Raw genomic sequence first — 112,788 nt, forward strand, 5'->3', positions numbered from 1 at the left:
CATCGGCGACGGCTTGAGCGCGCGCCTTCGCTTCAAGTGGCTTTGGATCCTGAATCGTGAAGGTCAAACCACCAAAATCATTCGCGCCATCCTGAATGACCGCATCCATGATCTGCCCCAGATCATCCAGATTTCTGACCCGCACGAACACACGGTTCGACGCAACGAAGCCCGTGATTCTCGGTGCTTCGCCATCCGCGTTGCCCCGTCCGGACCAGACCGGGGACAGGGACAGATCGCGGGTCTGCAGGTCGCGCGATTCGATCCCCACCTCACTCAGGCGGCTCAGGACGGTGGCAACCGCGTCCGAGGTCGCCTGCATTGCTGCCGAAGCCTGCGCGTCTTGATTTGTCACCCCCACCGTGATGGTTGCCATATCCGGCGCGGCCTCGGCCGTGCCGGTTCCGTAAACCTGGATGCGACGTTCTTCCGCATGGGCGGCCACAGCAACTGTCGCCGCCAATACCGCCGCCAAAAAAGAAAATGTCTTCAATGTGATCTCTCCTGTTTTCTGAGATCAAAGATGGGTTGGCAAGCCTTCGCCGGACAAGGGGAGATTTTGCCTTTTCCTTTCCCTCGGCGGGTTCCTGCTTTAATCTCGGTGCGCGGACGCAAGGGCGTTTGCTTTGGTTCAGACAATTACGGCACCCTTGAATAATGAAACCCGCTTTTGCGCTGTCTCTTTCTGATAACGGGATCACTCTGCTGCACTATTCGGATAACGAATGGTTTGGCATCGGGACCGTATCACTAGACGCGCCGGACTTTTCCGAACAGCTGAACGAGCTTCGCGGTCGAGGTTTCGCCCTGGCGAATGACCTGAGCTGTACGGTCGTGATTCCTCCGGACCACGTGCGCTACCTCACGGTCACCAGCCCAGACGACTCCGACGTGACGCAGGTGGTCGAGGCGGAATTGGCTCAGGCCACGGGCTGCGAGATTGCCGAGTTGATGTATGACCTCCGTGCGAACGGGTCGGATCTTCTGGTAGCTGCCGTGGCGAAAGAGACGATAGAAGAGGCCCGAGCTTTTGCCAGTCGCTACGGATTCGTGCCCGTTCGGTTCGCTGCAACACTTGGCCCCGATGCGCCCTGGACCGGCACCGGAGAGTTCGAGTTCGCCGAGCGCGCGACATGCGTCACACCGCCGCCCGAGCCCCAGGCCGAGGAGATAGCTGTTGTCCCGCCGGCCCAAGACGCAGAACCCGTGCCTCAGGCTTCGCAGGCATCGGACCCCGATCCGGCCCCCTCGCCTCAGGCGCATCCGATTGCTGAACCGGCTCAGCCGGACGTATTCGTTTCGCTCATTGAAGCGACTGAAACCGCCTCACAGAATCCTGCGGCATCAGATTCCGGCATACCGGTTCGCTACATTGGTGCCGCTGCGGCGGGCGCTGTCGTGCTGGCCGTTGTCGCATTGATCTGGTCGGGTTCAGACGAAACCGGCAGCCCGGTGGCGACTGCGCCGATCGTCGAAACGGCACCTGCGCCAGTTTCTATCGCCGCCCCGCCGCTGACCGAGACCGACGCTGAAGGACTTGCAGAAGTCGCTCCTGAGCCCGAGGGCACGCCCGACCCCGAGGCATTGGCCGACGAAGACCTGACGTTTGAAGCCAGCACACCCCTGGTCGAGCCGGAGACACCCACACCCCCCGAATTGACGCCGACGGATCAGGCAATTCTGGAAGCATTGAATGTTGCGCCCTCGCCCGTTGAGCACGTCGAACGCGATCCGGAAAGTGTCGAGGATTTCGAAGAAGCCTCTGGCCTGGCGATCACCGCGCCCGATCCGCTGCCGCTGCCAGATCCCGAGGTGCCCGAGGACGTATACCTGTCGTCCGTTGATCACGCGGCGCTGTCGCAGGATGCTGTGGCGCTTCCTGCCGAAGAGAGCTTTGATACCGACGAGCCGGTGGCTACGGTTGGTCTGCCCAATGCCGCGGGCAGCCGTTTCGAGCTGGATGACCGCGGCCTTGTCACTCCGACACCTGAGGGGACATTGAACCCCGACGGCATCCTTGTGTTCCTCGGCCGCCCGTCGTCGGTTCCCCCCCAGGTGCCGGTCAGGTTCGAAACCGACCCAACCGCCACAGACGACGACACACGGCTGGCCGGCCTTCGCCCACGCCTGCGCCCGGAAACGCTGGTAGAGAACTTTGAGCGTGGGCAGTTGGGCGGCCGGACGGTGGACGAGCTGGCGGTCATTCGCCCGAAATCCAGGCCGGCGTCTATCCAAGAACGCGCGGCGGTGGACCGCACGCCCACCGCATTGGCCGTGGTGCGCGTCCCTCGCCCCCGCGTTCGTCCGTCGACCGTGGCCGCTCTGGCGGCCCGAAAAGCAACAACCGGCTCGGCCACTCTGGGGTCGACAGCGGCAGTAGCAAAGGCGGATGACGATGAAGCGGGATCGTTCAAACCCACAACCGTCGCCCCCAAGATACCCAGCCGGGCCTCGGTGGCGCGCCAGGCCACGATTGACAATGCATTGAACCTGCGGCGTCTGAACCTGATCGGCGTTTACGGTACTCCCGCCAATCGGCGTGCCTTGGTCCGACTACCGAGCGGTCGTTACAAGAAGCTGAAGGTAGGAGATCGGATTGACGGCGGCAAAGTCGTCGCGATCGGCGACAGCGAGCTTCGTTATCAGAAAGGCGGCCGCAACGTCACGTTGAAGATGCCGCGCGGATAAAATTCGCCGCGTTTCGGAAAATGGAACCCGGCAGGCCGGGCTCCAAATTCTGGGTCTTCATCAGGCGGCAGAAATCTCTCCGGATTCAATTTGCTCACGCTCGATCGACTCGAACAGAGCCTTGAAATTGCCCTCGCCAAAGCCGTCATCACCCTTGCGCTGGATGAACTCGAAGAAAATCGGACCTATCACGGTTTTCGAGAAGATCTGCAGCAGGATCTTGGTCTCGCCGCCGTCCACCACGCCTTCACCGTCGATCAGGATGCCGTGCTTTTTCATGCGGTCCACCGGCTCGTCATGGCCCTTCACACGGTCGAAGGACATATCATAATAGGCATCGTTGGGACCGGGCATGAACTTCAGACCGCGTTCGGCGATTGCATCGGTCGAGTCATAGATGTTCTCGCTGCCGACGGCGATGTGCTGGATGCCTTCGCCTTTGTACTTCTTCAGGTAGGATACGATTTGACCGGTCTCACCTCGGTCTTCGTTGATCGGAATCCGGATACGGCCGCAGGGCGAAGTCAATGCACGGCTGAGCAAGCCGGTATATTTGCCCTGGATGTCAAAGAAGCGGATTTCGCGGAAGTTGAACAGATCGCCGTAGAACTTGAACCACTTGTCCATGTTGCCCTTGAAGACATTGTGTGTCAGGTGATCGAGGTAGTAGAAGCCGACGCCGCGCGGCTTGGACTGCTTCAGCCACTCGAATTCCTGATTGTAGGGCGAGGTTTCGTAATACTGGTCGATGAAATAGATCAGCGACCCGCCGATGCCCTTGATCGCGGGCACGTTCATGGTCTTGTCGGCCGCATCATAGGGTTCGGCCCCCTTCGACACCGCATGGTCATAGGCCTTTTGCGCATCCACGACACGCCAGCCCATCGACGGGGCACAGGGCCCGTGTTCTTCCACGAATTTCGCGGCAAAGCTGTCGGGGTCCGCGTTCAGGATGTAGGTCACATCGCCCTGCTGCCACAGCTCGATCAGCGGTTTGCTCTTGTGATGAGCGACCTTTTCGAAACCCATCTTGGCGAACAGGTCGCGCAGTTCCTGCGGTTCGGGATGCGCGAATTCGACAAATTCAAACCCATCGGTGCCGGCGGGGTTCTCGGCGCTGATCACGGATTTCGGGGCGTTGTGCGGGAAAGGGCCCATGGCTTGTCCTCTTGAAACAGGAAATTCTTTGCTGATTCAAGAATACGCCTTTTTCAGCGCTGTTTTTGCGCATTCTTTTCATGTAAACTACACAAGTCTGCGAAATTTCCGCACCAGAACCCGAAAAACGTGAGAATCTCCGCACATGCTGGACGCAACCGATACTCGCCTTCTGGCCGCGCTGCAAAAAGACGCGCACCTGACCGCGCATCAGTTGGGCGAGATGCTGAACCTGTCACCCAGTCAGGCCGGGCGCCGCCGTCAGCGGCTGGAGGCCGAGGGCTATATCACCGGCTACGCGGCGCGGCTTGACCCGCGCAAACTTGGGCTGCAGGTTCAGGGATTCGTTCAGGTTCACCTCGGCACCCACGGCCCCGAACAATCATCCAGTTTTGCGCGCATGGTGGAAACCCGCCCGGAAATCACCAGCGCCTGGACGATGACTGGCGAGGCAGACTATCTGCTCCATGTCTATTGCGAGGATCTTTCCGCGCTCAACACCTTGCTTCACGAGGTGATACTGCCCCATCCTGCGGTGGCACGGGTGCAAAGCCAGATCGTGATGGACCAGCTGAAACGCGACGCTCCGCTGCCGACCTGACGGCAAGGAAAGGAAGAAGATGAACGAGTTCCTGTACCAGGCTTCGATCTATCTGGCAGCCGCCGTGATCGCCGTCCCCCTGTCGGCGCGACTTGGGCTAGGGTCTGTCCTCGGATATCTTGCCGCCGGCATCGCCATCGGTCCGATCCTTGGGCTCGTGGGCGCGGAAACCAAAGACTTGCAGCATGTCGCGGAATTTGGCGTCGTCATGATGCTGTTCCTGATCGGGCTCGAGCTGGAACCCCGCGCACTTTGGGATATGCGGCACCGGTTGTTGGGGCTTGGTGGACTGCAGATCTCGCTCTCTACGGTCGTGATTGCAGCAGTTACCTTCTACACGGGTCAACCATGGTCAGTTGCCTTGGCCGTGGGGCTGACACTGTCCCTGTCATCAACCGCCATCGTGCTGCAGACGCTGTCGGAAAAGGGCTTGATGCGCACAAACGGCGGGCGATCCACGTTCTCGGTCCTTCTGACTCAGGATATCGCCGTGATTCCGATCCTGGCGTTTCTGCCACTGCTGGCCATGCCGGCCAGCATCTTCATCGAGGATGACGGATCAATCACGCGCGGCGGCGACGGGCACGGCGACGCGCACCATACGTTGTCATTGGTCGATGGCCTGCCCGGATGGGCGGTGACGCTGGTGACATTGGGTGCGATCGCATTCGTGATCGTGGTAGGCGTCTACCTGACCCGTCCCTTGTTCCGGTTCATCCACACCACCCGCCTGCGCGAGATGTACACGGCGTTGGCCCTGATGATCGTAGTAGGGATCTCGTTCCTGATGACGCTGGTGGGCCTGTCCCCGGCGTTGGGCGCCTTCCTCGCTGGCGTCGTCCTGGCCAGTTCCGAGTTCCGGCACGAGATGGAAAGCGACCTTGAGCCGTTCAAGGGATTGCTGCTGGGCCTGTTCTTCATCACGGTCGGGGCCGGGATCGACGTCGGGTACTTTTTCAACGACCCGTTCGACCTGATCGGACTGGCCCTGCTGGTGATCCTGGTCAAGGGCCTGATCCTGTATGCCGTTGGTCGTGCATTCAAGTTGCGCGGCCGCGACCATTGGCTGTTCACGCTGGGTTTGGCTCAGGCGGGTGAGTTCGGCTTCGTGCTGCTGGCCTTTTCGACCAAGCAGAATGTCATTCCCCCGGCCCTGTCGCAGAAGCTGTTGATGATCATTGCCCTGACCATGCTGATCACACCGCTTCTGTTCATCATCTATGACTACCTTTCGCGCCACATCCGCGACAACTCACCCGAGGTTGAACCCGAGGAAATAGACGAAAAAGGTCCCGTCATCATTGCGGGAATTGGGCGGTTCGGACAGATCGTCAACCGGCTCGTGCGCGCCAGCGGGTTCAAGACGGTGGTGTTGGACCACAATATCGAAACGATCCAACTGATGCGTCGGTTCGGCGTCAAAGGCTTCTTGGGGGATCCGACGCGTCCCGAATTGCTGCGGGCTGCGGGCCTTGAAAAGGCTTCCGTTTTGGTGGCCGCGATGGACAACCGCAAGGAAGTGACCCGATTGGTCGGCTACGCCCGCCGGCAGCGCCCCGACCTTCACATCGTCGCCCGCGCGCATGACCGGACCCATGTGTACGAGCTGTATCAGGCCGGCGCTGATGACATCGTGCGTGAGCTGTTCGACAGCTCTCTGCGGGCCGGGCGTTATGTGCTGGAGAACATTGGTTTGAGCGAATACGAGGCCGCGCAAGCACAGCAGACCTTCTATCACCACGATCGGCAGGCAATTCGCGAATTGGCTGAACTCTGGGTTCCCGGCATGCCGACGGCCGAGAACAAAAAGTACATCGAACGCGCGCGCGAGTTGGAGAAGGACCTCGAGACCGCCCTGCTGGAACTGGCCGAAAAGAACGAAAAGAAGTCAGCCTGACCCGGGGATATCCCGGGTCAGCCGAGCTCAACCGTCCGACACACCGGCTTCGGCAAAGGTGGCCATACCCGAATGGCAAGCGACGGCGCTTTTCAGGATATTGATGGCCAGCGCGGCCCCCGACCCTTCGCCCAGCCGCAGCGCGAGGCTCAGCAAGGGCGCTTTGTCCAGCTTGGTCAGCATTGCCGCGTGCGCACCTTCCGCACTCTGGTGGCCAGCAACGGCATGGTCCAGCGCTCCCGGCGCCAGACGATCGAGGCAAGCCGCAGCCGAGGTGCAGATGAACCCATCCAGAATGACCGGGATGCGCAGAATTCGGGCGGCTGCAATGGCCCCTGCCATGGCCGCGATCTCGCGCCCTCCCAAACACCGCAGGATCTCAAGCCCGTCGTCAGATGCTCCGTGCAGAGCAACACCTTCGGCAACGACGCGCGTCTTGTTGGCAAGGCCCGCATCGTCCACACCGGTTCCACGCCCGGTCCAATCAGCGGCTTCTCCGCCGAATAACGCGCAGGCGATGGCCGCTGCAGGGGTGGTGTTGCCAATACCCATTTCGCCAACGACAAGAAGGTCTGCGGTGGGGTCAACGGCGTTCCAGCCGGTCTGCAGAGCGGTCAGAAGCTCGTCCTCGGACATTGCCGGGGCCTTTGTGAAGTCGGCCGTCGGCCGATCCAGGTCCAGCGCGTGTACCGTCATCTTGGCCCCAGCCGCTTTGGCCAATTGGTTGATGGCCGCGCCTCCGTGCTCGAAATTCATGACCATCTGAACCGTAACCTCGGGCGGAAAGGCCGAGACCCCCTGCGCCGTCACGCCGTGATTGCCGGCAAATACAATCACCTGAGGCGCCTCGATCCGCGGCCGGGCATCCCCACGCCAAGCGGCATACCAGATCGACAGATCCTCGAGCCGGCCCAACGCACCCGGCGGCTTGGTCAGCTGTCCGTTGCGGTCGGCAGCCCCTTGCCTTGCAGCCTCATCCGGCCCCGGAGCCTTGCGCAGGGCGTCGCGGAAGGTATTCAGATCATTGAGTTCAGGCAGCATTCAAAGCCTCGTTGCATCGGAGTGGTCCTGCGTGTTTAACCGAAGCAGGCAAAGCAACAACCCCTCGAAAGGCGCGCAAGTGCACAAAAACGACACTCGAACCTTTTCGCCATGGGACGTGCCGCTGGTTCTGGTTCTTTTGACGCGGCTGCCATTGCCCGTGCTGCCCAAATCGCTCTTCGAGCGACAGTCCAAAGCCGCTTGGGCCTATCCTGCGGCCGGGCTGGTTGTTGGCGGCTTGGGCTGTGCCGTAGGCCGGTCTGCGATGGCCGTGGGCCTTTCCGGGACAGTCAGCGCAGTCCTTGCTGTCGCCGTTCTGATCGCAGCGACCGGCGCCATGCACGAGGACGGGCTGGCCGACACCGCGGACGGGCTGTGGGGCGGATATACACCCGAACGCAGACTCGAGATCATGAAGGACAGCCATATCGGCACCTACGGAGTGTTGGCCTTGTTGGTCATTCAACTGCTCAGGATCTCGGCGGTCACAACACTACTGGCGGCAGGAAGTCCGGCCGGAATACTGGCGGCGACTGTGTTTTCCCGTGCCCTAATGCCACCATTGATGGCGGGCCTACCGAACGCCCGCGGCAGCGGGCTGAGCCATAGCGTCGGCGCTCCTCCGCCTTTGTCGGTTGCAGCCGGTTTTGGGCTGGCTTTCGTTTTCTCTCTGGCTCTTCTGGGCTGGACCGCCCTTCTGCCCGTCGCCTGTGCGGTAACTGCAACCGTGGGTCTGGCAATCATAGCCAAAACCAAGATTGGCGGTCAGACCGGTGATATCCTGGGGGCATCGCAACAGCTGTCGGAGGTTGCTTTCCTGCTGGCCGTTTCCGCCCTGCTCTAGCCGACACCGCCGGTTTTGATCCGCAGTGTCTCACCGCAATGTTTGCAGTGTACGGCATCCGGGTCGTGCCGAAACAGGCCGCAGTTGGGACATTTGTGGCGTACTTTCTGTGGCATGAAAATGGCCTGAGCCAGCCGCACGAACAGCGCCACACCAACCACCATTATGAACACGGAAAACAGCTTGCCGCCCGGAGAGTTCAGTGTGATGTCGCCGAAACCCGTCGTGGTCAGTGTCGCCATCGTGAAATACAGCGCATCGATATACGGGTTCTGGCTATCCTGGGGGATATAGAAAACCAGTACGGCGGTGGATGTTGCGAAAATGAACACCAACAGGTTCACGGCCGCGATGACCGCATCCTCGTGGGTTCGGAAAAACTCACTGTCGCGACGCAAATCATGCAACAGGTGATAGGAATGGATCAGTCTCAGCGCGCGCAGAATCCGCAGGAACGCAAGGCTGCCGGTCAGGAAAGGGTCAAGGATCAGCGAGGCGATCACGACCAGATCCGCAAGCGTGTAGATTTTGAACAGCAGCTTCTTGCGGTCTTTCGCAATCCACATCCGAGCCGAGAAATCCAGGAGTATGATCAGCCCCACCGCCCAGCTGACTGCAATCAATCCTGGGCCGTGCGGAATGTTCGCTGTCGCCACGAAAAACACGATCGAGGCAAGGTCGAACAGGATCAGACAGTACCGGAACCAGACCGAAACCGCCCCTCTGCCGATATAGAGTGCCTTGACCGTCTGCTTCATGACTGACCCGTACACGGTTCCAATGACTGGGAAATTAGCTGGAAAGGCGGCGCGAACCAAGCGATCGGGCATGAAAAAGGCCGCTCTGAAACCAGAGCGGCCCTTTGGTGTTGCTTCAAAGCCCGATCAGGCCGCGCGCGAGGTCAGGACTTCGTCCACTTGCTTGGCCGCTGCGATTTCGTCCGAACCGGACACGGCCGCAACTTCGCGCGTCAGACGCTCAAGCGCGGCTTCATAGAGCTGACGCTCGGAATAGCTCTGCTCGCGCTGGTCGTCGGTGCGGTGCAGGTCACGCACCACCTCGGCGATCGAGATCAGGTCACCCGAGTTGATTTTCTGTTCGTATTCCTGCGCTCGACGCGACCACATCGCACGTTTTACCTTGGCTTTGCCCTTCAGCGTCTTCATCGCCTGGCTGATCACATCGGGCGAGCTGAGCGAGCGCAGACCGGATTCAGTGATCTTGTTGGTCGGCACCCGCAGGGTCATCTTGTCTTTCTCGAATGAGATGACGAACAGCTCGAGCGAGTATCCAGCGACTTCCTGTTCTTCAATCGATATAATTTGCCCGACCCCATGTGCAGGGTAGACAACATAGTCGTTCGGACGGAACTCAAGCTTCTTCGACTTTGTCATGCACGTGTTTCCTTGGTTGCAGAGCGGGAAAAAAGCGACAAAAAACCTAACCGGGGTCACCCGCGACCCCTGTCAGGCTGATTACATGTCAAAAACTCAGAACTCCAAAGTGAGCATACTTACGGAGTCGTCCCCATCTCGATCATCATTTGCCATAAGAGTATATCACAAAATTAAGACACCTGAAAGCGGACGAGGTCTTCGGCTCGAAATTTGTGATGGTTTTCAGCACATTAAGGCAAAAAACTTACGGCTGTCTTTCGGGCTTTGCGACCCGAATCGCTCAGCCGCCTTCGCCCGGTGCCTCGGAGAAGTATTTCTCCATCTTGCCCTCTTCCCCGTCGCGCTCCTCGGCGCCCGGAAGCGGGTCTTTCTTGGTTACGATAACCGGCCATTGTTCGGCGTATTTGCGGTTGAATTCGACCCACTGCTCCATTCCCGGCTCGGTATCGGGGCGAATGGCATCCGCCGGGCACTCCGGCTCGCACACGCCGCAGTCGATGCATTCATCCGGATGGATGACCAGGGTATTTTCACCTTCATAGAAACAATCCACCGGGCATACCTCGACGCAGTCGGTGTATTTGCAGGCGATACAGTTCTCGGTGACAACGTAGGTCATGGTCCAATTCCCGTCAGAGGTTTGGGCGACTAGCTAATTCAGTCTGCCCCCATCTTCAAGAGAAGATCAGCCCTTGGGGGTGCGAGAAAGATCAAGCGCGCGCCGATCCTTCTTGGTCGGACGACCTTTTCCTTCGAAACCCGGATTTTGTGGCGGATTATCCTTCTCTTCGGTCAAATCCGTGTACAGCGTCCGCGCCTCGGTCGCCGGGCCGCGTCGCGCGCCCAGGATTTCGACCTGAACCACGCGAATAACCCGCCCCTGAGCGAAAGTCAGAACGTCACCGGGCCCGACGGTTTGCGCCGGCTTCTGGGCCCGGTCACCGTTGATGCGCACATGCCCGCCGCTGACCTGTTTGGCGGCCAGGCTGCGGGTCTTGAAAAACCGCGCATGCCACAGCCACTTGTCGATCCGCAGCTTGGCCGGTGCGTCGGCCATCAGCGATCAGTTGCCGTCCTTCAGACCCATCAGCGCAGCGGCAAACGGGTTGTCGGGATCAATCGCCTTTTCCTTTTTGGGCGGCCGGGACGAGAAGGTCTTGGCCCCTTGCGGTTTGCCGCCCTTCTTGCCCTGCGGCTTGCCGCGACCATCCCGAGGCTTCCCGCCCGGTTTGCTCCGACCCTGCCGTTGGTCACCACGTGGCCCCCGGTTGGCCTGACGGCCCCAGGTAAAGGTGTAGAACACCTCGACTTCGGGTTCGTCCGATGCAGGGTCTGCGGCCGTGGCCTCGGCTTCAGCCTCGGTGCTGTCGGTAGCCTCGGTTGGCGCCTCGGCGGCGACGGCCACATCCGACTGCGCCTCTGCTTCGGCGGTCTCGGTCGGAGCTTCGGCGGTTGCTGCCGGTCGTTGCTCGGTCGGCTGAGCCGGCTTGATCTTGGTCCGTTCACCGCGCTCGGCCTTGTATCCCAGCCCCTGCATCAGGTCGGCGAACTGTTCCAGCGTCATGCCGGTGATCGACAACATGTCCGCCTTGGCTTCGAAACCGCCCCGGCTGTCTTCGGCGCGCAGCATGTCGGCCAGACGCTCCAACATGTCGATACGGATCGAACGCTCGCCCGCATTGCGGTAGCCGCACATGGTGTCATAGCCCTCAGGCGCGCCCTTGGCGACGGGCACCGTCACCAAGCCCGGCGGCGGCGCTTCGGGAAACTCCTGAAGTCCATTTGCCAGGGCCCACAACACCAGACGCAGGCGCGTCGGGGCAGGCTTCAGCAGCAGCGGCATGAAGATGGTGAACTGGCCGAACCGGATGCCGTGCTTGCGCAGCGCGCCACGGGCGTCCTGGTCCAGATCCTTGACCTCTTGTGCGACTCCGGCACGCGGCAGGATGCCCAACGCCTCGACCATGCGGAAGGCAAATCCCTTGGCCAGCCCGGTCAGTTCTTCGTCGCGCGACAGGTTCAGCAGGGGCTCGAACAGCGCCGCGATCTTGCGGTCGATGAAGTGTTGCAGGCGGCGCTGCACCTTCTGCACAACTTCCGGCCCTGCGGCCTCGTCCACGAACACTTCGACCATCGGTTTGAGCGGTTCGGCCCCGGCAACCAGCTTGCCGACGGCATATTCGCCCCACATCAGGCCACCCTGATCGGTAAAATCAATTTCGGTATCGGGCGCATTGTAGAAGCGATCAGCACGCAGATGGAATTGCGGCGCGAGTGCTTGCAGTGAGGCCGATTTGAGCGCTTTCGCCTCGGTTCCCTGCGCGCTTTTGTCCGGGATGAACCGGAACCCTTCCAAACGACCGACGAATTCGCCTTCGACGGTCACTTCACCCTTGTCATTCACTTCGGCCAAAAGGGCCTCCTTCTGTTTGAGCCGGCGCAGCAGAACAGATGTACGCCGGTCCACAAATCTTTGCGTCAGACGTTCATGCAAAGCGTCTGACACCCTGTCTTCTACAGCGCGGGTTTCCGCGCGCCAATGGGAATCGTCGCGCACCCAGCCGTTTCGTTGCGCAACATATGTCCACGTGCGAATATATGCCAACCTTTTGGACAGTGCATCAATATCGCCGTCGGTTCTGTCGATCCGGCGGATCTGGCGCGCCAGAAAATCCTCGGGGATCGTGCCGCGTTCGTGCAGATGTCCGAAGATCGATTCGAGCAGGCTGGCATGCTCCGAATGGCTGATGCCCCGAAAATCGGGGATTCGACAGACATCCCACAACAGGCGGATCGACGGACCATCGCTGGCACGGGCCGCAACCTCGGGCACCTGGGCCAGCGACTTCAGCGCGTTCAGGTCGTCGGCGGGCCGGGCTTTGACCAAATGCTCGTTGTCCGGGCTGGCCTCGAGCGAGTCGATCAGCGCATCGACCGAGCCGAACCGCAAGGCGGCATTCCGCCAGTTCAGCTTTTTCATCGGCGTGAACCGGCTGTCCATGATGGCCTGCGCCACGCCTTCGTCCAGCGGCGGTGCTTCACCCGTCACGCCGAAGGTACCATCCGACATGCCGCGCCCGGCGCGGCCGGCGATCTGGGCCAGTTCGTTCGGGGCCAGCGGCCGCATGCGCCGGCCATCGAATTTGGACAGGGACGAAAACGCCACGTGGTTCACATCCAGGTTCAGACCCATACCGATGGCATCGGTGGCGACCAGATAGTCGACCTCGCCATTCTGGTACAGCTCGACCTGCGCATTCCGCGTGCGCGGGCTGAGCGCGCCCATGACCACGGCCGCCCCACCCTTTTGCCGCCGCAGAAGCTCGGCAATGGCATAGACGTTCTCGACCGAGAACCCGACGATCGCGCTGCGCGGCGGCATACGGCTGATCTTCCTGGATCCGGTGTAGACCAGTTGCGACATCCGCTCGCGCCGAGCAAACTGCGCCTGCGGCACCAGCGCCGCGATCGGGCCGCGCATCGTGTCGGCACCCAGAAAAAGTGTCTCGTGCGTCCCACGCATCCGCAGCAGCCGGTCGGTAAAGACATGACCGCGCTCGGGATCGGCGCACAGCTGGATTTCGTCGATGGCTACGAAATCGGTGCCCATCCCCTCGGGCATCGCCTCGACCGTGCAGACCCAGTATTGCGTGCGCGGCGGAACGATGCGTTCCTCGCCCGTTACCAGAGCCACCACTGAGGGGCCGCGGATGGCGACGATCTTGTCATAGACCTCGCGCGCAAGCAGCCGCAGCGGCAGGCCGATGACACCGGTCCGGTGCCCCAGCATGCGTTCGATGGCATAGTGGGTTTTGCCTGTGTTGGTCGGGCCAAGTACGGCCACGATTCGGGATGCCCCGTTCACCTTTGCCCCCTGCCCGGACCTTAGAGCGCCTTGCCCGCGATCTGCGGTTTCAGCCGATTCACGGCATTGGTTACTTCTTCGTGATGGGGATGTATAGCCAGCGCGCGGGAATATGCGTCATAGGCCTGTTCGGGCTGACCCAGCACCTCAAAGATCAGGCCAAGCCCGTAGATAGCTTCGTAATTGTTCGGGTTCAACGCAAGCGCGTGTTCAAGATCGGCGGCCGCCATGCCGAACCGCTCCAGCCCAAAAAACACAGAGGCGCGCACATGCCAACCTTCCGCGAAATCGGGCGCATGGTCCGTCAGTGCCGTCAAATGATCCAACGCGGCTTCGACATTGCCCTCGTCCAGTGCTTCGCGTCCGCGCTCAAGCAGCAGATCAGCCGAGGCAGACCCTGATTGCGACCACAGCGACTGAAGTTGCCGATCCAGACCGGCTGCCTGCTCGGGCGACGCTTCGGCAAGCTGCCGCAGCAGCTCGGCTTCGTCCCGCAAATCGGCCTGTTGCGCAATCCCAGTGGTGGAATACATGACTAGGAGGGCAAATGCCGCAACGGTACCTTTGAGATTGTTGATTGCAATGCTCATAACAATGATCAGTGTAGCGTTGCGACCGCGGATGTCCATTCACGGCGCACTAACAAATGAGGAAGACCATGAGCGACACTCTTGAAAAAGCGGCAGCCGCGCTGAACGAAAAACTGTCGGGCGGCGATTTCGATTCGTCGGCGAAATTCGCCATCGCCGACCTCGGCTCGATCGTGTTGGACGAAAATGGCGCGCGGGTCAGCGACGAGGACACCGAAGTCACCCTGAGCGCCGACGCGGACACGTTCGAGCAAATCCTCAGCGGTGAGTTGAACCCCACGGGTGCGTTCATGGCTGGCAAGCTGAGCGTCGACGGCGACATGGGTGTTGCCATGAAGCTTGCCTCGGTGCTGGCCTGATGGATCTGTCGCCGGCCCCGTTCTTTGAAGATGTGGCCGGCGGTCCCGCCGGCGGCGCCGCGCATTGGTTGACCACAAGCGACGGCACACGCATTCGCGTGGGCCACTGGCGCCCCGAAGGTGCGGCGACCGGGACGGTAATGATCTTTCCCGGCCGCACGGAACATATTGAAAAATATGGCAATGCAGCGGGTGAGTTCGTACAACGCGGCTTTGCTGTACTGGCCGTGGATTGGCGCGGACAGGGTCTGGCTGACAGGTTGCTTGAAGATCCGCGCGTTGGCCATGTGGACAAGTTTACCGACTATCAGCAGGACGTGCGCGAAACGCTGAAACTGGCCGAGCAGCTTGGCCTGCCGAAACCCTGGCACGTAATCGGCCATTCGATGGGCGGCGCGATCGGGATGCGCGCTGTTCTGGAAACCGGCCTGTTTGCCTCTTGTGCCTTCACCGGCCCGATGTGGGGCATTTTCTTCACCCCACTCATGAAACCTCTCAGCCGTCTGACCGCCTATTGGGGCCCGCGGATCGGGCTTGGCGAAAAGACGCCTCCGACCACGTCACTGGAAAGCTATGTTCTGATCCAACCTTTCGAGGGCAACGCACTGACTCGCGACCCCGGAATGTACCGGATGATGCAGGATCAGTTGACCGCGCATCCCGAACTGGCCCTGGGCGCGCCGTCGACCATCTGGCTACGCGAGGCACTGGACGAGTGCGCCTGGCTGATGGCGCAGACCGCGCCCGACATTCCTTGTCTGACCTATCTTGGCAGCCACGAGCAGATCGTGGACCGCAAGGCGATCCGGGCGCGCATGGCGAACTGGCCCAGCGGCCGATTGGTCGAGATCCCCGGCGGCGAACACGAGGTGATGATGGAACCACCCGAGGTCCGCGGCCCCGTGTTCGAGGAGATGGCCGCGCATTTCTCGGCCGCCGCCAACGGGCAGACACCCGAACTTGCGATGACGCGCTGACACCTCGGCTGCTTGTGATCCGCGCGCCCTGCGCCTAGATGTGATCCAACGCAGACAATCGAGGTGTTCCATGCACGAGCTTCCCTTCCCCGTCCGAGACGCAAATGCCGGTGGCGGCGCCGACAACCTTGGCAACCTGCCGGAATGGAACCTGGACGATCTGTACAAGGGACAGGACGCGCCGGAACTGACCCGAGATCTTGAGTGGCTGGAGCAGGAATGCGCGGCATTTGCCGCCGATTACGAAGGCAAGCTGGCCGATCTAGACGCGCAGGGCCTGCTGACCTGTGTCCAGCGCAACGAAAAGATCAACGCCGTCGCCGGGCGCATCATGTCTTTTGCCGGGCTGCGCTATTACCAGCTGACCACGGATGCCGAGCGCGCCAAGTTCCTGTCGGACATGCAGGAAAAAGTCACGCTTTTCACCACGCCGCTGGTGTTCTTCACGCTCGAGATCAACCGCATCGACGATGACGTGCTGGCCGCTCATTTTAAGACCAACGCGGACCTGGCCCGGTACGAGCCCGTCTTCCGCCGCATCCGCGCGATGAAGCCCTATCAACTGTCGGACGAACTGGAGAAATTCCTGCATGATCTGGGGGTGGTCGGCGACGCGTGGGAACGGCTGTTCGACGAAACCATCGCCGGGCTGACCTTTACCGTGAACGGCGAAGAGCTGAACATCGAGGGCACCCTGAACCTGCTGACCGAACAGGACCGGTCCAAGCGCGAGGCCGCGGCCCGCGAACTGGCCCGCGTGTTCCAAGACAACGTCAAAACCTTTGCCCGCGTCCACAACACGCAGGCCAAGGAAAAGGAAATCATCGACCGCTGGCGCAAGATGCCGACCCCGCAGACCGCGCGGCACCTGGCGAACGATGTCGAACCCGAAGTGGTCGAAGCCCTGCGCGAGGCGGTGGTGGCCGCCTATCCCAAGCTCAGCCACCGGTATTACGAGCTCAAGCGCAAATGGTTGGGTCTGGATGTGATGCAGGTCTGGGACCGCAACGCGCCGCTGCCGATGGAAGACACCCGCACCGTGTCGTGGGAGGACGCCGAGAAGACCGTGATGGAGGCTTATGCCGCTTTCGATCCCCGCATGGCCGAGATTGCAGCACCGTTCTTTTCGAAAGGCTGGATCGACGCGGCGGTGAAACCGGGCAAGGCTCCGGGCGCCTTTGCGCACCCCACCGTGACCGATGTGCATCCTTACGTGATGCTCAACTATCTGGGCAAACCGCGCGACGTGATGACGTTGGCGCACGAGTTGGGCCACGGCGTGCATCAGGTGCTGGCCGCCGGTCAGGGCGAGATGCTGTCCTCGACCCCCCTGACGCTGGCTGAAACCGCCAGCGTCTTCGGCGAGATGCTGACCTTCCGCAAGATGCTGGATCAGGCCGAAACGCCCGAGCAACGCAAAGTTCTGCTGGCCGGCAAGGTCGAGGACATGATCAACACGGTGATCCGCCAGATCGCCTTCTACGACTTTGAATGCAAGCTGCACGCCGCCCGCCGCGAGGGCGAACTGACGCCGGACGACATCAACGCCCTGTGGATGAGCGTTCAGGCCGAAAGCCTTGGCCCGGCGTTTGAATTCATGGAAGGGTACGAGACCTTTTGGGCCTATATCCCGCACTTTGTTCATTCGCCCTTCTATGTCTACGCCTATGCATTCGGCGACGGATTGGTGAACGCGCTGTACTCGGTCTATGAAAGCGGCGCAGACGGGTTCGAGGAAAAGTACTTCGAGATGCTCCGCGCGGGCGGCTCCAAGCACCACAAAGAGCTTTTGGCCCCGTTCGGGCTGGATGCCAGCGACCCGAAATTCTGGGATAAGGGTCTGTCGATGATCTCGGGGATGATCGACGAACTGGAGGCCCTGGAGGGGTGACAGACCCAACCGACAAGGGGCGCTGGCGGGCCATCAAGGACCGCCTGCGCCCTGTTCTCGCCCGGATCCGCCGCAATGTCCCGCGGGGGCTGCGGTTTGTCGTGGGTCTTTTGTTGATCGTCGCAGGCGTCTTCGGCTTCCTTCCTGTTCTGGGGTTTTGGATGATCCCCTTGGGCATCATGGTTGCCGCCATGGACGTCAACCTGCTGCGGCGCTGGTGGCGCCGCCGATAACCCCGTTCCGGCTGTCGCCTAGTTTTTTCTGGTCGTGAGGAACACCGCGAATACGATCAATCCCGCCCCAATCGCAGCCATTGGGGTGATCGGTGCCCCCAGAAAAATTGCCGAATTGACGAAGGTGAACACCACCGAGGCGGCGAACAAAAGGGTCGCGGTCAACGTCGATACACGCGCGGCGGCCTCGTACCAAAGGTAGTAGGCCAACGCAGTCGGGAAAACGCCCAGCAAAACCAAAAACACCAAATCGCTGCCGGATGGCATCCGCAGTGCAAAAACGGACAGCGGAAGCAGAATTACGGCCGAGCACAGGAACACACCAAACAGGAAATTCAGACGCTCGGCCGTCGATTTCGACGCGCGCATGGCCCGACTGCTGGCGATCAGGAACACCGCCCAGCTGACCCCGGCCCCAATTTCCATCATATCCCCCAGAACCGGGTCCCCGCCGCCTTCGAAATCGCGGAAAACCGTAAGAAAGACCCCCAAGATGGCCAGAAGGGTCGCCAGAACATCGGTTTTTCCAACAGGGGTGTCGGCGAAGAAATACAAGAAAACCAGAACAAAGAACGGCGCGGTATTTTCCAACACCATCGCGCTGCCTGCACCGGTGTTTTCAAGCCCGATATGAAACAGAATATAGTTGATGACGGTCGCCAAAACCGCAAGACGGAAGTTCCAATCCCGGAGCTGGACGGAAACCGGCGCATTCATCGCACGCAACATGCCGTAGATGGCCAAAGCAGCTATGAACAGCCTAGTTGTGGCAATTTGCATGCCACCCAGATCTCCGGTCAGGTAGCGCACGATGACGCTGTGCGTGCCCCAAAGAAATGCGGCCATGAACCCAAGAAACAAGCCATTCTGAAAAAGGGAACCGCCGTCTTTGCCGGGCCCCTTCACTTGAGCTGGCTGTCCTTGGAGCCGCGCCGATTGATACCGCCGCGGGCCTTGAAAGCACCATCACGCTCTTGCTGACAATCCAGACACAGCTTGACCCCGGGGATCGCCAGTCGGCGCTTTTCGGGGATCGGTTCGTCACACTCTGCACAATGGGTCAGGCTTTCACCGACCGGACGCTTTTTCGCCTGCATCCGTGCCAGCTCGTCTGAAATCGAAGCCTCGATCTGTTCACTTACAGCGCCGTCACGCGCCCAGCCTCCGGCCATGGCCCCCTCCTGTTCAGGTGCTCTCCAGTTTAGGCGCGGGGCGGCTGATCACGCAAGTCAGAGCGGTGTTGCGCCGTCGAACACCCAGTCGATCATCGCCTGCGTCCCGCGCGAGAATTCGAGCGAACACGGGTATTCATCCCCCGCGCGAATAGTCCGGCAAAACGCTTCGACCTGCAGCTTATAGTGATCGTCGGCTGGGAAGCGCGTCACAAGAACTTCCAAACCTGGGCGATGCAGTTCGACCCGAGCCTCACCAAAAACCCGCGCGTTGAACGGCGCGGTCAGGCGGATCAGGCCGCGTTCGCCGTGAAAGACCATTTCCTGATGCGGATGCATGCGGATCGAGACATAGGCCGAATAGGTAAAGCCCGGAAACTGCGCGCGGATTTCCGTGAACGCGTCGATGCCGTCCTCCCAGCGGATGGCCGACTGCACAGTGTCCGGTTCCTGCCCCGTCGCAAAACGGGCCGACCCGATGACGTAGACACCGATGTCGCGCAGCCCGCCGCCGCCGGTTTCGGCGCGGTTGCGGATATTGCCGGTGTCGGCGCGGTTGTCGAAGCTGAACGCGCCCGTGACATGCACCAGATCTCCGATGGCGCCGTCGGCGATCAGGTCGCGCACATGCTGCCATTGCGGGTGGTGCACGATCATATAGGCCTCGGCCGCCAGCCGCCCGGTCTGGTCACGCTTGTGGATCAGGGCGTCGAACTCCTCGGCGCGCATTGTCATCGGCTTTTCACATAGAACGTGCTTGCCAGCGTCCAGCGCCTTCAGGCTCCATTCCACATGCAGGTGGTTCGGAAGCGGAATGTAGACCGCCTCAACTTCGGGCGAAGCCAGCAACGCGTCATAGTCGTCAAAGACCTCCAGGTCCGGGCAGAAGTCCTGAAACGGCTCGGCCTTCGCCGGATCCGAAGTCGCCAAGGCAGACAAACGCGCGCCCGAAGCCGCATGGATCGCCGGACCCATGAATTGGCGTGCGAATTTCGCGGCCCCCAGAATGCCCCACTGAACCGGCTTGTGCATGGTTTCCTCCGTATTTGACCATGTTCGGCGCCAAAATGTTTGCGCCAACATCCGTTGCGCCCTCTGTACCAGCCAAGCGACGCCAAGTCAGGCTTTTCTGTTCGCGGGACACCCGTAATCTGCGCATGACAAACGGAAGGGACTAACGTGAAAAGATTTCTGAAATGGCTGGCAGGCCTAACGGCGGCTGTGATCGTCATCGGGGCCGTGATATTTTTCGTGGTAGTGCCGCCGTATGTCGAAAACGCGCGCAACAACGTGATCGACCACGACCCATATCCGGTGTCCGACACCGCCGCTGCTTTGCACGAAACCCTGATCGTGGGCGACCTGCATGCCGATCCGCTGTTGTGGAGCCGCGACCTGACCGAGCGGGGAACCCGCGGCCAGGTGGATATCCCCCGACTGATCGAAGGCAACGTGGCCCTGCAGGTGTTCACCGCCGTGACCAAATCACCGGCCGGGCAGAATTACGAGGCAAACTCGGCTGAGGCATTCGACAACATCACCCTTCTGGCCATTGGTCAGCTGTGGCCGCTGCGGACTTGGGACAGCCTTAAGGAACGCGCGATTTATCAGGCCGAGAAACTGCACCGGTTCGAGGCGGCCTCAAGCGGACATCTCAAGGTCATCAAGACACGCGCGGATCTGGACGCAGTGCTCGAGGCCCGCGCGCGCGGCGAAAAGGTCGTGGGCGGCATTCTGGGGATCGAAGGCGCCCATCCGCTGGAGGGCGATCTGGCCAATCTCGACCCGATATTCGATGCAGGCCACAGGGTGTTCGGGCTGCAGCATTTCTTCGACAACGAACTGGGCGGCTCGCTGCACGGCACCGGGAACACGGGCCTGACCGAATTCGGACGGCAGGTGGTGGCCGAACTGGCCAAACGCCCGGTGGTGATCGACCTGGCCCATTCCAGCCCGCAAGTGGCGCGCGACGTGCTGGACATGACCGACGAGCCGCTGATCGTCAGCCACGGCGGACTGCACGGGTTCTGCCCGGTCAAGCGCAACTATCCCGATGACCTGATGAAGGAAATCGCGGCGACCGGCGGTGTCATCGGCATGGGATACTGGGCAGACGTCACCTGCGGCGACATCGCCCCGTCGGGAATTGCCAAAATGATCAATGCAGCCATCGAGACGGTCGGGGAAGACCATGTCGCGCTGGGGTCCGACTATGACGGCTCGGTCGAGACCGCATTCGACACGTCGGAACTGGCGGCGCTGACCTCGGCCTTGCTGGACGAAGGCCTGACCGAAGCTCAGATCCGCAAGGTCATGGGCGAAAACATGGTACGGGTATTCCGCCAGCAACTGCAGTAGGACATGGCGCAAAAAACGGCCCGGGTTTCCCCGGGCCGCTTGTTCATCTGATTGCCGTGATCAGGCGCTGGCCAGCATGCCCTTTTCACGCGCCAACTCACGCATTTTTTTCTGCAGCTTTTCAAAGGCGCGCACCTCGATCTGACGGATGCGTTCGCGGCTGACATTGTACTGCGTACTCAGTTCCTCGAGCGTCACGGGCTGATCCATCAACCGGCGCTGGGTCAGGATGTCTTTTTCGCGGTCGTTCAGAACGTCCAGCGCCTCGGTCAGCAACTCGCGACGCACCTCAAGCTCTTCGCGGGCCTCATAGTCGCCGGCTTGGTCTGCATCTTCGTCTTCCAGCCAGTCCTGCCACTGCATGGTGCCTTCGCCGTCGGAACCGACCGTGGCGTTCAGCGACGCATCCCCGCCCGACATGCGGCGGTTCATGCTGATGACCTCTTCTTCGGTCACGCCCAGATCGTTGGCGATCTGCTTGACATTGTCCGGGTGCAGGTCGCCCTCCTCCAACGCGCCAATCCGGGCCTTCGCCTTGCGCAGGTTGAAGAACAGCTTTTTCTGCGCCGAGGTGGTGCCCAGTTTCACCAGTGACCAGGATCGCAGGATGTACTCCTGGATCGAGGCGCGGATCCACCACATCGCATAGGTCGCCAGACGGAAGCCTTTTTCCGGATCGAACCGCTTGACGGCTTGCATCAGGCCCACATTGGCCTCGGAAATCACCTCGGCCTGCGGCAAACCATAGCCGCGATAGCCCATGGCGATCTTGGCGGCCAGTCGCAGATGCGATGTCACCATCTTGTGCGCCGCTTCGGTGTCCTGCTCTTCGACCCAACGTTTGGCCAGCATGTACTCCTCTTCCGGCTCCAGCAGGGGAAATTTGCGGATTTCCTGCAGATACCGGTTCAGCCCACCTTCTGGCGTAGGCACGGGGAGATTTTTGTAATTTGCCATGTATCACGTCCCTTGGACAAATGTTTACGCCCTTAACATGGATATGGGGCCACGTTCAGGACCATTCAAGAGCAGGTATTAACAGTCTGGGATTAAGGAACGATAAAGGAAAGCTAAGAAAGTCTTAGTCACGAGACTTTGCAGGTTGTTTCAGAACCGAGATGAGTGCCTCGATATCTTGCGGCAATGCTGCTTCAAAACGCATTTCCTCGCCGGAGACGGGATGTACAAAGCCCAGGACAGCCGCGTGCAGGGCTTGGCGCGGAAACGCACGCACCGCCTCCGCAGCGTCTGCATCAAACGACCGGGCCGACAGTTTACGCTTGCCGCCATAGACCGGGTCGCCCACCAAGCCGTGGCCCGCATGTGCCATGTGCACCCGAATCTGGTGGGTGCGTCCGGTTTCCAGCCAGCACTCGATCAATGATACCGCGCCGGGTTGTCCGAACACGTCAACGACGCGCGCACGCGTCACGGCATGACGCCCGCCATGAAAAAGCACCGCCTGTTTCTGCCGATCATGTTTGTGCCGGGCCAGTTGCGTTGTGATGCGCATCACGTTGCCGGGCTCAAAACTCACGCCTTTGACACCGCGCAGCCGCGGGTCATTGGCATCCGGAACGCCATAGCAGACCGCGCGATAGTAGCGCTCGACGCTGTGCGCCTCGAACTGGGCCGCCAGCCCCTGGTGGGCGGCGTCCGATTTGGCAACCACCAGCAACCCGCTGGTATCTTTGTCGATCCGGTGCACGATGCCCGGCCGCTTGACCCCGCCTACCCCCGACAATTCCTCGCCACAGTGGTGCAGCAGGGCGTTCACCAAAGTGCCGTTGGGCGATCCCGGTGCCGGGTGGACGACCATGCCCGCAGGCTTGTTGATCACGATCAGGTCAGCGTCTTCATGCACGATGTCCAGCGGAACGTCCTCGGCCCCGATGTGACTCTCGTCCGCTTCGGAGACGGTTATGGACACAACGGCGCCTTCCGGCACTTTGGCTTTGGCGTCGAGCACGACCTTGCCGTCGACCAGAACCGCGCCCTCTTCGATCAGCCGGGCCAGCCGGGTACGCGACAGGTTTTCATCTGCTGGAACATCCCGCGAAAGCGCCTTATCAAGGCGGGGCGGCGGAGCGTCCGTGATAACGAAGTCTATTTGCCGGGTGCCCATGACTGTCCCTTCAGATCCCCAAGAACCGCAGGAAACGCCTCAACTGCGCCTTCTGCGCCGCATGGTCATGCTGCTGACCGCGGTGATGATTGGCGGGGTTCTAGTGACATTCGCTTTGATTGTCATCCGTCTATCCGACCGGACCCCCACCCTGCCCGATCAGATCGAACTGCCGGACGGTGCAAAGGCCCAAGCCGTGACCATCGGAAACAACTGGTTCGCCGTGGTGACCGATGACAACCGCATCCTGATTTTTGACAAGACCACGGGGAAGCAACGACAGCAGATCTCGCTTGATTAGGCCTGTGGCGCCGCCAGCCTATTCACCCAAGGCCATTCTGAACACGATTTCAGCAGCCTGCTTGAACGCAACGATCTCGTCCGGTGCCTCACGACGAAACCTGACTTCGTCCGGGCTCAGCCAGACCGGCTGGAACAGAGTGTCCCGGTCGGGAAAGAATTCAGCACGAAACCCTTCGTCGGCTTCGGTCAAATAGGTATCAAGCCATGCCCGTTCCTCGGGTTCCAAAACGTCGTGGCGCCGGAACATGATGGGTTCTTTGGGCACCTGACGACGCAGTTGGCGGCTACGCTTGCGCCCGATGGCTCGCGTGACAACGCCAAAGGCTTCACTTGCAGCGCGGGACAGTGTTGGATTGGCAGGCTCACTGGCAACCTCACCTCCGGGTCGCGACACGCCCAGTTTGTTCAGGAAGTCATCGACGATATTGCCATTCAGCATTTCGTCGCGATCATAGAGTGCCGGCACAACCGTGACACCCGGGAACGCGTTGCGGATTCGGTTAACCGCGCCGGAAAAAGAAACCGAGTGAGGCTCGGCCTCGATTTTCGCCAACCGGTCCCGAATCAAGGCTGAACCGTCGGCTGGCAAACGGCCATTTTTGGCCCGCTGCTTGTAATCCGCCTCGAAGAAATCGGAGTAGCGGCGACAATAGAATACCACACGCATTTCGCGTGCGGGTATCTCGGTAAAGAGCTGCGCAAGCCGTTCCAAATCGGCCGAATAGAACATTTCCGACGACATCAGGCAGGCCTTGCTGCCATGTGCCTCGTACTCGCGCGCAACGGCCTCACGGTACTTGTCCATCGGCTCTGCGGACTGGTTCATGTGGAACGCCAACAGATTGTGGCTGACCTTGGGGCGATCGTCACCTTCCGGTCTGCGACGTCCGGCCTCCATGTATCTGAGCCCGGCATCCGACAAGGCCGACGCATTGTTGCGCAGATAGGACTGCAAGGCCGTCGTCCCGGTCTTCGGCATCCCCAAATGCAACCACAGCATCAGGTCGCGCCTCTTGTCATGGTATCGGCCTGCGTGGTCATCTGATGCATCAACTCCTGCATCTCGGACGTGCCCAGCAGTTCCGATATCTGTTTGCGGTGCAGTTCGCAGGATTGGTGGTGCAAGCGAGCCGTTTCAGGATCCGACATCAGGTCGTCGAAACAGTCCCGCTTGCGCGCGGCAATCGCATCGATCGAAGTCTCGACCACCGCATTCTGGTTCATGATGTTCCAGTATTCCAAGCCGAGGCTGTCGCCCGTGTGATGAGCCCTTCCCCGCACTTTTTTGACCAAGTAGCTTTCGCAGGACTTCAGAGCATAATGGTTGAGTTGCACAAGGTCATATCCGACCGAGTCCCGCGCCGACCGCCAACTGCTTGTAAAATACCGCTCGGGCATTGGTTGGCCTGAACCATTGTACCAATGGCAGTCTTCCATGCGATCGACCGTCGGACGTTTGGGGCGATGAACACCGATCACATCCCACAAGCGCCGCTGGAACATCGTCTTCAGCCCCCATGCCTGCGCCGGTCTGGGTTTGCGTTCGGGGGCAGCATGGCGGAATTGCTCGGACAGGAACCTGTCTTCGTACTGAACCACTCCGGCATTGCCGAACAACCGCCAGGTCATTGAAATCATCTTGGCATCAGGCACAGCATCAACCAATGACTTCAGTGTGTTGTCGCCCGTCTTCACATTGATTTGCTCGTCGGCGTCGATCACGATCACCCAGTCTTCAGGACCCGCGATCTCCATTTGCAAAAAGCGTTTGTACGCGCGTTTCTGAGGGCTTGTTGCGCGACGGGAATTGTTGTCCACATGGATCAGAACCCCACGCTCTTCTAGCCGCTCGAGCAACTCATCCGTCCCGTCCGTGCAGTCATTCGTCATCACGACCATCTGGTCGATGCCAATAGCCTGATTGTGCGCGACCCATTCCAGAACGAAAGGGCCTTCGTTCTTCATCGGGGTAACGCTGACAAAGCGGGGGGGCTGATCGACCATTTTTGCCTCAGTTTTTGGTGCCATGCAGGCCGGACGCGGGCACGCAAGACCAGTGTTTGCCCGGCAGACTAATTCCATTGCAGGCGGTGACCAAGCCGAAACCTTGGGTGTGTTTGCACACAGATGACCCTGAATGGTGCTGGATATCGCGAAAGGCCCGCATGTTACCCTTCTGCCCTTTTGAGTTGATTGGAAAACCGTTTGTAGGTTGGGCACAACGCCTTGGCCCGTTGCAGAAACACTTGCGCCCGCTGTTTTTCACCACGCTTCAGGCAAATCTGACCCGCGGCCCCTTGAATGGCAGCGGTGATGTCGTCCAGCTCGGCCGCGTGCAGGATCTGCGCCTCGGCCTGCTCTTCAGCGCCGATGCGCACCAAGAGTTGCCCCATCGCGAAAACCAAAAACGCGCTGTCAGGGTCACAAGCCAGCGCCTCGGCCATAGTCAATCGCGCCTGTCGTCGGTCACCGGCATCCGCATAGAGCTCGGCAAGACGTTTGTGGTACAGGGGGTTGTCAGGGCACCGAAGAACCACGTCCCGGGCGGCATCAATTGCCGCCTCGACGGCAACCTCGCCCATGCGCCATTGCAGCAACGATGACAGGCTTTCTACAGCGGGGTCTTGTTCCGGCACGTCGTCGATCGCAGTCAGCCCGGCCCACAAAGCTTGCAGGCGCGGACTGCTGTCCTGCAGCCGCTTGGCGCGCTGGTCCAAGGAAAGATCGGACCAATCAAGCAGGATCATGTCGAAATTGCAGGGCGCCCTCACGATCACCTTGTGCTGGACAAGGTACAGGTTGTTGAACGGAGGAAACCGACGTTGGCGCAGCCTGCGCTGCAGGGACCAATCCACCGGCGGAAACAGTCGAACGGGCAGTTGGTCGCGGTACAGCATGCGCGAACCCAAAACCACAACATCGGGTCGCAACGGCTTGGCCCAAAACGCTTTTGCGAAATGACGCCCGGCAGCCCAGCGTTTCTTTCTGGCGCCAAGGATGGCCCCCCGCAATGCAGTCAGAACCGCGTGATCTTCGGGCCAAAGATGCGGGTTTTCCAACCCGTCCCGGGCCAACTGCTCGCTTTCCTTCCACTTGCCCAGGTAGAACGCATTCAACGCCTGCAACAGGGGCAGAAAAGCGTTGTCCGCCCCGGCATCGAGGATGGGCTGACCCAGATCATAAGCCTCTTGGCACCGATCCTGAGCGCACAGGTATTGCGCGGCCTTGGCATAGACATGGGCGGCCTCTGACGGGTTCAGAAAAGTCTCGGGCCCTTGCGCCACACGTCGGATGACGTTTTCGTTTGCCTCGTCCAGTTCAGCCTCGGTCAGGACATCGCGGAATACCAGTCTTTGCTGCCCAGATATCCGTGCGGCCGCCATGGAAAAAGCCGAGATGAACGGAGCGATCACCTGCTCGGCCCGGGACATCGCGTAAAGCTCGAGAAAGTCGCGCTGTGCTCGGGTCATTCCCGACAGGTTCGCAATGTCGGACATCTGCATCAGGTTCGGATAACGCTTTTGAAACCGCGCAATCAGTTCGGGCTGGTCCGAGAACATGATCGCGGGCCGGTCCAGCCTCTTGGAAAGATGCATATCGTAGAGTTCTTCCGGCTCGACCTTTGCCGGCCAAGTGGTGTGCTTCCAGGGCAGCGCGTTCAGGATGTCACCGCGCCGGATATGGTAGGCAGAAACGCCCTGCCCCGAGAGCCTGGCATCGGCAAGCCCCATGATGTGCCGGATATGCAGAGTGAACCCGATACGGTGAATGAACTCGCGGTAGCGCGGGCGGATCGCCTCAATATCCTCCCAAGGAAAGGCAAGAACCTCAAACCCCTCTTCGACCAAGACCGAACGGCCGGCGGCCAGATGCGCCATCAGCCGATCGGGCGTCGCGTCGCCCAAAAAGCTCCAGACCGGCAGCGCATCCTTCGCCAGCCGATCGTGGGTTTTCTGATCCAGAAAGTGAGACTTGATCCATTCGGGATCGAACAGCTCTTCCGGGTTGTCCAGTTCGGGGGCATCTGCCCCGGGTGGAAACCAGTTGACCCGATAATCCGCGTCGAAATCCTCGGCCAGGCGTATGCAGGTCAGCATCATCAGCAGTCGGGCACCCATGCGGTCCTTGCGCTGGCCGATGAACACGCCCCGTTTGGGCGTCATGACGCGTCCCCTGCCGCCATAGCCCGGCGCATGGCCCGGAACCGCTGGCGGGCGGCCATTACCAGCTTTGGGTGACGTTCTTCGCCCACAGCTTCAATACCGCGCATGTAGATTGGCAATCTTCGGCGCGCACGCATCATCTTGTAGTACTCGGATGGCTCCAGGGTCCCGCGCATCGCCTGCTGCATCACCGGCTTCAAAAGATTGAGTTTCCGCAGCATTGGTGCGGCGAAGTGGTTGGCGAACCAGGTTTTGAGAAGAACGACATTGCCGCCCTGCAGCCGTGTGACCTGTTGCCTGTCCAAGTCAAAAAACGGGTCGTAAAACACATAGGCCCGGGCGGCGGCCTGAACGGTTTCGACAGCGTCACTCAGCGGCAGATCCCAGTCCTGGACACGACCGAACCGATAGCGAGTTTCCCAAGGGACCCGCCGCTCGTCCAATGTGGTCTGAGGATTGAAAGCAATGACGATCGCACCCGGCACCAGCGCTGAGAACGTCAACGCAGCAAACCCTCCCATGGACGCTCCGGCAAACACGACCTGATCGAACTGGTCAAAAAACCTTTCGCGCGCCTTGTCCTCGAAATAACCGATGATTTCGGGGTCGCGATACCATGCCTTTGTGCGGGCGATCACGCCCAGATGGGACCATCCCTCGTCCCGGAAAAACTTCCAGCCCCACGGCTCGCGGGCAAAGGACAGGTCATTGGCATTTGCAATATTGTCAAAACTGATGACCAGCCGCGCCGAGTCACGCTGGTGGAAGAGAACCGAGTGACGGTCGAGCTTTTGCAGAAACCCCGTCCCGTCCCCGCCGGGGTAAATCTCGACAAACCAAGGCGGAGGCGGATCGGTCAGAATGCGTTCATAGCCGGTCTTCCGATCCGGGTGGTCAGGTTGCAGCTGCGCTTTGGTCAGGTCGTCCGCCATGGCCGTCACACCAGATTGTCGGCCAGCCAAGACCGGAACTCCACCCAATCAGGGCGCATCTTGATCTCGGCGATTTTGGCGCGGTGCCAGTCGCAGGCCCGTTCGTGCAATTCGCGCAGCTCGGGATCCGATTTGAGTTCGTCAAGCAACGGTGCTGCACGCTGAGCGATCGGCTGGATCGAGGTGTCCTTAACCTTGTTTGCATTCATGTCCGACCAGTAGGATTGCCCCTGATCCACCTTTACGTGGTTGGTCCGCCCCCGGTCCCGCTTGATAAGAAAGCCATCCAGAGATCGAACGGAATAATGATGGAGCCGTCCGAAGGAATGGTCAAAATTCCTCCACGCGCGCCAACCGACATTCTGGGCCGGAAACAGATTTCCGCCGGCGTCCGACCATGCGACCTCGGCCTCTTTGCCCTGTTCAATGCCCTTGGGTCTATGCGGACCGAACCGAGTGAACTTGCCATTGTTCCGAAACAGCGTTTTCAGACCATATGCGCGACCCGAATGATAGGGAAACTCCTGATCGGCCATGCAAAAAGACCGTGTCACGGGCGTGTCGTCAAAACTGATATTGCCCGACGTCCCAAACAACCGCCATGCGAACGAAATGGCGTCCACCGATTGTCCTGCCTTCTGTTCGACGGCATCAATCAACGCCGCGAAGCTGTTGTCGCCGCATCGGATGTTCCAAAACTCATCGACATCAAGGCACATCAGCCAATCGGCTTCTTTGACCTTGGGATGCCGCCGTGCCCGCCGGAGCATCTGGTGCTGGGGGTTTCCACCCTCAGGCACAGCATTTGGGACGTGGGATGCCAAACCCATCTGCTCAAGGCGTTGTGCAATTCTGTCGGTACCGTCCTCACAGTCGTTGGTGAAGATCACAAAGTGATCGACGCCCAAAGTCCGATGAAATGCGACCCACTCCAGCATGTAGGGGCCTTCGTTCTTCATCGTCGTGAATACGGTAATGGTCTGAGACATTTACGCCTGTTCCCGAACTGCCTTTGACCTTCTTCTTACACAAAGCGCACCAATGCTGCGAGGGTCGAATTCCGTGCGAGGGAATGTCTGCTCCAACTGGTGCACCGCTACACGCGCACCCGACGTTCAGACGCAAGTGCACATAGCACCACTGAAGCAGGCGACAGGTTCCATCCGGGGTCCATTGCCCTCTCGCACAATCCCAAACCTACGGCTTCCGGCGTAAAGGGGAACAGTAAAAACCAATTTAATTCCGCCGGTTGCACCGAAAATATCGTGCGGCCGGCCTCTGTAATCCTCACCGGACTGACGGAAAAAAAGCGCACAGTCACAGGCGGAGGACGAGCAGTCTTGTCGAGGGGAGATGGTACCGCCTCCCTGGCTTGAACAGGGGACCTCTGGATCCACAATCCAGCGCTCTAACCAACTGAGCTAAGGCGGCACTCGTGAGGGGCGATTTAACGAACGCGTTCGGGGATTGCAAGAGCCTTAAAGTCGAATTGACCAGCTTTGTTCGATGAGATCGACGCCGAAGGAATGAACCGATTTGCTGTCGGTCAGGCGCCATCCATGGGCCCGGTACAGCTTGCAGGCAGCCCTGTGGCTTTCGTGGGTCCACAAGACCATCGACGTGTACCCTGCGGATCGTGCAAAACCCATGCATGTCATCAAAAGCCGCGCCCCAAGCCCCTTGCCCCGCGCGTCGGGTTCCAGCAGAAAAAGGCGCAGTTTGGCGGTGGTTTCATCCAGCGCGACACAGAAAATACTACCAAGGCGCCTTCCGTCACTTTCAACGATCCATCCCCTCTCGCGTTGGGGATCATGCCTGGCGACAAATTCGTCCAGAATACGGGCCACCAGCGGGGCGAAACTCTCGTCAAACCCTTCATCCCGCGCGTAAAGCGTTCCGTGGCGCTCGACCAGCCAATCGCGGTCATCGTCGCGAAACGGCCGGATCACAGCATAGTCCCCTTGCGACATCGGCCACACACTCCGCTTGATTCCCATTGCGTTGCAGGCTAGCAGAAACGCTCAGTCCCCGGAGGCGAGAATGGGCATCAATACCGAACGTGACATCGAAGCGAACCTTCAGATCGGTCCGACCGACCATGGAATGGTGCGCCTGTTCATCGAGGCGGGCGAGCTTGAAATCCCCATGGATTTCGACCCGGAAGAAGCCGAGGAAATCGCCGACGAGATCCGCGCCGCAGCACAAGCCGCACGCGCCGTCAAAGGCTGAAGTCAAAGCCGAGGGTCACGCAGGCCATGCAACCGCCGCGCGGCGTCCATGGCAAATTTCTGGATCATCTTTTTGCGTCTTGCCCCGGCCAACTTGGCCTCGGGGGACATGCGTACGATCTCGGCGTCATAAGCATCCGCAATGATAAGTCCGGTTTCAGCGGGCAGCAGCTCGGTGGGAAAGTCCGTGTCCACCGCCCAGAAGAAGCGGTCGCACCAATCCAGATAACCCTGCCACTTCGAATCGGACATGTAGTCCGTCCGGCTGGACTTGCACTCGATCACCCATAGCTCGCCCTTTGGCCCCAACCCCATGACGTCAACGCGCAACCCGCGGGTCGGGACGAATTCCTCAATCGAAACAAAGCCGTGCGTCACAAGGTGTCGAGAGACACCCCTGGCCAGTCTTTGTCCGGGCTGAAGTTCAACTGTCATACGCAGAGTGTGAACAATTAGTGAACAAATTGTCAAGTTGGCAGGTGTTGATCATCATCCCGGATTTGATCCGGCCCGCATGCCCAAGATTTGCCCCCACAATCAACTTCCGCACGACCCAGACCAAAAACTGTTGTGCAAGCCCCTTGTGCAACTCAGTGTTGCGCCCTACTTACGTCCTTGGCGGGTTCTGCCCTTCTCGTGACTGGTAGCATTCCGGTGGCCTTAAGCAATTCCGAGGGAGCTGGCTCTGTTCGGGTCCTGGCCCGTTTACCTGGCGCCCACCTGTACATACAGGTCCTCGGGAATCAAAACCGCACGGTTGCCTGGTGGTCCCGCCGCTTTCCGATCAGGGGATTTCTTGCGGATCGACCCGTGCGAAGGTTTCGTCATCCAGAGCAAAATCATAAAGCCTGCGCCCGTTCCATTGCGGCATATAGCCGTCAAACATCCTATTTTTTTGCTCCGGCAGGCTTGGCACGGTCAAATCTGCCGCTGGCAGGTTCAATCCAAACGTCAACATCTGGACGTCCGTGTAACGTGCAGATGCCTGCTTGACCGCATGATGCAGCAGCACGTGTTCGACATGCCCGTATTCGCCAACTCGGTTGTGAGTGATGACGGTTGTCGGCGCGAACTGCTTCATCAACGCATAGGCAGATCCAGATAACAGTCCAAACAACGGATGGCGGCGCAATGGCCGGACGATTTCGGGTTCTGGCAAGCCATCGCCGGTTGGCATGCGAATAAAACGGCGCAGCCTCGGGTAATCACTTTCGACCGCAAAAGGCAGTTGCACCCGGGTGGCACCAATCATTTCGCACACCTTTTGCATCGCTGCCTCGCGCGTGTCGGTGTCTCTACGGTTGGATGCAGGCCGGAAGAAGCTTGCGACGACAACTTCGGCACGCCCCTTGAGGTGCGCCAGAAGTGAGCCGGCAAACAGCGTTTCATCATCCTGATGGCACACGCACACAAGAATGCGCTGATGGGCAAGCCCGTCCAGGCTGAGTGCGTTGCGCACAACGCCCGGGCCGGTCTCCAAAAGGCCGAAATTCGCGCTGTGCAGGGTTTCCTGCCCAATCAGGTTGACCGGCCGCGCGCGCCCTTGCTGGACCAAACGGGCCGAGCTTGCCTGCACATGGCCGTTTCGGTTGTCTCCCTGAATCAAGTAGCATCTGTCAGCCAGGCCAGACCAGACCGCATCCAGCTCGGCGACCCTGCTGTTCTTCTGCGCATCCAAGTGCAACAGGTTGATCGGGCCGAACGGCCGATCCTGAACCGCCTGCTCAAGCCCTTCGGTCGCCGGCCTGAGGTAGAACTTCACGCGATCAGGGAAGCGGTTTTCGAACCATCGGAATGCAATCGGCACATAGATGTCGACCGGCGGCCACGAGGCGCGCAAACGCTGTCCAAGGTCGATGCCGATATATTTCAAACCGGGGTTCGAGTGCAGCGCCAACAGACCCGCGTGACCGCCCGCCACTCCGACCTCGGCAAAACAATTGCTTTCCTGTGCCAGCCGGTGAAGAGCACGCCGTTTCGGCTCCATCGATGGCGCCAGATCGGATGTGTGAAAGTCCTCCTGCATGTGTGCGTAGCACACGTTTCCATTGATCGCGACCGGCTCGCCTGCTTGTTTCAGCCCGTCCGCAATCGCCTGATTCAAACTTCACAGATCATCCAGAAACGCCGGCGAATTTCTGACGTCTTCATAACTTGGCTTGGTCAAGGAATCGGTCTTTCATGGACAATTCGATACGCTTTCGCATCAAATGTCAGGGGCAGACCAATTGCAAGCGTCAGCAACCACCCATCACGACCGGCGCGCTTCGACGCGCACAGGTTCCAGCTTGACCGCAACCGGGGTTCCTCCGCGAGGGCCTTTGGGCTTTTCGGCCATGCTCATGATCGCATAGGCGAATTGGACGCCCGCAAAAACGATCCCGTTCATGAACCAGATCATGATCAGAGCGATAAAGCCTATGTCGGACCCGGTGATGAGGTGGCGCAGGTTGGCCACGTTCAACATCAGCAGCACGGCGACAAACACAGCCGAGACTACAAAGCCCAGTGCAACCTGGGTGATGTAAAGACGGATCAGTTTCGGCATGACGCACCTCCTTCACACGACAGGAGTCTAGCGCAATTTCATGCCGGGTAAAATCGCCCGTGGCGCGTCAGAACGCCTCGGGCTTGGCCTCGCGGGCCATGTGGTCCAGAACCGCGTTGACGAATTTCGGTTCCTTGCCTTCGGGGAAGAAGGCGCGCGCCACGTCGACGAATTCGGTGATGACCACCTTGGGCGGCGTGTCGCTCTGGCTCAGCTCGGCGCCGGCCGCGCGGAACAGCGCCCGCAAGGTCGGGTCGATGCGCGAGATCGGCCACTTGGCCACCAGCGCCCGGTCGGTCATCTGGTCGATCGGCGCCTGATAGTTCACCGCGTCATCCACCAGCTTGCGGAAGACCGAGCTGTCGCCTTCCAGCATCTCGTCGCCCTCGTAGACCGCGCCGAACCGGTGATCCAGAAACTCGTTGACCACCTGCTCGGTCGTCTGGCCCGACTGCTCCATCTGGAACAGCGCCTGCACGGCATACAGCCGCGCGGCGGATTTCATCAGGCGTTTCCGGCTTGCCGGTTTCGGCGTGTCTGTCTGGGTCATGCTGTCGTTGATCCGTTGCTGTCGCCCGCCACGAGGATGGACTCGGACGGCGGCTTGAATCCGACGCCCTTTTTCGAAGCGCCCCACTTACGTCTGAGTGCGATCAGATGCAAGGCCGCAGCCGCCGCGCCGCCGCCTTTGTTCATTTTTTCCGGATTTGCACGCACTTCGGCCTGCGCGTCATTTTCAACCGTCAGGATGCCGTTGCCGATGCACAGGCCCTGCAGGCCCAGCAGTTGGATTGCGCGGCTGGAATCGTTGCAGACGGTTTCGTAATGCGTGGTCTCGCCCCGGATCACGCAGCCCAGTGCGACGTAGCCGTCAAAGTTGCACTGGCGGTCGGCCATGGCAATCGCCGTCGGGATCTCGAGCGCACCGGGCACCTCGACCACCTCGCAGCTGCCGCCGGCGGCCTCGATTTCGGCCTTGGCGCCGCGAACCAGGTCGTCGGCGATGGCGCGATAGAACGGGGCCACGACGATCAGCAGCTTGACCGGGTCCTCGAATTTCGGGGTCGGCAGAACGCCGTGTTTGTCTTGCTCAGCCATGCTCAGTCATCCTTGAAAATCGAGCGGGTCCCGACGATGGACAGACCAAAGGCGTCCAGACCTAGGTATTTCGTCTGCGGCGAGTCGGTCAGCAGCACCAGTTCCTTTATGCCCATCTTGGACAGGATCTGCGCGCCCAGACCGGTTTGCTTGATGGTGCGCGGGCCTTCGTCCTCGGCCGCGTACAGCGAGTTGCGCGGGTTGCGGAACAGGCAGACCACGCCCCGCCCCTCGGCGGCTATCTTTTCCATCGCGCGCGGCAGTTCCTGCGGCGATTTCGGGCCAAGACCCAGAATGTCCGAGGCCTCGTGCAGCGCATGGGTGCGGGTCAGGACGGGCTCGGGCGTGCTGATGTCGCCCTTGATCATCACCAAATGCTCAATCCCGTGGGTCTGATCGGTGAAGATCCGCATCTCCCACTCACCGCCATATTCAGACGTGACCATCCGGCGCGCGGTCTCGACCACCAGATTGTCGTGGCGCGCGCGGTACGAGATCAGGTCGCTGATGGTGCCGATCTTCAGACCGTGCTCCTTAGCGAATTCGACCAGATCGGGCAGCCTGGCCATGGTGCCGTCGGGCTTCATGATCTCGCAGATCACGCCCGAGGGGTTCAACCCGGCGAGGCGCGAAATGTCCACGGCGGCCTCGGTGTGGCCGGCGCGTACAAGCACCCCGCCCCGCTTGGCGCGCAGCGGAAAGACATGGCCGGGCGTGGCCAGATGCGCCATGGTGTTCTGCTCGTTGATCGCGGTGGCGATGGTCAGCGCCCGATCGGCGGCGGAAATGCCGGTGCTAACGCCTTCGCGTGCTTCGATCGAGACGGTAAAGGCGGTTTCGTGCCGCGACGAGTTGTTCACGGCCATCATCGGCAGGCCCAGCCGGTCGATCCGCTCGGCCGTCATCGGCAGGCAGATCAGGCCGCGGCCATGGGTGGCCATGAAATTGATCGCCTCGGCATCGGCGAATTCCGCCGGGATCACCAGGTCGCCTTCGTTTTCGCGGTCCTCGTGGTCGACCAGGATGTACATCCGGCCCTGGCGCGCCTCTTCGATGATCTCTTCGATCGCGCTGATCGCTTCGCGCAGCTGGGCCTCGACCGGTCCGGGTGTTTCAAAGCTCATGGGGCAGCCTTTCACAGAGCAGGTGTTGCATCGCGGGATAGACCAGCGCGCGCACAAAGGCCAGTCCGCAAACGAAGTGGGCCATACCTAACGCGACGCAATTTCCTCGCTGGCGATCACGAAACCTCGGCCAGACGGGCCACGTACCGGGCGAGCGTGTCGATTTCCAGATTGACCCGATCTCCGACCTTCGCCGCGCCCCAGGTCGTCACCTCTTTGGTATGAGGAATGAAGTTGATCCCGAAATCGCAACCGTCGACGTCGTTGACCGTAAGCGAAGTGCCGTTCAGAGCAACCGAGCCCTTGGGCGCGATGAAGCGCGCCAAATCCTTGGGCGCGCGCAGGGTTACGCGGGTGCTGTCTCCTTCTTCGGCCATCGCGACGATCTCGGCGACGCCATCGACGTGCCCGGAAACGATATGGCCACCCAATTCGTCACCCACCTTCAAGGCCCGTTCAAGGTTGACCCTTGAGCCCACATTCCAGCCGTCCAGATTGGTTTTGGAAACGGTCTCGGCGCTGATCTGAACATCGTACCAGTCATCACCCAGCGCGATGACGGTCAGGCAAACCCCGTCGCTGGCGATCGACGCACCAATATCTATGCCGGATGTATCATAGCCTGTCCGGATGCGCGCCCGCAGATCGCCCTGCTGCTCCAACTCGATGATTGTGCCGATATCGGTGACGATCCCAGTGAACATTCCGTTAACCCTTTGCGCCTAAGCTGTGCCATGCAATCCACGCCGAGGTAAGGCCAAGTGGCGGGCGGAGCAAGCCCTGCCTTGCCCGGCTGGCTGCAAAAAGGCATAGTTTGTTCAACAAAACACGGGCAACCAGAATTCGAGCATCTGGCATGAGGCAACCGAAGGACACCTCCGACAGTCGCGTATTCCTGTTTCTGCAGGGGCCGCATGGGCCGTTCTTCAGCGGCCTTGGTCGCATGTTGCGCGCGGCTGGCGCGCGGGTGTGGCGTGTGGGGTTCAATGCCGGGGACCAGGCGTTTTGGTTCGATCGCGCCAGCTATATCCCCTATCGGGGCCGGCTCGACGACTGGCCGGAAAGCCTGACGAACATCATCCTGTCGCGCGGTGTTACCGACATCGTGCTTTATGGCGATGTTCGCCCGGTGCACGCCGACGCGATCCGTACGGCGCGAATCCACGGCATCCGTGTTCACGTGTTCGAGGAAGGGTACCTTCGACCTTGGTGGGTCACCTATGAGCGCAATGGGTCCAACGGACATTCTCGCCTGATGGATCTGGAAATCGCCCAGATGCAGCAAGCGTTGCAAAGCTCGGGCGCCAAAACGCCCCCACCCCCGTCACATTGGGGGGATATGCGGCAACACATTTTCTACGGCGCACTGTACCACTGGTTCGTTCTGTGTGCGAACCGTGGGTACCGGAATTTCCACCCGCACCGAGAAGTGCCTGTCTCAAAGGAATTCAAACTGTATTTCAAACGTTTGGCGCTCATGCCAATCCATCGACTGCAGCGCGTTCTCGCCACTTGGCACGTAAGGCGCGGCGGGTTCCCGTATCATCTGGTGCTGCTGCAACTGGGGCACGACAGCTCAGTCCAGGCGCATTCAGACTTTTCATGCATGGCCGATTTCATCACCCCGGTGATGGAGGGGTTCGCCAAGGGCGCTCCGCCTCACCACCGCCTGGTCATCAAGGAACACCCGCTGGAAAACCAGCGCGAGCCGCTAAGAAGACGCGTCCAAGCACTTGCGCACGAATTGGGCATCTCGGATCGCGTGCATTACGTGCCCGGGGGAAAGCTGGCGCGCCTTCTGGATCACGCGAGCTCGGCCCTGACCATCAACTCCACCGCCGGACAGCAGGCTCTGTGGCGCGGCATCCCTCTGCGTGTCTTCGGCAAGTCGGTCTACGACAAGCCTGAACTGGTCTCGCATCAACCGATTGACGAATTTTTTAGGCACCCGCAAAAACCGGACACGGAAGCCTATAGGGCATACCGCCAATTTCTGTTGGAAACCAGCCAGGTGCCGGGCGGCTATTACTCACGCGGCGGACGGCGCCAGTTGCTGCGGCGGGTTGCTGACATGATGTTGCAGGCTCGCGACCCTTATCAGGCCGCGCTGACCGGAATCGCGACCATCACGCCACAGTTGAAAATCGTTGAATGACACGGTGCTTGGCTGGCTGGAACTTGAAGTGTGAAACCGCTAGTTTGACCGCAATCCAAAAGACTACATACGAAACTCGAGGTATTTCGGCAGTGCAGCGTTTCCCTACTCGATGGATACGAGGGTTGTCCCTCGTAGCAGCCATTGGCCTTCTGACAGCGTGCCAACTGCCCAAGGCCGGGCCGAACAAAACCGAAATTCTTGCGGGCTCGACAGTCAATGGCGGCAACGCCCACGTGGTCGAAGTTGATGACCGGGTGGCCCACGTCACCTCTGCGGTTCCACAGTTTGGCTTTCCGCCCGCCTTCCGGTCAGCACAAAGCGTAACATCCGACACCATTCGTCCCGGCGACGTGCTTGGCCTGACCATCTGGGAAAACGTCGACGACGGTCTGCTGGCTGGTGAAACCGGCCCATCGACCAATCTCGATGAGGTTCAGGTCGACAGCGAAGGCTTTATTTTCGTGCCCTATGCCGGCCGCTTGCGCGCCTCGGGCAACACGCCCGAGCAGCTACGCTCGCTGATTGCGGAAAAGCTGCGCGAGCAGACACCTGACCCGCAGGTTCAGATCCGCCGCGTGGCGGGTGACGGTGCGACGGTCTCGGTAACCGGTACGATCGGTGCCTCTGGCATCTACCCGATCGAGCGCCCGACCCGCACGCTTTCCACCATGCTGGCAAGGGCCGGTGGCGTGGCGGTCGCCCCGGATATTGCGCTGGTCACGGTGATCCGCGGCAATCAGCGTGGTACCGTTTGGTATGACGATTTGTTCCGCAATCCTGAAACCGACATCGCACTGCGCGGTGGTGATCGCATCCTGGTCGAACAGGACACCCGGTCGTATGTCGCGCTGGGGGCCACGGGTGGGCAATCCCGGGTCGCTTTCGACAGTCAGGATCTGTCCGCGCTGGAAGCGCTGGCGCAGGTCGGCGGCTTGCAGTCGCTGTCCTCAGATCCCACCGGTATTTTCGTTCTGAGGGACGAGCGCGAAGATATCGCACGCAAAGTGCTGGGCCAGCCGAACCTTCAGGGCGAACAACGCGTGATCTACCTGCTGAACCTCACGGCGCCCAACGGTCTGTTTGTGGCACGTGATTTCGTGATCCGCGACGACGACACGATTTACGTGACCGAAGCCCCGTATGCACAGTGGACCAAGTCGATTTCGCTGATTGCCGGCGGTCTGACACCCGTTGCAAACGTCGCCACGCTGACCGGAAACTGAGGCATGAAACCCGGCGCCGACACTGCGGACGCCGAGGATCGAACGCGCCTGTATGTCTACAACGGCGGGTTTCTGACCCAACGTAGGATCCGCCGCATCCTGTCGCTGACGGGATTCGACATTCGCGTTGGGCTTCCGCGTTCGGGCGACATGGTGGGCATCTGGGGCGAAAGCCCGACTGCGCACCGCGGAACCCGAGTTGCGAAAGACCGGAATATCCCGCTGTTGCGGGTCGAGGATGCATTCCTGCGATCCCTGCTGCCGGGGCGCGATCACGAGCCGCCGCTGGGCCTGCTTCTGGAACGACGTGCGATGCATTTCGATCCGTCACAGCCGTCGGACCTCGAAACTCTGCTGGCCACGCACCCGCTGGATGACACCGCCCTGCTGGATCGGGCGCGCGGCGCGATCGCACGGCTGAAGGAATCGCATCTGAGCAAGTATTCGGCATGCGACCCGGATATCGCACCCCCGGATCCGGGCTATGTACTGGTTGTCGATCAGATACAGGGCGATGCGGCGGTTACGGCAAGCCGGGGCGACCCTGCGCGGTTTCTGGAAATGCTGATCATGGCCCAAGAGGAAAACCCCGGGGCGCGTGTGATCATCAAGACCCACCCGGAAACACTGCAGGGTCACCGGCGCGGTTTCTTCTCGGAGGATGACGAAACTGACCGTGTTTCCCTGTTGGCGGATCAGATCAGCCCCTGGTCATTGCTGGAAGGCGCGATTGGGGTCTATACCCTGTCCTCGCAACTGGGGTTTGAGGCCATTCTGGCCGGTCACAAACCTAGGGTTTTTGGGCAACCCTTCTACGCCGGGTGGGGTCTGACGCAGGACGAGATGCCTCTGCCGCGCCGGCAGCGCAATCTGACTCGCGCCCAACTATTCGCTGCCGCCATGATACTGTACCCGACGTGGTACGATCCCTATCGCGACCAGCTGTGTGAGCTTGAAACGGTGCTGGATACGCTTGAAGCCCAGAGCCGCGCCTGGCGACAGGACAGGCACGGCTGGACAGCGTCTGGAATGCGCCTGTGGAAACGCAGGCATATTCAGCAAACCTTCGGGAAGTGGAAAAAAGTCCGTTTCGTGCCGGAACGGCCCTCGGCGACCGATCGGTCCCATATGGTCTGGGCCAATCGTGATCTGGAAGCCGAAGATGTGGTCCGCGTCGAAGACGGTTTTCTGCGCTCGCGCGGGTTGGGGGCCAACCTTGTGCCCCCGCTTTCACTTGTGACCGACGACCTTGGAATTTACTACGACCCCACCCGACCCAGCCGTCTGGAAGAACTGATCACCGCTCGCGAAGAGTTGCGACCCGATCAGGAGATACGGATACGCCGCCTGGTGACGCAACTCACCGCGGCGGGGCTAAGCAAATACAATACGGGCGGCGGTTGCCCGCCCTTGCCGGACGGGCACCGGATTCTTGTACCTGGCCAGGTAGAGGACGACGCCTCGATCCGGTTGGGCACCAGCACGGTCCGCACAAATCTCGAGTTGCTGAGCACCGTTCGCGCGGCCAATCCCGCCGCAGTTCTGATCTACAAGCCGCATCCGGATGTTGAGGCCGGGCTTCGGGACGGTCGAATAGACGCCGAGGGTCTGGCGGATGTCGTCCTCCACGATGTGGATCCGGCACTGGTTCTGCCGGAGGTTCATGAGGTCTGGACAATGACCTCACTGCTTGGGTTCGAAGCTTTGCTGCGCGGGATAAAGGTCACTACGCTTGGGGCTCCGTTCTACGCCGGCTGGGGTCTGACGACCGACCTTGGATCGGTCCCGGCGCGACGAGGCGCGCGACCGACAGTGCTGGGCCTGGCCTACGCCACGCTCATCGACTATCCACGGTATTTCGATCCAGTCACGCGCGACGCATGCCCGGCGGAGGTTGTCGCAGACCGTTTGACGAATGGCCCGATTGCACCAGCTGGGCCGGCAATTCGGCTGCTGGCTAAGCTTCAGGGGGCTTTAGCAACACATGCGAACCTGTGGCGCTAGGGCTCGCCGCTAGCGGACCGGCCTGCGCCAGACATGCAGGACATCGCCACCCAAGTCCCGGGTTTCGACCAGCGAAAAGCGGGGCGCGTCCCCCAATTCCTCAAGCCCCATGGCGCCAATGGCGGGCAAGCCCTCGGCTCCGATGGCCAAGCCCGCGCTGAAACCGACCAGCTCGTCGACCAGATCATTTGCCAGCAGGGACGCAGCCAGAGCCGAGCCCCCCTCGCAGAATACCCGGGTCAGACCGGCCTGCCCCAATTGGTGCAGCATGTCTGCGGCGTCGATCCGGTGATCCTGCAAAGCGCAGGATATCAGCCGCGCGCCCAGTCCCTGCCACGCCGCGGCACGCTCGGGATCGGGCGACGGGCCATGGCACAGCCAAACGGGAATATCAGAGGCGGTTCGGGCCAATTGGCTGAGCAAAGGCAATTCAAGGTGACGTGAAACCACGACACGCACGGGCTGCCGGTCGATACCCAGATCACGAACCGTCAGCGAAGGATCGTCGGCCCGCGCGGTGCCCGCGCCGACCATCACCGCATCGTGCTGCGCCCGCATGGCATGCACCGCCCGGCGGGCCTCGGGGCCGGTGATCCACTTGCTCTGCCCGGTCTCGGTTGCGATTCGTCCATCAAAGCTGCTGGCAAGTTTCAGCGTCACGAACGGTCGGCCTTGCTCGGTCTTCATGAAAAAGCCCGCGTGGTCCATTGCCGCCAGATCGCTCAGAACCCCGGTCGTGACCTCAATCCCGGCATCGCGCAACATGGCAAAACCCTGCCCCGCGACGCGCGGATCGCTGTCCTCGATCGCCGAAACCACACGGGCCACTCCGGCGTCGATCAACGCCTGAGCACAAGGTGGCGTCTTGCCGTGATGCGAACATGGCTCCAGCGAAACATAAGCCGTCGCGCCACGCGCTTGTTCGCTGGCCTCGGCCAGAGCCTCGGTTTCCGCATGAGGGCGACCGCCGGGCTGCGTCCACCCGCGCCCGACGATCCGGCCGTTTTTCACCAGAACACATCCGACCGCGGGGTTGGGCCAGCAAGATCCTTGTCCGCGCCGCCCCAAGGACAGGGCCAGCGCCATGTATCGCTTGTCTGTTTCGGTCACTCGTCAGTCGATGGCTGCGGCGGGCGCAGTTCGTGGACGAACTCCTCGAAATCATCGGCCGCCTGGAAATTCTTGTATACGCTCGCAAAGCGAACATAGGCGACGGTGTCGATCCGCGCCAGAGCTTCCATGACGATCTCGCCGATCTTGTTGGAGGGAATGTCGGTCTCACCCATGCTTTCCAGGCGCCGCACGATGCCGGATATCATCTGGTCGATGCGGTCCGGATCAATCGGGCGCTTCTGCATCGAAATACGGATTGACCGTTCCAGTTTGTCCCGGTCGAAATCCTCGCGTTTGCCATTTGTCTTGATGACCACAAGGTCGCGCAACTGGACCCGCTCATAGGTGGTGAAACGGCCCCCGCATGCGGGGCAGAACCGACGCCTGCGGATGGCCACGTGATCTTCTGCCGGACGCGAGTCCTTGACCTGAGTATCGATATTTCCGCAAAACGGGCAGCGCATCCGCCGTCTCCTCGTCCCTTGTTCCGCCTCTTTTTGTCAGCGCTGTGGCCGACTTATCCACAACTATAGGGCAGCCGCTAGAGTTTGGGTAGTCGGAAATTTCAACCGCTATATGCAGGGTCACCCAAAATGCGCCGCAACTCGGCGAACGTGGGGCGCGGTCCGGTGTTCGAACAGGTAGATACCCTGCCATGTTCCCAAGGCAGGGCGCCCACTTAAGACCGGGACCGAAAGAGAGACCGGCATCATCGCCGCCTTGATATGGGCCGGCATGTCATCGGGCCCCTCATACGTATGTTTCAGATAAGACATCGATGGATGATCTGAGGGCGGAACCAGCCGCGAGAAAAATGCCTGCAGGTCCGTCTGAACTTCGGGATCCGCGTTTTCCTGTATCAACAGTGAACAGGATGTGTGGCGGACGAACAGCGTCAGCAATCCGTCGGCCACACTTGCGGACAGCCAGTCACGGATGTCGGAGGTGAACTCGTACAGCCCCTGCCCTCGGGTTTCGATGGTGAATTCGGCCTGCATCAACCGGGTGGCCCTGTTCGCGTCAGTTGAAGAAGGGGCGCACGTTGCATCGGGCGTTCGCACCTTGGACCGACATGCTGTAGCCCGGTTGAAATCCCGAAACCACTACGCTGGGTTGCTGTGGCACGCCGCCTGTCGGCGGTTTTATGGAAAACTGCACAGCGGTCCGACGCCCGGTTGTCACACTGGGCCCATAGCCGCGCAAAACGTAAATCCGCTGCTGCCAGCCGGCCCCCAGTTTGCGCCGAGCAAAATCCGCCGCTGCGCACCAATACCCATCAACGTCCTGCCGGGCACGAGGGATGACCTCAAAATCGGTGCTGTTCATCGGCTCGGTCCGGTACCCGTTCGGGGCGGCATCAGTCTCGACCGGAGCGGCTGCAACCATTGCCGCAACCGCAGCGCATGTCAGAATATGTTTCATTGCAAATATCTTCCCTGATTTCGACACGCATCATAGCCTAGTTTTCCACCAAGCCCAGAACAGCGCCGTTCACGATGATTTCAGGAACGGTGCGCATGCGAATGGTGCCTTGCGTCTTTGGAATCGGGACATGCGTTCAATGTGTGCCGGGGAGCCACAGATCGGTTGGTGTGACCAAATCCTTCGGCTCTGCCCGATCCCCACGGGACTGACCCGGCACGCGGCTGATCTATGACGGCCGTACCACGGAGTCTTTCTTTGCCCGGCCACGTCTTTGTGATCTGAAGCCATTTCCGGCGTAAATACTTGCGCCGTGTCTGAACCTGTGTGGGAACTGTCACCTCACAAAAACTATGCAAATGACAAAATTCGCTACATAATCCGGCCAATTCAGTGGGTTCCGGAGCGTGGCATGCAAGTCGATATCGCCAGAATTCAGTTGCTGGCGTCCGCGTTGCAGGCGCAGGCAGGGAATACTGATACGGTCGTTCGTGTCCTCGCCAAAAGCGGGCTGAGTGCGCAAGACCTCGCGCCGCCTGCAAAGCTGTACAGCGCCCACAGCGAGGCATTGTTCGCCCGCCACGCTTGCGATGAACTCAACGACATCCTGTTCGGCGCGCGAACGGGTTTGCAGTTCAGTGCAACCTCCAGCCTGACGGCATATATCAGCAAGTATTCCCGGGATCTGCGGCAGGTTCTGGAGAACGCCAACCACTTCCACCGGCTGATTGATCCTGCCATCGCCGTGAGGCTGCACGAGTCCGGCAATTCGGCAACCATCGAGGCCAGGTGGAAGGACCCAAGCTTTTCGCGGTACCACCGGCGAACCGAGTTCCTCATGTTTGCCTGCATTGCCCGCCTGCGTGCTCTCACGGGGATCCCGATCCAACCGATCGAACTGCGGTTTCAGCACAAGGTCGGCGCGCTAGAGGAAGACTATTCGAAACTCGGCAAGTTCCCGGTGGTGTTTGGCGCGGAAAAGCTGGAGATCATTTTGCCGCAATCAACGCTCGACGTGCCCGTCCCGACCTACGACCCCAGCTTGCGACAGCACCTGATGGAATATGGTGACCGTCTGCTGCATGAAAACAGTGACGAAAAACAGACTCTACGGTCGCGGGTCGAAGGGCGGATCACCCAATCGCTTCCCGGGGCCATCGCCCGCGCCGAACAGGTTGCCAAGGATCTGGGCATGAGCCCGCGGACATTCGGTCGACGCCTGACCGAGGAAGGCACCAGCTTTCGCGAAATTGTCGACGACCTGCGCTGCGACCTCGCCAGAACGTTTCTGAAGAACGACATGGGCCTTTCTGAGATCTCGTACAGCCTTGGCTACGCCGACCAGGCGGCGTTTTCGACTGCCTTCAAACGCTGGACCGGGCAATCTCCCAGCGCATTCAAGGATCAGTCCCGGCGCAGAAAGCTTGCCTGACAAGCGGCCGGGGGTCATCAGCGTTGCCGCCTCGCCCCGACCTGTCCCATGAGTGGACACAAGCGATATGGTCCGCGAAGGCCCTGACCACTTGCGAATTCCCGCCAAATTGAATTCAAGTTTGGCCTTCGTGAACCAAACCGCCGTGCAAATGAAAAAAGGCGCCTCGGTCGAGGCGCCTTTTTGATCACTGATCCAGGAAGGACCGCAGCTTTCGGCTTCGGCTGGGATGTTTCAGCTTGCGCAGCGCCTTGGCTTCGATCTGCCGGATACGTTCGCGCGTCACGCTGAACTGCTGACCAACCTCTTCCAGCGTGTGGTCGGTGTTCATGCCGATGCCGAAACGCATCCGCAGAACCCGCTCCTCGCGCGGGGTGAGCGAGGCCAGTACACGCGTGGTGGTTTCCTTGAGGTTTTCCTGAATGGCGCTGTCCAGCGGCAGCACGGCATTCTTGTCCTCGATGAAATCGCCCAGCTGGCTGTCTTCCTCGTCCCCGATCGGGGTTTCCAGAGAAATCGGCTCCTTGGCGATCTTCATCACCTTGCGGACCTTTTCCAGCGGCATCTGCAGCTTTTCGGCCAGTTCCTCGGGGGTCGGCTCGCGGCCGATCTCGTGCAGCATCTGGCGGCCGGTCCGCACCAGCTTGTTGATCGTCTCGATCATGTGCACCGGAATACGGATCGTGCGCGCCTGATCCGCGATCGAGCGCGTGATCGCCTGACGGATCCACCAGGTCGCATAGGTCGAGAACTTGTAGCCACGACGGTATTCGAACTTGTCCACCGCCTTCATCAGGCCGATGTTTCCTTCCTGAATAAGATCAAGGAATTGCAGGCCACGGTTCGTGTATTTCTTGGCGATCGAAATCACCAGGCGCAGGTTGGCCTCGACCATTTCCTTCTTGGCCTGACGCGCCTCTTTCTCGCCCTTCTGGACCTGCTGCACGATGCGGCGGAATTCGCTGATGTCCAGACCGACATACTGGCCGATCTGCGCCATGTCGTTGCGAAGTTCCTCGACCTTGTCCGACGAGCGTTCGATGAACATTTGCCAGCCGCGACCCGGCTTTTGGGCCATGTCGGACAGCCAGTTGGGATCAAGTTCACGACCGCGATACTCGTCAATGAACTCACGGCGGTTGATGCGGGCCTGGTCGGCCAGCTTCACCATGGCACTGTCCAGCGACATCACCCTTTTGTTGATGCCGTACAACTGATCGATCAGGGCTTCGATCCGGTTGTTGTGCAGATGCAGGCCATTCACCAGTTCAACGATCTCGGCGCGCAGCTTTTGATAGGTCTGCTCATCCTTGTCGCTGAACGACCCATCCTCGTTCAGAGTTGCCGAGATCCGGCTGTCCTGCATTTCCGACAGCTTTGCGAAATCCGTCGAGATCCGCTCAAGCTGAGTCAGAACCTGATCTTTCAGCGCCGCTTCCATCGCAGCCAACGACATGTTCGCCTGATCGTCTTCGTCATCGTCATCGTCGTTGGCAATCGGGTTGCCGTCGGCATCCAGTTCGGGACCTGTGTCCTTGGCGGGCTTGGCGGCCGCGACAGCCGAAGTATCCACCACCGGCTCCTCTACGTCGCCATCCTCGTCCATCTGATTGCCGAATGTCGCTTCCAGATCGATGACATCGCGCAGCAGGATATCCTCGGACAACAATTCGTCATGCCAGATCGAGATCGCCTGGAAGGTCAGCGGGCTTTCGCAGAGCCCGAGGATCATGGTGTTGCGACCGGCTTCGATCCGTTTCGCGATGGCGATTTCGCCCTCGCGGCTCAGCAGTTCGACCGACCCCATCTCGCGCAGATACATGCGCACCGGGTCATCGGTCCGGTCCAGCTTTTCGGTTTGTGCACCGGCCAGCGCAACCTCACGGTTGCTGTCGGTGGTGACCAGATCGGTCGAGCCCTTCTGCTCTTCCTCTTCGGCCTCTTCGTCTTCGATGATGTTGATGCCCATCTCGGACAGCATCGACATGACGTCCTCGATCTGTTCCGAACTGACCTGATCCGGCGGCAGGACCTGGTTGAGCTGATCGTAAGTGATGTAGCCTTTCTCGCGAGCCTCGGCGATCATCTTCTTGACCTGGGCCTGGCTCATGTCCAGCGAGATTTCCTGTTCCTGGTCGTCGGACTTCCGTTCCTCGTTGGTATCCTTGGCGGCCATTCAGTGCTCCTGCAGGGATGGGTGATTCGATGGAACCGAATCATTAGCGCGTAGAAGTGATTCGGCCACCCGTTTACCCGTTTTTCTTTTCCAGTGCTTTATGAAAACACCACTTCAGCGGCGTTTCCGCTCGAACTTGATGCCGGACATGATCGCCTGAAACGCGTCTTTCTCGTCACGATTGATTCGCGCCCCGTTGTCAGCAATGTCGAAAACGGCCCTGTCCTCGTTCTGGCTGCGGCTTGCGCGGTTGCGTTCTTCGGCGGCCTGGGCCAACCGGAACGTTAACGCTTCATCCGCCAGATCGGACAACTCCTCTTCGGCTTCGGCAATCTCGGCATCCAGCCCCCGGAGCGCTTTGATTTTTGCGAGTTCCTCGGCCAGAGTCATCTGTGCCTTTTCGACGTCGCCCGGTTTGTGCACACAGGGGATTACAGCGACATGGCGAAGGGCTAGCAGGTTTTCAAGAGGGGCCGGCCCCAAAGACTGAACAATATGCTCTTTCAGGTTGTCGGGATCGTCGATCGCGTGCCGCAGGATTGCATCGCGCAGGGCCGCGTGATCGGTGTTCAGGCATTCCATCTCTTCCAGTTGGTGCTCGAATTGAATGACGACCTCGGGGTTCAGGATTGCAATCGCAAGGATTGCCGCTTCACGCAGCTGGATATCCGCATTCTCCGAGGACGCAAGGAACGAGGCCCGCGCATCCGGAGTTGCCGACGGTTTTGGCGGTTGCCATTTGCCTTTCGGCTGCCAGTTTCGAGCCCCTGCCCCTTGCCGCTGCGGGCGGAAAAGTTGCCAGCGGAGATCCTTGATTTCCTGTCCGTAGTGCGACCGGATCGAAGGATCGCGGATCAACTGGATCTTTTCGCGCAGCGCCTTGTCCAGGGCCGCCTTGCGCTCGGGGCTGTCGAACACTTTGCCCTCGGTCTCGCGCCGCCACAAAAGCCGCACCATCGGAATGGCCGCGTCCAGCACCGCCTGAACCGCCTCCGGGCCTTCGGCGCGCAGCAGATCGTCGGGATCCTTGCTCTCGGGCATCAGGGCGAACCGCAGAGACTTGCCGGCCACCAGCAGGGGCAGCGCCAGGTCGATGGCCCGCATCGCCGCGCGCAGGCCGGCAGTGTCGCCATCCAGCGCGATGATCGGCTCATCGGCGATGCGCCACAGCATGTGCAACTGGTGTTCGGTGATCGCGGTGCCCAGCGGCGCGACGGCGGCGCCGAAGCCTGCCTCGGACAGGGCGATCACATCCATATAGCCCTCGGCCACGATCAGCGGTTGCCCCTTGCCCGCCGCCTGACGGGCCGGTCCGTGGTTGTACAGGCTTCGCCCCTTGTCGAACAGCGCGGTCTCGGGCGAGTTCAGATATTTGGCGTTGTCGTTGGGGTCCATCGCCCGCCCGCCGAACGCGATGCACCGGCCGCGCGGATCGCGGATCGGGAACATGATGCGGTTGCGGAAGGTGTCATAGGGCTTTTTGCCCTTGTTCGACGGCTTGGCCAGACCGGCGCCCAGGATCAGGTCCTCGGTCACGTTCTTGCCGCGCAGATGGTCCCACAACGCCTGCCAGCCGTCGGGTGCAAACCCGATTTCCCAGCGTTCCAACGCCTGAGCGTCCAGACCGCGGCGGTCCAGATAGGCGCGCGCCTCGGCCCCTGCCCCGGTCTTGAGTTGCAGGCGGAAGAACTGCACCGCCTGCTCCATGACATCGGCCAATTGCGCCCGATGGTCCTGCTTTTCCTGCGCCTTGGGATCGCGCGCGGGCATCGGCAATCCGGCCTCGCGCGCCAGAATTTCGACAGCTTCCATGAACGAGACGTTCTCGGTTTCCTTCACGAAGCTGATCGCGTCGCCCTTGGCATGGCACCCGAAGCAGTAATAGAACCCCTTTTGGTCATCCACATGGAACGAGGCCGTCTTTTCGTGATGGAACGGGCATGGCGCCCACATGTCGCCCTTGCCCGGATTGGACTTGCGGTTGTCCCACATGACCTTGCGCCCGACGACCTGAGACAGGCTCAGACGGGTGCGCAGCTCATCCAGAAATCCAGGGGGCAATGACATGCTTCATACATGGCAGAAACCAGGCCGCCCGCCAAGGGCACGGCAGGCCTTTGTCCACAGCCAATTCGCGGCCCTGTGGATTACTGCTGCAGGCACAGCTCCATCCAGGCGGCACCGAGGTCTTTTTTGCGGATATCGCGCATCTTCTGCTCATAGACCCACGGGGTGATCAACGGGATTGCGGCGTTGTAGTTCTCGGGCCAGGTCGGGCCGGCCTCGGCCACCGCTTCAGGAACGTCCCGTTCTTTCACGCGATCAAGACGGGCTTTTTGAACCGCCGCCACAACGTCTGCTTGATAGCGGCAGCTTTGTTCCTTGGTATCAGCGGCAGCCAGCGGTGTGGCAAGCAGAGTGGCGGCAAGTGCGATGCGCAGCATAAGGTCCCCTTGGAATCAGTTCTTTGCAACAGTCTAACCGCGTGCTGCCACACCTTCCATTGCCCTCTGCAGATCATGAACCAACGATGTGGCCATCGACCGGAACACCATGATCTGAAAGGCTTTCTCGCTAACCCGAGTGATCGACGCGGTCATGTGGAACAGGAGCGTGCGCGCCGTATGTCCGCGCTTGAAGTTCTGCGGGCGCAGATCAACGGGAACCAGACGGGCCAGAACATCCTCGGCCCCGTCGCCCTCAAGCCGCACCACGGCCCAGGCATCAGACTGGTCGACGACCGCGGCATAGGCGGACAGCGAAGGATCTGGTGCGGGGCCGATCAGCATGACCTGACCCGGGCCGAACCAGATGGCCCGCGCGCCCGACTTCCCGGTGGCGCGGTTTGGGGCCGGCAGCGCCATGCCATGCGCCGCCTTCATCGCCTCGGACAGTGCTTTGGTCTGCCCTTGAAAGGCCGAAACCGCATGTATCGCGCCCGGGTCGACCTCGGTGACCGAGACCGTTCCGATGATCAGCGGCAGCAGCCCGTCACACGGGGTCTGAGCAATCAGCTTATCCACGCAAACGCTCTCCCTCTGAATCAAAGAACACCGGGTCCGTCACCTCACACAGCGTGGTCACGCCGCGCAGGTGATCGACCATCTTGACGATCTCGCCATGACGGTCGGGGCCATCGGCCAGAAACGCCAGCCCCAGCATGCTGCCCAGCGTTGGCGAATAGCAGACCGAGGTCACATAGCCCTGATCGTTGGTGCGTACCGGCGCGTCCTCTTCGTTGTACAGATGCGCACCTGCCAGCAACTGGCGGCTTTCCCCGATGGGTTTGAGCCCGACCAACCGCTCGCGCCCCGGCGCCTCAAGCCCTGGGCGTTCGGACATAGTTTTGCCGATGCAGTCCTTTTTCTGCGACACCATCCGCCCCATCCCGATGTCATAGGCCGTGGTCCGCCCGTGGATTTCGGCATGGGTGATGAACCCCTTCTCGATCCGGAGGACGTTCAGCGCCTCCATCCCATACAGGCCGCCGCCCAGCGCCTCGGCTCGTTGGGTCAGAATGTCGAACAAACTGGCCCCATACCGCGCAGGCACGGCGATTTCATAGGCGTGTTCACCCGAGAACGAGATCCGGAACAGACGCCCCGGCACTCCCAGAACCGAAACCGGCCCGCAGGCCATGAACGGCCACGCAGCATCATCCAGCGGGGTGTCGAGCACGCCGTTCAGCACCTCGCGCGATTTGGGGCCGGCCACGGCGAATTGCGCCCATTGTTCCGTCACTGAAACCAGTGTCACGTCCCAATCGGGCCGCAGACCTTGGCGCACGAATTCCAGATGTTTCATCACGTCGCCCGCGGCGGCGGTCGTGGTGGTCATCAGGAAATGACTGTCACCCAAACGCGCGGTGGTGCCGTCATCCATGACGAACCCGTCCTCGCGCAGCATCAGCCCATAGCGCACGCGCCCGACCTTCAGCGTCGAAAACGTGTTGGTATAGACGAAATCCAGAAACTGCGCGGCGTCGTGCCCCTGAATGTCGATCTTGCCCAGCGTCGAGACATCGCACACGCCGACCGCCGTGCGCACCATCTGCACTTCACGGTCGCAGGATTGGCGCCATGTGGTCTCGCCCGGCTGCGGGAAATAGCTGGGCCGGTACCACAGCCCGGCCTCGACCATCGGCGCTCCGCGCGCCACCGACGCCTTGTGCGAGGTGGTGAAGCGCTGTGGCTTGAACCCCGCCCCCTCGGCCCCCGCGCCCAGCGCGGCAATGGCGATCGGGGCGTAAGGCGGGCGGAAGGTGGTGGTTCCGGTCTCGGGGATCGCGCGCCCGGTGGCATCCGCCAGCACGGCCAGCGCCGCGACATTCGAGTTCTTGCCCTGATCGGTGGCCATGCCCTGCGTGGTATAACGCTTCATGTGCTCGACCGAGCGGAAATTCTCGGTCGCGGCCTGCTTGACGTCCTTGACGGTCACGTCGTTCTGGAAATCCAGCCACGCGCGCCCCTTGCCCGGCACCGCCCACAGTTGCGCGATTTCATAGGGCTGATCCTCGGCCGGCGGCGGCTCGGGCTTGGGCGACTTGAGGCCCAGATCACCCAGCGCCTCGGTCGCAGCCGAAATACCCTCGCGCAGACAGGCGGCGGTGGAGAACGCGCCGTTGCAGGCCCCGGCCGTGCGCATCCCGGGCACGGCGCCTGGCGTGGGCACGAAGGCGGCAATGTCACGCCGCCAAGTCGGTCGACCGTTCATGTGGCAGGTCAGGTTGATCGAGGGGTTCCATCCGCCAGTCATCGCCAGGCAATCGGTCTGAATGCGCTCTTCTCCGCTGGCGCGGCGCACAGTGATCGACTCCAGCCCTTTGCGCCCCGAACTGCCACAGACCTGCGCCCCGCACAGCACCGGATAGTCGGTCGACACCGGCCCGTCATGGCGGCTGTCGATCACGGCGGCAACGTGGACCCCAGCCGCCAACAGGTCGCGGGCCGTCCGGTGAATGTCATCGGTGTTGCCGAAGACTGTAACACTCTGGCCGGCGGCGACGCCCCAGCGGTTCAGATAGGCCCGCACGGCCCCGGCGGTCATGATACCGGGCCGGTCATTGTTGCGAAACGCCACCGGGCGTTCCAGCGCCCCGGCCGCCAGAACCGAGCGGCGGGCGGCGATCCTCCAATAGGTTTCCAGCGGCGCATCGGCGGGACGGTCGCCCGTATGGTGCAAGACCCGTTCGAGCGCGGCAAAGGTGCCTTGATCGTAGGCACCCGCCACGGTCGTGCGGGTCATCAGCCGCACGTTCTCCATCGCCCGCAGTTCGGCCAGAACCTCGTCTACCCAGACGTGACCCGGCTTGCCATCCACCTCGAGCCTCTCGGCCAGCAGACGCCCGCCCATCTGGTTGCTTTCGTCGGCCAGAATGACATCCGCCCCGGCCCGGCCCGCCGTCAGGGCGGCCATCAAACCCGCCGGGCCAGCCCCGATCACCAGCAGGTCGCAGAAGGCATAGGCGCTTTCATATGTGTCGGTGTTGGCCTGCCCGGACAGCGCGCCCAACCCTGCGGCGCGGCGGATCATCGGTTCGTACAGCTTCTCCCAGAAGCTGCGGGGCCACATGAAGGTCTTGTAGTAGAAACCCGCCCCCAGGAAGGGCGCGGCCAGATCGTTCACCGCCATCACGTCGAAATTCAGGCTGGGCCAGCGGTTCTGGCTGCGCGCCTCGAGGCCCGGATAGATCTCTTGCATCGTGGCCCGGACATTGGGGTCCTGCGCGGGGCCTCGGCCGATGGTGACCAGCGCGTTCGGCTCTTCGCTGCCGGCGGTCAGGACGCCGCGCGGGCGATGATACTTGAACGACCGCCCCATCAAGCGCTCGCCATTGGCCAACAGCGCCGAGGCCAGCGTGTCGCCCTGAAAGCCCGAATACCGGATGCCGTCAAAGGAAAATTCGACCGGTGTGCCGCGGTCGATCAGCCCCCTGTCCGCGACCCTCATCGCTTGCCCCCGGACGCAGGTTCGGTCGCCGAAATTTCGTGGGTCAGCGTGTTTCGGGTCACGACGATCCATGCGCCGCAGCCGCCCTCGTGATACCACAGATCCCGCGTCTCGCCCGCCGGGTTGTCGCGCAGATAGACGAAATCGCCCCAAGCCTCCGGCCCGGCATCCGGGGCGGGCCGGTCCAGATCGACGGCGGCCCCGCGATAGTAGAACTCGCGGCGGTCACGCTCGCCGCAATACGGACAGGTGATCCTCATGGCCGCGCCTCCTGGATTTCACAAATATTCGAACGAAACATACCGACCCGCCCTAATGCAGATTGTGCTGAGAGCCCTTGCCCTCTTCATCGATGATCCCGCGCCCGGTGCGGAAACGATCCAGCCGGAACCCTGTCGCGTTCTCGTGGTACCGGTCGGTGGCCATCAGGTGGGCAAACACGTTGCCCGAGCCCGGAACCGCCTTGAACCCGCCGTAGTTCCAGCCGCAGTTCAGGTACAGCCCGTCGATATGCGTGCGGTCGATGATCGGCGATCCGTCCGGCGACATGTCCATGATCCCGCCCCAAGACCGCAGCACCCGGGCCTTGCCGATCATCGGCATCAGGGCCACGCCGGCCTCCATCACGCTTTCGACCGTGGGCAGATTGCCCCGCGCCGCGTAGGAGGCATAGAAATCCAGGTCGCCGCCGAACACCAGCCCACCCTTGTCGGATTGGCTGATGTAGAAATGCCCCATGCCGAAGGTCACGACTTGGTCGATGCAAGGCTTCAGCCCCTCGGTCACGAAGGCCTGCAGCACGTGGCTTTCGATCGGCAGGCGCATCCCGGCCATGCCGGCAACAAGCCCCGAACGGCCCGCAACCACGATTCCTACCTTCTTGGCCCGGATCGCCCCGCGCGTCGTCTGCACCCCGCGCACGGCGCCGTTTTCGATGTCGATGCCGGTGACCTCGCAATTCTGGATCAGATCCACCCCGCGCTGATCCGCCCCGCGGGCATAGCCCCAGGCCACGGCATCATGCCGGGCCGTGCCGCCGCGCGGATGATACAGGCCGCCATAGATGGGAAAGCGCAGATCGTCATAGTTCAGATAGGGCAGCATCTCGCGCAGCGCATCGCGGTCCAGCAGGATGGCATCGTCGCCCTGGCTGATCATCATGTTGCCCCGCCGCGCGGCCGCGTCCCGCTGCCCGTCTGAATGGAACAGGTTGATGATGCCTCGCTGTGAATGCATCACGTTGTAGTTCAGGTCCTCTTCCAAACCCTCCCACAGCTTGAGGGAATGCGAATAGAACTCGGAATTTCCTTGCAGAAAATAGTTGGCGCGCACGATCGTCGTGTTGCGCCCCACATTGCCGCCGCCGATATAGCCCTTTTCCAGCACGGCGACATTTGTCAGTCCGTGCTCTTTCGCCAGATAATACGCGGTGCTGAGGCCGTGCCCCCCACCGCCGATAATGACGATGTCGTACTCGGCTTTGGGCTCGGGATCACGCCAATGCGCCGTCCAACCCTTGTTGCCCGTCAGTCCTTCCTTCAGGACGCGTAAGCCGGAAAAGCGCATTCAGATCTCCCTGCGGGTTTGCTGGCATCAAACCAACTTCCAACAGGAGTAGCAATCCGGGCTCGGGGCTCCGCATCCGTTTTCGACAAGAACTTGTCAACGCGCGACCAAACCGGACGCAAACGAATTCGCCCTCAGAACCGCAGACGGAAGGCAAAGCCAACGATCGGAGCGGTATCATAGCCCTGCCGGCTGACTTCCTGCCCCGCTGCATTGTCCAAGCGCAACTCGCCGTTAAACTCGGCACCCGCAAATGCCGAAAGCGAAACTCCGGGGTTTGGCGCGTATTCAACCGACAGAACCACTGGAATGCTGCTGTCCTCGCCCACGCCGCCCGGCGCCAACCCGTTGTCGTTCAACTGAAAGCGGACCCTCTCGGACCGAACGGCAAGCCCGACGCTGACACTTTCCGAAGCCTTGTACTCCAATGTGACGCCGGGGCCTTGAGTGGCCCCCAGCGCGCTCCCGGTGCTCAGACGCCAGCGCTCGGCAAAGGTCCAGTCGACCAGAAGCGCGGGAAAGACTTCGAGGTCATTCGTTCCAACCTCGGAGAACACGCCAAATGCCGGGCCGATGCGCAGATTGGGGCTCACCGCCCATGAAATGCCGGCGAAGGCACCATAGGTGAAGCCGTCCGAGGCACTGGCGCCGGTCTCGTAGTCCCATCTCAACTGGGGCGAAACGATCACCGCAGCCCCGTTGTCCAGAGCGAAGCGCAATGGAACGCTCAGGCGAATGTCGCGGACGTCGTCCCACGGCTGGGTTCCGGGCAACCCGAAATCGTAAGAAAACTGACCGAAACTCGCCAGCAAACCCACAAAGGACCCGTCTCCATAGCTGTAAATGCCGCCTGCCCGCAGAAATGCGCGCGATGCGCTGAAATCACCACCGTCCTCAAGATCGGCGCTGCCCTGATAGACAGCCAACCCTTCCACAGTCGGCGTCCAGCCCTGTCGGGGCTGGGCAATGGCGGCAGTCGCAAGCGCCAAGGTCGCGGACCCAATCGCTGCGACCCATGCTAATGAACGGGTAATTTGCATGAGATCCTCGCTGGTTTCACTGCCTGAACTCCAGCGCAGGATGTGCGGCAACCGGACTTTTTGTCAAAGCCCGATTGCCCAGTTTCTGATACGTCAGAGGCCCTTGGCCCGATAGCTCTTGGCTACACGGTCAATGGACACGATGTAAGCCGCGGTGCGGAGGTCATCCACGTCGTCGCGATCATGCCAGACCTCGCTCATGGCCTGGTAGGCGATGCGCATCGTGTCATCCAGACCCGAGCGCACCAGCTCAAGTTCATCCGCGCCCTTGAGGTATTTGGCCTTGAAGTCCGGAGACATCGACCACGCATCGCCAAGATAGCGATCCAGCCGTTCCAGCTCTTTCACGATCAGCTCGTGCCGCGCCTCTTCCTGACGGCGCTGCATCCGGCCGAAACGGATGTGACTGAGGTTCTTGACCCATTCAAAATACGAGACCGTCACACCGCCGGCGTTCGCGTACATGTCGGGAATGATCACGGTGCCCTTCTTGCGCAGCACTTCGTCGGCCCCGGCGGTCACCGGGCCGTTCGCGGCCTCGATGATCAGCGGCGCCTTGATGCGCTCGGCATTGGACAGGTTGATCACGCCCTCCAACGCTGCCGGGATCAGAATATCGCACTCCTCTTCCAGCACAGCAGTGCCCTCGGCGGTGTGCGTTGCATCCGGGTAGCCGTTCACACCGCCATGTTTGACGATCCACTGGTGAACCGCTTCGACGTCGATCCCCTCGGGGTTATAGATCGCACCGTCACGTTCGATGATGCCCACAACCAGAGAGCCGTCTTCCTCACTCAGGAACTTGGCCGCGTGATAACCCACGTTGCCGAGGCCTTGAACGATGACCCGCTTGCCGTCCAGCGAGCCTGACATGCCAGCCTTTTTGACGTCCTCCGGATGCCGGAAGAATTCTCGCAGCGCGTATTGGATGCCACGCCCCGTCGCTTCGACCCGGCCCGAGATGCCGCCGGCATTCAACGGCTTGCCGGTCACGCAGGCCCGCGCGTTGATGTCTGTGGTGTTCATCCGCGCATACTGGTCAGCCATCCAAGCCATTTCACGCTCGCCGGTGCCCATGTCGGGGGCCGGGACGTTCTGCGACGGGTTGATCAGGTCGCGCTTGGCCAGCTCATAGGCGAAACGGCGGGTGATCTGCTCCAGCTCATGCTCTTCGTATTTGCGCGGGTCGATGCGTAGGCCACCCTTGGACCCGCCGAAAGGCGCCTCGACCAGAGCACACTTGTAGGTCATCAGCGCAGCAAGCGCCTCGACCTCGTCCTGGTTCACGGCCATCGCATAGCGGATACCGCCTTTTACCGGCTCCATATGCTCGGAATGAACCGAACGATAGCCGGTGAAAGTATGGATCTGCCCCCGCAGACGCACGCCAAACCGAACGGTGTAGGTCGCATTGCAGACCCGGATCTTTTCCTCAAGCCCGGGTGGAAGATCCATCAGGGCAGCCGCCCTGTTGAACATCAGATCTACACTCTCCCGAAAGCTGGGTTCCTTGATGGCCGTCATAAAATCCTCCATGCCGGTTGACGTCGAGCGTCATGACGTTTTGTCGCACCCTTGGCAAGCTGCTGCAATCGCGATTTGCACTTTTTTTCATCAATTTATGAACAGCGCGTTTCGACCAACCGAGCCGAGTCGCGGACATTTACGATTTCCAGAAATTGTCCCGAGCAACGAAACAAAGATGCCCCTCCCGGCCAGACTGCCGCCGATTTTCATTCAAAAAGAGCACCATAGTGACGATCACGCCCAATTCTCGCCACGATCCACATCTAAATTATTAAAGTTCCGAAGAACTGGCTTCGCTGCTTTTGGCCGGCAAAAGGATTTCGTTATGCGCAATTTTGAATGGACATCGACACGGTCGGGGAAACCGCGCCACGCAGACCGCTGCCGGGGCGCCGTCGAGTCTTTCGCGACCTCGGAAAGCGGGACGATGACCATCTTCGCCCTCTTCCTTCTGATGATCATCTTCACCGCGGCGGGCTTCGCCGTGGACGTTATGCGGTACGATCGCGAACGTGCGCGCCTGCAATACGCTCTGGACCGCGCCGTATTGGCGGCGGCCGACCTGGACCAGGACCTTTGCCCCAAGGACGTAGTCGTCGACTACCTCGCGAAGGAAGGCTTGGACCAGTACCTGGTTGGTGACCCGATCGTGGAACCCAATGTCTGCGGCGCGACCGCCGTTACGATCGAAGGCTACCGCAAGGTCCAAGCGAGCGCCCAGATGGATGTCGGCATGCACTTCATGCAGTGGTGGGATGTTGACTCGATCGTGAGCGCGGCAACCAGCGTTGCCGAAGAAGCCATTGATGATGTTGAGATTTCTTTGGTCCTCGACGTCTCTGGCTCGATGAACAGCTACAATCGCCTGGCCAACCTGAAAGTGGCGGCCAAAAACTTCGTGCAAGAGATGGCGGACAAGACCGAGGACGGGAAGCTGTCGATCTCGATCATCCCATACGCAACTCAGGTGTCGCTGCCCGACTATCTGATGGACGAATTCAGCACGACCGGCACCAATAACCGGGCAAACTGCATCAACTTCACCAGCAGCGAGTTCAACACCACCGCGCTGGACCCCGATACGATCCGCCAACGCACACTGCACTTCACGCCGTGGAGCACCTATGACCGGCGCCCCAGCAACGGCTACGTCTACAGCGAAGTCTGTGACGAACTCGCCAACCGTGAGGTCTCGGTCCTGCAGAAGGACCCGCAGGTTCTCAAAGATCACATCGAAAGTTTTACGGCCGGCGGAAACACGTCGATCGACGTCGGTCTGAAATGGGGTCTTGCCCTGCTTGACGAAAGCATTCAGCCGGTGATCGCACGCCTGGCGGGTGACGAAGTGCCTGCAGAGTTCGCCACCCGTCCCAACAGCTACTCCAGCAACGACTCGATGAAGGTTCTGGTGCTGATGACGGACGGCGCGAACACCACACAATACATGGTAAACGACCCCTACCGTGAGGGTACGTCCATTCTGTGGTGGAATGCCAAAAAGTCCACCTATTCGACCTATGACTACGAGACCGAGAAGTACTTCTGGCACGATGTCGACTATACCGAATGGGACAGCAGCAAAGGTTGGTACTGGGGTCGCGAGATCTGGCAGGACGATCCCTATGGCAACGACGAGTATACTGTCTATCGGTGCACCTACCGGTCCGGCGGCGTCTGCTACAACTTTGACTACAGCAGAAGCGAGACTCGCACTGTTCTGGACAACAATGGCGACCCCGCGACATCGGTCAACCTGACCTGGGTTCAGGTCTGGGAACGCACGACCCGTCGCGCGATCCGCGACCTGTTCCGCGAAGCGCTGGGGAGCACGAAAGGCAACACCTGGTACAACAACGCGGTCACTTCGATCGGGTCGGGCACCAAGGACCCGCGCGCGCGCGCAATGTGTGCCGCCGCTCGCGCCAATGGCATCGTAGTCTTCACTATCGCTTTCGAAGCTCCCGATCAGGGCAAGGCCCTTCTGAAAGACTGCAAAAGCGATGATGGCGCCTACTACGAGGCGACCGGTGACGAAATCGTCGACGTATTTGCATCGATCGGATCGACCATCCGCAATCTGAGGCTGACTCAATGATCAAGCGTTTGCTTCATAAATTCCGCACGTTCCGGCGGAAAGAAGATGGGATGGCGACGATCGAGTTCGTCTTCTGGTTCCCCATCTTCATCATGACGACCTATTCGGCCGTCGAAGTCGGGATCGGGGCCTTCAACCACGCCAACCTCGAGCGTGGACTGGACGAAACGATCCGCGACGTTCGCCTGAACAATCTGGACAAGTATACCACCAACGTTCAGGACGGCTGGACCCACACTCTGTTGAAGGACATCGTGTGCGACAAGGCAGGCTACATTCCTGAGTGCAAGGAAAACCTGATCCTGGAAATGACCCGCGTCGACCCATTTATTGGGACCACGCTGGATCCCAACCCCTACTGCATCGATACCCCGGCAACGATCCGCAACAGCCAGATCTTCGAGCCGGGTACGTCGGACGAACTGATGATCGTCCGCGCCTGCGTCGAGGTAAAGCCGCTGTGGTGGGGTACCATTCTGGGCGCCATCGCGCGGAAAAAGCCCAACGGTATGTACGAACTGCACGCAACAACGGTGTTTGTCTATGAACCGACCTGATCGCTCAATCTTCTCGCTGGCTGTCCGGTATCTGAAACGGTTTTCCCGCAAGGAATCCGGCGTGATCAGTGTCGAGGCCGTGATGATCTATCCCCTGCTCTTCTGGGGCATGTGTGCGTCCTATACGTTCTTCGACGGGTACAAGCAGAGCTCGCGGAATCTCAAGGCGTCTTATGCGATCGCCGACGTCATTTCCCGCGAACGCAATGACATCAACGCAACCTATATGGATACGCTGTACGACCTGCTGCAGCAGATGATGTCGGACCGCTCCGACGTGTCGATGCGCATCTCGTTCCTTCGCTTCGACCTGCCGGATGACCGGCACTATGTGCAGTGGTCTTGTATTCGCGGCGAAAGCTTTGAGGCGTGGACCGATGGCACCATAAGCGAAATCCGTGACAAGCTGCCCATCATGCCGGACAACGGCAAGATGATTCTGGTCGAAGTGAAGGACTTCTATCGCCGTCCCTTCCGCATCGGATACGGCGAAAACGAATTTGCCATGGACAATTTCGTATTCACCCACCCGCGCGTCTACGACAAGATCGACGCACCGGGCGGGTGCTGAGAGCTATTCGGCCTCGGCCAGCATCGCAGAAAGCATTTCTGACAGGAACTTGGTCTCGGCGGCGGACGTCATGCCGCCGACGCCGACACGTCGCCCGACGCGCCACCAAAGGCCCGGGGCCCAAGCCCTGCCACGTTTGCTACGGGTCGTCAGCAGAAACCCGTTCGACGGCTTGAAGGCGAATACGCCCCGATCCACCCCTTCGATTTCACCAACCTCGGCAATCAGCTTGCCGCTGCCCGTGCGCAATTCCGTGCGCGTCAGTTCGATCCGGTCCGCTGTCGCATGCCAGACGCGATGCGCGAGCCAAAGCGCGCCACCTCCGACCACGAACAGGAACAGCTGCCATTCCGGCGCTGGCGGTGCGGCCAGGGCGACATAAGTCACGAACACGCCCACAGTGACGAGCATTCCCACCCCCATCCACCGCCGTGCCGATGAAGCCTGAATCGTTGCCAGTACGTCTTCTTGCATTTCCAACTCCGCCTTTGCCTGCCCCCCATACCCGCTTACAGCGACAAGCAACAGGCCAAGACTCACCCGGCGCAATTTTGCACAGAGGCAGTGCTTTCTCGCGAATTGACCGTACTTCAGCGAAAATTAGATAACGGGTCCAGAGACAGGAGATCCACATGTCGCTCAGACCAACACTCGAAACCCGCAAGGCCGTTCCGACGATGGAAGGCGCTGGCGTAAAGCTGCACCGCGCTTTTGGATTTCAGGATCCGTCCGAACTTGATCCATTCCTGTTGTTTGATGACTTCCGCAACGAGCACCCGCAGGACTACCAGGCCGGCTTTCCCTGGCACCCTCACCGCGGCATTGAAACTATCACCTACGTGCTGTCAGGAACCGTCGATCACAGCGACTCGCTGGGCAACAGCGGCCAATTGGGTGCCGGAGACGTCCAGTGGATGACGGCGGGGTCCGGAATTCTGCATCAGGAAATGCCCAAGGGAAACACATCCGGGCAGATGCATGGGTTTCAGCTGTGGGGCAACTTGCCCTCGGCTCAAAAAATGACGGCTCCTCGATACCAGGACGTTCAGGGCAAGGACATTCCCGAAGTGATCGACGATGATGGCACCACGGTGCGGGTCATCGTCGGCAAGTTCTGGGGTAGGACCGGGCCGGTGGACGGTATCGCCGCGGACCCGCAATACCTGGACGTATCGATTCCTGCAGGGGTGAAAAAGACCTTCAAGATAGATACTTATCGCCGTGCTTTCGCCTATGTTTTCGATGGGCAGGCCGCTTTCGCCGACGCCTCGCAACCGACCGGCGTTCTGCTTGAGAAGGAAGTCGCCGGGCAAGAGCTGAACATTCGCGATATGTCAGGCAACCGGACGCTGGTGCGGTTTGGTACCGGAGACGAAATAACCGTTCAGGCCGGACCTGAAGGTGTGCGGTTCCTGTTGATCTCGGGTGCGCCGATCAATGAACCGGTAGCGTGGCATGGCCCGATCGTGATGAATACGCGCGCCGAACTCGAGCAGGCGTTTCGGGAGTTGCGCAACGGTACTTTCATCAAGCCGGCGCACTGACTCCAAACAGCCGGTAACAGGGCGCGGCCAGTCAGGCCGCGACCGCCTTGCGTACCATATCCCAATAAATCTGCTCGACCTCGTCCAGCGAAAGCCGTCCACCGGCCCGGTACCACGTCATGACACCATTCAGCATGGCAATCACTGCCAGAGTCGCGATTTTGGCATCCTGAACCGAGAACAGACCGTCCTTCTGGCCGGCGAGAAGGATGCTCTGCAACGCATCTTCATACCGCCGGCGCAGCTTTTCGATTTCGGCGAAGTTTTCAGGCGTCAGGTTTCGCAGCTCCATGTACGCGATGAACACTTCGTCCGGTCGCTGCATGTGAAACCGGATGTGGAAACCCACGAATTGCCGCAGGGCGCCCAATGCATCCGCCTGTGGTTCCAACTCTTCATAGGCCGCCAGCAGCTCTTGCATGTGGTCCTGCATCAGGCGGAACAGAAGGCTTTGCTTGTCCGGAGTGTAATTGTAGAGCGCACCGGCCTGCACCCCGACCTCCCCCGCGATTTGACGCATGGAAACAGCGGCATAGCCATGCCGTGCAAACAATCCCAGGGCGGCCTCGCGGATACGGGGCCCGGTGATATCGGAATGAGAGCCTTGAGTACGTGCCATGGATCCATCGTATATGAACGTACGTTCATATAGAACCCCGCTTGAACCGTTCATGCAAAAAGTGCATCACGTTCAGGTTCCTCATTGTTCGGGTCGCGAAATGAAAGCTGTTTCCGTCATCCTGCCGCTGCTCCTCTTGGCCGCGTGCGCAGATATTCCCGAGTTGGAGGGAAGCGAAGCGGCCTCGGTAAAGGCCGCGCCCTACCCCAAGCTGATCCCGTTGACCCAGGTCAACGTGCCACCCGTCGACCCGGTGAACGAGGCAGCCGCGGTGGAAGAAGAATTGGAACAACGGGCCGAGCGGCTGTCGCAAAAGGCACAGGCACTCCAGAACGCCGAGACCCAGTAAGCCCCGTACGCTCGCCCGCTGCGCAACAACTCTGTCCCTGACGGATTGCACCGCCGCGTTGAACCAGCTATGGCAGCCGACAAAGGACCTTGCGTCCAACAGGCAGACTTCGAGCGGAAAGGAACCCACGGAATGACACAGGCGCTGCGGCTTGGAATTGCTGGCTTGGGAACCGTGGGTGTGGGCGTCGTCAAGATCGTGCGCCGTCATGCCGAATTGCTGCAAGCGCGCACTGGTCGACCGATCGAGATCGTTGCGGTTTCGGCGCGCGACGCCGACAAAGATCGCGGGATAAACCTGTCCGGCTTCGCGTGGGAAACCGACCCGGTGGCCTTGGCCAAACGAAACGACATCGATGTGTTCGTCGAACTGATGGGTGGTGAAAACGGCCCGGCAAAGGCCTCGGTCGAGGCGGCATTGGCCACCGGCAAGGATGTGGTCACCGCAAACAAGGCGCTGCTGGCCATTCACGGCCAGGCATTGGCGGAACAGGCCGAGGCCGCAGGCCGCGTGATCCGGTTCGAGGCTGCAGTGGCCGGTGGAATTCCGGTCATAAAATCCCTGACCGAAGGGTTGGCCGGAAATGACATCAAACGTGTCATGGGCGTGATGAATGGCACCTGCAACTATATCCTGACCCGAATGCAATCGCAGGGATTGGGCTACAATGCCTTGTTCGAGGAGTGCGCGCAGTTGGGCTATCTCGAAGCGGATCCGAACTTGGACGTAGGCGGCATCGACGCGGCGCACAAGTTGGCGCTGTTGGCCTCTATCGCGTTTGGAACAAAGCCGAATTTCGACGGGATCGAGATCGAGGGTATTCAGCATATCAGCCTGGACGACATCCATCAGGCCGACGATATGGGCTACCGCATCAAGCTGCTTGGCGTTGCGCAGCGCACGCCGCGCGGGCTTGAACAACGGATGCAACCCTGCCTGGTACCCAGTGACTCGCCTTTGGGGCAGCTGGAAGGCGGCACCAACATGGTGGTCATTGAGGGCGACGCCGTCGAACAGATCGTTTTGCGCGGACCCGGCGCTGGCGAAGGCCCGACGGCCAGTGCGGTGATGGGGGATGTTTGCGACCTGGCGCGGGGCCTGCGGATTTCCACCTTTGGTCAACCCGCCACGTCGCTGGTCGACTCCAAGCCCGCAATCACCGGCCTGCCTGCCCCTTATTATCTGCGCCTTGCATTGCTGGACAAACCAGGTGCGCTGGCCAAGGTGGCCGCGATTCTGGGCAATGCCGGCGTTTCAATCGACCGGATGCGCCAATACGCACATGCCGAGGACACGGCACCGGTACTGATCGTTACACACAAGACCACACGCGCCACGCTGGACGTTGCGTTGGAGGACTTGCGCACCACGGATGTGGTTGCGGGCGAACCGGTAGCTCTGCGTATCGAGCAGGTTTGAACCCTTGCGGCCTGCGCCACGAGCAGGCTATGCCAGTCAGGACGTCTTCGCTTTACCAAAGGATTACATCGCATGAGCGCTGCCAAAATCGATTTCAACGACCGCCTTCTGTCCCTTGGACTTGCGCGCGTGGCTGAGCAGGCCGCTCTGGCCTCGGCCTCGCTGGTCGGACGCGGAGACGAGAAAGCCGCCGACCAGGCCGCGGTCAACGCGATGCGTGAACAGCTGAACCTGCTGGATATCGCTGGCGTGGTAGTCATCGGTGAAGGCGAACGCGACGAAGCGCCCATGCTGTATATCGGCGAAGAGGTCGGCACCGGCAACGGCCCGGGCGTGGACATCGCTCTGGACCCGCTCGAGGGTACGACGCTGACCGCAAAAGATATGCCCAACGCCTTGACCGTCATCGCGATGGGTCCGCGCGGTTCGATGCTGCACGCGCCGGACGTCTACATGGACAAGCTGGCGATCGGCCCGGGCTTCCCCGAGAACGTGGTGACACTGGACATGTCCCCGCGGGAAAGGGTCGAGGCGCTGGCCAAGGCCAAAGGATGCACCCCCGAGGACATTACCGTTTGCATACTGGAACGTCCGCGCCATGAAGCGATGATCGCCGAGGTGCGCGAAACCGGCGCTGCGATCCGCCTGATCACCGACGGTGACGTTGCAGGCGTCATGCACTGTGCCGAGTCCGAGACGACCGGCATCGACATGTACATGGGCCAGGGTGGCGCGCCCGAAGGCGTTCTGGCGGCCGCCGCGCTGAAATGCATGGGTGGCCAGATCTTTGGACGTCTGATGTTCCGAAATGATGATGAACGCGGTCGGGCGGCCAAAGCCGGTATTGCCGATCTGGATCGTGTCTATGCCCGCGACGAGATGGTCACCGCAGATGTGATCTTTGCGGCGACCGGTGTCACCGGCGGGTCGCTGCTGCCGCGGATCAAGCGGGAACCCGGTTGGGTCGAGACGACGACCCTGCTGATGCGCTCGAAAACCGGATCGGTGCGGCGCATGTCCTACCGCACCCCCATTTGGCCGCATGTCGAAGGCTGAGCGGCCCCGCAGACACAACCGTTCAAGGGCCGGGTCCGACAGGATTCGGCCCTTTTCAGGAGAAGTGGATTGAGCTTTCTGGGTGTTGAACAGTCTTTGACGGGCCGCCGGTGGATTGGTCCATCGCCTGAATTGGACCGGGCCGCCGAGATGCTGGCCCAGCAGACCGACCTGCCCCGCCCCCTGTGCCAGGTGCTGGCACGGCGAGGTGTCCCGCCGATGGAGGCCGAGAGCTTTCTGTCTCCAAAACTGCGCGACCTTCTTCCCGATCCTCGCAGCCTGCGCGACATGGAGATCGCCGCAACGCGGTTCCTGAAAGCGGTGCGGGACAACCAGCGCATCGCCGTTTTCGCCGACTATGATGTCGACGGCGGCAGCTCGGCAGCCCTGTTGCTGGTTTGGCTCAGGCAGATGGGGCGTCAGGCGACCTTATATGTGCCCGATCGTATCGACGAGGGCTATGGCCCCAACGTCCCCGCCATGAGCCAGCTTGCTGAAACGCATGATCTGATCATCTGCGTTGACTGCGGCACGCTAAGCCACGAAGCAATTGCCGCAGCCAAGGGGGCCGATGTGATCGTTCTCGATCACCACCTGGGCGCCGAAACGCTGCCGGATTGCGTGGCCGTGGTGAACCCCAACCGCCAGGATGAAAGCGGTGACCTGGCCCATCTGTGTGCTGCAACCGTTGTCTTTCTGATGTTGGTCGAGGCCGGGCGCCAACTGCGCGAGGCCAACGCCCAAGGTCCGGACCTGATGGCGATGCTGGATTTGGTCGCGCTGGCGACCGTGGCAGACGTGGCACCTCTGATCGGGATCAACAGGGCGCTGGTTCAGCAGGGTTTGAAAGTGATGGGGCAGCGGCAACGCCCCGGACTGGTTGCGCTGTCCGAAGTGGCGCGCATGGATTCGGCGCCCAACAGTTACCACCTGGGTTTTCTGCTTGGGCCGCGCATCAATGCCGGCGGCCGGGTTGGACAGGCAGACCTCGGCGCGCGGCTGCTCAGCACCGACTCGGTGACCGAGGCCGAGGCCTTATCCCGGCGCCTTGATGACCTGAATACCGAACGGCGCGACATCGAGAATGCGGTCCGCGCCGCGGCGCTGGCGCAGGCCGAAGAACGTGGATTGGATGCGCCGCTGGTGTGGGCTGCAGGTGACGGCTGGCATCCCGGCGTCGTTGGGATCGTGGCGGCTCGCCTGAAAGAGGCGTCGAACCGTCCCGCCGTCGTGATTGGTTTCGACGGTGACGAAGGCAAAGGCTCGGGCCGTTCGGTCTCGGGTGTCGATCTTGGTGCATCAATCCACCGGTTGGCCGCCGAGGGTTTGTTGGTCAAGGGCGGCGGTCACAAGATGGCCGCAGGTCTGACCGTGATGCGCGACCAGCTGGAACCGGCGATGGAGAGACTCTCGGAGTTGCTGGCAAAACAGGGGGCGGGCCAAGCCGGTCCTGCCGACCTCAAGCTGGACGGTGCGCTGATGCCCGGGGCGGCCTCGGTTGATCTGATCGAAAAGATCGAGCAGGCCGGCCCATTTGGCGCCGGGGCCCCTGCCCCTCGATTTGCAATGCCCGACCTGCAGGTCCGCTTTGCCAAGCGGGTCGGAGAAACCCATCTGAAGCTGTCGCTGTCGGACGGAATGGGTGGTGGGCTGGACGCGATTGCATTTGGTGCCTTTGACGGACCGATGGGCGAAAGGCTGTCAAATCACGGTGGCGCGCGGTTCCATTTTGCCGGTCGGCTCGAGGTCAATACATGGGGTGGAAGGCAAAGCGTGCAGTTGCGCCTGGAAGACGCGGCCGAAGCAAATTGACCGCTGACGCCACTGCCTTTTTTGACCCGCAAAAAAGTTTCCTGGCCGTGCGTTTTTCGTCTTGCGGGTGGGGGGCGTAATCCGTAAAAGGCCCTCCACAAGCCAGCGTGGCCCGTTCGTCTATCGGTTAGGACGCCAGGTTTTCAACCTGGAAAGAGGGGTTCGATTCCCCTACGGGCTGCCACTTGTGCTTGGGCAATGCTGACGTGGCCCGTTCGTCTATCGGTTAGGACGCCAGGTTTTCAACCTGGAAAGAGGGGTTCGATTCCCCTACGGGCTGCCATTTTCACCCTCGAGAAACGCAAATCGCGCGTTACCACTGCCGAGCCTATCTGCGTCGCAATTTGCAAATCGACGGAGCGGTGACGCCGAAAAATCCAAAGCGAAACGTCATCGGCAAGCTCTTTTCGCCTAGCAGATGACGCCACGTCGAGTGGGTTAAAAACCATATATTTTCAAGGCTATAGTCTCTGAATGCGTTGGGTCGAACAGGCCAGTTTCGCCATTTACTAATTTTTTAGTTTGACAGACTCGCGAAAAATCGCTGATGCTGTTCGTCATCCGGTTCGCGCCGGAGAACCATAAATTTTGGGAGGAGAAAGATGCGGAAACATCTTTTGTCCGCAGTGGCGGCGGCTGCCGTCATTGCGGGGCACGGTCCTGTTTGGGCCGACGAAGCCGCAGCACAGCGCTGGGTCGACGATGAATTCCAGCCATCCACCTTGTCGAAAGACGAGCAGATGGCGGAAATGCAGTGGTTCATCAAGGCTGCCGAACCGTATGCCGGGATGGAGATCAACGTTCTGTCCGAAGGTATCCCGACCCACTCGTATGAATCCGAAGTTCTGACGAAGGCGTTCGAGGAAATCACCGGCATCAAGGTCAACCACCAGATCCTGGGTGAAGGTGAGGTCGTTCAGGCCGTTCAGACGCAAATGCAGACCGGACGGAACCTGTATGACGGCTATGTCAACGACAGTGACTTGATCGGTACGCACTCGCGCCTGCAGTTGGCCTATCCCCTGTCGGACATGATGGCGGGTGATTGGGCGGCGACAACCTCGCCGACGCTGGACCTGGATGACTTCATGGGCATCCAGTTCACCACCGGTCCCGACGGCAAGCTGTACCAGCTGCCCGACCAGCAATTCGCCAACCTGTACTGGTTCCGCAAGGACTGGTTCGATGACGAAGCCAACAAGGCCGCATTCAAGGAAAAATACGGCTATGATCTGGGCGTACCGGTCAACTGGTCTGCCTACGAGGATATCGCCGAATTCTTCACCAATGACGTGAAGGAAGTGGACGGTGTCGCGATCTACGGCCACATGGACTACGGCAAGCGCGCGCCTGACCTTGGCTGGCGGATGACCGACGCATGGCTGTCGATGGCCGGTGCCGGCGACAAGGGCGAGCCGAACGGTGTGCCGGTCGACGAATGGGGCATCCGCATGGAAGCGGGCACCTGTAACCCGGTCGGCGCCTCGGTGTCGCGGGGTGGTGCCGCAAACGGCCCGGCGGCCGTTTACGCGATCCGCAAATGGGACGAGTGGCTGCGGGCCTATGCGCCTCCGGGTGCGGCGTCCTATGACTTCTACCAGTCGCTGCCCGCCCTGTCGCAAGGCAACGTGGCCCAGCAGATCTTCTGGTACACAGCCTTTACCGCCGACATGGTCAAGCCCAAGTCCGAAGGCAACAACACTGTCGATGATGAGGGCAACCCACTGTGGCGGATGGCGCCCAGCCCGCATGGCCCCTATTGGGAAGAAGGCCAGAAGGTTGGCTATCAGGATGTGGGATCGTGGACTTTCCTGAAGTCCACCCCGTCGGATCGGGCGCAGGCCGCGTGGCTGTATGCTCAGTTCGTGACGTCCAAGACTGTCGACGTGAAGAAGTCCCACGTGGGTCTGACCTTCATCCGCGACAGCTCGGTCAACCACGAGTCGTTCACCGAACGCGCACCCAAGCTGGGTGGCCTGGTCGAGTTCTACCGCTCGCCCGACCGTGTGGCGTGGTCGCCGACCGGCATCAACGTTCCCGACTATCCGAAGCTCGCCCAAATCTGGTGGCAGCAGATCGGTGACGTGAACTCGGGCGCCTTCACCCCGCAAGAGGCGATGGACCGTCTGGCTGAAGAGATGGACATCACCATGGCCCGCATGCAGGCCGCGGATGAAAGCGCCGGCGTCTACGGCGGCTGTGGTCCGCGCCTGAACGAACCGCAGGATCCGGCCTTCTGGCTGGAGAAGCCGGGCGCGCCGAAAGCCAAGCTGGAGAACGAGAAGCCGCAAGGCCAGACCGTCAACTACGACGAACTGGTGGCACGCTGGCAGTCCCAGTAAGCCACTACTCCCCGGGGGGCGCCGGTACCGGCGGCCCCTTACCAACCAAGACCAAACAGCGTTGCCACGCGCTGCGGGATCGGAACCCACGGACATGATCGAACTACAAAACGCAACCAAGCGGGTCGGCACCGTTACCCATATCAAACCCACGTCCCTGACGCTGCAGACCGGCCATTTCAACGTGCTGCTGGGCGCGACCGGGTCGGGCAAGACCTCTCTGATCAAGATGATGGCCGGGTTGGACCCGATCGCTTCGGGCAAGGTCCTGATGGATGGGCAGGACGTCACACGGCTGAATACGCAGAAGCGAAAAATCAGCCTCGTGCACCAGTTCTTCGTGAACTACCCGCATATGACCGTATTCGACAACATTGCCTCGCCCCTGCGCGTTGCCGGAATGGCGCAATCCGAGATTGAAGGTCGCGTGGAAGAAGCCGCCGACCTGCTGCAACTGCGCCCGATGCTGCACCGTCGTCCGCATGAACTGTCGGGCGGCCAACAGCAACGCACCGCACTGGCCCGCGCCATCGCAAAGGACAGCCGCGCCGTGTTCCTGGATGAGCCACTGGCCAACCTGGACTACAAGCTGCGCGAGGAATTGCGCGAGCAATTGCCCGAGCTGTTCGCCGGGCGCGGCGCCGTGGTGGTCTATGCTACGTCCGAACCCGAAGAGGCGCTGCTGCTGGGCGGCTACACCGCCTTGATGGAGGACGGCCGCGTGACCCAGTTCGGTCCGACGGCCGACATCTATCGCAATCCCGAAAACCTCGCCGCCGCGCGAGTGTTCTCGGACCCCCCAATCAACGTGGCCCGCGTCACGGTCGCCGGTGCCCAAGCGCGCCTGGCCGGTGGAGGTGGATGGACTGTGTCCGGGATTGCCGATGGCGAATACATGGTCGCCGTGCGTCCGCACCGGGTCACTCCGCTCAAGGCTTCTGATGACGACGTTGAACTGACCGGCCGCGTGATCGTGACCGAGCTGTCCGGGTCCGACTCCAGCGCGCATTTCCAACATGGCGAGGACGCCTGGGTCTCGCTGGCCGCCGGGGTCCACCCCTATCAGGTGGGCGAAGACCACACATTCTACATGAACCCGGCCCATTGCCGGTATTTCGGCCAAGACGGCAAAAGGGTGGCCTGACATGGCACAGATCAAGCTTTCCAACCTCAAACACAGCTACATGCCGTCGCCGCAAGGCCCACAGGATTATGCGCTGAAGGAAATCGACGTGACCTGGCGCGATGGCGGAGCCTATGCTCTGCTGGGGCCGTCGGGCTGCGGCAAGTCCACGCTGCTTAACATCATCTCGGGCCTGTTGACCCCGTCCGAAGGGCAGATCCTGTTCGGTGACCGTGACGTGACCGCCCTGCCCCCCGATCAACGCAACATCGCGCAGGTGTTCCAGTTTCCGGTGATCTACGACACGATGACCGTCGGCGAAAACCTGGCTTTTCCGCTCAAGAACCGCGGCGTCGATCCCGCGACGATCAAGCGCCGCGTCGACGAAATCGCCGAGATGCTGGATGTCACCGACGTGCTGAACACCCGCGCCAGCGGCCTCAGCCCGGACAACAAGCAGAAAATCTCGATGGGTCGCGGTCTGGTCCGCGACGACGTGAACGCGGTGATGTTCGACGAGCCGCTGACCGTGATCGACCCGCATCTGAAATGGAAGCTGCGGTCCAAACTGAAAGAGCTGCACCAGCGCGTCAAGGCGACGATGATCTATGTCACCCACGACCAGACCGAAGCGCTGACCTTCGCCGACGAGGTGGTGGTGATGCAGGAAGGCGAAGTGGTCCAGATCGGCACCCCGGTCGAGCTATTCGAGCGCCCTCAGCACACATTCGTGGGCCATTTCATCGGCTCGCCCGGCATGAACGTACTGCCCTGCGAGGCGCGGGGCGATCGCGCCCTGTTCGAAGGGCACGAGGTGGTGCTGGAAGGTCCGGTCAGCGGCAGTGGCGGCCGTACAGATCTGGGCATCCGGCCCGAATATGTGGGCTTTGGCCCCGAGGGCATTCCGGCCCATGTCACCAAGGTGGCCGATATCGGCCGGCATTTTGTGGTCAGCGCCATGGTCGGCAACACCGCACTGAAGGCGGTGACCGAACACGCGGCCCCCGAGCCCGGATCGCAAGTCTTTCTGCAATTCAAACCTGAACAGACGCGCGTCTATCGCGACGGCTGGATCGCAACCGAGGAGCGCGCCCGATGAGAACGGAAAATCAGAAAGCGTGGTTCTTTGTCCTGCCGGTGCTGGCGCTGGTGGCATTCAACGCGCTGGTGCCGATGATGACGGTGGTCAACTACTCGGTGCAGGAAACCTTTGGCAACAACCAGTTCTTCTGGGAAGGCCTGGGCTGGTTCGAACAGATCCTGCGGTCTGACCGCTTCCAGGCGGCGCTGGGGCGGCAGTTCCTCTTCACCGCGCTGATCCTGATGATCGAGGTGCCGCTGGGCATCATCGTGGCCCTGTCGATGCCGCGCAAGGGCTTCTGGGTGCCGGTCTGCCTGGTCCTGATGGCCCTGCCGATGCTGATCCCGTGGAACGTGGTCGGCTCGATGTGGAACATCTTCACCCTGCCAAAGATCGGCCTGCTGGGGTATTTCCTGAACGACGTACTGGGCATCAACTATGACATGACCCAACAGCCGCTGTCGGCCTGGATCACCATCGTTGTGATGGATGTCTGGCACTGGACCTCGCTGGTGGTGCTGCTGTGCTATGCCGGTCTGGTGTCGATCCCCGACGCCTATTACCAGGCGGCCAAGATCGATGGTGCAAGCCCCTGGTCGGTGTTCCGCTATATCCAGTTGCCCAAGATGAAGACGGTTCTGACCATCGCGGTTCTGCTGCGGTTCATGGACAGTTTCAACATCTACACCGAACCCTTCGTTCTGACCGGGGGCGGTCCCGGCAACTCGACCACCCTGCTGTCGATCGACCTGGTGAAGATCGCGCTGGGACAGTTCGACCTCGGCCCCGCAGCCGCGATGAGCCTGATCTATTTCGCCATCACTCTGCTGGTTTCCTGGGTCTTCTACACCCTCATGACAAAGGATGACGCGCAATGAAGAAGCGGTCTCTCATCCCGATCCTGTATATCGCGTTCCTGATGCTGCCGATCTATTGGCTGGTGGCGATGTCCTTCAAGACCACGAACGAGATCCTGTCAGGCTTTTCCCTGTTTCCCCAGACTTTTACGCTGGAGAATTACATCACCATCTTCACCGATCCGACGTGGTATTGGGGCTATATCAACTCGATCACTTATGTGACGTTGAACACGATCCTGTCGGTCTGCGTGGCCTTGCCCGCGGCCTACGCGTTCTCGCGCTATCGGTTTCTGGGCGACAAACAGCTGTTCTTCTGGCTGCTGACCAACCGCATGGCACCGGCGGCCGTGTTCGCCCTGCCCTTCTTCCAGCTGTATTCGTCGATCCATCTGTTCGACACCTATCTGGCGGTGGCACTGGCGCACACGCTGTTCAACGTGCCGCTGGCGGTGTGGATCCTGGAAGGCTTCATGCGCGGCATCCCGAAAGAGCTGGATGAAACCGCCTATGTCGACGGCTATTCCTTCCCCCGGTTCTTCGTCACGATCTTCCTGCCCAACATCAAGGCGGGCGTGGGCGTGGCGGCGTTCTTCTGCTTCATGTTCTCGTGGGTGGAAATGCTGCTGGCCAAGACCCTGACAGCGGTTGAGGCCAAACCCATCGCCGCCGTGATGACCCGCACCGCGTCCAGCGCAGGCTACGAGCTGGGTCTGCTGGCCGCCGCCGGCACCCTGACCATCATCCCCGGCGCCATCGTCATCTGGTTTGTCCGCAACTACATCGCGCGCGGTTTCGCGATGGGACGTGTATGAGGTTCGACATGCGCAAACTCCTTCTCTCCCTCTCCCTGTTCACCCCTTCCCCGGCGCTGGCACAAGCCAAGGCCGGCTGGGGTAATGTCGGCCAGGAAGAACCCAAGGGCTTTTCCTGGACCGACCCGCTGTGGCCCGATTTCTGGATGGCCTGGACCCCGGCAACGCTGGCGGTTTTCGTGGGCATCTTCTCGGCCATCGCCCTGATCGGGGTGCTAGAGGTGGTCAAGTTCCGTGACGGGATCGAACGCCGAGGCGTGCTGGGCCTGACCACCACGTTGGGCGACCGGCTGTTCATCACCCTGCTGGGCTCGGCCTACATCTTTCTGGCCTGGCTGGGGCTGGTCGGCCAACCGGTATGGACCCCGCTTTTCCTGTCGATCGGCTGGGGCATTTTCGTTTTCTGGAAAGTTTAGGCTTTGCGTAACCGCGAAAGGATGCTTGTCTGGCAAGCATAACAGGCAAAATGGTGACACCGAGACCGATGCGAAAGAGAAAGACAGGAAATCTGCTGACCGAGGTTGAACTGGAGTTCATGAACGAGCTCTGGGCACTTGGCGAAGGCTCGGTTCGCGACGTGCTGGACCGGCTGCCGCCCGAGCGGAACCTGGCCTACACCTCTGGCGCGACGATCCTGCGCATTCTGGATGAAAAGGGATTTGTCCAAAGCCGCAAGGACGGCAAAACCCTGATCTACCGCCCGCTGCTTGAAAAGGACACATATCAGGCGCGGTCGCTGCAGAACCTGTCCCGCACGTTGTTCGATGACACCCCGGCCTCGCTGGTGGCACGACTTGTCGACGACGCCGGCCTGACCGAAGCTGATCTGGAGGAAATTCGAGCACTGGTAGAGAGGAGACTGCAAAATGACAGCGGTTAAACCGGTTCTCGATGTATTTCTCGACCTGAACGTGGTGCTGGTTCTTTCGGCACTCATCTGGTTGGGCGCCCGCATGGCCGTAGCCCGAACGCGCCTGCGGCACGACTACATGACACAGCTGCGCGTGCTGAAGGTTCTTTGCGTCTGCGTCATGCTCAGCCCTGTTCTGGCCCTTGGGGTCACGGCAGCCGCCGGTTTTTTCTGGCCGGGTCAGGCCGTTTCCATCGGTGATATTGCGGTAGCGGCCTATTTGCGCGGTGAAATCGCGATGCCGGCTACACAATTCGAAGCTCTGCTGAACACGCGTGAACGTTGGGTCGACACGGTACTGTCCGGACAAAGCGCCCTTGTGACGGCCGCCTTGGTGCTGCTGACCCTGGCCGCCCTCCGGATGCTGGTCCGCACCGTCCGGGATGCGCTGGCAATCCGCGACACGGTGGTTTCAAGCTTCCTGTGGCGGCGGTCGGCCAACGTGGACATTCGCTTGTCCGATCGGATCACGGTTCCATTTGCCGTGCGCGGGGCGCGTCGTCGCCATGTCGTTCTGCCCAGCCATCTGCTGGACACCCCCCGCGAACTGCGATTTGCCCTAGCGCATGAATTGCAGCACGTTCGCGCCCGGGACGTCGAATGGGAGATTGCGTTTGAGGCCATGCGACCGCTGCTGTTCTGGAACCCTGCCTACTGGGCGTTGAAATACCAGTTCAGCCGACTGCGCGAACTGGCCTGCGACCAATCCGTCGTCACCCGACGCGGGATCGACGCGCGCGACTATACCGACTGCCTGCTGGACTATTGCGCCCGGACCGTTGCGCAGGGCCGGCCACGGGTCTTGAACGTGGCGCTGGTCTCTGGTGGCAAGGCCAAACGGGTTCTGAAACAACGCGTGATCGCGCTGGCCGATGCACCCTCGTTCTCGGCACCGTTGCCGGCAATCTTCATGGGTTCGGCCCTGCTGTTCGCTGTTCTGCTGGCCTTGGGCGCAGCCACGATCCGCCAGACTCAGGACTGGAGCCATGACCGGCTGATGCTGTCGACCGTCGTGAACCTTGAACGGCTCGAGGCACGCAATCAGGGCAATTGATCGGCGACGCCAGGATCCATCCTGTTGCTGGCCTGACCGCTGAACACCGGTCGCTCGAGTGGGCGGCCTAGCGCTTGGACGTGCCGCCAGAGAAACACGGCCCAACACGCTCCCCAAGCAAGGACCGCGGGCACGTCTGCAGAGGACGCCCGCAAAACCGCGGCAAGGCACAACAAGGCATATCCGATACCATCAATCGCACTGGGGCGCAGCCGGCCGCAACGGCGCGCGACCGCACGGGCAGCGACGGCATAGATCGCGCAGCTGACCGCTCCGACCGTCAGAACGTGCAACGCATCATGCGCCGCCAGCAAGTCGGGGAAGTACAGCGAAGCCGCCAACAGGGACAGACCAGCGGGCAACCACGCAAAGGCAATATGAAGCATCCCCAGCAATCCATCCTGAAGAACTGCCGTTGAATGCCAGAGCCACAGACGCCCACCCTCGCACCCCGCGCAGATCACAAGAAGGACGCCGATAAGCGGACCATCGGCGACGGAAACAAGCCCGAGAAGCACCGCAGTTAAAGCCAGAGCTGCCGCCGAAGCGTCCCCCAATGCCCTCGCGCACCGAAACTTTTGCGCGGCGGTTGGGCTTTGGTGCGTCCAATTCCATGTGAAAGCAGCGATCATGCGCCCACCGACAACCGACACCAAAAGTGCAACGAGTAAAACTGTGGAGAAGGACGGCGCAGACCCAGCTAGAAAGGCAAGTTGGCAGATGGCCAGGAAAAGGGCGAAAAGCGCCTGAAGCCCTCCGGCAACCGCGGGCTCGCGCAGTGCAGCCCAAGCGAGACGACCGGCGAGAAAGAGCAAGAACGCCGTGCCCATTGGGACGATGAACATGGGTTCGCCCCCAAGCGCACCGATGGCGGCAAACCGGGACATCGCCCAAATCGCAAACAGCAACAATGTGCCGGTTGGCGAGACAGAATCGCCCCCCGACCAGCTGCGCATCGCCGTCAGCGAATAGCCCGCAAATGCCGCGCCGACGAAGCCGAACAACATCTCATGCGCATGCCAGGCGTACAGCCCCAGCAACGGCGACCAATGGGTGATGAAATCCTGCCCCAGAAACAGGCCGCTCACCCCCAGAAGGGCAGCTGCCCCCGCCGCAGGAAACATGATCCGATGAGGCGAGGACAGCATGGTTTCCGATCATGCAAGGGACGCCTGGGCTATCCTGCGATAGCCGGCTTGACCGTGATAGAACCCATTGCTGAACGGCGTATCTGCACAAACCTGCCGCAACCGGGCTTCGGCCGCCTCGGTCGACATGCTTTGATCCAACAGCGCCCGGTAAACCTCAGCGACGGTGACCATGTCGACGGCCTGCGGCATCAATCGCAGATGGCTCACACCATCGGCAACCAGTTGGGGCAGTTCCTGCAGCAGGATCAGATACCCTTCGGATTGGGTCTGGATCCCGTTGATGCGCAGGATCGGCTGCTCATCCCTCGTACGCAGGGGCATCCCGTCGGGGTCTTCTTCGCAGACGAATTGGCAATTGTCCTTTGTCCGCCCGTGCGAGCGCGCGTGATAGCACCGCGCCGAAACGGCCAGCGACGCCCGGCCAAAGACCTGCACTTCAACCCCGAGACCCAAGTCGCGCGCCATTCGCGCCGCGACGGCGATCGAGGGCGCTGGCAACTCGGTGGGCAGGCAGACATGCGTCGCCCCCTTTGACGCCATCCAGCGGATTGTGGCCTCGTTATAGGCATTCATGAATGGGCCGATGCGATGCGGTCGCGTACCGCGTGCATACAGTCCCGCAGCGTTGTTGATTTCGATCTCGGGCGACTCCATCTCAGACAGGTCTTCGGTGGCCTTGCGCTCTCGCTTCAGCATCACTTCGGCCAAGGAGGACAAAATCACCTTTTTGCCCGTCCGTTCGAGCCTTTCGATGATGGACGGCAGGTCAGCCTCTTGGAACGGGGCGCGTTTTGAACAGATGACCTCGCCCAGATAGACCTCATCCACCGGAGCTTCGTCGGCGACACGCGCATAGAAATCCCGGCGTTGGTCGGCCGACCAGTGATAGGCGATCGGGCCCAATGTAAGTTTCGTCATCGTTTCACCGCCATTTCTTCGTGGCAAAAGCGCCTTGCGTCTGTTTCTGACCCTCGGTCAGTGCGACGAGGTTCCCGATATCCGCTTCGCGACCCGCCCGGATATCGTCGACAGCGTTTCGAAATGCAGACACCACGGACCGGACATAACTCTTGGACCTTTGCCGCCCTTCGATCTTGAACGCATGCACCCCGGCATCGATCAACTCAGGCAGAAGGCGGGCCAGGTTCAGGCTGATCGGTTCCTCGAACGCATAGTACCCGTCCGGACGATGTGCGACCTGATAGCGGCCTTTGCAAATCGTCGGATAACCGGCCTTCTCATCTGGCCCGAACCGGTCGATGGTAAAGCCAGCCAACCTCGATGACATCGAACCATCGGCATCGCGCACGTACTCCACGTCGGACGCCGGCGAACAGACGCCATCGAGGTTCGTGGACTGCCCGGTCAAATAGTTCGTCAGGCTGCAGCGCCCTTCGACCATCAGACCGTGATTTCCGAAGATGAAGGTTTCGATCTCACAGGGGATTTCTTTTCGGATCTGCCGGATCTCGGGAATGGTCAAAATACGGGGCAGGACCACGCGTTTGACACCGAAATTCTCGCAATAGTAGCGGATCGCCTCGGGTGACGACGCTGCAGCCTGTACCGACAGGTGCAAGCGTACCTGTGGATGGGTTCGGGCGATGTAGTCGGCCACGCCCATATCAGCCACGATGAAGGCATCAACGCCGATCCGCGCACCGGTGTCGGCAGCGTGCCGCCAAAGGTCGACCTTGCCCGCCGGGGGATAAGTGTTGAGTGCCAGAAGGACCTTGGCACCCTTGGCATGGGCATAAGCCACCGCCTCCTCCAATTCCTGCGGCGTGAAATTCAGCCCCGGAAAATTCCGGGCGTTGGTGGCGTCCTGAAAGCCGCAATAGACGGCGTCGGCCCCGGCATCGACCGCTGTGCGCAGGGCAGCGGGAGTTCCGGCGGGGCATATCAATTCGGCGAGGCTCATGAAGCAGTCGCTCCTTCTACTTCTTGGTAATTTCGGCGCAACCGGGACAGGATCGCGCGGCCAGGCGGGCCGAACATGTCCGCAGCCTCCTGAGCGATGGATCCATCCATGTCGTCCAATGCATTGCGCAAACGGACGACGGCCTCGGTATCTCCAGTGATCTCCAGATCGCGTGAGAAAAAGGCCGCGTCGCCGTCCTGTTCCGCATCAACCAGCTCCAACAGCAGCAGGAACCGCCCTCGGATAATTGCTATTGCGTCAGGCAGCATCGACCGCGGTACGGCACGAAAGCTCAGGTTCTGAGGATCTGGACGCAGATGCAGCGCGAACGGCAGCTCGATCGGGTCGATCAGGAAATCGGCGCTTTGATACGGGCCAAGTCGGGCAAACAGCGCAGGATGTTCCTGCGCGACCCTACGGACCACACGCGCGAGAATGGGCTGAACCGCCAAGCAGGCCAAACGCGAGACGACTGCCTGTCCCGGCGGCCTTGGCCTGTTCGATGTCTGTGTTGGGCTCACCATATGCTGCATGTACTGCCTCATCCGTTTGGCTGTTGTATTTGTGCGGGTTCAACCCGGTGCCGCCGTGTTTCGGCCTTGCGCGATGGAGCATCGGCACCATTCGACCACAACGTCCTCGATGGGCGGCAGGAGTTTGGCGGTTCCACCGGCAAACTGATCGAAGGCGGCGCGATGGGTTTTGCTCACGCCGATCAGGACCGGAATATCCCGCGCCAAGGCCTCGGCAATGAGGGTGCGAAATCCGCGACCCTCGGCCTCGCTGAGACCAAATTTGTTCAGCAGAACGATGTCGCAACCGTCATCTCGCAACCGAGCGGTCGCGATGCCGACCACCTCTTCGATCGCACCGGCGTCCATTCGACACGCGCCTGAGCCCGAACCCAGATCCTGCGTGATCCGGATATTGGGGCCATGCGGCAGCAGTCCAAGCGTTGTCTCACAAAACTGGGTGCCAGTATCCGAAAGGTTCACACGCAACGCTCCGAGCAAGCGCAGACCTTCTTCCTGCAATCGCGCGGCCACTGTCGCCAGCAAATGATCCGTTCCGCCTGCCTCACTTGCGTCGACACCTGCAAGAAGCATGATTGATCCCCTCTACCGTTCGAACCGTGGAAACAGGACCTGGTTTTCAAGCATCATGTGCCGGTCAAGATCCGCCAAAAGGTTCCGCAGCCCATCGTAAAGCCGTCGCCAAGACCCGCAGGCATGTGCGGGCGGTGTCAGGTCATGGGTGATATGCCGGATCAGAGCGATACTCTCGGCGTGGCCATCGTGATCGGCGCGCATAACCCGGATCGGGTTTTCGATACCTTCCATGCCGCCCATGCGCATGGCGGGAAACAGGACGATCTCCTCTTTTGCCATGTGCGTTTCCATTTCGGCCGCCAGTTCGGCCAGGGCGCGGACCAACCCTCGGGGGGCTTGGGGGTCGTCTCGGTGAACCAAGGCCACGCGTTCAGCAAGATGTTGAAGCTGTTCAAGCTCGGTCCGGTGTGTTTCGTGATATCGTGTGAGGATGTGATCAATCAGGGCGCCTGTCTCAAGATCAGCTTCGTGCATATCGAAGTTCGTCATGGTCCGTGCTTTCAGGTTCACGACCCGAGCATCTCGAATCGGAGTTTGATTTGCGCATTCTGTTTTGCTAATACGCATAGAAAATACCGATTGAAAAACGCGACCATGCGCCTCACCTCATTCACTGACTATGGTCTCCGCATTCTGATGCGGCTGGCTGGCAGCCCGGACCGCCCGTTTTCAACCGGCGAACTTGCGGATGAATTCAAGGTGTCACGCGCCCATCTCGCCAAGGTCATTTCAGCGCTGGCCAATGCCGGATACCTCAAAACGCGGCGGGGCGGTGGCGGCGGGGCCGTCCTGTCTCGCCCGGCGTCGGACATCCGCTTGGGCGACGTTGTGCGTACCCTGGAAACCGGGCAACCAATCGTTGAGTGTTTCTCGGCCGATGGCAGTGCGTGCACTCTGACTCCAAGCTGCCTTTTGAAATACCGGCTGAAGCAAGCCGAGCAGGCGTTTTTCGACGACCTGAATCAGGCAACACTGGCTGATTGCATCTATCGTCCGCCGTGGGAGGTTTCGGCGGCAGAATAGCAGCCGGCCTGCCCCTTCCGACAATTCGCCCGGGTTCTCTCAGAACCAATCAGGCTGCGAACACGGTTACGTTGGTGCTTAGAGCGGTTAGATCAGATGCCCTCCAATCTCGGCAGCGACGGTCAACCGAACGCCTCTGGAAATTCAGCTAGCTGTTTCTCCGGCGGACTTGCCTGATCCTCCGAATAACAACCCGAAACTCTTGTGCGGCTAAATGCAGGTTGTAGTCTTGGCGGACTGGCCGGAGAGATCCCATTGGAACTGCAGAGACTCCTTGACGACGCCAAGACGCTGATTACCGAGGCCCAATTGGATGACGGCTTCTGGCCCTGTGGTGTGCGGGACATGGTGTTGGCGCAGACGCGCCAGTCCAAACGCCCGTCATGCTCGGTCGTTGAACCCATGATCGGGCTGGTGCTTCAGGGCAGCAAGTCGGTTCAGTACGGAACCGAGCATGTACGCTATAACGCAGGGGACGTCATTGTCGTGGGAAGCGCCCTGCCAATGGTCTCGGGCCTTGTGGATGCCTCGCCCGAAAACCCCTACATCGCCCTGTATCTCGGCATCGACATGCGCGTATTGCGGGGCGTCTACACCGACATGGGCGGCACCTCGCTGGACGATGCGGGGCCGGCCTTGGAAAGCGGTCAGGCCGATGTGGAAGTCATTAATTCATTTGCACGTCTATTCCGTCTGCGCCGAGATCCGATCGCAGAGCAAACGCTGGGGGCCGCCGCCGTCCGCGAGGTTTATTTCCGGGTTCTGCGCCGCGACAAAGGGCGCGCGCTGCGCCGTATCATCCGCACGGACAGCAAGGCCAATCAGGTCGCCAAGGCAATCGCGCATATTCGCAAAGAGTACCGCTCGACGATCAAAGCCTCGGACCTGGCCGCGATCTCGGGCATGAGCGCTTCGGTATTCTATGACGCTTTCAAACGGGTAACGGCCAACAGTCCGCTGCAGTTCCAGAAAGACCTGCGCCTGACCGAAGCCTTCCAACTGCTTCAGCAGACGGGAACGCCTGTATCGCGTGTTGCACACGCGGTTGGGTACGAAAGCCCGGCCCAATTCAGCCGTGAGTTCGCCAAAAAATTCGGCGTTCCGCCACGAGAACTGACCCGGGATCACGTGACCTGAGCTGCACGCTTTATTCTTGGGTTTCGGAGAATCGAGCAAGAGTTGAGGAGGAAGCCCTGTGTTCCACCCGAGGCGGACAGGTTAGGTTCATCCATGATGCAACCGGGCGATGTTGCCCCCGAAATCGCAAGGATACCTGATGGCAGTCTCCGACCAAGTCCCTACAAATTCCGGATTTCACGCAAAAAGCACGGCGGCCGAAGTGCTGGCCGATATCGACCTGACCGGAAAAACCGCAATCGTAACCGGTGGCTACAGCGGTATTGGCCTCGAAACAGTCCGCGCCCTTGCCGACAAGGGGGCCGTGGTGATCGTTCCCGTACGCTCGGAAATCAAAGCTCGGGAGAGCCTGGCAAGCGTGGAAGGTCATGTCAGGACCGCACCAATGGACCTGGCGGATCTGGGATCAGTCCGACGGTTTGCCAAGACGGTATCCAGCGACTTGCAAAACCTGGATCTGCTGATCAACAACGCCGGGATCATGGCGTGCCCCGAGGCCCGTGTTGGACCCGGTTGGGAATCCCAATTCGGTATCTGCCACATGGGCCACTTTGCCCTGACCAAGTTACTGCTGCCGCTTTTGGAGCAAACACCGGGCGCGCGGGTCGTGGCTCTCTCCTCAACCGCGCACAAGATTTGTGACGTGCATTGGGATGATATCCAGTTCGAGAAGACGGACTACGACAAATGGCAGGCCTATGGGCAAGCAAAGACCGCAAATGCGTTGTTTGCCAACGCCCTTTTCCGCCGTTTGGCAGAGACCGGAGGGTTGGCGTTTTCGGTACATCCCGGTGGGATCTTCACCCCTCTGCAACGGCACCTGCCGAAGGAAGAGATGATCGCACTGGGCTGGCTGAACGAGGATGGCGAGCCGTCCGAATTGGCAAAGGAGGGTTTCAAGACGCCCGAACAGGGCGCGTCAACAACGGTTTGGGCGGCGACTTCGCCAAAGCTGGTTGGCAAACCGGGGGTATATTGCGAGGACGCTGACATTGCTGCCCCGACCGCCCCCAACAGCCCGACGGCCCGATATTTCGGGGTCAACGCACATGCGTGCGATGACGCATCAGCCGAAAAGCTGTGGGAGATCAGCGAACGGCTACTGCAAGAGGCCTGATACCCACGCAATCCGGTCGGGACGATCCCGGCCGGACTGCGCTTTTTGGGGATAAGGCAGCGCCAGGGCTTTAGACCACAGTCGCGCCCCCTAGCCCTCTGCGCAGCTGGTCTTGGCCCGGGCTGGACCCAAACGGTTCAGGCCAAAGCCTGCTCGGGCGCCGGATCGGCGATCAACAGTTCGACATCTGACACGCCCAGCGCCACGGCCAACTGGCTTGGCGGGACCGTGTCGACGATCAACGTGTCCAAATCCGACAGTTCGCACACTTTGTGCAACTGCTTGTGATTGAACTTCTGGGCATCCAGCAGAAGATGGCGTTCCGCAGAACGGCCCAGCATCGCGCGTTTGACGGCGGCGATATCACCGATCGGCTCGCTGGGGCCATCCTCGGACAATCCCGACGCGCCTATCATGCAGCGATCGACATTGAACCGGCCCAGAAACTCCAGCGTTTCGTAACCAACGACGGCAGCCTCAGCGGTAAGATAAGCACCGGGGCAAACAATAACCTCGGTCGCGCTCCCGCCCAGTGTCACGGCCACCGGAATCGAATTCGTGATGACAGTGCAACGTATGTCGCGAAATGCCAATGAGCGCGCCAGTTGAGCGGTTGTCGAGCCCGAGTCGATCATGACCGTCTCACCTTCACGCACAAGGCCAGCGGCGGCGTTTCCGATCCGCTCGCGTTCGGCAACCCTGGCCGCATTGCGCTCGTCCAGACTGAGATAATGCCCTTGCACCGGCGCCGACGCGCCACCGTGCGCACGCGCAATCAGGCCGTCTTCGGCCAGCGCGTCAAAATCTCTGCGGACGGTCTCGGTGGATACGTCGAAACTGCGGGCCAGATCACTGATGCGCACGTGCGGGCGCAGCTTGAGCTCAAGCAGGATACGTTGGCGACGATCGGACTTTTTCAGCCGATCCCGCCCTTTCTTGCTGTGTTTCTGACGTGTTTTGGCCTTTGACATCTCATTGACCCGGCTAGACGATAATCAACTTTTGTGGCGTTTACCTCATTTTTGCAAATATTTTGTTGCATTGCCCTCAAACTGGTGATGAAGATCGTCGGACTCACCCCATTGTGGAAGGCAGAATGTTGGCCATGCAACGGCGCAGCGCAAACAAGGTATCGAACGCATGATCGTGCTTGCCACCCATCTGGCGGCCGGGGTCGCCCTGCTTTTGTGGTCTGTCCGGTTGATCCGGACCGGAGTGGAACGAGCGTTCCTGCCCGAGTTGAAACGCGGCCTGAAAATTCTGTCTGAAAATCGAGTGTCCGCTGCATTGGGCGGCGGTATGGCAGCGATGCTGATGCAAAGCTCGACTGCGGTTGCATTGATCGGAGCCGGGTTCGCGGTATCGGGCATGCTGGCCCCACCCTCGGCCCTTGCGCTGCTGCTGGGGGCGGAGGTGGGATCCGCCCTCATGGCAAAGGTGCTGACCTTGCCCGTCCAGGCGGTGATGCCATTCGCATTGCTGGTCGGCGTCGTGGTGTTTTTGAAGGCCGGACGACGGCGGACGAAACAAATCGGGCGCATCATCATCGGTTTTGCCCTGGTGCTGTTGTCGCTTGGAATGATCCGCGAAGCCACAGTGCCAATCGGGGCCAGCCCAATCGTTCAAAGCATTGCCGCATATTTTCAAAGTGACTTGATCAGCGCCTATGTGGTCGGCGCAATTCTGGCGTGGCTCATGCATTCCAGCCTTGCCGCGGTGCTGACCTTTGCCACATTCGCGGCGTCAGCACTGGTTGGCGGCACTGTGGCCGCCGCACTGGTCATCGGTGCCAATCTCGGTGGCGCCGTGATCTCATTCGCCCTGCTCTGGTCGCAGGAGCGCCCGGCCAAGTTGATCGTCCTTGCCAACCTGGTGGCTCGGGCCTGTGTCACTTTGGTGGCGCTGGCCCTGCTGCTGACCGGCGTACTGAACATATCCGCGTTCGGCACAGCGCCCGGTCAACAGGTGGTGATGCTGCACATTGCGATGAATGTCGCCCTTCTGGTCGTTGCGCTGCCATTCACCAACCTGCTGATCCGGTTGGCCGGCACGTTCGTTCCCCGCCACTCCAGCATCACCGCCGACAACGTGACGGCATTGGACCCCAGCGCACTGGACCACGTGCCTCTGGCGCTGGCCTGCGCACAGCGCGAACTGCTGCGCATGGCTGAAACGGTTCAGGCGATGCTGGTGCCGACCATTCACCTGTTCCGGAACTGGGACCCCGAACTTGCCCGCACCATCGAATTGCGGGAAAACGATGTCGACCGCATGCATTTTGATATCAAAATCTACGTCTCGCGCCTGCGGGAAGGCGATCTGACACCTCAGCAGGAGAAAAAGACACTCGAGCTGGTGTCGATGGCCAACAACCTTGAAGAGGCTGCCGACCGGATCGCGGTCAACCTTGTGGCGCTGGCGAAGAAAATGGCTGACGAGGGCATCACATTTTCCAAGGAAGGTCTGACCGACATTGAACAATTCCACGATCAGATCACAACGAACGGCCAGTTGGCTCTGAGCATTCTGACCACCGGCGACGCTGAGGCGGCCCGCCAATTGGTCGCCGAAAAGGATCGCATCCGGATCGAAGAGCAATACCTGCAGGAGCGCCACTTGAAGCGCCTGCAAAGTCGGGGTCCGGCCAGTATCGAGACAACCAATATCCACCAGGAGACACTGCGCCTATTGAAGCAAATCAACGCGGCGCTGGCCTTTGTCGCCTACCCGATCGCCGAAGAGACGGGAGATCTTCTGGAAAGCCGCCTGGCCAAACCGCGCATAATCTCGGACGCACCTTAGTCACGGCAATCTTCGGATTGTACTTTTAAAGACCGGCAGCCAAGGCTCCCGCCCTTCCGTGAGTACAAGGCTTTCTGGCTTCCTGAACCCGGCAGAATTGACAGTCGGCCCCACCCACATGCTATCGTCATATCAGAATGTTATGACATAAAACCGTTTCTTTGAATTCGAAGCTGTTGAATTGGGAGGTTCTCATGCTGCGACTCTACGTCTGTTCAATGCTGCTGACACTCGGCCCGGCAGGCGTTCTCGCCGACGCTGTGCCGACCAAGGAAGCCGCAGAGGGAACCTTTGCCGAGCGTCCGTTCTCGCCCTATGCCAACCGGACATTCCCAGAGCGCCCTCTTTGGGGGGACACGCACCTGCACACCGGGTTGTCACTGGACGCCGGAACGTTCGGGAACACGCTGCTGCCGGATGACGCCTGGCGATTTGCGAAAGGCCAACAGGTCATCTCGTCGACAGGACAGCCGGTTCGGCTTGCGCGCCCGCTGGATTGGATGGTTCTTACGGATCACACCGACCTGATGGGTTTTGCCCCGGACCTGCAGGCCGGAAAGCCGGGGGTCTTGGCACATCCCAAGGGTTTAGAATGGTACGAAGGATACTCTGCGGGCGGGGACGAAGCTGCCAAAGCGGCGTTCGACATCATTTCCAATTTCTCGCAGATGACCCTTCCGGAAGACCTGCTTGAATCATACAGCCCCGGAGCGGACGCCTTTGCGTTTACCTGGGAACATATCGTGATGGCCGCAGAACGGCACAACGACCCGGGCAATTTCACAGCGTTCATCGGTTTCGAATGGACCTCGGTGCCCAAAGGATTCAACCTGCATCGAAACGTCATGCTGCGCGATGGCCCGATCCGTGCGCTACAGATGGTGCCGCCGGTCACGCAGCCGCCCTACGGGAATACGGATCCGAAGGCACTTTACGTGTGGCTCGAGGAGTACCAGGCCAAGACCGGAGGCCGTGCCGTTGCCTTCGCGCATAACGGCAATCTGTCGAACGGCTGGATGTTCCCGACCGAAGACACCTATCACGGCGGCAAGGTGGATGAGGAATACGTACAGAACCGCGCCAAGTGGGAACCCCATTACGAGGTCACCCAGATCAAGGGTGACGGCGAAGCCCATCCTTATCTCAGCCCTGACGACCCATTTGCCGACTATGAAAACTGGGATGTCGGGAACCTCGATATCTCCGAGCTGAAAACCGATGACATGCTGGCCGGCGAATATGCGCGTGAGGCGCTGAAGCGCGGGCTGATGCTTGAAGAGAAATTCGGCGTGAACCCCTACAAGTTCGGGATGGGCGGCGCGACGGACAGCCATACGTCGCTGGCCACGGCCGAGGAAGACAACTATTTCGGCAAATCCGTAAGCGCCGAGCCCTCGGCTACGCGCGTTCTGCACCCGTTTGTCGAAAGCGATCTGGGCGCCTTTGAGGGGCATACGCTGGTCGCATCGGGCTATACCGCAGTCTGGGCGTCCGAGAATACGCGCTCGGCCATTTTCGACGCGTTCAAGCGACGCGAGACATACGCCACGACCGGGCCTCGCATCGGGCTTCGTTTCTTCGGCGGATGGGATTTCGATGAGTCCGACCTGCTGACGCGTCTGGTAGCCGATGTGGGATACACCAAAGGCGTGCCGATGGGCGGTGACCTGCGTCCGCCCGAGGGCGAAGGCGCACCGACTTTCCTGATCGGCGCACTGCGTGACCCCGTCGGCGCAAACCTTGATCGAGTTCAGGTCGTCAAGGGCTGGTTGGATGCAGACGGCGCGCTTCAGGAAAAGGTCTACAACGTAGCCTGGTCCGACGATCGTGCGCTGGATGCCAATGGCAACCTTCCCGAAGTCGGCAATACCGTCGATCTGGACACCGCCAGCTGGAGCAACTCGATCGGCGCATCGGAATTGGTGACCGTTTGGACGGATCCCGACTTCGATCCCGACGCGCGGGCATTCTACTACGTGCGGGTTCTGGAAATCCCGACCCCGCGATGGGTGCTGTACGACAAGCTTCGTTTTGGAATCGATTTGCCGGCCGAGGCCCAGTTGATCCATCAGGAACGGGCGTATTCGTCACCGATCTGGTACACGCCTGCCAGCGAATGAACCAAGACCGAAACCGGGGGCGCGGGATCGCGCCCTTGGGCCGGGGTCGTTGCAGCAACATCTTCACCCCAAATTGAAATCGGCGATTTGACATGACGGGCCGTTGGGATCAACGATCGGGTATCGAATTGCCAGCAGGTCAGATCTTTCATGCGCTTTTACAAAGAACCGCTGTTCCACTTCATTCTGATCGGGCTGGCCATTTTCGGCTGGTTCTATCTTGTATCCGACGAGACCGAGCCCCCAGTAGAAGCCGAAACGATCACAATTGACAGCGACGACATCGCGCTTTTGAAAACACGGTTCGAGGCCAGCTGGAAACGCCAACCCACCGACGCCGAGTTGCAGGCGCTGATCGATTCCTGGACCCGCGAAGAAATTCTTGTGCGCGAGGCCCGAAAGCTGGGTTTGGACCGTGGTGATCAGGTGATCCGGGCCCGCCTTGCCCGAAAAATGGAGTTTCTGACTACCGCAATTGCGTCCTCGGTCGCCCCCGAGGAGGCTGTTTTAGAAGAGCATCTGGCCCAGAACGCAGACCGCTTCACGACCCCTACCCTGATCGCGTTTGATCAGATCTATCTGGGTGATGCCCCAGACCCGGACGTCGTCGACGATACTCTGCAGGCGCTGAACGGTGGCGCGGATTGGTCCAGCCTTGGCGTTTCGTCCTTGCTGGCGCGGTCGATGCCACTGACAGCCGCGGGTGCAATCGACACAACCTTTGGTCGCGGGTTTGCGTCACAGCTTGACGGGAGCGAGCCGATGATTTGGATCGGTCCGATCAACTCGGGATACGGGCAACATCTTGTCCGCGTGACCGAAGCAAAGCCCGGTTATCTTCCGCCGCTCGCCGAGATCTACGACTCCGTTCTGAACGATTGGCGCAGGGCGACGGCTCAGGACCTGGCGCAGGCTCAATACGAAAGCCTCGCCGCCCGGTACCGGGTCGAGACACCCGAATCCGCAGAGGGCGGCTCGTGAAGACGCTCTTCTTTGTTCTGCTGGCTTTCTGGCTGGGCATGGTTCCGCAATTCGGTCGAGCACACGCGCTTGACCCCGGCTATCTGGACCTGAACGAACTGGCGCCGGGCACCTGGAGAATCCTTTGGCGTATTCCCGACGTGAACGGACAACCCATGGAGATCGATGCGGTTCTGCCCGACCATTGCGCGCCGGCAAATGGCCCGGAGCCAACAGCGGAAAACCAGGCTTGGGTGTCTTCTTGGATTGCAGAATGTGAGGCCGAAATCGCGGGCCATGTTGTGGCCATAGACGGGTTGGAGCGTCAGCAGAACGATGTCTTGCTACGCGTTCGACCGCTGAATGCTGAACCCGTGACGCTCAGATTTACGCCTGATGAGGCCGAATTGACGGTCCCTGCGGAGCCTACGATCTGGTCGGTTTTTGGCAGCTACTTCCTGCTTGGTTTCGAACACATTCTGGGAGGCTGGGACCACCTGTTGTTCGTCTTTGCGCTTTTTGTTCTGGTGCGGAACCCATGGCGGTTGGTCGGTGCGATCACCGCCTTCACAGTCGCGCATTCGCTGACGCTGGCAATGGCGACGCTTGGGTTTCTCAACGTGCCCGCCGGCCCCGTCGAAGCCGTCATTGCATTGTCCATCGTATTCCTTGCTTTGGAAATCCTGAGGCACAAAGAGGGCGAACTGCGGTTATCCGAGCAATACCCGTGGATCGTTTGCTTCAGTTTCGGCCTTCTGCACGGGCTCGGCTTTGCCGGTGCTCTGGCTGAAATCGGCCTGCCCTCGCAAGAGATCCCCGCAGCACTGCTGGCTTTCAACATCGGCGTCGAGGCTGGTCAGCTTGCCTTTATCGCAGTGCTCGCACTTCTGATTGCGATGTGGCGCCTTATCGCGCCACGGAACGCCGATTGGGTGACCCACTTGGCCACCCCGGTGACAGGCTATGCCATCGGGTGCATATCGCTCTATTGGCTGATCGAGCGGGTCAACGGGTTCTGAGCGCCTAAGCGGTCAATTCACAGATCTTTGCATTCCGGCACGGCGGTCAGAACCGATCCGTCCTTGAGATGCTGCAACAGATTGTCCACCGTCAGATCACCCATGGCGGCACGCGTTTCGACAGTAGCACTGCCCGCATGCGGCAACAGAACCACGTTTGGCAACTCGCGCAACGCCTGTGAAACGCGGGGCTCGTCCTCGAAAACATCCAGCCCTGCCCAGCCAAGCTCACCGCTTTGCAGCGCCTCAATCAGAGCCGCCTCGTCAACAACGGATCCTCGGCTGACATTGATCAGCGTGCCCCCGGCCCCCAACGCCCGCATCACTTCGGCATTGACCAGCTTGTTGGTCGACGGCCCGCCCGGTGTTATGCAAATCAGCATATCCACGTGTTTGGCCATGTCGACCAGATTGTCGAAATACCGGTATGGCACATCCTTGGGACTGCGGGTGTGATAGGAGATTTCGGGCGACCACGGCGTCAGTTTGTCAGCAATCGCCTGGCCGATACGGCCAAGGCCCAGAATTCCAACCTTTTGATTGTCGGCTGATCGGGTCAAAGGGGCATTGCCTTCTGTTTCCCATCGTCCCGATCGGACGTATTCATGGTCGCGCACAAGTTCTCGGTAGCAGGCCAGCATAAGCAGAACGGCGGTGGTTGCGACCTCGTTGTTCAGCACATTCGGGGTGTGCGTTACGACAACTTCACGGGCTGCAGCAGCCGTTGCATCGACTGCATCATATCCCACCCCATAGACGCTGATCATCTTCAGATTTGTCAGTTGGGCCATCAGGTCGGGCGGCACGCCGTCATGTCCGTTCGTGACCACATGTGTGATGCGCGCGGCATCAAAATCGTCCAACTGGCGAATATCAAATGCAGTGGACAGCCGATCTTTCATCCGGTCGGTAATCCCGCCGATCTGCAACAGCTCAGTCATCCTGACTGACCTTCTGCCGCTGCGTGCCCAGCCCGTCGATCCTCAGTTCCATCACGTCGCCCTTCTTCAAATAGACCGGATCGGGCTTGATACCCATGCCGACCCCGGGCGGTGTGCCCGTCGAAATCACGTCACCGGGATGAAGGGTAAACAACTGGCTCAGATGCTCGATGATCTCGGCAACGGTAAAGATCATGGTGGCCGTGTTTCCGGTCTGCATCCGCTGACCGTTCACATCCAGGGACATGCCCAGCGCCTGAGGATCGGGAACCTCATCGCGGGTGACCAACCACGGACCGGTCGGACCGAACGTGTCGCAGGACTTCCCCTTGGTCCATTGTCCGGTCAGTTGCGTCTGGAAATGCCGCTCGGACACATCATTGACGATGCAATAACCGGCGACATAGTCCAAAGCATCAGCCTTGGAGACGTATTTCGCCGTTTTGCCGATCACCACACCCAACTCGCATTCCCAATCGGTATGGGTGGACCCGCGCGGCATTACAACGTCATCATAAGGCCCCACGATGGCGGAGTTTGCCTTGAAGAACAGGATCGGATGCTTGGGAATATCCGCGCCCGTTTCGGCAGCATGGTCCGAGTAGTTCAGTCCGATGCAAAGAAACTTGCCGATCTTGCCCACGCAAGCTCCGATCCGCGGATCCCCTTCAACAATCGGCAGGCTTTCGGGATCAATTGCGCGCAGCCTGTCCAGCACGGCGTCGCCCAGCGTTTCACCGGTGATATCGGTGACATGGGCGGACAAATCCCGCAATTGACCCTCAGAGTCGACCAACGCAGGCTTTTCCGACCCTGCGGCTCCGTAGCGAACAAGTTTCATTTCGGTTCCTTTTAGTGATTGTCCCGCGGCAGGAATTGCCGCGCGATGTCCCTGAATTTGTCGGCGCCCTTCAGCGTCATGCCGCGATCCAGACGATCGACCTTCTCGCGGAAGATCTCCTGCCAGGGTGACTGGTCGGACGGGACCGAATAGCCACCTGCAGCTTCCAGTTCGCGGGCGCGTTCATGCAGCTCCTCCAGCGGAACAAGCATATCCGCCGTCCCTTTGCCCAGATCGATGCGCAACCGGTCGCCATTTCGCACCAGCGCCAGCCCGCCGCCTTCGGCCGCCTCGGGCGAGGCGTTCAGGATCGACGGGCTTCCGGACGTGCCGGACTGGCGCCCATCACCGATGCAGGGCAGCGCCTCGACCCCTTGTTTCAACAGGTATGAGGGCGGCCGCATGTTCACCACCTCGGCCGCGCCCGGGTAACCCTTGGGTCCGGCCCCGCGCATGATCAGGATACAGTCTGCATCGATGTTTTCTGCCGGATCATCGATGCGGTGATGAAAGTCCTCAGGCCCGTCAAAAACGACCGCCCGGCCCTCGAATGCATTGGGGTCATCCGGGTTCGACAGGTAGGCCTCGCGGAAAGCGGACGAGATCACCGATGTCTTCATGATCGCGCTTTCGAACAGGTTGCCCGAGAGGTTGATGAACCCGGCCTGATGCTTGACCGGATTTCTCACCGGCTTGATCACGTCGTCGTTCAGCGACCGGCGTGTCCCGCAGTTCTCGCCCATCGACTGGCCGTTGACCGTCAGCGCATCGGGGTTGGGCAGCAATCCGGCATCAATCAACTCACCGACCACGGCAGGGACACCGCCGGCGCGCTGGTAATCTTCTCCAAGGTATTTTCCGGCCGGCTGCATGTTGACCAGCAGCGGTACGTCGTGACCCAGGCTTTGCCAGTCATCGTTGTTGAGTGGAACGCCAAGATGCCGGGCGATCGCATTCAAATGGATCGGCGCGTTCGTCGATCCACCGATCGCCGAGTTGATGACGATCGCATTTTCAAATGCCGCCCGCGTCATGACATCGCTTGGGCGCAGATCCTCCCACACCATCTCGACGATGCGCTTTCCGGTTTCATAGCTGATCTGTCCGCGTTCCCGGTATGGGGCCGGTATCGCGGCGGACCCGGGCAGTTGCATTCCCAAGGCTTCGGCCAGGGAATTCATCGTGGTCGCCGTTCCCATCGTGTTGCAATAGCCAACAGAAGGCGCCGAAGCCGCTGCGATTTCCATGAACTCATCAGTGTCGATCTCACCGGCAGCAAGGTCTTCCCGAGCCTTCCAGATCACGGTTCCCGACCCCGCGCGTTCACCCTTCCACCAGCCGTTCAGCATAGGGCCGACCGACAGAGCGATTGCGGGGATATTGACGGTGGCGGCCGCCATCAACAGCGCCGGCGTGGTCTTGTCGCAACCGATGTTTAGCACCACGCCGTCGATCGGGTAACCAAACAAGCTCTCGACCAGCGAAAGATAGGCCAGATTGCGATCCAGCGAGGCAGTGGGCCGCTTACCCGTTTCCTGAATCGGGTGCACCGGAATTTCGATGCACGTGCCACCGGCCGCGATGATCCCGTCACGCACACGTTTGGACAATTCCAGGTGGTGGCGGTTGCACGGGCTGAGATCGCTACCCGTTTGCGCAATGCCGATGATTGGCTTGCCGGACTGAAGCTCGGCGCGCGTCAGGCCGTAGTTGAGATACCGTTCCAGATACAGCGCGGTCATCTCGAGGTTCTCCGAGTTCATGAACCATTTCCGCGACCGCAGATCGTCCTTTGTTATCTTCGTCATTGGCCTGACCACCCCCCATCGATTATGTGTGTATGTCCTGTGGTGAAAGCACTCTCATCGCTTGCCAGGTAGACGACCAGTGCCGCTATTTCTTCCGCCTTGGCGACGCGGCCCATGGGTTGGCGAGCCACGAACTGCGCCATGGCCTCTTCCCTGCTGCCCAGCTCTTGGGCCAAGGCCTCGACCCGATCGCGCCAACTGGGGCTGTCGACCGTTCCGGGGCAAATGCAGTTGCAACGAATGCCCTTTGTGATGAAATCAACAGCAACCGATTTCGTCAGCCCGACGACCGCTGCTTTAGTCACACCATAGACAAAGCGGTTGGGCGCGCCGATGATCGACCCCAGAGCGGAAGACATGTTGATGATCGAGCCGCCGCCCCGTTCGACCATCCCCGGCAGCACAGCCTTCGTTGTGCGCATCATGGACCGCACGTTGAGGTCCATCGCAAAATCCCACTCCTCGTCGGTGGCGTCCAGGATGGTCCCGTGATGCACGAAGCCCGCACAGTTGAACAACACGTCCGGATTTGCCCGCTCAACCCCCTGAGAGACGCTGGCGTCATCGGTGACGTTCATCTCGAAAATTTCGATATTTTCGAGATTCTCGGACCGAATCGAAGAAAGGTTTTCGAGGTTGACATCCGTCGCAAACACCTGCGCCCCTTCGCGCGCCATTGCGATTGCGCTGGCACGCCCAATACCCTGTCCGGCGGCCGTCACAAGGACGCGCTTCCCCACAAGTCTTTCTGACATATGTAAAATTTACCTTTCACTACTTGCGATCAAACACCACGACCCCGGGCCCGAGTGCGACCGGGCAGCACCAAAAAATTCTGCGTGGAAACGCAACAGGCTTTGGCGCAGGAACTTGATGCCGTTAGCGTATGACAGAGATTTTGGTTTGGCTATAACCATGCGTGGTGCGGCCCGAAGGAGGATAAGCAAGTATGAGCGAACAGCGCAAAGTGACCCTTTTGGGCACCGGCCTAATGGGGGCGCCGATGGCACGAAACCTGCTTGCGGCAGGCTTTCCCGTGACCGTTTGGAACCGCAGCGCCGAAAAGGCACGACCATTGGCGGACCAAGGTGCCACGGTTGCGGACACCCCGGCCCACGCGGTTGCCCAAGCCGATGTGATCGTGACCATGCTGGCCGACGGATACGCAACCGGCGCGCTGCTGGAAGACCCTTCCTTTTACGACCAGCTGAAACCTGGTGCCGTCTGGATCGACATGTCCAGCGCCAAGCCTGAACATGCCCGCGCGCAGTCGGCCCAACTCGAAACCCTCGGCCTGCGGCATCTGGATGCCCCGGTCTCCGGTGGCACCAAGGGGGCCGAGGCGGGCTCGCTGGCGATCATGGTGGGGGGCGACGAGAAGGTCATGCAGGAGGTACTGCCAGTCCTTTCCGCCATGGGGCGCCCCGTGCATGTCGGCCCCAGCGGCGCCGGTCAATTGTGCAAACTGGCCAATCAGACAATCGTTGCCGTCACGATTTCCGCCGTTGCCGAGGCAACCCTGCTGGCCGAACAAGGTGGCGCAGACCCGGCTGCTTTGCGCGCCGCGCTGCGCGGTGGGTTTGCCGACAGCGTGATCCTGCAACAGCACGGAGAACGCATGTCCAACCGGGATTTCGTTCCCGGCGGGCTCTCGAAGTTTCAGCTGAAGGATCTGGACAACACCTTGGATGAGGCACGCGGTCTCGGCCTGGAACTGCCCAATACGCAAGCCGTACGCGACCGGTTCGAATACCTGATAAACGAAATGGATGGGGCCGAGCTGGATCACTCTGCGCTCTACCTCGAGCTCAGAAAACGGAATGGCATGTCGTGACGCATATCCTCATCATCGGCGGCGGTGGAATGCTGGGTCAGAAACTGGCGCATCACATTTCGGCCGAGCAGACCTTTGGCCCGGACGCCCGTGTATCATTGTTCGACCTTTCATTTCCGGTCGAGGGTGCACCCGGCGAAATTACCGTTGGCGACATCGCGGCCCCGAACTCGGCCAAGCTTCTGGCCGCTCAGCGCCCTGACGTGATCTTTCATCTGGCCGCGATTGTCTCGGGTCAGGCAGAAGCTGACTTTGACCTCGGTTGGGACGTCAACTTGATGACGACCTGGGCACTGTTGAACGCATTAAAGGACGAGCATAACGCCACCAGCGGCGCCTACCGCCCGCGGCTGGTCTTCGCTTCGTCCATAGCCGTCTTTGGCGCCCCTTTCCCCGCAAGGATCGACGATGAATTCCTGTGCGCCCCTCTGACCAGCTACGGGGCGCAGAAGGCTGCGTCCGAGTTGATGATTTCCGACTTCAGTCGAAAAGGATACATCGACGGCATCTCCCTGCGTCTGCCGACGCTGTGCGTGCGTCCTGGCAAGGCAAATGCCGCCGCTTCCTCCTTCTTTTCGGGTATCATACGAGAGCCCCTGAACGGGCTCGAGGCGGTTCTGCCGGTCGACGACACCGTTCGCCACTGGCACGCCAGCCCTCGGGCAGCGGCACGATTTCTGACCCGCGCGGCCGATCTTGATACTAAGCGGCTGAACGACCGGCGCGCCCTGAACATGCCAGGCATCAGTTGTACGGTCGCCGAACAGATCGAAGCTTTGCGGACCATCGCCGGTCAAGACGCGGTCAACCTGATCAAGCATGTTCCCGACCCGGACATAGAGCGCATTGTCAAAGGCTGGCCACGCGACTTTCAAACCGATCGCGCGCTTGAGCTGGACTTCCGCGCAGAGTCGAGCTTTGAAGACATCATCCGCGTTTATCTTGAGGATGACTTCCGCGCTTAGTCGCCCATCGTCTTGCCTGTCAGATGGCGCTTGAGGTGGTCATGAATCTTCTGCTTGGTCAGTTGCTCATCGCCGGACAATGCGGCCTCGAGGATGTCGGCGTGATGCCGGATGTTCTCTGAGATGAACTCGAACCGCCGGTCCGCCACCATCAGCTGCTGCCGGAATTGCGCGTAAATTCGGCCGTGCATCTGCTTCAACGTTTCCGATCCGCAGGCCGAGATCAGCGTTTGATGGAATTCCTTTTCCGAGGCAAACCAGATCTCGATCAGCTCGCTGGGGTCGTCGGTGGCATGAATGCGCTTTTCGATATGGCTCAGCTTGTGATGCGCCGCGGTCAGCCTGGCTTCCCAATCCACCCCGCCGTTGCGGATCGACATTGCGGTGCCCTCTCCCTCCAGCAAAACGCGGATGTGGGTCAGCTCGATCAGTCTTTGCGGCGAACGCTTCGGGACGCGAAAGCCCTTCTGCTCCTGAAAGTCCACCAACCCCACAGATGACAAACGAAAAAGAACTTCGCGAACCGTGCTGGCCGAGCACCCATAGTCCTTGCGCAACTCTTCGGCCCGAACCTTGGCACCATGCTCGAATCCGTTCGAGATCAGACGCATTTTAAGGTGCTGATAAATATCTACTTCTTCATTCATTCCGGTTTGCACCTTTCAGGTCTGGCTTCTTAGTGTCCTAGTCGTATTTTCGATTTATTGCAAGAATCTCGAAATTTTTCGAAATTTCATATTTTTCTTGTTGCATTCGATTCGACCGCTTAACGTCTAGCAGCGTGTCGACAAGGGAGGCGGCAAGATCTCCTACCCGGCGCACTGCTCAACGTCTGGGAGGACAATATGAAAATAGTCAAGACAGCGGCTGTTGCGGCCGTAGCAACGACGATGGCGGCCGGTTTCGCGGTGGCTGAAACGACCAAGCTGAGAATTCAAACCCATTTCTCGCCCGAGACGCTGTCCGGGCAGATGGCGGCAAAATACGTCGAAGACATCCAGGAAATGTCGAACGGCGAGATCGAAGTCGAGATGTTCTACTCGTCCTCGGTGGTCAAATCGGTCGAAACCTTCGATGCCGCGGCAACGGGCATCCTCGACTGCGACATGACCGGCGGCGGCTATCAGACCGGTAAGAACCCTGCCTTCCAATTCGCGGGCGATCTGCTGGGCGGTTACCAGAACCCCTATCAGCAAATGGCATGGCTGCTGCACGGTGGCGGCAGAGATGCCGTCAATGACCTGTACAACGGCTACGACATGGAATTCATCGGCTGGTGGATCCCAGGACCGGAATCTCTGGCCTCGACCAAGCCGATCGCCAAGGTCGATGACTTCAAAGACTGGAAATTCCGTTCGCCCCCGGGCCTGGCCACCAAGGTCTTTGCCGAACTGGGCGCATCGCCGATCGTTATGGACTTTAACGAAATCTTCACCGCTCTGGAAACCGGCATCATCGACGGCGCGGATGCTGCGAACCTGACCAACAACGTGGGTCTGGGTCTGTACGAAATCGCCGGTCACACGAACTATCCTGGCTTCCACTCGATGCCCGCAGACCACCTGGCCTGCCGCAAGGACGTTTGGGACGCGATGCCTGCACATCACAAAAAGATCATGGAAGTCGCGATGGACAGCCTGGCGCTGCACAATGCGACGATCAACGAAGTGCAGAACGCTCAGACCGCCAAGGACCTGAAGGCCAAAGGCGTTCAGCTGTATGAATGGTCGCCGGAAGATCTGGCCGCCTACCGCGCAGCCGTTCAGGTCGGGTGGACCGAGTTCGCCACGACCCCAGAGGCCAAGGCGCTGTTGGAAAGCCACATCAACTTCCTGCGCGATCTGGGCGCAATGCAATAATCGGGCTTCGGCCACTCAACGACAATCGGAAAGGCCGTGCTGACGGCCTCTCCGAATGTGCCCGGGACCCTGCATTTCATGAAAATCACCAAGATCACCAGCCATGTACTGCAGTACGAGATGCCCGAAGTCCTGGGGTATTCGCAGCAGTATTATGACAAGCGCACAACCCATCTGGTCGAGGTTCAAACCGACGAGGGCGTGACCGGCTGGGGAGAGTGTTTTGGCCCCGGCAACGTAGCAAGAGCCAACAAATCCATCGTTGAACAGGTCATTCAGCCGATGGTTCTGGGGCTGGACCCTTTGGACAAGGACGTGATCTGGCACAAGGTGTACAACCTTCTGCGAGATCATGGGCAAGGCGGAATGCCGATACAGGCGCTGTCCGGCGTGGACATCGCCCTGTGGGACATCGTCGGCAAGGTGGCCGGTTTGCCGCTGCACAAACTCATTGGCGGCGCACATCGGACAAGCGTTCCCTGCTACGGCTACGGAATGATGCTGCGGGATGAGCCGATTGCCGACCTTGCCGCCCGGTTCGAGGACGAAGCCGTAACGATCAAGGACATAGGGTTTGTCGCCACCAAGATGAAAACCGGGTTCGGACCCAAACCGGACGTACAGCTCTGCGAGGCGGTGCGTCGCAGGGTTGGCGAAGACTTCCCCTTCATGGTCGACGCGAATCATGCCTACACGACCTCGGACGCGTTTTATGTGGGCCGTGCCTTGGAAGAGCTTGGCGCCTATTGGTTTGAAGAACCGGTGGCCCCTGAGGATCTTGACGGCTATCGCGAACTGCGCGCGGGGCTGAAGATCAATATCTCCGGCGGCGAGGCTGTCTTCAATCGCTGGGCGTGGCGCGCGCTTCTCGAAAACCGCAGTGTCGATATCGCTCAGCCCGAAGTATGCGCGTTGGGCGGAATCTCGGAGTATCTGCGGGTACTTGCGCTGTGCCACGCGCATTTCACCCCGGTCGTCAATCACGTCTGGGGAAGTGCGGTTGCTGTGGCCACCAACCTGCATCTGCTGGCGTCAATGCCGGCAATGCCGGGCGGGCTGCACCCGTGGGAACCGATGTTGGAATTCGACACCACGGACAACAAATTCCGCGACGATCTGCTGACCGTTCCGCTGGAGATTCAGAAACAAGTCAAGGCCAACAACGGCCGCGTGACGATCCCGACCGGCCCCGGATTGGGCGTCGAGCCGGACCTGGAATTTATCGATCACCACCGGATCGACGGATAAGGACGAGGGCTACGTGATGCAAAAAAACTCAGGCGGAATACTGGAGTGGCTCATCCCGCTCGCCTTCGTCGCAACGGCCAGTTGGCTCGTCTGGCATTTGCCGGCCTTCCTGTTGGACTGGCTGCCGTACACGTCCGAATCTCTGAAAAGCCAGGTAACGGAAATCTATCTGCGCAGCGACGTGACGCCCGAAATGGCCGGGGTTTTCGGCGGATTTGTCGACATTGTCGATATCGGCGCGCTGATACTGCTGCCGATCCTTGCGGTGATCGGAACCAAGACCGTCCAGCCGGCCGCGATGGAATACGAGGGCACGACTGCGATGGACCGCTTCGCCCTGTTCATCGGTCGGGTCACGATGATGATGATCGCCATCATGACGGTGGTGATGCTGTACGAAGTCTTCATGCGCTATATCCTCGAGAAGCCGACTGAGTGGGCCAACGAGATGACCCTGTGGTTCGCCAGCTTCGTGTTCCTGATGTCCGGCTACTATGCCATGCAGCAACGCAGCCATATCCGGATCTTTCTGCTGTATGATGCGGTTCCTCGCTGGTTGCAGCGCGTGTTCGACACGATCTCGACCATCCTGATCGTGATGTTCGCGTTCTTTCTGGTCTACGGCAGCTATCAGCAGGTCTTCGTCAACAAACTCTATAAATGGGAGCTTTACGGCTCGGCCTTCAACCCGCCGATCCCGGCGACGTTGCAACCCATGGTCCTGATCGTGATCACTCTGGTCGCCATGCAGGCCGTTCTGAACCTGATCGCGGATTGGAACAAAGAACCGGAAATCCACACGGATGAACCGGACGAAGACGAAATTGAAATGATCAAACGAGCGGTGGGACAAGACTGATGGATATTGGAACGATCTCACTCATCCTGATGGTCGCCCTGATCGTGCTTCTGGCGATCGGGATGCCCCTGGGTCTGGCCTCGGCCTCGCTTGCGGTTCTGGTTCTTGTTCTGAAGTTCGAGCCGACACTTCTTTTGAACCCGTTTTCATTCGGCGATGGCATTCTGACCGGACGCCCGGGGACTGGGCCACTCTATATTCTGGCGCAGAAGATATATGGGCTCTTAACGGACTACGTGCTCATATCCGTGCCATTGTTCATCTTCATGGCATCGCTGCTGGAGCGATCCGGGATCGCGCGCGACATGTATTCGTCGCTGAATGTCTGGCTGTCCAGAACGCGCGGCGGCATCGCCATCGTGACCTCGATCATGGCGGTGATCATGGCGGCCATGTCCGGCATCATCGGTGGTGAGGTTGTCCTGCTGGGTCTGATCGCCCTGCCCCAGATGCTGCGCCTCGGCTACGATCAGAACCTCGCGATCGGCGTCATCTGCGCCTCGGGGTCGCTGGGGACCATGATCCCGCCCTCGATCGTTCTGATCATCTATGGGCTGATCACCGAAACCTCGATCAAGTCGCTGTTCACCGCGTCCTTCATCCCGGGTTTCATGCTGGCCTCGATGATCATCCTGTACATTATCATCCGCACGCAGTTGAATCCTCACCACGCGCCGCTTCCGGAACCGGACCCGAATGACCCCGAACCGGCTGAAAAGCGCAAACTGTTTGCCGCCTTCATGAGCATCGTCGTCGCCGGATTTTCCACCGTTCTGTTTATCCGGGCCGCGTTTTTCGAGCTTTCCGGCTCGAACGCTGCCAGCCAGGGCGAGCCCGCACGGCTGGGTACCGCTGACTACCTGCCCTGGTTTGCTGGCATCACCATCGTCGCCCTTCTGCTGATCTTCTTTGTCTTTGGGAGACAGCGCGCAAAAATCGGCTGGGAAATGGGCAAAGGCCTCGTCGCGCCGCTGGTCGTCATCGGCGTGGTTCTTGGCTCGATCTATGGCGGGATCACCGGCATCACCGAGGCTGCAGGCATGGGCGCCTTCGCCGTTCTGATCATCGCCATCCTACGCGGCGAAGGATCCTTCGAGCTGGTTTGGGACAGCCTGATGCGGACGCTTAAATCCACAGGCACCATCATCTGGGTCACCATCGGGGCCGCCGCGCTGGCGGGTGCCTACACCATTGCTGGCGGACCCCAATACGTGGCCGATCTGATCGTCGGGCAGGACCTGCCGACGATGCTGGTCATTCTGGTGATGATGCTGATCCTGCTGTTCATGGGCGCATTCATGGATTGGGTCGGCATCGTGCTTTTGATCATCCCGGTCTTTCTGCCTATCGTCCTGCGCCTTCCCATCGAGGAAATCGGACTCATCGGCCAGTTGCAGCCCAGCCATGTCGCGATCTGGTTTGGCGTCGTGTTCTGTATGAACATGCAGGTCAGCTTCCTGTCGCCCCCGTTCGGCCCGGCGGCGTTCTACCTGAAATCCGTGGCCCCGCCGCATATCAGCCTGACGGATATCTTCCGCGGCTTCCTGCCATTCATCGGGATCCAGCTGCTGGCGCTTTCCGTTCTTCTGATCTGGCCGGGCATCATCGCGTTGCTGTTGTGAGGTTGCACCCATGCTGACACAAGATCAGATTGGCAAGTTCCAGACGGACGGATACCTCGTGGTCCAGGATGTAATTCCCGGCGATGTCCTGAATCGGGTACAGGCCGAATACTCGGGTGTCCTGAACCGGCTCTATGACGGTTGGTACGAAAAAGGGCTGGTCAAGGACGAGCCGTCAGGAATGACTTTCTGGGATAAACTTCTGTCCGCCTATCAAGCCGGTTGCGACTATTTCCAGCCGCTGGACATCTCGCTGCCCGGCGACCGGATCATGGCTGACACACCTTTCCATATTGGGCCCGCCGTGTTCGACCTACTGACGGCCCAACCCATGCTGGACATCGTCGAGCAGTTGATCGGGCCAGAGTTGGTGAGCAATCCGATCCAGCACGTTCGGCTGAAGCCCCCTGCCCTCAAGCTGTCCAAGGATGAGGTGCGCGCGCATATCACCGCAACGGACTGGCATCAGGACCGGGCAGTTGCGTTGGAGGATGCGGACCAGACCGACATGGTCACGGTCTGGATTGCCGTCAACGATGCAACGGTCGAAAACGGCTGCCTGCAAGTGCTGCCTAAGGCAAAGGGCCAATCCATCCTGCCGCATTGCGCGCGGACGCAGACAGGCATTGCCGACGGATTCATTGACGAAGAGCGAGCCGTGCCCTTGCCCGTCAAGGCAGGCGGGGTCATCCTGTTTCATCCTCTGACGCCACATGCGTCGTTGGTCAACGAAACGGACCGGTTCCGCTGGTCGTTCGACATCCGCTTCAGTGCGGCAGGCCAGCCCACCGGTCGAGACCATTTCCCCAGCTTCATCGCAAGGTCCAGATCGCGCCCCGAAACCGAGCTGCGGGATTGGCGTGTCTGCAAATCCAATTGGGAGGCGGCGCGATCAAGGCTGTCCGGACAGCCGCATATAGATATTCACCGGTGGACATCGGACTCGCCGTTCTGCGCCTAGCTGCAGCCGCCAGGAAAGCTGATTATGACTTTTGTACGTTTAGATCGAACGGATAGTGTGGTGGTTGCAACTCGGCTGCTGGAGGCCGGCAGCGTGGTTGAAGGCGTCACGACCAATGCGCGCATCCCATCGGGCCACAAGGTCGCCACGGCGACCCTTGCACCCGGCGATCCGGTCAGAAAATACGCCCAGATCATTGGTTACGCCACCCAACCGATCCACCCCGGCGATCATGTACACACCCATAATGTCGAGTTCCGAAACACCAGCGTGGACTATGAGTTTGCGACGGATCACAGGCCTATGAGACCCGCCACCTCGGTCGATACGTTCATGGGCTACCATCGGGACAGCGGTCGGGTCGGCACGCGCAATTACATTGCGGTTCTGACCACCGTGAACTGTTCTGCTACGGCGGCCCGCATGATCGCTAACCACTTCACGCCGGACAAGCTTGCCGCGTATCCGAATGTCGACGGCGTGGTGGCCTTTGTCCACGGAACGGGCTGCGGAATGGCAGATTCCGGCGACGGTTTCGAAGCTCTTCAACGGGTCATGTGGGGGTTTGCAAAACATCCCAACCACGCTGCCGTTCTGATGGTCGGTCTGGGCTGCGAAATGAACCAGATCGACTGGCTGCTGGACGCATATGGGTTGAAGCAGAGTCCAACCTTCCAGACGATGAACATCCAAAACGTTGCCGGGTTGCGTCGGACCGTGGAAATGGGCATCAGCAAGATCAACCAGATGCTGCCCATTGCCAATGAGGCAAAGCGCAGAGAAGCCCCGGCGTCTGAACTGATGGTTGCGCTGCAATGTGGTGGATCGGACGCTTGGTCCGGTGTGACGGCGAACCCGGCGCTCGGGCATGCCTGCGACCTGTTGGTCGCTCAAGATGGCACGGGTGTCCTTGCGGAGACGCCCGAAATCTACGGAGCCGAACACCTTTTGACCCGCCGTGCCCTTGACCGCGCAACTGGGGAAAAACTGATCGGCCTCATAGATTGGTGGCAAGACTATACCGCCCGCAATCACGGTTCGATGGACAACAACCCCAGCCCCGGCAACAAGCAAGGGGGGCTGACGACCATCCTTGAGAAATCGTTGGGGGCAGCGGCGAAGGGCGGAACCACCCCTTTGACCGGTGTGTTCAAATACGCCGAACCTATCACTGCCAAGGGCTTCACCTTCATGGACAGCCCCGGATATGACCCTGCCTCGGTGACCGGGCAGATCGCGGCCGGGTGCAACCTTGTGTGCTTCACTACAGGGCGCGGTTCGGCCTTTGGGTCCAAACCGGCGCCGACGCTAAAAATCGCCACCAATTCTGAATTGGCGGCGCGCATGTCCGAAGACATGGACGTGGACGCGGGCGACATCCTGACCAAAGGCGTCAGCGTCGAAGAAAAAGGACAGGAGATATACCGACGGCTGCTCCAAGTCGCCTCGGGCGCGCGAACCAAGTCCGAGGCGCAGGGCTTGGGCGACTACGAATTCGTTCCTTGGCAAATCGGAGCGGTGATGTGAAACGGATCCTTGTAGCCGGCGGCGGATTGATCGGTATTCGCCACGTCCGCGCCGTCATTGAACATCCCGGCTGCACGTTGGTCGGGTTGGCTGATCCGGATGGCTCGATCCAGATCGACGCGCCGCGTATTGCTAGTATGGACGAGGTGCAGGACACAGTAGATGGCGTCATCATTGCAACGCCGACCCGCCTGCATGCCGAACATGGCATTCTGGCCGCATCACGCGGTTGGCACATGCTGATCGAAAAGCCGGTTGCCGCGTCGGTCGATGATGCACTGCGCCTAAAGACGGCCGTTCGCCAAGCCAAGGTCAGCAGCCTGGTGGGCCACCATCGGCGGTATCACACAACCTTGCAGCACCTGAAGGAGGTGATCGCGCAAGGTACGATCGGACAAGTCATCAACGTCTCGTTGCTGTGGGCCATGCGTAAACCTGACAGCTATTTTGAACAGAACTGGCGGACTTCCGATGGCAGCCCGGTGATGATCAATCTGGTGCACGACATCGATGTCCTGCGCTTTGTGATCGGAGAAATCTCGGATGTCGTCGCCCTGCCCGGCGCGCCGATCCGCGGATCGGATCGGATCGAAAGCGGCGCTGTCGCGATCGCATTCGAAAACGGCGCGACGGGTACCATCAGCTTTGCCGACACCGCGCCCAGCCCTTGGGGGTTTGAAGCCGGAACCGGAGAAAACCCGAACATCGGCACGACCCATCAGGACATGATGTGGATCACGGGAACCAGGGGCGCCGTCAGTTTTCCATCCATGACCCTGTGGCGCGGACAGGATTGGGGCACTGCGGCGCAAAAAGACCAACTTCCAAGACCGGACCAGAAACGCACACCGCTGGAGGCGCAACTGGATCACTTCCTTGACGTGATCAATGGCGCCCCACCTTTGATCGACGTCGAGGATGCAGCCCGAACGCTCGAAGTCACATCACGCATCGAACAGGAGCTGAAGGCGCGAACGGCCCGAGCGCGGGCGCCGGCCTGACGGAGACGCGGCAGGTCAAAATATCGGACCATTCAAAAGACCAATGACTATTCCCCGGGCAATATGAGCAATCAGACTGCAAATCCGCCCGCGACAGACACAAGAATGAAAACCAGACATATTCACAGAAAGGGAAACCAATGAGCAAACCATCAATCGGGTTTATCGGCCTGGGACTTATGGGCGGAGCCATGGTGAGCCGGCTGTTGGACCAAGGATACTCGGTCACGGTGTTGGGAAACCGCGACCGCACACATCTGGACGCCGCGATTGACCGGGGCGCCCGCGAATCGCAAAACGCCCGGGAACTGGCTCAGGCCAGCGACATCGTGATGCTGTGCATGGGAACGTCCGAACAGGTCGAGGGCCGTATGCGCGGTGCTGATGGAGTGATCGCGGGACTGAAGCCCGGGGCGATCGTCATCGACTTTGGCACCTCGCTTCCGGGCAGTACACGCGCCCTGGCCGAGGAGGTTGCCGCAGCCGGCGGAAGCTATCTCGACGCGCCACTTGGTCGGACGCCGTCGCATGCACTGGAAGGCAAGCTCAACATCATGACGTCCGGCGACAAGGCTGCCTTCGACAAGGCCGAGCCGACACTGAAGGATCTGGGCGAAAACGTATTTTACCTGGGCCCTGTCGGATCGGGACATACGATCAAGCTGATCAACAACTTCTTCGGCATGACAGTCGCGAACGCGATGGCCGAAGCCTTTGCCATGGCTGACATCACCGGCGTTGACCGCAAGCAGCTGTATGACGTTATGGCCGCGGGGCCGCTGCATTCCGGAATGATGGATTTCGTCAAAGCCTACGGTGTCGAGAATGATCCAAACCAGCTGGCTTTTGCCATCAAGAACGCGGCAAAAGACCTTGGGTATTATGATCGAATGGCGCGTGAGGCCGGCGTTACCAGCGTGATGTCGCAGGGCGCGCTTTCCGCGCTGAACGACGCGCGCGACCACGGTCAGGCGGATGACATGGTCAGCCAGATGGTTGACTACTACGTCAAACGTTTCAACACCTGATCTATGGCCGTCATCGCCAACCCCAACGCGGACCTGCCGCGCCTTGGCATCGTGCTGATGCTGACGGCGTGGCTGTTCTTTTCGCTGGTGGACCTTGGGGCCAAATGGTTGGCGTTGGCCGGCGTGCCGGCATTTCAATTGGCGTTCATGCGCTATGCAGGGCACTTCGTGATCTCAGTGGGCGTGATCGCCAAGGGCGGGATCGAGGCCGGCCGGTTCAAGACGGACCACCCTTGGCAGGTGATAAGCCGGGCCGTGCTGCTGATCTCGGCGACCGTTTTCAATTTTTATGCCCTGCGGTTTTTGCCCCTGACCGTCGTGTCGGCAATCATGTTCTCAAGCCCGGTCATCGTGTGCTTCCTGTCCGTTTTCGTATTGAAGGAGAGAGTGGGACCATGGCGTTGGGCGGCTATCATCCTGGGCTTCCTAGGGGTGTTGGTTGTCGTGCGGCCGTTTGGTTCGGCCTTTCATCTGACCATGCTGCTGATCGTCTACAATGCCACCGCTTTGGCCTTGTACTCGATCATGACGCGCAGGCTGTCGGGGGTTGTTGCCGTGGACACCATGCAATTCTACCTCGGACTTACCGGTACAGTGGTCCTGCTGCCCTTCGCCATCTGGTTTTGGATCCAACCGGAAAACACCTGGAGCCTGATCGTCCTGATCAGTCTTGGCGTCTTTGGATGGTGCGGGCATCAACTGCTGACGAACGCGCATCGCTTCGGAACGGCGAACCAGTTGATGCCATTCACCTATTCGTTCCTGATCTACGTTGCGATCTGGGGCTATCTGTTCTTTGACACGGTACCGGACGCATTCACGTTGGCAGGGGCTGCGCTGATCATGGCTGCCGGTCTCATCATCTGGAAAAGAGAAAAGAAATGACGCGAATTGCCTGCATCGGCGAAGCAATGATCGAATTGTCCATGCTGGAAACCGGCGCAAAGGTGGGCGTCGCGGGGGATACGCTGAACACGGCCATCTACATGCACCGCGCAGCGCCTGATCTGCAGGTGGAGTATGTGACATGTTTGGGCGACGACCCGTTCTCGGGGCGCATCGCGGACTTCATCGCCAGCCATGGCATCGGGACATCCGGCATCCGCATCATTCCGAATGCCTCTCCGGGCCTGTACGCGATCACCACCTCTGCGGACGGTGAACGTAGCTTTACTTATTGGCGCAGCGAAGCGGCCGCCCGCCAGCTTTTTGCCGATCACGATTTCAGCTCGTTGAACGGTTATGACGTGCTGTATTTGTCGGGTATTTCGGTAGCCATTCTACCGCATTCGGTAAGGCTTGCGCTTCTGGACTGGCTCGAAGGCGCTTCAGTCCGGTTGGTCTATGACAGCAACTTTCGTCCACGTCTTTGGGACAGCGTTGAACACGCCCGACAGATCAATCAACGGCTTTGGCGGCGTGCTGACATTGCCCTGCCATCCATCGACGACGAGATGGCACTGTTCGGGGAAAGCGCCGATCAGGTGGCGGCACGCTTTGCGGGTCATCACGGAGTCGGCGCGTTGAAGCGCGGAGAGAATGGCCCCCTGTCCATCGGTCAGAACATTGACCAAACCTATGAGCCTGCCAAAAACGTGCTGGATACGACCGCGGCGGGCGACAGTTTCAACGGTGGGTACCTCGCGGCGTTGCTGACTGGGAAATCACAGGCCGAGGCCCTGATGGCTGGACACAATCTGGCATCCACCGTTGTTCAGTTCCGCGGCGCGATCATTCCCGGATAAGCGGCGCGAGATCCTCGGCTCCGACAAGACGCAAAAGCGGCACCAACGGATCTGGCTGCTTGGCAGCCAAAGCGATTTCCGACGCGCAAGGATCGTTCAGCGCCCTGCCCTTGGCGGTCTCGGACATGCAATAGGAGACCCAGGCCCGCATACCCGCGATCACCGCCTGAGAGCCGGTCCCACGAAGTGTAGGAACAAACCGATAGGGCAGCTTCTGGCTTCCATCCATCGCGATTTGGTCCAGACGGTGCGCCAGCTCGGGGTTTTCAAAGCGGCGCAACAGAGCCTCGGCATAGTCCGGAACCTGTGCTTGCACCGCAGCGGGCAGCGTTGCGCCCGCATCCTTCATCAACTCGGAAACCAGCGGGCGCAGAACCGGGTCTCGAACCGCTTCGTGGACATAGGTCAGACCTCTCTCCAACCCGGCATAAGCCAACAGGGAATGGGCCCCGTTCAACATGCGCAGCTTTCGCATCTCGTGCGGGGCCACGTCATCGACCAGTTGCACGCCCTGCCAATCCGGATGTGGGCCAGCAAAACTGTCTTCGATCACCCACTCCGAGAACGCCTCGGTCGGAACGGCCATAGGGTCACCGCTGATTGCGCGAACGGCGTCCGTTGTGGCCGGGGTGATCCGGTCGACCATCGCGTTGGGAAAGCGAACGGTGTCCCAATTGACGTCCAGACCGGCTGCATTGGCAAAATCGGATACGGCCGTTTCGAGCGTTTTTCCGTTCTCCATACGATTGTCGCAGCTCAGCACCGTCACTGGCTTGCGCCGTTCCGCAAGACCAAAGGCAAGAAACCCGATCAGCGTTGCGGGCCCCTGCCCCGCCAGATCGGCGACAATCGCCGGGTCCCGAAGGTTCAGCTTGCCCGCGGCATCAAGATGATAACCTTTCTCGGTCACTGTCGCCGAGATGATCTCGGCATCCGCCATCACATCGAAAACCGCTGCACGATCCTCGGGCGCGACCAGAACATCCCTCAGAACTTTGATGCGACGGACACCCTGCCCCTGTACGCACAGATCGTACTCGAAACCCTGTCGGGCCAATCCATCCCGAACCGAGGATGAACGCAGGCTGACGCCGACAACGTCCCATCCGCCCGCTTGATCGGTGTAGTCCAGCAAATGCGCCCGGGCAAAGTTTCCGAGGCCGAAGTGAAGAAGTGTACCCATCTAGCTTTGCAACCCATAAACCTGTTTCGCCAGATCGACCGCCAGCAACCGTGCAAGATGCTCGGCACTGTCCCGACCGAAGTAACCGCGCGCAACCTGCTCGGCCAAATGAATCGCCACGCCCCGCCGCCAGAGGTGGTGTCGTGCAGGAATGGACAGAAAGGCTCGCGTGTCGTCATTGAATCCGGCCAGGTTGTAGTACCCGGCCGTCTCAACGACCTGATCGAAATACCGCGCAATCCCGGCCGGGCTGTCATGGAACCACCAAGGCGGTCCGATCCGAAGGCACGGCCAATGTCCCGCCATAGGGGCCAATTCACGGGCATAGGTGCCTTCGTCCAGTGTGAACAGAATGATGCGCAGTTCCGCTGAGTTTCCGACCCGGTTCAACAGCGCCTCAAGGCCCGTGACCCAATCCATCGCGATTGGAATGTCGGCCCCCTTGTCCCTTCCGAAGTCCCGGATTACCGCATGGTTCGTGTTGCGCTTGCTGCCTGCATGTATTTGCATGGTCAGACCATCATCGACAGACATCTGCGCCATTTCGATCAGCATATGCCCATAGAACCGGCGCGCGTCCTGTTCGGTCCCTTCCCGCCGTCTCAGCTGTTGGTAAAGCGCATCCGGGTCCTCCAGCCACTCGGTCTGTACGCGTTCGATACCGTGGTCCGTGGCGGTACAACCAAGCTGGACGAAATAAGCCCGCCGCATCCGCAGCGCGTTGAGGTAGCCATCATAGCTGTCCAGATCGCAGCCTGTCAGCTCGGCCAACTTGTTCAGGTTCTGTACGAACTCCGGGTCCGCCCCATCCAAAACCCCGTCCGGGCGGAACGTCGGAACAACCCGCCCGCCCCAACCGCTTGCACGGATCTCCTGATGCTGTGTGAGAGGGTCGAGAGCCGAATCCGTAGTGGCCAGAACCTCGATCCCGAACCTGTCGAACAAAGCCCTCGGGCGAAAATCGGGTTGCGCCAGCTTTTCCGCGATCTTGTCGTAGATCAGATCTGCCGTACGCGAAGACAACTCCTCAGACACGCCCAGCGTTTTATGCAGCACGTAGTTCATCCAGATCCGGGAAGGCGTTCCCAGAAATAGATGCCAATGTTCGGCAAAGGTGCGGAAAACGGCGCGAGGATCCTTCTTTCGCCCCTCTTCCCCAACGCCGAGTTCCGACAAGGGAACTCCCTGCGAATAGAGCATACGGAACACGTAATGGTCGGGAACCACCAACAGCTCTGCCGGGTTGGGGAACGGCGCATCGGTTGCAAACCACCCCGGATCGCAGTGACCATGCGGAGACACGATCGGCAGGTCCTTGATGCCCAAGTACAGGTCTTCTGCCATCCCATTCAAATTGCCAGTCAATTCTGCCTCCGATACTGCTACCCGCAATTGTTAACACAGTTTTTAATGGTTGCATCTTTCCCGTTCGAACCCGCAGACTGACCGGGTGATCCGGGGGACTGAATGAATATTGCGCTGATTGGTTTGGGGATGGTTTCTGGCACGCATGTCGCCGCCATTCGGGCATCGGATCAAGGCCTCAGTCTTGCCGGAGTCCTCGGGCGCAATCTTGAAAAAACAGCTGAGTTCGCGCGGCGAAACGATACCCGCGCATTCGGCTCGGTCGAGGAAATCGCAAACGACCCAAAGGTCGACTTTGCGATCATCGCAACCCCGCCCGATCAGCGCACAGAGTTGGTACAGATTCTTTCGACCGCTTCGAAGCCGATCCTGATGGAAAAGCCCATTGAAAGAACGCTGGGCGCCGCGAAAGCCATTGTCGAGCAGTGCGAGGTGTCTGGCGTACCGCTGGGCATCGTTTTTCAGCACCGCGCCCGCGCCGCCTCGCAGGCGCTGAAATCGGCCATCGAACAGGGGGAACTGGGCACGATCGCCACGGTGGAGATCCGTGTCCCCTGGTGGCGCGATCAGAGCTACTATGACGAACCGGGTCGCGGCACTTATGCACGTGACGGAGGCGGCGTCATGATCTCGCAGGCGATCCACACGCTTGACCTTGCGATGTGGCTACTGGGGCCGATCTCGGACATTCAGGCCGTGATGAGAAAAACTCCACTACACGATCTCGAGGCCGAGGATTGGGCGGGTGCAGTCTTTGAAATGGACAACGGCGCGGTGGGAACGTTGATGGCAACTACCGCCGAATATCCCGGGGCTGCTGAGTCCATCACGATCCAGGGCACGCGCGCCAAAGCGCATCTGGAGTCAGGTGTCCTGACCTTGACCACTCTCGACGGCCGGAAATCCACGGTCGGCGAAACCGCCGCCACAGGCGGAGGGGCCGATCCCATGGCGTTCACACATGCCTGGCACCAAGCGGTCATCGAGGACTTCGCGAAGGCCGTTTCCAGTGGAACGCAACCTATGGCCACAGGACGCAGTGCCCTTTTGACCCACGCCGTCATCGACGCGATGCAGATCGCCAATCGAACCGGCCAGAAAACACGAGTCATCTCATGAGCCTGACCTGCGTCGCCCTTGGCCTGGACCACCGCCATATCTATGGCATGACGGAAAACATGCGCAAAATCGGCGTAGACTGCGTAGGCTATTGGACACAGGGCGATCCGGAGACGCTGGCGGGCTACGTCAAAAGGTTTCCCGATATTCCGCGGCTGGCCCGACTGGAAGACGCCCTGACCTGCGGGGCGGATCTGGCGCTGATTTCAGCGATACCGGCAGATAGGGCCGCGTTGGCGGTCCGCGCCATGCAGAACGGCATGGATGTCATGAGCGACAAGCCGGGCTGCACGACGTTCGAGCAACTCGACCAGATCAAAAGAGCGGTCGCAGACACCGGTCGGATCTGGTCGGTGAATTTTTCGGAACGGTTCGAAACGCCCGTCAGCACCCAGGCCACCGAGTTGGTCGAGGCCGGTGCCATCGGGCGCGTGGTCCAGACGGTCGGACTTGGCCCGCACCGATTGAACCGGGCAACCCGGCCGGAATGGTTCTTCCGGCGTGACCGCTATGGCGGCATTCTGACCGACATCGCCTCACATCAGATCGATCAGTTCCTGCATTACACAGGTTCAAAAAGCGCAGAAATCACGAACGCCTATGTGGCGAACTACGCAAACCCGAAGGATCCCGGATTGCAGGATTTCGGCGAGGTCAATCTGCGCGGCGAGAATGGCACCGGGTACATCCGGGTTGACTGGTTCACGCCAGATGCCCTGCCAAACTGGGGAGATGGTCGTCTGACGATCCTGGGCACCGAAGGCTATATCGAGTTGCGGAAATACGCTGACGTGGGGGGAGCCACGGGGACAGATCATCTGATCCTCGTCAACGGAGAAACCTGCCAAAAGACCGACGCATCCGACGCCGGCCTCCCCTACTTTGCGCGCCTGGCCGATGACATTCGCAACCGGACCCAAACCGCAATGACGCAGACCCACTGCTTTACAGTCATGGAACTGGCACTGCGCGCGCAGGAAATGGCGGAACGCAGATGATCAACGTTGCGATCCTCGGCGCAGGTATCGGTGCGCAACATCTGGACGCTTTGGAACAACTAGACGGCACCTTTCGCGTAGCCGCCGTGGTCGACCAGAACACGGACCGGATCGAACAA

108 protein-coding genes, 3 tRNA genes and 1 pseudogene (2 of these 112 cut by a window edge) are annotated in these 112,788 nt (G+C 60.4%); 55 read left to right on the forward strand and 57 right to left on the reverse strand.

Annotation, left to right across the window (positions count from 1 at the left end; genetic code table 11):
* Window positions 1–493: the 5' portion of an SIMPL domain-containing protein gene (locus ACR0FC_RS06455; RefSeq protein ID WP_170339083.1), read on the reverse strand. It extends 203 nt beyond the left edge of the window; the window shows 493 of its 696 coding nt (coding positions 1–493); its start codon is at window positions 491–493; its stop codon lies off the left edge, out of view.
* Window positions 494–657: 164 nt separating this feature from the next.
* Here ACR0FC_RS06455 and ACR0FC_RS06460 point away from each other — a divergent pair, with 164 nt between their 5' ends.
* Window positions 658–2,688 (forward strand): hypothetical protein, encoded by a 2,031-nt coding sequence (locus tag ACR0FC_RS06460; protein ID WP_170339084.1) that lies wholly within the window; start codon window positions 658–660, stop codon window positions 2,686–2,688.
* 60 nt (window positions 2,689–2,748) lie between these two features.
* Here the strand turns inward: ACR0FC_RS06460 and hppD are convergent, their stop codons facing one another.
* Entirely contained in the window at window positions 2,749–3,846 is a 1,098-nt protein-coding gene (hppD, locus tag ACR0FC_RS06465) for a 4-hydroxyphenylpyruvate dioxygenase (protein ID WP_170339086.1), read from the reverse strand.
* A gap of 145 nt (window positions 3,847–3,991) precedes the next feature.
* Here hppD and ACR0FC_RS06470 point away from each other — a divergent pair, with 145 nt between their 5' ends.
* Together ACR0FC_RS06470 and ACR0FC_RS06475 are read left to right on the forward strand one after the other, a co-directional pair.
* Window positions 3,992–4,447, forward strand: a complete 456-nt coding sequence (locus ACR0FC_RS06470) for an Lrp/AsnC family transcriptional regulator (RefSeq protein ID WP_093961793.1) — start codon at window positions 3,992–3,994, stop codon at window positions 4,445–4,447.
* A 19-nt stretch (window positions 4,448–4,466) separates the two neighbouring features.
* Entirely contained in the window at window positions 4,467–6,344 is a 1,878-nt protein-coding gene (locus ACR0FC_RS06475) for a monovalent cation:proton antiporter-2 (CPA2) family protein (protein WP_170339088.1), read from the forward strand.
* A gap of 27 nt (window positions 6,345–6,371) precedes the next feature.
* On the opposite strand, the gene cobT is transcribed toward ACR0FC_RS06475, so the two are convergent.
* Window positions 6,372–7,385, reverse strand: a complete 1,014-nt coding sequence (cobT, locus tag ACR0FC_RS06480; RefSeq protein ID WP_170339090.1) for a nicotinate-nucleotide--dimethylbenzimidazole phosphoribosyltransferase — start codon at window positions 7,383–7,385, stop codon at window positions 6,372–6,374.
* A gap of 79 nt (window positions 7,386–7,464) precedes the next feature.
* On the opposite strand from cobT, the gene cobS reads away from it, so the two are divergent.
* Window positions 7,465–8,229, forward strand: a complete 765-nt coding sequence (gene cobS / locus ACR0FC_RS06485; RefSeq protein WP_170339092.1) for an adenosylcobinamide-GDP ribazoletransferase — start codon at window positions 7,465–7,467, stop codon at window positions 8,227–8,229.
* On the opposite strand, the gene ACR0FC_RS06490 is transcribed toward cobS, so the two are convergent.
* From ACR0FC_RS06490 to ACR0FC_RS06515, 6 genes are all read right to left on the reverse strand, one after another.
* Window positions 8,226–8,987 carry an ion channel gene (locus ACR0FC_RS06490; RefSeq protein WP_170339094.1) on the reverse strand — a complete coding sequence of 254 codons (762 nt, stop codon included), beginning with the start codon at window positions 8,985–8,987 and terminating at the stop codon, window positions 8,226–8,228. The genes cobS and ACR0FC_RS06490 overlap by 4 nt on opposite strands.
* A gap of 126 nt (window positions 8,988–9,113) precedes the next feature.
* A complete protein-coding gene (locus tag ACR0FC_RS06495; protein ID WP_093961789.1) occupies window positions 9,114–9,623 on the reverse strand; it encodes a CarD family transcriptional regulator in 510 nt (169 codons plus the stop codon).
* A 283-nt stretch (window positions 9,624–9,906) separates the two neighbouring features.
* Window positions 9,907–10,245, reverse strand: coding sequence for a ferredoxin FdxA (fdxA, locus tag ACR0FC_RS06500; RefSeq protein ID WP_093961788.1), 339 nt, complete (start codon window positions 10,243–10,245; stop codon window positions 9,907–9,909).
* A gap of 66 nt (window positions 10,246–10,311) precedes the next feature.
* Complete coding sequence (locus tag ACR0FC_RS06505; RefSeq protein WP_170339096.1) at window positions 10,312–10,683, reverse strand: RNA-binding S4 domain-containing protein; 372 nt, start codon at window positions 10,681–10,683, stop codon at window positions 10,312–10,314.
* 6 nt (window positions 10,684–10,689) lie between these two features.
* A complete protein-coding gene (locus ACR0FC_RS06510; protein WP_170339098.1) occupies window positions 10,690–13,491 on the reverse strand; it encodes a helicase-related protein in 2,802 nt (933 codons plus the stop codon).
* Between the two features lie 20 nt (window positions 13,492–13,511).
* Window positions 13,512–14,081 (reverse strand): tetratricopeptide repeat protein, encoded by a 570-nt coding sequence (locus ACR0FC_RS06515; protein WP_254428893.1) that lies wholly within the window; start codon window positions 14,079–14,081, stop codon window positions 13,512–13,514.
* Window positions 14,082–14,149: 68 nt separating this feature from the next.
* Between ACR0FC_RS06515 and ACR0FC_RS06520 the strand changes: the two genes are divergently transcribed.
* The 4 genes from ACR0FC_RS06520 (at window position 14,150) to ACR0FC_RS06535 (ending at window position 17,541) form a co-directional block, all read left to right on the forward strand.
* Entirely contained in the window at window positions 14,150–14,440 is a 291-nt protein-coding gene (locus tag ACR0FC_RS06520) for an SCP2 sterol-binding domain-containing protein (RefSeq protein WP_170339100.1), read from the forward strand.
* Entirely contained in the window at window positions 14,440–15,417 is a 978-nt protein-coding gene (locus tag ACR0FC_RS06525; RefSeq protein ID WP_170339102.1) for an alpha/beta fold hydrolase, read from the forward strand. The genes ACR0FC_RS06520 and ACR0FC_RS06525 overlap by 1 nt, the downstream gene beginning before the upstream one ends.
* Window positions 15,418–15,487: 70 nt before the next feature.
* On the forward strand, window positions 15,488–17,308 hold the full coding sequence (locus ACR0FC_RS06530) for a M3 family oligoendopeptidase (protein WP_170339103.1): 1,821 nt from the start codon (window positions 15,488–15,490) through the stop codon (window positions 17,306–17,308).
* Window positions 17,305–17,541 carry a hypothetical protein gene (locus tag ACR0FC_RS06535; protein ID WP_170339106.1) on the forward strand — a complete coding sequence of 79 codons (237 nt, stop codon included), beginning with the start codon at window positions 17,305–17,307 and terminating at the stop codon, window positions 17,539–17,541. The genes ACR0FC_RS06530 and ACR0FC_RS06535 overlap by 4 nt, the downstream gene beginning before the upstream one ends.
* Before the next feature lie 18 nt (window positions 17,542–17,559).
* On the opposite strand, the gene ACR0FC_RS06540 is transcribed toward ACR0FC_RS06535, so the two are convergent.
* The 3 genes from ACR0FC_RS06540 to ACR0FC_RS06550 are packed head-to-tail and all read right to left on the reverse strand — an operon-like array spanning window position 17,560 to window position 19,745.
* The gene (locus tag ACR0FC_RS06540; protein WP_367646639.1) at window positions 17,560–18,447 is read right to left on the reverse strand and encodes a DMT family transporter; all 888 of its coding nucleotides are present in this window, start codon (window positions 18,445–18,447) and stop codon (window positions 17,560–17,562) included.
* A complete protein-coding gene (locus ACR0FC_RS06545; RefSeq protein WP_170339110.1) occupies window positions 18,444–18,713 on the reverse strand; it encodes a DksA/TraR family C4-type zinc finger protein in 270 nt (89 codons plus the stop codon). The genes ACR0FC_RS06540 and ACR0FC_RS06545 overlap by 4 nt, the downstream gene beginning before the upstream one ends.
* 57 nt (window positions 18,714–18,770) lie before the next feature.
* On the reverse strand, window positions 18,771–19,745 hold the full coding sequence (locus tag ACR0FC_RS06550; RefSeq protein WP_170339112.1) for a Gfo/Idh/MocA family protein: 975 nt from the start codon (window positions 19,743–19,745) through the stop codon (window positions 18,771–18,773).
* A 147-nt stretch (window positions 19,746–19,892) separates the two neighbouring features.
* On the opposite strand from ACR0FC_RS06550, the gene ACR0FC_RS06555 reads away from it, so the two are divergent.
* Window positions 19,893–21,071 (forward strand): dipeptidase, encoded by a 1,179-nt coding sequence (locus ACR0FC_RS06555; protein ID WP_170339114.1) that lies wholly within the window; start codon window positions 19,893–19,895, stop codon window positions 21,069–21,071.
* 60 nt (window positions 21,072–21,131) lie between these two features.
* Here the strand turns inward: ACR0FC_RS06555 and rpoH are convergent, their stop codons facing one another.
* Both rpoH and ACR0FC_RS06565 read right to left on the reverse strand, forming a co-directional pair.
* Window positions 21,132–22,028 carry an RNA polymerase sigma factor RpoH gene (gene rpoH / locus ACR0FC_RS06560; RefSeq protein ID WP_170339116.1) on the reverse strand — a complete coding sequence of 299 codons (897 nt, stop codon included), beginning with the start codon at window positions 22,026–22,028 and terminating at the stop codon, window positions 21,132–21,134.
* A 124-nt stretch (window positions 22,029–22,152) separates the two neighbouring features.
* Window positions 22,153–23,196, reverse strand: coding sequence for an RluA family pseudouridine synthase (locus ACR0FC_RS06565; RefSeq protein ID WP_170339118.1), 1,044 nt, complete (start codon window positions 23,194–23,196; stop codon window positions 22,153–22,155).
* Between ACR0FC_RS06565 and ACR0FC_RS06570 the strand changes: the two genes are divergently transcribed.
* On the forward strand, window positions 23,195–23,497 hold the full coding sequence (locus ACR0FC_RS06570) for a DUF6476 family protein (protein ID WP_093961773.1): 303 nt from the start codon (window positions 23,195–23,197) through the stop codon (window positions 23,495–23,497). The genes ACR0FC_RS06565 and ACR0FC_RS06570 overlap by 2 nt on opposite strands.
* An 18-nt stretch (window positions 23,498–23,515) precedes the next feature.
* On the opposite strand, the gene ACR0FC_RS06575 is transcribed toward ACR0FC_RS06570, so the two are convergent.
* The 7 genes from ACR0FC_RS06575 to ACR0FC_RS06605 all read right to left on the reverse strand — a co-directional run bounded on the left by ACR0FC_RS06575 (window position 23,516) and on the right by ACR0FC_RS06605 (window position 30,564).
* Entirely contained in the window at window positions 23,516–24,499 is a 984-nt protein-coding gene (locus tag ACR0FC_RS06575; RefSeq protein WP_170339120.1) for a hypothetical protein, read from the reverse strand.
* Window positions 24,499–25,503 (reverse strand): glycosyltransferase family 2 protein, encoded by a 1,005-nt coding sequence (locus ACR0FC_RS06580; RefSeq protein WP_170339122.1) that lies wholly within the window; start codon window positions 25,501–25,503, stop codon window positions 24,499–24,501. The genes ACR0FC_RS06575 and ACR0FC_RS06580 overlap by 1 nt, the downstream gene beginning before the upstream one ends.
* A gap of 164 nt (window positions 25,504–25,667) precedes the next feature.
* Window positions 25,668–27,662: a hypothetical protein gene (locus ACR0FC_RS06585; RefSeq protein ID WP_170339123.1), complete on the reverse strand. Its 1,995-nt coding sequence runs from the start codon at window positions 27,660–27,662 to the stop codon at window positions 25,668–25,670.
* Window positions 27,659–28,594, reverse strand: a complete 936-nt coding sequence (locus ACR0FC_RS06590; RefSeq protein ID WP_170339125.1) for a hypothetical protein — start codon at window positions 28,592–28,594, stop codon at window positions 27,659–27,661. Before ACR0FC_RS06590 ends, ACR0FC_RS06585 begins: the two co-directional genes overlap by 4 nt.
* Window positions 28,595–28,599: 5 nt before the next feature.
* Window positions 28,600–29,583 (reverse strand): glycosyltransferase family 2 protein, encoded by a 984-nt coding sequence (locus tag ACR0FC_RS06595; protein WP_170339127.1) that lies wholly within the window; start codon window positions 29,581–29,583, stop codon window positions 28,600–28,602.
* 365 nt (window positions 29,584–29,948) lie between these two features.
* A tRNA-His gene (locus ACR0FC_RS06600) sits at window positions 29,949–30,025 on the reverse strand.
* Window positions 30,026–30,072: 47 nt separating this feature from the next.
* Window positions 30,073–30,564: a GNAT family N-acetyltransferase gene (locus tag ACR0FC_RS06605; protein ID WP_170339129.1), complete on the reverse strand. Its 492-nt coding sequence runs from the start codon at window positions 30,562–30,564 to the stop codon at window positions 30,073–30,075.
* Window positions 30,565–30,634: 70 nt separating this feature from the next.
* On the opposite strand from ACR0FC_RS06605, the gene ACR0FC_RS06610 reads away from it, so the two are divergent.
* The gene (locus tag ACR0FC_RS06610) at window positions 30,635–30,823 is read left to right on the forward strand and encodes a DUF6324 family protein (RefSeq protein ID WP_093961768.1); all 189 of its coding nucleotides are present in this window, start codon (window positions 30,635–30,637) and stop codon (window positions 30,821–30,823) included.
* A 2-nt stretch (window positions 30,824–30,825) separates the two neighbouring features.
* Here the strand turns inward: ACR0FC_RS06610 and ACR0FC_RS06615 are convergent, their stop codons facing one another.
* The 7 genes from ACR0FC_RS06615 to ACR0FC_RS06645 form a co-directional block, all read right to left on the reverse strand.
* The gene (locus ACR0FC_RS06615) at window positions 30,826–31,257 is read right to left on the reverse strand and encodes an MmcB family DNA repair protein (protein ID WP_170339131.1); all 432 of its coding nucleotides are present in this window, start codon (window positions 31,255–31,257) and stop codon (window positions 30,826–30,828) included.
* Window positions 31,258–31,606: 349 nt separating this feature from the next.
* Window positions 31,607–32,584, reverse strand: a complete 978-nt coding sequence (locus tag ACR0FC_RS06620) for a PIG-L deacetylase family protein (protein WP_170339133.1) — start codon at window positions 32,582–32,584, stop codon at window positions 31,607–31,609.
* A gap of 489 nt (window positions 32,585–33,073) precedes the next feature.
* Window positions 33,074–33,370, reverse strand: coding sequence for a hypothetical protein (locus ACR0FC_RS06625; RefSeq protein ID WP_170339134.1), 297 nt, complete (start codon window positions 33,368–33,370; stop codon window positions 33,074–33,076).
* A 67-nt stretch (window positions 33,371–33,437) separates the two neighbouring features.
* Entirely contained in the window at window positions 33,438–33,920 is a 483-nt protein-coding gene (gene nusB, locus ACR0FC_RS06630; protein WP_093961764.1) for a transcription antitermination factor NusB, read from the reverse strand.
* Window positions 33,917–34,468, reverse strand: coding sequence for a 6,7-dimethyl-8-ribityllumazine synthase (locus ACR0FC_RS06635; protein ID WP_093961763.1), 552 nt, complete (start codon window positions 34,466–34,468; stop codon window positions 33,917–33,919). The genes nusB and ACR0FC_RS06635 overlap by 4 nt, the downstream gene beginning before the upstream one ends.
* Before the next feature lie 2 nt (window positions 34,469–34,470).
* Window positions 34,471–35,592, reverse strand: a complete 1,122-nt coding sequence (gene ribB, locus ACR0FC_RS06640; protein WP_170339136.1) for a 3,4-dihydroxy-2-butanone-4-phosphate synthase — start codon at window positions 35,590–35,592, stop codon at window positions 34,471–34,473.
* Window positions 35,593–35,708: 116 nt separating this feature from the next.
* Window positions 35,709–36,296, reverse strand: coding sequence for a riboflavin synthase (locus ACR0FC_RS06645; protein ID WP_170339138.1), 588 nt, complete (start codon window positions 36,294–36,296; stop codon window positions 35,709–35,711).
* 152 nt (window positions 36,297–36,448) lie between these two features.
* Between ACR0FC_RS06645 and ACR0FC_RS06650 the strand changes: the two genes are divergently transcribed.
* From ACR0FC_RS06650 to ACR0FC_RS06660, 3 genes are all read left to right on the forward strand, one after another.
* Window positions 36,449–37,747: a capsule biosynthesis protein gene (locus ACR0FC_RS06650; RefSeq protein ID WP_170339140.1), complete on the forward strand. Its 1,299-nt coding sequence runs from the start codon at window positions 36,449–36,451 to the stop codon at window positions 37,745–37,747.
* A gap of 92 nt (window positions 37,748–37,839) precedes the next feature.
* A complete protein-coding gene (locus ACR0FC_RS06655; RefSeq protein WP_367646340.1) occupies window positions 37,840–38,973 on the forward strand; it encodes a polysaccharide biosynthesis/export family protein in 1,134 nt (377 codons plus the stop codon).
* 3 nt (window positions 38,974–38,976) lie between these two features.
* A complete protein-coding gene (locus ACR0FC_RS06660) occupies window positions 38,977–40,977 on the forward strand; it encodes a capsular polysaccharide biosynthesis protein (RefSeq protein ID WP_170339144.1) in 2,001 nt (666 codons plus the stop codon).
* 9 nt (window positions 40,978–40,986) lie between these two features.
* Here ACR0FC_RS06660 and ribD read toward each other — a convergent pair whose 3' ends face one another.
* The 4 genes from ribD to ACR0FC_RS06680 form a co-directional block, all read right to left on the reverse strand.
* On the reverse strand, window positions 40,987–42,087 hold the full coding sequence (ribD, locus tag ACR0FC_RS06665) for a bifunctional diaminohydroxyphosphoribosylaminopyrimidine deaminase/5-amino-6-(5-phosphoribosylamino)uracil reductase RibD (RefSeq protein ID WP_170339145.1): 1,101 nt from the start codon (window positions 42,085–42,087) through the stop codon (window positions 40,987–40,989).
* Window positions 42,084–42,554, reverse strand: coding sequence for a transcriptional regulator NrdR (gene nrdR, locus ACR0FC_RS06670; RefSeq protein ID WP_039534475.1), 471 nt, complete (start codon window positions 42,552–42,554; stop codon window positions 42,084–42,086). Before nrdR ends, ribD begins: the two co-directional genes overlap by 4 nt.
* 120 nt (window positions 42,555–42,674) lie before the next feature.
* Window positions 42,675–43,088: a secondary thiamine-phosphate synthase enzyme YjbQ gene (locus tag ACR0FC_RS06675; protein ID WP_170339147.1), complete on the reverse strand. Its 414-nt coding sequence runs from the start codon at window positions 43,086–43,088 to the stop codon at window positions 42,675–42,677.
* A 22-nt stretch (window positions 43,089–43,110) separates the two neighbouring features.
* Entirely contained in the window at window positions 43,111–43,512 is a 402-nt protein-coding gene (locus tag ACR0FC_RS06680; protein WP_093961755.1) for a hypothetical protein, read from the reverse strand.
* A gap of 412 nt (window positions 43,513–43,924) precedes the next feature.
* Between ACR0FC_RS06680 and ACR0FC_RS06685 the strand changes: the two genes are divergently transcribed.
* Window positions 43,925–44,944, forward strand: a complete 1,020-nt coding sequence (locus tag ACR0FC_RS06685) for a helix-turn-helix domain-containing protein (protein WP_170339149.1) — start codon at window positions 43,925–43,927, stop codon at window positions 44,942–44,944.
* Between the two features lie 187 nt (window positions 44,945–45,131).
* Here the strand turns inward: ACR0FC_RS06685 and rpoD are convergent, their stop codons facing one another.
* The 9 genes from rpoD to ACR0FC_RS06730 all read right to left on the reverse strand — a co-directional run bounded on the left by rpoD (window position 45,132) and on the right by ACR0FC_RS06730 (window position 57,199).
* Complete coding sequence (rpoD, locus tag ACR0FC_RS06690) at window positions 45,132–47,120, reverse strand: RNA polymerase sigma factor RpoD (protein WP_170339150.1); 1,989 nt, start codon at window positions 47,118–47,120, stop codon at window positions 45,132–45,134.
* A 114-nt stretch (window positions 47,121–47,234) separates the two neighbouring features.
* Entirely contained in the window at window positions 47,235–49,187 is a 1,953-nt protein-coding gene (gene dnaG, locus ACR0FC_RS06695) for a DNA primase (RefSeq protein WP_170339152.1), read from the reverse strand.
* Window positions 49,188–49,267: 80 nt separating this feature from the next.
* Window positions 49,268–49,564 carry a hypothetical protein gene (locus ACR0FC_RS06700; protein ID WP_170339154.1) on the reverse strand — a complete coding sequence of 99 codons (297 nt, stop codon included), beginning with the start codon at window positions 49,562–49,564 and terminating at the stop codon, window positions 49,268–49,270.
* Window positions 49,565–49,597: 33 nt separating this feature from the next.
* The gene (locus ACR0FC_RS06705; protein WP_170339156.1) at window positions 49,598–50,143 is read right to left on the reverse strand and encodes a sarcosine oxidase subunit gamma; all 546 of its coding nucleotides are present in this window, start codon (window positions 50,141–50,143) and stop codon (window positions 49,598–49,600) included.
* The gene (locus tag ACR0FC_RS06710) at window positions 50,136–53,069 is read right to left on the reverse strand and encodes a sarcosine oxidase subunit alpha family protein (RefSeq protein WP_170339157.1); all 2,934 of its coding nucleotides are present in this window, start codon (window positions 53,067–53,069) and stop codon (window positions 50,136–50,138) included. Before ACR0FC_RS06710 ends, ACR0FC_RS06705 begins: the two co-directional genes overlap by 8 nt.
* The gene (locus ACR0FC_RS06715) at window positions 53,066–53,329 is read right to left on the reverse strand and encodes a sarcosine oxidase subunit delta (protein WP_170339159.1); all 264 of its coding nucleotides are present in this window, start codon (window positions 53,327–53,329) and stop codon (window positions 53,066–53,068) included. Before ACR0FC_RS06715 ends, ACR0FC_RS06710 begins: the two co-directional genes overlap by 4 nt.
* A gap of 52 nt (window positions 53,330–53,381) precedes the next feature.
* The gene (locus tag ACR0FC_RS06720) at window positions 53,382–54,635 is read right to left on the reverse strand and encodes a sarcosine oxidase subunit beta family protein (protein WP_170339161.1); all 1,254 of its coding nucleotides are present in this window, start codon (window positions 54,633–54,635) and stop codon (window positions 53,382–53,384) included.
* A 134-nt stretch (window positions 54,636–54,769) separates the two neighbouring features.
* Window positions 54,770–55,675, reverse strand: a complete 906-nt coding sequence (locus ACR0FC_RS06725; protein WP_254437759.1) for a hypothetical protein — start codon at window positions 55,673–55,675, stop codon at window positions 54,770–54,772.
* Window positions 55,676–55,768: 93 nt separating this feature from the next.
* A complete protein-coding gene (locus tag ACR0FC_RS06730; RefSeq protein ID WP_093961747.1) occupies window positions 55,769–57,199 on the reverse strand; it encodes a Glu/Leu/Phe/Val family dehydrogenase in 1,431 nt (476 codons plus the stop codon).
* Window positions 57,200–57,629: 430 nt separating this feature from the next.
* Here ACR0FC_RS06730 and ACR0FC_RS06735 point away from each other — a divergent pair, with 430 nt between their 5' ends.
* The 3 genes from ACR0FC_RS06735 to ACR0FC_RS06745 are packed head-to-tail and all read left to right on the forward strand — an operon-like array spanning window position 57,630 to window position 60,425.
* Window positions 57,630–59,297, forward strand: a complete 1,668-nt coding sequence (locus ACR0FC_RS06735) for a pilus assembly protein TadG-related protein (protein WP_254429305.1) — start codon at window positions 57,630–57,632, stop codon at window positions 59,295–59,297.
* A gap of 50 nt (window positions 59,298–59,347) precedes the next feature.
* On the forward strand, window positions 59,348–59,854 hold the full coding sequence (locus ACR0FC_RS06740) for a TadE/TadG family type IV pilus assembly protein (protein WP_254429306.1): 507 nt from the start codon (window positions 59,348–59,350) through the stop codon (window positions 59,852–59,854).
* Complete coding sequence (locus ACR0FC_RS06745; RefSeq protein ID WP_093961744.1) at window positions 59,841–60,425, forward strand: TadE/TadG family type IV pilus assembly protein; 585 nt, start codon at window positions 59,841–59,843, stop codon at window positions 60,423–60,425. Before ACR0FC_RS06740 ends, ACR0FC_RS06745 begins: the two co-directional genes overlap by 14 nt.
* Window positions 60,426–60,428: 3 nt before the next feature.
* Here ACR0FC_RS06745 and ACR0FC_RS06750 read toward each other — a convergent pair whose 3' ends face one another.
* Window positions 60,429–60,899, reverse strand: a complete 471-nt coding sequence (locus ACR0FC_RS06750; RefSeq protein ID WP_093962924.1) for a hypothetical protein — start codon at window positions 60,897–60,899, stop codon at window positions 60,429–60,431.
* A 158-nt stretch (window positions 60,900–61,057) separates the two neighbouring features.
* Between ACR0FC_RS06750 and ACR0FC_RS06755 the strand changes: the two genes are divergently transcribed.
* Window positions 61,058–61,969, forward strand: a complete 912-nt coding sequence (locus tag ACR0FC_RS06755) for a pirin family protein (protein ID WP_170339165.1) — start codon at window positions 61,058–61,060, stop codon at window positions 61,967–61,969.
* Window positions 61,970–62,000: 31 nt separating this feature from the next.
* Here the strand turns inward: ACR0FC_RS06755 and ACR0FC_RS06760 are convergent, their stop codons facing one another.
* Entirely contained in the window at window positions 62,001–62,588 is a 588-nt protein-coding gene (locus ACR0FC_RS06760; protein ID WP_093961742.1) for a TetR/AcrR family transcriptional regulator, read from the reverse strand.
* 100 nt (window positions 62,589–62,688) lie between these two features.
* On the opposite strand from ACR0FC_RS06760, the gene ACR0FC_RS06765 reads away from it, so the two are divergent.
* The 14 genes from ACR0FC_RS06765 (at window position 62,689) to ACR0FC_RS06830 (ending at window position 75,406) form a co-directional block, all read left to right on the forward strand.
* A complete protein-coding gene (locus ACR0FC_RS06765) occupies window positions 62,689–62,937 on the forward strand; it encodes a hypothetical protein (protein WP_170339166.1) in 249 nt (82 codons plus the stop codon).
* Window positions 62,938–63,069: 132 nt separating this feature from the next.
* Window positions 63,070–64,356: a homoserine dehydrogenase gene (locus ACR0FC_RS06770; RefSeq protein ID WP_170339168.1), complete on the forward strand. Its 1,287-nt coding sequence runs from the start codon at window positions 63,070–63,072 to the stop codon at window positions 64,354–64,356.
* A gap of 72 nt (window positions 64,357–64,428) precedes the next feature.
* A complete protein-coding gene (gene glpX, locus ACR0FC_RS06775; protein WP_170339170.1) occupies window positions 64,429–65,412 on the forward strand; it encodes a class II fructose-bisphosphatase in 984 nt (327 codons plus the stop codon).
* Window positions 65,413–65,481: 69 nt separating this feature from the next.
* A complete protein-coding gene (gene recJ, locus ACR0FC_RS06780; RefSeq protein WP_170339172.1) occupies window positions 65,482–67,224 on the forward strand; it encodes a single-stranded-DNA-specific exonuclease RecJ in 1,743 nt (580 codons plus the stop codon).
* A gap of 109 nt (window positions 67,225–67,333) precedes the next feature.
* A tRNA-Glu gene (locus ACR0FC_RS06785) sits at window positions 67,334–67,408 on the forward strand.
* 24 nt (window positions 67,409–67,432) lie between these two features.
* Window positions 67,433–67,507: transfer RNA gene (locus ACR0FC_RS06790), tRNA-Glu, on the forward strand.
* A gap of 319 nt (window positions 67,508–67,826) precedes the next feature.
* Complete coding sequence (locus tag ACR0FC_RS06795) at window positions 67,827–69,566, forward strand: ABC transporter substrate-binding protein (RefSeq protein ID WP_170339174.1); 1,740 nt, start codon at window positions 67,827–67,829, stop codon at window positions 69,564–69,566.
* Window positions 69,567–69,660: 94 nt separating this feature from the next.
* Window positions 69,661–70,710 carry an ABC transporter ATP-binding protein gene (locus ACR0FC_RS06800; protein ID WP_170339176.1) on the forward strand — a complete coding sequence of 350 codons (1,050 nt, stop codon included), beginning with the start codon at window positions 69,661–69,663 and terminating at the stop codon, window positions 70,708–70,710.
* 1 nt (window position 70,711) lies between these two features.
* Window positions 70,712–71,788, forward strand: coding sequence for an ABC transporter ATP-binding protein (locus tag ACR0FC_RS06805; RefSeq protein WP_170339177.1), 1,077 nt, complete (start codon window positions 70,712–70,714; stop codon window positions 71,786–71,788).
* Window positions 71,785–72,648 carry a carbohydrate ABC transporter permease gene (locus tag ACR0FC_RS06810; protein ID WP_005983941.1) on the forward strand — a complete coding sequence of 288 codons (864 nt, stop codon included), beginning with the start codon at window positions 71,785–71,787 and terminating at the stop codon, window positions 72,646–72,648. Before ACR0FC_RS06805 ends, ACR0FC_RS06810 begins: the two co-directional genes overlap by 4 nt.
* On the forward strand, window positions 72,645–73,442 hold the full coding sequence (locus ACR0FC_RS06815; protein WP_093961735.1) for a carbohydrate ABC transporter permease: 798 nt from the start codon (window positions 72,645–72,647) through the stop codon (window positions 73,440–73,442). The genes ACR0FC_RS06810 and ACR0FC_RS06815 overlap by 4 nt, the downstream gene beginning before the upstream one ends.
* Before the next feature lie 146 nt (window positions 73,443–73,588).
* On the forward strand, window positions 73,589–73,858 hold the full coding sequence (locus ACR0FC_RS06820; RefSeq protein WP_370797609.1) for a DUF2160 domain-containing protein: 270 nt from the start codon (window positions 73,589–73,591) through the stop codon (window positions 73,856–73,858).
* A gap of 68 nt (window positions 73,859–73,926) precedes the next feature.
* Window positions 73,927–74,322: a BlaI/MecI/CopY family transcriptional regulator gene (locus ACR0FC_RS06825; RefSeq protein WP_005983946.1), complete on the forward strand. Its 396-nt coding sequence runs from the start codon at window positions 73,927–73,929 to the stop codon at window positions 74,320–74,322.
* A complete protein-coding gene (locus ACR0FC_RS06830) occupies window positions 74,309–75,406 on the forward strand; it encodes a M56 family metallopeptidase (RefSeq protein WP_170339182.1) in 1,098 nt (365 codons plus the stop codon). Before ACR0FC_RS06825 ends, ACR0FC_RS06830 begins: the two co-directional genes overlap by 14 nt.
* Here ACR0FC_RS06830 and ACR0FC_RS06835 read toward each other — a convergent pair.
* Genes ACR0FC_RS06835 through ACR0FC_RS06860 form a run of 6 tightly spaced genes read right to left on the reverse strand, consistent with a single transcriptional unit; the run spans window position 75,394 to window position 80,076 of the window.
* On the reverse strand, window positions 75,394–76,554 hold the full coding sequence (locus ACR0FC_RS06835; protein WP_170339184.1) for an NnrS family protein: 1,161 nt from the start codon (window positions 76,552–76,554) through the stop codon (window positions 75,394–75,396). The genes ACR0FC_RS06830 and ACR0FC_RS06835 overlap by 13 nt on opposite strands.
* Window positions 76,555–76,563: 9 nt before the next feature.
* On the reverse strand, window positions 76,564–77,475 hold the full coding sequence (gene ubiV, locus ACR0FC_RS06840; RefSeq protein WP_170339185.1) for a ubiquinone anaerobic biosynthesis protein UbiV: 912 nt from the start codon (window positions 77,473–77,475) through the stop codon (window positions 76,564–76,566).
* Between the two features lie 4 nt (window positions 77,476–77,479).
* Window positions 77,480–78,478, reverse strand: a complete 999-nt coding sequence (gene ubiU / locus ACR0FC_RS06845; protein ID WP_170339187.1) for a ubiquinone anaerobic biosynthesis protein UbiU — start codon at window positions 78,476–78,478, stop codon at window positions 77,480–77,482.
* On the reverse strand, window positions 78,475–79,011 hold the full coding sequence (gene ubiT, locus ACR0FC_RS06850; protein WP_480656801.1) for a ubiquinone anaerobic biosynthesis accessory factor UbiT: 537 nt from the start codon (window positions 79,009–79,011) through the stop codon (window positions 78,475–78,477). The genes ubiU and ubiT overlap by 4 nt, the downstream gene beginning before the upstream one ends.
* A 39-nt stretch (window positions 79,012–79,050) precedes the next feature.
* A complete protein-coding gene (locus ACR0FC_RS06855) occupies window positions 79,051–79,584 on the reverse strand; it encodes a DUF2478 domain-containing protein (protein WP_170339189.1) in 534 nt (177 codons plus the stop codon).
* A 12-nt stretch (window positions 79,585–79,596) separates the two neighbouring features.
* Window positions 79,597–80,076, reverse strand: coding sequence for a hemerythrin domain-containing protein (locus ACR0FC_RS06860; protein WP_254428897.1), 480 nt, complete (start codon window positions 80,074–80,076; stop codon window positions 79,597–79,599).
* On the opposite strand from ACR0FC_RS06860, the gene ACR0FC_RS06865 reads away from it, so the two are divergent.
* From ACR0FC_RS06865 to ACR0FC_RS06875, 3 genes are all read left to right on the forward strand, one after another.
* On the forward strand, window positions 79,966–80,610 hold the full coding sequence (locus ACR0FC_RS06865) for an RrF2 family transcriptional regulator (RefSeq protein WP_480656802.1): 645 nt from the start codon (window positions 79,966–79,968) through the stop codon (window positions 80,608–80,610). The two genes, ACR0FC_RS06860 and ACR0FC_RS06865, sit on opposite strands and share 111 nt — an antisense overlap.
* A gap of 255 nt (window positions 80,611–80,865) precedes the next feature.
* Window positions 80,866–81,747: an AraC family transcriptional regulator gene (locus ACR0FC_RS06870; RefSeq protein WP_170339193.1), complete on the forward strand. Its 882-nt coding sequence runs from the start codon at window positions 80,866–80,868 to the stop codon at window positions 81,745–81,747.
* A gap of 139 nt (window positions 81,748–81,886) precedes the next feature.
* A complete protein-coding gene (locus ACR0FC_RS06875) occupies window positions 81,887–82,864 on the forward strand; it encodes an oxidoreductase (RefSeq protein ID WP_170339194.1) in 978 nt (325 codons plus the stop codon).
* Between the two features lie 137 nt (window positions 82,865–83,001).
* On the opposite strand, the gene ACR0FC_RS06880 is transcribed toward ACR0FC_RS06875, so the two are convergent.
* Window positions 83,002–83,835 carry a DeoR/GlpR family DNA-binding transcription regulator gene (locus ACR0FC_RS06880; protein WP_170339196.1) on the reverse strand — a complete coding sequence of 278 codons (834 nt, stop codon included), beginning with the start codon at window positions 83,833–83,835 and terminating at the stop codon, window positions 83,002–83,004.
* Window positions 83,836–84,004: 169 nt separating this feature from the next.
* Between ACR0FC_RS06880 and ACR0FC_RS06885 the strand changes: the two genes are divergently transcribed.
* From ACR0FC_RS06885 to ACR0FC_RS06900, 4 genes are all read left to right on the forward strand, one after another.
* Window positions 84,005–85,666: a Na/Pi cotransporter family protein gene (locus tag ACR0FC_RS06885; protein WP_170339198.1), complete on the forward strand. Its 1,662-nt coding sequence runs from the start codon at window positions 84,005–84,007 to the stop codon at window positions 85,664–85,666.
* Between the two features lie 194 nt (window positions 85,667–85,860).
* Complete coding sequence (locus ACR0FC_RS06890) at window positions 85,861–87,786, forward strand: DUF3604 domain-containing protein (RefSeq protein ID WP_254437760.1); 1,926 nt, start codon at window positions 85,861–85,863, stop codon at window positions 87,784–87,786.
* 150 nt (window positions 87,787–87,936) lie between these two features.
* On the forward strand, window positions 87,937–88,767 hold the full coding sequence (locus ACR0FC_RS06895) for a peptidyl-prolyl cis-trans isomerase (protein WP_170339199.1): 831 nt from the start codon (window positions 87,937–87,939) through the stop codon (window positions 88,765–88,767).
* Window positions 88,764–89,765 (forward strand): HupE/UreJ family protein, encoded by a 1,002-nt coding sequence (locus ACR0FC_RS06900; RefSeq protein WP_367646641.1) that lies wholly within the window; start codon window positions 88,764–88,766, stop codon window positions 89,763–89,765. The genes ACR0FC_RS06895 and ACR0FC_RS06900 overlap by 4 nt, the downstream gene beginning before the upstream one ends.
* Window positions 89,766–89,782: 17 nt before the next feature.
* On the opposite strand, the gene ACR0FC_RS06905 is transcribed toward ACR0FC_RS06900, so the two are convergent.
* The 4 genes from ACR0FC_RS06905 to ACR0FC_RS06920 are packed head-to-tail and all read right to left on the reverse strand — an operon-like array spanning window position 89,783 to window position 94,110.
* Entirely contained in the window at window positions 89,783–90,706 is a 924-nt protein-coding gene (locus ACR0FC_RS06905) for a 2-hydroxyacid dehydrogenase (RefSeq protein WP_170339202.1), read from the reverse strand.
* Window positions 90,699–91,547, reverse strand: a complete 849-nt coding sequence (locus ACR0FC_RS06910; RefSeq protein WP_170339203.1) for a fumarylacetoacetate hydrolase family protein — start codon at window positions 91,545–91,547, stop codon at window positions 90,699–90,701. Before ACR0FC_RS06910 ends, ACR0FC_RS06905 begins: the two co-directional genes overlap by 8 nt.
* A gap of 11 nt (window positions 91,548–91,558) precedes the next feature.
* Window positions 91,559–93,355 (reverse strand): IlvD/Edd family dehydratase, encoded by a 1,797-nt coding sequence (locus ACR0FC_RS06915; RefSeq protein WP_170339205.1) that lies wholly within the window; start codon window positions 93,353–93,355, stop codon window positions 91,559–91,561.
* On the reverse strand, window positions 93,352–94,110 hold the full coding sequence (locus ACR0FC_RS06920) for an SDR family oxidoreductase (RefSeq protein ID WP_170339206.1): 759 nt from the start codon (window positions 94,108–94,110) through the stop codon (window positions 93,352–93,354). Before ACR0FC_RS06920 ends, ACR0FC_RS06915 begins: the two co-directional genes overlap by 4 nt.
* A gap of 194 nt (window positions 94,111–94,304) precedes the next feature.
* Here ACR0FC_RS06920 and ACR0FC_RS06925 point away from each other — a divergent pair, with 194 nt between their 5' ends.
* Complete coding sequence (locus ACR0FC_RS06925) at window positions 94,305–95,189, forward strand: NAD(P)-dependent oxidoreductase (RefSeq protein ID WP_170339208.1); 885 nt, start codon at window positions 94,305–94,307, stop codon at window positions 95,187–95,189.
* Entirely contained in the window at window positions 95,186–96,154 is a 969-nt protein-coding gene (denD, locus tag ACR0FC_RS06930) for a D-erythronate dehydrogenase (protein WP_170339210.1), read from the forward strand. Before ACR0FC_RS06925 ends, denD begins: the two co-directional genes overlap by 4 nt.
* Here denD and ACR0FC_RS06935 read toward each other — a convergent pair.
* Window positions 96,151–96,801, reverse strand: coding sequence for a GntR family transcriptional regulator (locus ACR0FC_RS06935; RefSeq protein ID WP_170339212.1), 651 nt, complete (start codon window positions 96,799–96,801; stop codon window positions 96,151–96,153). The genes denD and ACR0FC_RS06935 overlap by 4 nt on opposite strands.
* 198 nt (window positions 96,802–96,999) lie before the next feature.
* Here ACR0FC_RS06935 and ACR0FC_RS06940 point away from each other — a divergent pair, with 198 nt between their 5' ends.
* From ACR0FC_RS06940 to ACR0FC_RS06985, 10 genes and pseudogenes are all read left to right on the forward strand, one after another.
* Window positions 97,000–98,013: a TRAP transporter substrate-binding protein gene (locus ACR0FC_RS06940; RefSeq protein WP_093961716.1), complete on the forward strand. Its 1,014-nt coding sequence runs from the start codon at window positions 97,000–97,002 to the stop codon at window positions 98,011–98,013.
* 78 nt (window positions 98,014–98,091) lie between these two features.
* Window positions 98,092–99,261: a mandelate racemase/muconate lactonizing enzyme family protein gene (locus ACR0FC_RS06945; RefSeq protein WP_170339214.1), complete on the forward strand. Its 1,170-nt coding sequence runs from the start codon at window positions 98,092–98,094 to the stop codon at window positions 99,259–99,261.
* Window positions 99,262–99,277: 16 nt separating this feature from the next.
* Complete coding sequence (locus ACR0FC_RS06950; RefSeq protein ID WP_254432860.1) at window positions 99,278–100,120, forward strand: TRAP transporter small permease subunit; 843 nt, start codon at window positions 99,278–99,280, stop codon at window positions 100,118–100,120.
* Window positions 100,120–101,742, forward strand: a complete 1,623-nt coding sequence (locus ACR0FC_RS06955) for a TRAP transporter large permease (RefSeq protein ID WP_170339216.1) — start codon at window positions 100,120–100,122, stop codon at window positions 101,740–101,742. The genes ACR0FC_RS06950 and ACR0FC_RS06955 overlap by 1 nt, the downstream gene beginning before the upstream one ends.
* A 10-nt stretch (window positions 101,743–101,752) precedes the next feature.
* A complete protein-coding gene (locus ACR0FC_RS06960; protein ID WP_170339219.1) occupies window positions 101,753–102,703 on the forward strand; it encodes a phytanoyl-CoA dioxygenase family protein in 951 nt (316 codons plus the stop codon).
* A gap of 24 nt (window positions 102,704–102,727) precedes the next feature.
* Entirely contained in the window at window positions 102,728–104,230 is a 1,503-nt protein-coding gene (locus ACR0FC_RS06965) for a UxaA family hydrolase (protein ID WP_170339221.1), read from the forward strand.
* Window positions 104,227–105,231, forward strand: coding sequence for a Gfo/Idh/MocA family protein (locus ACR0FC_RS06970; protein ID WP_170339224.1), 1,005 nt, complete (start codon window positions 104,227–104,229; stop codon window positions 105,229–105,231). The genes ACR0FC_RS06965 and ACR0FC_RS06970 overlap by 4 nt, the downstream gene beginning before the upstream one ends.
* Before the next feature lie 125 nt (window positions 105,232–105,356).
* Window positions 105,357–106,259: pseudogene (locus ACR0FC_RS06975) on the forward strand (NAD(P)-dependent oxidoreductase); the annotation flags it as partial.
* Between the two features lie 3 nt (window positions 106,260–106,262).
* Window positions 106,263–107,144, forward strand: a complete 882-nt coding sequence (locus tag ACR0FC_RS06980) for a DMT family transporter (RefSeq protein ID WP_170339227.1) — start codon at window positions 106,263–106,265, stop codon at window positions 107,142–107,144.
* Complete coding sequence (locus tag ACR0FC_RS06985; RefSeq protein ID WP_170339230.1) at window positions 107,141–108,004, forward strand: sugar kinase; 864 nt, start codon at window positions 107,141–107,143, stop codon at window positions 108,002–108,004. The genes ACR0FC_RS06980 and ACR0FC_RS06985 overlap by 4 nt, the downstream gene beginning before the upstream one ends.
* Here ACR0FC_RS06985 and ACR0FC_RS06990 read toward each other — a convergent pair.
* Both ACR0FC_RS06990 and uxaC read right to left on the reverse strand, forming a co-directional pair.
* The gene (locus ACR0FC_RS06990; RefSeq protein ID WP_170339231.1) at window positions 107,991–109,187 is read right to left on the reverse strand and encodes a mannitol dehydrogenase family protein; all 1,197 of its coding nucleotides are present in this window, start codon (window positions 109,185–109,187) and stop codon (window positions 107,991–107,993) included. The two genes, ACR0FC_RS06985 and ACR0FC_RS06990, sit on opposite strands and share 14 nt — an antisense overlap.
* On the reverse strand, window positions 109,188–110,531 hold the full coding sequence (gene uxaC / locus ACR0FC_RS06995; RefSeq protein ID WP_170339480.1) for a glucuronate isomerase: 1,344 nt from the start codon (window positions 110,529–110,531) through the stop codon (window positions 109,188–109,190).
* Between the two features lie 123 nt (window positions 110,532–110,654).
* Here uxaC and ACR0FC_RS07000 point away from each other — a divergent pair, with 123 nt between their 5' ends.
* The 3 genes in view from ACR0FC_RS07000 to ACR0FC_RS07010 are tightly spaced (each overlapping or abutting the next) and all read left to right on the forward strand, a layout consistent with a single transcriptional unit that may run on beyond the window.
* A complete protein-coding gene (locus ACR0FC_RS07000; protein WP_170339233.1) occupies window positions 110,655–111,671 on the forward strand; it encodes a Gfo/Idh/MocA family protein in 1,017 nt (338 codons plus the stop codon).
* Window positions 111,668–112,669, forward strand: a complete 1,002-nt coding sequence (locus tag ACR0FC_RS07005; RefSeq protein WP_170339235.1) for a Gfo/Idh/MocA family protein — start codon at window positions 111,668–111,670, stop codon at window positions 112,667–112,669. Before ACR0FC_RS07000 ends, ACR0FC_RS07005 begins: the two co-directional genes overlap by 4 nt.
* A protein-coding gene (locus ACR0FC_RS07010) for a Gfo/Idh/MocA family protein (RefSeq protein ID WP_170339237.1) crosses the window boundary here: on the forward strand, window positions 112,666–112,788 show its beginning. 930 nt of this gene lie beyond the right edge of the window; the window shows 123 of its 1,053 coding nt (coding positions 1–123); it begins with the start codon at window positions 112,666–112,668; the stop codon falls past the right edge of the window. Before ACR0FC_RS07005 ends, ACR0FC_RS07010 begins: the two co-directional genes overlap by 4 nt.

The organism is Ruegeria sp. BB9 (genome assembly GCF_056539345.1).

What these genes read in the sequence shown, in the direction of transcription:
- ACR0FC_RS06575 (WP_170339120.1), bottom strand. Translation starts at nt 24,499, where the DNA reads ATGCTGTGGTTGCATTTGGGGATGCCGAAGACCGGGACGACGGCCTTG.
- ubiU (WP_170339187.1), bottom strand. Translation starts at nt 78,478, where the DNA reads ATGAGCCTCGCCGAATTGATATGCCCCGCCGGAACTCCCGCTGCCCTG.
- ACR0FC_RS07005 (WP_170339235.1), top strand. Translation starts at nt 111,668, where the DNA reads ATGAGCCTGACCTGCGTCGCCCTTGGCCTGGACCACCGCCATATCTAT.
- ACR0FC_RS06980 (WP_170339227.1), top strand. Translation starts at nt 106,263, where the DNA reads ATGGCCGTCATCGCCAACCCCAACGCGGACCTGCCGCGCCTTGGCATC.
- ACR0FC_RS06965 (WP_170339221.1), top strand. Translation starts at nt 102,728, where the DNA reads ATGACTTTTGTACGTTTAGATCGAACGGATAGTGTGGTGGTTGCAACT.
- dnaG (WP_170339152.1), bottom strand. Translation starts at nt 49,187, where the DNA reads ATGTCATTGCCCCCTGGATTTCTGGATGAGCTGCGCACCCGTCTGAGC.
- ACR0FC_RS06570 (WP_093961773.1), top strand. Translation starts at nt 23,195, where the DNA reads ATGACTGTCCCTTCAGATCCCCAAGAACCGCAGGAAACGCCTCAACTG.
- ACR0FC_RS06950 (WP_254432860.1), top strand. Translation starts at nt 99,278, where the DNA reads ATGCAAAAAAACTCAGGCGGAATACTGGAGTGGCTCATCCCGCTCGCC.
- ACR0FC_RS06875 (WP_170339194.1), top strand. Translation starts at nt 81,887, where the DNA reads ATGGCAGTCTCCGACCAAGTCCCTACAAATTCCGGATTTCACGCAAAA.
- ACR0FC_RS06960 (WP_170339219.1), top strand. Translation starts at nt 101,753, where the DNA reads ATGCTGACACAAGATCAGATTGGCAAGTTCCAGACGGACGGATACCTC.
- ACR0FC_RS06595 (WP_170339127.1), bottom strand. Translation starts at nt 29,583, where the DNA reads ATGTCTCAGACCATTACCGTATTCACGACGATGAAGAACGAAGGCCCC.
- ACR0FC_RS06955 (WP_170339216.1), top strand. Translation starts at nt 100,120, where the DNA reads ATGGATATTGGAACGATCTCACTCATCCTGATGGTCGCCCTGATCGTG.
- ACR0FC_RS06610 (WP_093961768.1), top strand. Translation starts at nt 30,635, where the DNA reads ATGGGCATCAATACCGAACGTGACATCGAAGCGAACCTTCAGATCGGT.
- ACR0FC_RS06905 (WP_170339202.1), bottom strand. Translation starts at nt 90,706, where the DNA reads ATGACTGAGCTGTTGCAGATCGGCGGGATTACCGACCGGATGAAAGAT.
- ubiT (WP_480656801.1), bottom strand. Translation starts at nt 79,011, where the DNA reads ATGCAGCATATGGTGAGCCCAACACAGACATCGAACAGGCCAAGGCCG.
- ACR0FC_RS06650 (WP_170339140.1), top strand. Translation starts at nt 36,449, where the DNA reads ATGAGGCAACCGAAGGACACCTCCGACAGTCGCGTATTCCTGTTTCTG.
- ACR0FC_RS06890 (WP_254437760.1), top strand. Translation starts at nt 85,861, where the DNA reads ATGCTGCGACTCTACGTCTGTTCAATGCTGCTGACACTCGGCCCGGCA.
- ACR0FC_RS06855 (WP_170339189.1), bottom strand. Translation starts at nt 79,584, where the DNA reads ATGCTTCTTGCAGGTGTCGACGCAAGTGAGGCAGGCGGAACGGATCAT.
- ACR0FC_RS06615 (WP_170339131.1), bottom strand. Translation starts at nt 31,257, where the DNA reads ATGACAGTTGAACTTCAGCCCGGACAAAGACTGGCCAGGGGTGTCTCT.
- hppD (WP_170339086.1), bottom strand. Translation starts at nt 3,846, where the DNA reads ATGGGCCCTTTCCCGCACAACGCCCCGAAATCCGTGATCAGCGCCGAG.
- ACR0FC_RS06590 (WP_170339125.1), bottom strand. Translation starts at nt 28,594, where the DNA reads ATGGCGGACGACCTGACCAAAGCGCAGCTGCAACCTGACCACCCGGAT.
- ACR0FC_RS06915 (WP_170339205.1), bottom strand. Translation starts at nt 93,355, where the DNA reads ATGACGAAGATAACAAAGGACGATCTGCGGTCGCGGAAATGGTTCATG.
- ACR0FC_RS06800 (WP_170339176.1), top strand. Translation starts at nt 69,661, where the DNA reads ATGATCGAACTACAAAACGCAACCAAGCGGGTCGGCACCGTTACCCAT.
- ACR0FC_RS06495 (WP_093961789.1), bottom strand. Translation starts at nt 9,623, where the DNA reads ATGACAAAGTCGAAGAAGCTTGAGTTCCGTCCGAACGACTATGTTGTC.
- ACR0FC_RS06795 (WP_170339174.1), top strand. Translation starts at nt 67,827, where the DNA reads ATGCGGAAACATCTTTTGTCCGCAGTGGCGGCGGCTGCCGTCATTGCG.
- ACR0FC_RS06725 (WP_254437759.1), bottom strand. Translation starts at nt 55,675, where the DNA reads ATGCAAATTACCCGTTCATTAGCATGGGTCGCAGCGATTGGGTCCGCG.
- ACR0FC_RS06580 (WP_170339122.1), bottom strand. Translation starts at nt 25,503, where the DNA reads ATGGTCGATCAGCCCCCCCGCTTTGTCAGCGTTACCCCGATGAAGAAC.
- nusB (WP_093961764.1), bottom strand. Translation starts at nt 33,920, where the DNA reads ATGACCCAGACAGACACGCCGAAACCGGCAAGCCGGAAACGCCTGATG.
- ribB (WP_170339136.1), bottom strand. Translation starts at nt 35,592, where the DNA reads ATGAGCTTTGAAACACCCGGACCGGTCGAGGCCCAGCTGCGCGAAGCG.
- ACR0FC_RS06805 (WP_170339177.1), top strand. Translation starts at nt 70,712, where the DNA reads ATGGCACAGATCAAGCTTTCCAACCTCAAACACAGCTACATGCCGTCG.
- rpoD (WP_170339150.1), bottom strand. Translation starts at nt 47,120, where the DNA reads ATGGCCGCCAAGGATACCAACGAGGAACGGAAGTCCGACGACCAGGAA.
- ACR0FC_RS06880 (WP_170339196.1), bottom strand. Translation starts at nt 83,835, where the DNA reads ATGTCAAAGGCCAAAACACGTCAGAAACACAGCAAGAAAGGGCGGGAT.
- ACR0FC_RS06470 (WP_093961793.1), top strand. Translation starts at nt 3,992, where the DNA reads ATGCTGGACGCAACCGATACTCGCCTTCTGGCCGCGCTGCAAAAAGAC.
- ACR0FC_RS06700 (WP_170339154.1), bottom strand. Translation starts at nt 49,564, where the DNA reads ATGCTGCGCATCGCACTTGCCGCCACTCTGCTTGCCACACCGCTGGCT.
- ACR0FC_RS06735 (WP_254429305.1), top strand. Translation starts at nt 57,630, where the DNA reads ATGACCATCTTCGCCCTCTTCCTTCTGATGATCATCTTCACCGCGGCG.
- rpoH (WP_170339116.1), bottom strand. Translation starts at nt 22,028, where the DNA reads ATGGCAAATTACAAAAATCTCCCCGTGCCTACGCCAGAAGGTGGGCTG.
- ACR0FC_RS06565 (WP_170339118.1), bottom strand. Translation starts at nt 23,196, where the DNA reads ATGGGCACCCGGCAAATAGACTTCGTTATCACGGACGCTCCGCCGCCC.
- uxaC (WP_170339480.1), bottom strand. Translation starts at nt 110,531, where the DNA reads ATGGCAGAAGACCTGTACTTGGGCATCAAGGACCTGCCGATCGTGTCT.
- ACR0FC_RS06815 (WP_093961735.1), top strand. Translation starts at nt 72,645, where the DNA reads ATGAAGAAGCGGTCTCTCATCCCGATCCTGTATATCGCGTTCCTGATG.
- glpX (WP_170339170.1), top strand. Translation starts at nt 64,429, where the DNA reads ATGAGCGCTGCCAAAATCGATTTCAACGACCGCCTTCTGTCCCTTGGA.
- ACR0FC_RS07000 (WP_170339233.1), top strand. Translation starts at nt 110,655, where the DNA reads ATGAATATTGCGCTGATTGGTTTGGGGATGGTTTCTGGCACGCATGTC.
- ACR0FC_RS06755 (WP_170339165.1), top strand. Translation starts at nt 61,058, where the DNA reads ATGTCGCTCAGACCAACACTCGAAACCCGCAAGGCCGTTCCGACGATG.
- ACR0FC_RS06645 (WP_170339138.1), bottom strand. Translation starts at nt 36,296, where the DNA reads ATGTTCACTGGGATCGTCACCGATATCGGCACAATCATCGAGTTGGAG.
- ACR0FC_RS06475 (WP_170339088.1), top strand. Translation starts at nt 4,467, where the DNA reads ATGAACGAGTTCCTGTACCAGGCTTCGATCTATCTGGCAGCCGCCGTG.
- ACR0FC_RS06745 (WP_093961744.1), top strand. Translation starts at nt 59,841, where the DNA reads ATGAACCGACCTGATCGCTCAATCTTCTCGCTGGCTGTCCGGTATCTG.
- ACR0FC_RS06675 (WP_170339147.1), bottom strand. Translation starts at nt 43,088, where the DNA reads ATGCAGGCCGAATTCACCATCGAAACCCGAGGGCAGGGGCTGTACGAG.
- ACR0FC_RS06460 (WP_170339084.1), top strand. Translation starts at nt 658, where the DNA reads ATGAAACCCGCTTTTGCGCTGTCTCTTTCTGATAACGGGATCACTCTG.
- ACR0FC_RS06520 (WP_170339100.1), top strand. Translation starts at nt 14,150, where the DNA reads ATGAGCGACACTCTTGAAAAAGCGGCAGCCGCGCTGAACGAAAAACTG.
- ACR0FC_RS06935 (WP_170339212.1), bottom strand. Translation starts at nt 96,801, where the DNA reads ATGAATGAAGAAGTAGATATTTATCAGCACCTTAAAATGCGTCTGATC.
- ACR0FC_RS06490 (WP_170339094.1), bottom strand. Translation starts at nt 8,987, where the DNA reads ATGAAGCAGACGGTCAAGGCACTCTATATCGGCAGAGGGGCGGTTTCG.
- ACR0FC_RS06515 (WP_254428893.1), bottom strand. Translation starts at nt 14,081, where the DNA reads ATGAGCATTGCAATCAACAATCTCAAAGGTACCGTTGCGGCATTTGCC.
- ACR0FC_RS06860 (WP_254428897.1), bottom strand. Translation starts at nt 80,076, where the DNA reads ATGACGAACTTCGATATGCACGAAGCTGATCTTGAGACAGGCGCCCTG.
- ACR0FC_RS06895 (WP_170339199.1), top strand. Translation starts at nt 87,937, where the DNA reads ATGCGCTTTTACAAAGAACCGCTGTTCCACTTCATTCTGATCGGGCTG.
- ubiV (WP_170339185.1), bottom strand. Translation starts at nt 77,475, where the DNA reads ATGACGAAACTTACATTGGGCCCGATCGCCTATCACTGGTCGGCCGAC.
- ACR0FC_RS06660 (WP_170339144.1), top strand. Translation starts at nt 38,977, where the DNA reads ATGAAACCCGGCGCCGACACTGCGGACGCCGAGGATCGAACGCGCCTG.
- ACR0FC_RS06760 (WP_093961742.1), bottom strand. Translation starts at nt 62,588, where the DNA reads ATGGCACGTACTCAAGGCTCTCATTCCGATATCACCGGGCCCCGTATC.
- ACR0FC_RS06770 (WP_170339168.1), top strand. Translation starts at nt 63,070, where the DNA reads ATGACACAGGCGCTGCGGCTTGGAATTGCTGGCTTGGGAACCGTGGGT.
- ACR0FC_RS06945 (WP_170339214.1), top strand. Translation starts at nt 98,092, where the DNA reads ATGAAAATCACCAAGATCACCAGCCATGTACTGCAGTACGAGATGCCC.
- ACR0FC_RS06625 (WP_170339134.1), bottom strand. Translation starts at nt 33,370, where the DNA reads ATGCCGAAACTGATCCGTCTTTACATCACCCAGGTTGCACTGGGCTTT.
- ACR0FC_RS06920 (WP_170339206.1), bottom strand. Translation starts at nt 94,110, where the DNA reads ATGTCAGAAAGACTTGTGGGGAAGCGCGTCCTTGTGACGGCCGCCGGA.
- ACR0FC_RS06635 (WP_093961763.1), bottom strand. Translation starts at nt 34,468, where the DNA reads ATGGCTGAGCAAGACAAACACGGCGTTCTGCCGACCCCGAAATTCGAG.
- ACR0FC_RS06710 (WP_170339157.1), bottom strand. Translation starts at nt 53,069, where the DNA reads ATGAGGGTCGCGGACAGGGGGCTGATCGACCGCGGCACACCGGTCGAA.
- ACR0FC_RS06550 (WP_170339112.1), bottom strand. Translation starts at nt 19,745, where the DNA reads ATGCACAAGCCGGTTCAGTGGGGCATTCTGGGGGCCGCGAAATTCGCA.
- ACR0FC_RS06730 (WP_093961747.1), bottom strand. Translation starts at nt 57,199, where the DNA reads ATGACGGCCATCAAGGAACCCAGCTTTCGGGAGAGTGTAGATCTGATG.
- ACR0FC_RS06720 (WP_170339161.1), bottom strand. Translation starts at nt 54,635, where the DNA reads ATGCGCTTTTCCGGCTTACGCGTCCTGAAGGAAGGACTGACGGGCAAC.
- ACR0FC_RS06605 (WP_170339129.1), bottom strand. Translation starts at nt 30,564, where the DNA reads ATGTCGCAAGGGGACTATGCTGTGATCCGGCCGTTTCGCGACGATGAC.
- ACR0FC_RS06585 (WP_170339123.1), bottom strand. Translation starts at nt 27,662, where the DNA reads ATGACGCCCAAACGGGGCGTGTTCATCGGCCAGCGCAAGGACCGCATG.
- ACR0FC_RS06530 (WP_170339103.1), top strand. Translation starts at nt 15,488, where the DNA reads ATGCACGAGCTTCCCTTCCCCGTCCGAGACGCAAATGCCGGTGGCGGC.
- ACR0FC_RS06940 (WP_093961716.1), top strand. Translation starts at nt 97,000, where the DNA reads ATGAAAATAGTCAAGACAGCGGCTGTTGCGGCCGTAGCAACGACGATG.
- ACR0FC_RS06680 (WP_093961755.1), bottom strand. Translation starts at nt 43,512, where the DNA reads ATGAAACATATTCTGACATGCGCTGCGGTTGCGGCAATGGTTGCAGCC.
- ACR0FC_RS06825 (WP_005983946.1), top strand. Translation starts at nt 73,927, where the DNA reads ATGCGAAAGAGAAAGACAGGAAATCTGCTGACCGAGGTTGAACTGGAG.
- ACR0FC_RS06990 (WP_170339231.1), bottom strand. Translation starts at nt 109,187, where the DNA reads ATGGGTACACTTCTTCACTTCGGCCTCGGAAACTTTGCCCGGGCGCAT.
- ACR0FC_RS06835 (WP_170339184.1), bottom strand. Translation starts at nt 76,554, where the DNA reads ATGCTGTCCTCGCCTCATCGGATCATGTTTCCTGCGGCGGGGGCAGCT.
- ACR0FC_RS06525 (WP_170339102.1), top strand. Translation starts at nt 14,440, where the DNA reads ATGGATCTGTCGCCGGCCCCGTTCTTTGAAGATGTGGCCGGCGGTCCC.
- ACR0FC_RS06765 (WP_170339166.1), top strand. Translation starts at nt 62,689, where the DNA reads ATGAAAGCTGTTTCCGTCATCCTGCCGCTGCTCCTCTTGGCCGCGTGC.
- ACR0FC_RS06750 (WP_093962924.1), bottom strand. Translation starts at nt 60,899, where the DNA reads ATGCAAGAAGACGTACTGGCAACGATTCAGGCTTCATCGGCACGGCGG.
- ACR0FC_RS06740 (WP_254429306.1), top strand. Translation starts at nt 59,348, where the DNA reads ATGGCGACGATCGAGTTCGTCTTCTGGTTCCCCATCTTCATCATGACG.
- ACR0FC_RS06505 (WP_170339096.1), bottom strand. Translation starts at nt 10,683, where the DNA reads ATGGCCGACGCACCGGCCAAGCTGCGGATCGACAAGTGGCTGTGGCAT.
- ACR0FC_RS06685 (WP_170339149.1), top strand. Translation starts at nt 43,925, where the DNA reads ATGCAAGTCGATATCGCCAGAATTCAGTTGCTGGCGTCCGCGTTGCAG.
- cobT (WP_170339090.1), bottom strand. Translation starts at nt 7,385, where the DNA reads ATGCTGCCTGAACTCAATGATCTGAATACCTTCCGCGACGCCCTGCGC.
- ACR0FC_RS06545 (WP_170339110.1), bottom strand. Translation starts at nt 18,713, where the DNA reads ATGGCCGGAGGCTGGGCGCGTGACGGCGCTGTAAGTGAACAGATCGAG.
- ACR0FC_RS06820 (WP_370797609.1), top strand. Translation starts at nt 73,589, where the DNA reads ATGGCCTGGACCCCGGCAACGCTGGCGGTTTTCGTGGGCATCTTCTCG.
- ACR0FC_RS06985 (WP_170339230.1), top strand. Translation starts at nt 107,141, where the DNA reads ATGACGCGAATTGCCTGCATCGGCGAAGCAATGATCGAATTGTCCATG.
- fdxA (WP_093961788.1), bottom strand. Translation starts at nt 10,245, where the DNA reads ATGACCTACGTTGTCACCGAGAACTGTATCGCCTGCAAATACACCGAC.
- ACR0FC_RS06925 (WP_170339208.1), top strand. Translation starts at nt 94,305, where the DNA reads ATGAGCGAACAGCGCAAAGTGACCCTTTTGGGCACCGGCCTAATGGGG.
- ACR0FC_RS06715 (WP_170339159.1), bottom strand. Translation starts at nt 53,329, where the DNA reads ATGAGGATCACCTGTCCGTATTGCGGCGAGCGTGACCGCCGCGAGTTC.
- nrdR (WP_039534475.1), bottom strand. Translation starts at nt 42,554, where the DNA reads ATGCGCTGCCCGTTTTGCGGAAATATCGATACTCAGGTCAAGGACTCG.
- ACR0FC_RS06830 (WP_170339182.1), top strand. Translation starts at nt 74,309, where the DNA reads ATGACAGCGGTTAAACCGGTTCTCGATGTATTTCTCGACCTGAACGTG.
- ACR0FC_RS06885 (WP_170339198.1), top strand. Translation starts at nt 84,005, where the DNA reads ATGATCGTGCTTGCCACCCATCTGGCGGCCGGGGTCGCCCTGCTTTTG.
- ACR0FC_RS06810 (WP_005983941.1), top strand. Translation starts at nt 71,785, where the DNA reads ATGAGAACGGAAAATCAGAAAGCGTGGTTCTTTGTCCTGCCGGTGCTG.
- ACR0FC_RS06910 (WP_170339203.1), bottom strand. Translation starts at nt 91,547, where the DNA reads ATGAAACTTGTTCGCTACGGAGCCGCAGGGTCGGAAAAGCCTGCGTTG.
- ACR0FC_RS06865 (WP_480656802.1), top strand. Translation starts at nt 79,966, where the DNA reads ATGTTGAAGCTGTTCAAGCTCGGTCCGGTGTGTTTCGTGATATCGTGT.